Source organism: Pseudomonas sp. W17 (assembly GCF_040268305.1).
Classification (GTDB): Bacteria; Pseudomonadota; Gammaproteobacteria; order Pseudomonadales; family Pseudomonadaceae; genus Aquipseudomonas; species Aquipseudomonas protegens.
On record NZ_CP158490.1, the window covers coordinates 4,352,489 to 4,467,831 of the forward strand.

Annotated in this window: 89 protein-coding genes and 2 riboswitches (2 of these 91 running past the window's edge); of the genes, 56 read left to right on the forward strand and 33 right to left on the reverse strand. The window is 65.2% G+C overall.

Going from position 1 to position 115,343, the window contains the following annotated elements:
- Positions 1-1,098, reverse strand: partial view of an FAD-binding oxidoreductase gene (locus ABCR88_RS19990; RefSeq protein ID WP_015636032.1) — the 5' portion only. The gene continues 204 nt to the left of window position 1, outside the view; only the first 1,098 of its 1,302 coding nucleotides appear in the window; its start codon is at positions 1,096-1,098; its stop codon lies off the left edge, out of view.
- Between the two features lie 136 nt (positions 1,099-1,234).
- Here ABCR88_RS19990 and ABCR88_RS19995 point away from each other — a divergent pair, with 136 nt between their 5' ends.
- From ABCR88_RS19995 to ABCR88_RS20005, 3 genes are all read left to right on the forward strand, one after another.
- On the forward strand, positions 1,235-2,212 hold the full coding sequence (locus ABCR88_RS19995; RefSeq protein WP_019095395.1) for a LysR substrate-binding domain-containing protein: 978 nt from the start codon (positions 1,235-1,237) through the stop codon (positions 2,210-2,212).
- A 570-nt stretch (positions 2,213-2,782) separates the two neighbouring features.
- A complete protein-coding gene (gene wecB, locus ABCR88_RS20000) occupies positions 2,783-3,934 on the forward strand; it encodes a UDP-N-acetylglucosamine 2-epimerase (non-hydrolyzing) (RefSeq protein ID WP_350403221.1) in 1,152 nt (383 codons plus the stop codon).
- 240 nt (positions 3,935-4,174) lie between these two features.
- The gene (locus ABCR88_RS20005; protein ID WP_103290030.1) at positions 4,175-5,275 is read left to right on the forward strand and encodes a GGDEF domain-containing protein; all 1,101 of its coding nucleotides are present in this window, start codon (positions 4,175-4,177) and stop codon (positions 5,273-5,275) included.
- A 31-nt stretch (positions 5,276-5,306) separates the two neighbouring features.
- On the opposite strand, the gene ABCR88_RS20010 is transcribed toward ABCR88_RS20005, so the two are convergent.
- The 3 genes from ABCR88_RS20010 to ABCR88_RS20020 form a co-directional block, all read right to left on the reverse strand.
- Positions 5,307-6,869, reverse strand: coding sequence for a TerC family protein (locus tag ABCR88_RS20010; protein WP_011061874.1), 1,563 nt, complete (start codon positions 6,867-6,869; stop codon positions 5,307-5,309).
- A gap of 356 nt (positions 6,870-7,225) precedes the next feature.
- Entirely contained in the window at positions 7,226-7,603 is a 378-nt protein-coding gene (locus ABCR88_RS20015; RefSeq protein ID WP_041118828.1) for a VOC family protein, read from the reverse strand.
- A gap of 75 nt (positions 7,604-7,678) precedes the next feature.
- Positions 7,679-8,560 (reverse strand): LysR family transcriptional regulator, encoded by an 882-nt coding sequence (locus ABCR88_RS20020; RefSeq protein ID WP_011061876.1) that lies wholly within the window; start codon positions 8,558-8,560, stop codon positions 7,679-7,681.
- Between the two features lie 104 nt (positions 8,561-8,664).
- Here ABCR88_RS20020 and ABCR88_RS20025 point away from each other — a divergent pair, with 104 nt between their 5' ends.
- The 14 genes from ABCR88_RS20025 (at position 8,665) to ABCR88_RS20090 (ending at position 27,777) form a co-directional block, all read left to right on the forward strand.
- Entirely contained in the window at positions 8,665-9,162 is a 498-nt protein-coding gene (locus ABCR88_RS20025; protein WP_041118830.1) for a heme-binding protein, read from the forward strand.
- Positions 9,159-10,700, forward strand: coding sequence for an MFS transporter (locus ABCR88_RS20030; protein ID WP_350403225.1), 1,542 nt, complete (start codon positions 9,159-9,161; stop codon positions 10,698-10,700). Before ABCR88_RS20025 ends, ABCR88_RS20030 begins: the two co-directional genes overlap by 4 nt.
- A gap of 152 nt (positions 10,701-10,852) precedes the next feature.
- Positions 10,853-11,917: an FAD-dependent oxidoreductase gene (locus ABCR88_RS20035; RefSeq protein WP_325984875.1), complete on the forward strand. Its 1,065-nt coding sequence runs from the start codon at positions 10,853-10,855 to the stop codon at positions 11,915-11,917.
- 118 nt (positions 11,918-12,035) lie between these two features.
- Positions 12,036-13,781, forward strand: a complete 1,746-nt coding sequence (gene poxB / locus ABCR88_RS20040) for a ubiquinone-dependent pyruvate dehydrogenase (RefSeq protein WP_011061880.1) — start codon at positions 12,036-12,038, stop codon at positions 13,779-13,781.
- 516 nt (positions 13,782-14,297) lie between these two features.
- On the forward strand, positions 14,298-15,911 hold the full coding sequence (locus ABCR88_RS20045; RefSeq protein ID WP_350403227.1) for a tryptophan halogenase family protein: 1,614 nt from the start codon (positions 14,298-14,300) through the stop codon (positions 15,909-15,911).
- Entirely contained in the window at positions 15,911-16,996 is a 1,086-nt protein-coding gene (locus ABCR88_RS20050; protein WP_053159249.1) for a monodechloroaminopyrrolnitrin synthase PrnB family protein, read from the forward strand. Before ABCR88_RS20045 ends, ABCR88_RS20050 begins: the two co-directional genes overlap by 1 nt.
- Before the next feature lie 42 nt (positions 16,997-17,038).
- Positions 17,039-18,742, forward strand: coding sequence for a tryptophan 7-halogenase (locus ABCR88_RS20055; RefSeq protein WP_350403230.1), 1,704 nt, complete (start codon positions 17,039-17,041; stop codon positions 18,740-18,742).
- Positions 18,743-18,766: 24 nt separating this feature from the next.
- The gene (locus ABCR88_RS20060; protein WP_065364323.1) at positions 18,767-19,858 is read left to right on the forward strand and encodes a Rieske 2Fe-2S domain-containing protein; all 1,092 of its coding nucleotides are present in this window, start codon (positions 18,767-18,769) and stop codon (positions 19,856-19,858) included.
- 154 nt (positions 19,859-20,012) lie between these two features.
- Positions 20,013-21,248: a cation:proton antiporter gene (locus ABCR88_RS20065; RefSeq protein ID WP_019094363.1), complete on the forward strand. Its 1,236-nt coding sequence runs from the start codon at positions 20,013-20,015 to the stop codon at positions 21,246-21,248.
- Positions 21,249-21,272: 24 nt separating this feature from the next.
- Positions 21,273-21,833 carry a flavin reductase family protein gene (locus ABCR88_RS20070; protein WP_015636044.1) on the forward strand — a complete coding sequence of 187 codons (561 nt, stop codon included), beginning with the start codon at positions 21,273-21,275 and terminating at the stop codon, positions 21,831-21,833.
- Between the two features lie 417 nt (positions 21,834-22,250).
- Positions 22,251-22,769: a sigma-70 family RNA polymerase sigma factor gene (locus tag ABCR88_RS20075; RefSeq protein WP_123724263.1), complete on the forward strand. Its 519-nt coding sequence runs from the start codon at positions 22,251-22,253 to the stop codon at positions 22,767-22,769.
- Positions 22,762-23,760 (forward strand): FecR domain-containing protein, encoded by a 999-nt coding sequence (locus ABCR88_RS20080; protein WP_350403233.1) that lies wholly within the window; start codon positions 22,762-22,764, stop codon positions 23,758-23,760. Before ABCR88_RS20075 ends, ABCR88_RS20080 begins: the two co-directional genes overlap by 8 nt.
- Before the next feature lie 119 nt (positions 23,761-23,879).
- Entirely contained in the window at positions 23,880-26,675 is a 2,796-nt protein-coding gene (locus tag ABCR88_RS20085; protein WP_350403235.1) for a TonB-dependent receptor, read from the forward strand.
- 1 nt (position 26,676) lies between these two features.
- Entirely contained in the window at positions 26,677-27,777 is a 1,101-nt protein-coding gene (locus tag ABCR88_RS20090; RefSeq protein ID WP_350403236.1) for a cytochrome c peroxidase, read from the forward strand.
- Positions 27,778-27,822: 45 nt separating this feature from the next.
- Here ABCR88_RS20090 and ABCR88_RS20095 read toward each other — a convergent pair whose 3' ends face one another.
- Both ABCR88_RS20095 and ABCR88_RS20100 read right to left on the reverse strand, forming a co-directional pair.
- Positions 27,823-28,977, reverse strand: a complete 1,155-nt coding sequence (locus ABCR88_RS20095; protein WP_041118848.1) for an alpha-hydroxy acid oxidase — start codon at positions 28,975-28,977, stop codon at positions 27,823-27,825.
- A gap of 92 nt (positions 28,978-29,069) precedes the next feature.
- Positions 29,070-29,987 carry a LysR substrate-binding domain-containing protein gene (locus ABCR88_RS20100; protein ID WP_041118849.1) on the reverse strand — a complete coding sequence of 306 codons (918 nt, stop codon included), beginning with the start codon at positions 29,985-29,987 and terminating at the stop codon, positions 29,070-29,072.
- A gap of 228 nt (positions 29,988-30,215) precedes the next feature.
- Here ABCR88_RS20100 and ABCR88_RS20105 point away from each other — a divergent pair, with 228 nt between their 5' ends.
- The 6 genes from ABCR88_RS20105 to ABCR88_RS20130 all read left to right on the forward strand — a co-directional run bounded on the left by ABCR88_RS20105 (position 30,216) and on the right by ABCR88_RS20130 (position 39,616).
- Positions 30,216-31,244, forward strand: a complete 1,029-nt coding sequence (locus ABCR88_RS20105; RefSeq protein ID WP_325984881.1) for an ABC transporter substrate-binding protein — start codon at positions 30,216-30,218, stop codon at positions 31,242-31,244.
- Positions 31,245-31,599: 355 nt separating this feature from the next.
- Positions 31,600-32,637 (forward strand): ABC transporter substrate-binding protein, encoded by a 1,038-nt coding sequence (locus ABCR88_RS20110; protein WP_041118851.1) that lies wholly within the window; start codon positions 31,600-31,602, stop codon positions 32,635-32,637.
- 239 nt (positions 32,638-32,876) lie between these two features.
- A complete protein-coding gene (locus ABCR88_RS20115; RefSeq protein ID WP_350022891.1) occupies positions 32,877-33,326 on the forward strand; it encodes a PTS sugar transporter subunit IIA in 450 nt (149 codons plus the stop codon).
- Between the two features lie 246 nt (positions 33,327-33,572).
- Positions 33,573-35,321, forward strand: coding sequence for an efflux transporter outer membrane subunit (locus ABCR88_RS20120; protein ID WP_325984883.1), 1,749 nt, complete (start codon positions 33,573-33,575; stop codon positions 35,319-35,321).
- 12 nt (positions 35,322-35,333) lie between these two features.
- Positions 35,334-36,530 (forward strand): efflux RND transporter periplasmic adaptor subunit, encoded by a 1,197-nt coding sequence (locus ABCR88_RS20125; protein ID WP_350022892.1) that lies wholly within the window; start codon positions 35,334-35,336, stop codon positions 36,528-36,530.
- 8 nt (positions 36,531-36,538) lie between these two features.
- Positions 36,539-39,616 carry an efflux RND transporter permease subunit gene (locus tag ABCR88_RS20130; protein WP_350403240.1) on the forward strand — a complete coding sequence of 1,026 codons (3,078 nt, stop codon included), beginning with the start codon at positions 36,539-36,541 and terminating at the stop codon, positions 39,614-39,616.
- 51 nt (positions 39,617-39,667) lie between these two features.
- Here the strand turns inward: ABCR88_RS20130 and ABCR88_RS20135 are convergent, their stop codons facing one another.
- From ABCR88_RS20135 to ABCR88_RS20145, 3 genes are all read right to left on the reverse strand, one after another.
- Positions 39,668-40,096, reverse strand: coding sequence for a TOBE domain-containing protein (locus ABCR88_RS20135; RefSeq protein WP_350403243.1), 429 nt, complete (start codon positions 40,094-40,096; stop codon positions 39,668-39,670).
- Positions 40,097-40,215: 119 nt separating this feature from the next.
- Positions 40,216-41,526 (reverse strand): NtaA/DmoA family FMN-dependent monooxygenase, encoded by a 1,311-nt coding sequence (locus ABCR88_RS20140; protein WP_350403244.1) that lies wholly within the window; start codon positions 41,524-41,526, stop codon positions 40,216-40,218.
- Positions 41,527-41,602: 76 nt separating this feature from the next.
- On the reverse strand, positions 41,603-43,696 hold the full coding sequence (locus ABCR88_RS20145; RefSeq protein WP_350403246.1) for a TonB-dependent receptor: 2,094 nt from the start codon (positions 43,694-43,696) through the stop codon (positions 41,603-41,605).
- Positions 43,697-43,966: 270 nt separating this feature from the next.
- On the opposite strand from ABCR88_RS20145, the gene ABCR88_RS20150 reads away from it, so the two are divergent.
- Entirely contained in the window at positions 43,967-44,752 is a 786-nt protein-coding gene (locus ABCR88_RS20150; protein WP_169893601.1) for an IclR family transcriptional regulator, read from the forward strand.
- A gap of 9 nt (positions 44,753-44,761) precedes the next feature.
- Here ABCR88_RS20150 and ABCR88_RS20155 read toward each other — a convergent pair whose 3' ends face one another.
- Positions 44,762-45,553, reverse strand: coding sequence for an ABC transporter ATP-binding protein (locus ABCR88_RS20155; protein WP_011061899.1), 792 nt, complete (start codon positions 45,551-45,553; stop codon positions 44,762-44,764).
- A 147-nt stretch (positions 45,554-45,700) separates the two neighbouring features.
- On the opposite strand from ABCR88_RS20155, the gene fepB reads away from it, so the two are divergent.
- The 3 genes from fepB to ABCR88_RS20170 are packed head-to-tail and all read left to right on the forward strand — an operon-like array spanning position 45,701 to position 48,678.
- Positions 45,701-46,606 (forward strand): Fe2+-enterobactin ABC transporter substrate-binding protein, encoded by a 906-nt coding sequence (fepB, locus tag ABCR88_RS20160; protein WP_011061900.1) that lies wholly within the window; start codon positions 45,701-45,703, stop codon positions 46,604-46,606.
- Between the two features lie 3 nt (positions 46,607-46,609).
- Positions 46,610-47,650 carry an iron ABC transporter permease gene (locus ABCR88_RS20165; RefSeq protein WP_015636053.1) on the forward strand — a complete coding sequence of 347 codons (1,041 nt, stop codon included), beginning with the start codon at positions 46,610-46,612 and terminating at the stop codon, positions 47,648-47,650.
- The gene (locus ABCR88_RS20170) at positions 47,647-48,678 is read left to right on the forward strand and encodes an iron chelate uptake ABC transporter family permease subunit (protein ID WP_350403251.1); all 1,032 of its coding nucleotides are present in this window, start codon (positions 47,647-47,649) and stop codon (positions 48,676-48,678) included. Before ABCR88_RS20165 ends, ABCR88_RS20170 begins: the two co-directional genes overlap by 4 nt.
- Positions 48,679-48,704: 26 nt before the next feature.
- On the opposite strand, the gene ABCR88_RS20175 is transcribed toward ABCR88_RS20170, so the two are convergent.
- Positions 48,705-50,321, reverse strand: a complete 1,617-nt coding sequence (locus ABCR88_RS20175) for a serine hydrolase domain-containing protein (protein WP_350403253.1) — start codon at positions 50,319-50,321, stop codon at positions 48,705-48,707.
- Between the two features lie 232 nt (positions 50,322-50,553).
- On the opposite strand from ABCR88_RS20175, the gene ABCR88_RS20180 reads away from it, so the two are divergent.
- Positions 50,554-51,336, forward strand: coding sequence for an ATP-grasp domain-containing protein (locus tag ABCR88_RS20180; protein ID WP_350403254.1), 783 nt, complete (start codon positions 50,554-50,556; stop codon positions 51,334-51,336).
- 8 nt (positions 51,337-51,344) lie between these two features.
- Here the strand turns inward: ABCR88_RS20180 and ABCR88_RS20185 are convergent, their stop codons facing one another.
- The 3 genes from ABCR88_RS20185 to ABCR88_RS20195 all read right to left on the reverse strand — a co-directional run bounded on the left by ABCR88_RS20185 (position 51,345) and on the right by ABCR88_RS20195 (position 53,433).
- Positions 51,345-51,887 (reverse strand): TetR/AcrR family transcriptional regulator, encoded by a 543-nt coding sequence (locus ABCR88_RS20185; protein ID WP_232643342.1) that lies wholly within the window; start codon positions 51,885-51,887, stop codon positions 51,345-51,347.
- Positions 51,880-52,428 carry a dihydrofolate reductase family protein gene (locus ABCR88_RS20190; RefSeq protein ID WP_350403256.1) on the reverse strand — a complete coding sequence of 183 codons (549 nt, stop codon included), beginning with the start codon at positions 52,426-52,428 and terminating at the stop codon, positions 51,880-51,882. Before ABCR88_RS20190 ends, ABCR88_RS20185 begins: the two co-directional genes overlap by 8 nt.
- A gap of 99 nt (positions 52,429-52,527) precedes the next feature.
- Positions 52,528-53,433, reverse strand: coding sequence for a LysR family transcriptional regulator (locus tag ABCR88_RS20195; RefSeq protein ID WP_041118865.1), 906 nt, complete (start codon positions 53,431-53,433; stop codon positions 52,528-52,530).
- A gap of 92 nt (positions 53,434-53,525) precedes the next feature.
- Here ABCR88_RS20195 and ABCR88_RS20200 point away from each other — a divergent pair, with 92 nt between their 5' ends.
- A complete protein-coding gene (locus ABCR88_RS20200; RefSeq protein WP_337155025.1) occupies positions 53,526-54,488 on the forward strand; it encodes an SDR family oxidoreductase in 963 nt (320 codons plus the stop codon).
- On the opposite strand, the gene ABCR88_RS20205 is transcribed toward ABCR88_RS20200, so the two are convergent.
- Positions 54,470-57,487 (reverse strand): autotransporter outer membrane beta-barrel domain-containing protein, encoded by a 3,018-nt coding sequence (locus tag ABCR88_RS20205; protein WP_350403258.1) that lies wholly within the window; start codon positions 57,485-57,487, stop codon positions 54,470-54,472. The two genes, ABCR88_RS20200 and ABCR88_RS20205, sit on opposite strands and share 19 nt — an antisense overlap.
- 249 nt (positions 57,488-57,736) lie before the next feature.
- On the opposite strand from ABCR88_RS20205, the gene ABCR88_RS20210 reads away from it, so the two are divergent.
- Genes ABCR88_RS20210 through ABCR88_RS20225 form a run of 4 tightly spaced genes read left to right on the forward strand, consistent with a single transcriptional unit; the run spans position 57,737 to position 65,720 of the window.
- Positions 57,737-60,574 (forward strand): ATP-binding protein, encoded by a 2,838-nt coding sequence (locus ABCR88_RS20210; protein ID WP_337155023.1) that lies wholly within the window; start codon positions 57,737-57,739, stop codon positions 60,572-60,574.
- Between the two features lie 2 nt (positions 60,575-60,576).
- Entirely contained in the window at positions 60,577-61,851 is a 1,275-nt protein-coding gene (locus ABCR88_RS20215) for an EAL domain-containing response regulator (protein WP_041118869.1), read from the forward strand.
- Positions 61,852-61,856: 5 nt separating this feature from the next.
- On the forward strand, positions 61,857-65,009 hold the full coding sequence (locus ABCR88_RS20220; RefSeq protein ID WP_350403261.1) for an ATP-binding protein: 3,153 nt from the start codon (positions 61,857-61,859) through the stop codon (positions 65,007-65,009).
- Between the two features lie 57 nt (positions 65,010-65,066).
- Positions 65,067-65,720, forward strand: coding sequence for a response regulator transcription factor (locus ABCR88_RS20225; protein ID WP_041118871.1), 654 nt, complete (start codon positions 65,067-65,069; stop codon positions 65,718-65,720).
- 173 nt (positions 65,721-65,893) lie between these two features.
- Here the strand turns inward: ABCR88_RS20225 and ABCR88_RS20230 are convergent, their stop codons facing one another.
- On the reverse strand, positions 65,894-66,394 hold the full coding sequence (locus ABCR88_RS20230; protein ID WP_026020117.1) for an Lrp/AsnC family transcriptional regulator: 501 nt from the start codon (positions 66,392-66,394) through the stop codon (positions 65,894-65,896).
- Between the two features lie 121 nt (positions 66,395-66,515).
- On the opposite strand from ABCR88_RS20230, the gene ABCR88_RS20235 reads away from it, so the two are divergent.
- From ABCR88_RS20235 to ABCR88_RS20250, 4 genes are all read left to right on the forward strand, one after another.
- The gene (locus tag ABCR88_RS20235) at positions 66,516-67,544 is read left to right on the forward strand and encodes a histone deacetylase family protein (protein WP_026020116.1); all 1,029 of its coding nucleotides are present in this window, start codon (positions 66,516-66,518) and stop codon (positions 67,542-67,544) included.
- A gap of 58 nt (positions 67,545-67,602) precedes the next feature.
- The gene (locus ABCR88_RS20240; RefSeq protein ID WP_041118872.1) at positions 67,603-68,664 is read left to right on the forward strand and encodes an ornithine cyclodeaminase; all 1,062 of its coding nucleotides are present in this window, start codon (positions 67,603-67,605) and stop codon (positions 68,662-68,664) included.
- 160 nt (positions 68,665-68,824) lie between these two features.
- On the forward strand, positions 68,825-70,237 hold the full coding sequence (locus tag ABCR88_RS20245; protein WP_350403265.1) for an amino acid permease: 1,413 nt from the start codon (positions 68,825-68,827) through the stop codon (positions 70,235-70,237).
- 117 nt (positions 70,238-70,354) lie between these two features.
- The gene (locus tag ABCR88_RS20250) at positions 70,355-71,515 is read left to right on the forward strand and encodes a hypothetical protein (protein ID WP_325984890.1); all 1,161 of its coding nucleotides are present in this window, start codon (positions 70,355-70,357) and stop codon (positions 71,513-71,515) included.
- Positions 71,516-71,518: 3 nt separating this feature from the next.
- On the opposite strand, the gene ABCR88_RS20255 is transcribed toward ABCR88_RS20250, so the two are convergent.
- The 12 genes from ABCR88_RS20255 to cobW all read right to left on the reverse strand — a co-directional run bounded on the left by ABCR88_RS20255 (position 71,519) and on the right by cobW (position 87,405).
- Complete coding sequence (locus ABCR88_RS20255; RefSeq protein WP_350022903.1) at positions 71,519-72,694, reverse strand: acetyl-CoA acetyltransferase; 1,176 nt, start codon at positions 72,692-72,694, stop codon at positions 71,519-71,521.
- Positions 72,695-72,803: 109 nt separating this feature from the next.
- The gene (locus tag ABCR88_RS20260; RefSeq protein WP_232643354.1) at positions 72,804-73,316 is read right to left on the reverse strand and encodes a hypothetical protein; all 513 of its coding nucleotides are present in this window, start codon (positions 73,314-73,316) and stop codon (positions 72,804-72,806) included.
- Between the two features lie 81 nt (positions 73,317-73,397).
- On the reverse strand, positions 73,398-74,372 hold the full coding sequence (locus tag ABCR88_RS20265) for a cyclase family protein (protein WP_041118880.1): 975 nt from the start codon (positions 74,370-74,372) through the stop codon (positions 73,398-73,400).
- 56 nt (positions 74,373-74,428) lie between these two features.
- Positions 74,429-75,187 carry an SDR family oxidoreductase gene (locus tag ABCR88_RS20270; RefSeq protein ID WP_350403269.1) on the reverse strand — a complete coding sequence of 253 codons (759 nt, stop codon included), beginning with the start codon at positions 75,185-75,187 and terminating at the stop codon, positions 74,429-74,431.
- Positions 75,188-75,235: 48 nt separating this feature from the next.
- On the reverse strand, positions 75,236-76,684 hold the full coding sequence (locus tag ABCR88_RS20275; RefSeq protein WP_350403271.1) for an aldehyde dehydrogenase family protein: 1,449 nt from the start codon (positions 76,682-76,684) through the stop codon (positions 75,236-75,238).
- A 4-nt stretch (positions 76,685-76,688) separates the two neighbouring features.
- On the reverse strand, positions 76,689-77,801 hold the full coding sequence (locus tag ABCR88_RS20280) for a tartrate dehydrogenase (RefSeq protein ID WP_041118883.1): 1,113 nt from the start codon (positions 77,799-77,801) through the stop codon (positions 76,689-76,691).
- A gap of 161 nt (positions 77,802-77,962) precedes the next feature.
- Positions 77,963-78,865: a LysR family transcriptional regulator gene (locus ABCR88_RS20285; protein WP_041118884.1), complete on the reverse strand. Its 903-nt coding sequence runs from the start codon at positions 78,863-78,865 to the stop codon at positions 77,963-77,965.
- Positions 78,866-78,949: 84 nt separating this feature from the next.
- On the reverse strand, positions 78,950-80,596 hold the full coding sequence (locus tag ABCR88_RS20290) for a phospholipase D-like domain-containing protein (protein WP_350403274.1): 1,647 nt from the start codon (positions 80,594-80,596) through the stop codon (positions 78,950-78,952).
- Positions 80,597-80,778: 182 nt separating this feature from the next.
- Positions 80,779-81,375: a VWA domain-containing protein gene (locus ABCR88_RS20295; RefSeq protein WP_077934426.1), complete on the reverse strand. Its 597-nt coding sequence runs from the start codon at positions 81,373-81,375 to the stop codon at positions 80,779-80,781.
- A 53-nt stretch (positions 81,376-81,428) separates the two neighbouring features.
- On the reverse strand, positions 81,429-82,436 hold the full coding sequence (locus tag ABCR88_RS20300; protein ID WP_283987977.1) for an ATP-binding protein: 1,008 nt from the start codon (positions 82,434-82,436) through the stop codon (positions 81,429-81,431).
- A 121-nt stretch (positions 82,437-82,557) separates the two neighbouring features.
- The gene (gene cobN / locus ABCR88_RS20305; protein ID WP_350022908.1) at positions 82,558-86,331 is read right to left on the reverse strand and encodes a cobaltochelatase subunit CobN; all 3,774 of its coding nucleotides are present in this window, start codon (positions 86,329-86,331) and stop codon (positions 82,558-82,560) included.
- A 3-nt stretch (positions 86,332-86,334) separates the two neighbouring features.
- Entirely contained in the window at positions 86,335-87,405 is a 1,071-nt protein-coding gene (cobW, locus tag ABCR88_RS20310) for a cobalamin biosynthesis protein CobW (RefSeq protein WP_041118889.1), read from the reverse strand.
- A 97-nt stretch (positions 87,406-87,502) separates the two neighbouring features.
- Positions 87,503-87,715, reverse strand: a riboswitch (cobalamin riboswitch).
- Between the two features lie 73 nt (positions 87,716-87,788).
- Positions 87,789-88,016, forward strand: a riboswitch (cobalamin riboswitch).
- Positions 88,017-88,111: 95 nt separating this feature from the next.
- Between cobW and ABCR88_RS20315 the strand changes: the two genes are divergently transcribed.
- The 4 genes from ABCR88_RS20315 to cobM all read left to right on the forward strand — a co-directional run bounded on the left by ABCR88_RS20315 (position 88,112) and on the right by cobM (position 90,252).
- On the forward strand, positions 88,112-88,300 hold the full coding sequence (locus ABCR88_RS20315; RefSeq protein ID WP_011061932.1) for a CbtB-domain containing protein: 189 nt from the start codon (positions 88,112-88,114) through the stop codon (positions 88,298-88,300).
- 11 nt (positions 88,301-88,311) lie between these two features.
- Complete coding sequence (locus tag ABCR88_RS20320) at positions 88,312-89,013, forward strand: CbtA family protein (RefSeq protein WP_019094336.1); 702 nt, start codon at positions 88,312-88,314, stop codon at positions 89,011-89,013.
- Positions 89,010-89,423, forward strand: a complete 414-nt coding sequence (locus ABCR88_RS20325; protein ID WP_350403278.1) for a cobalamin biosynthesis protein — start codon at positions 89,010-89,012, stop codon at positions 89,421-89,423. The genes ABCR88_RS20320 and ABCR88_RS20325 overlap by 4 nt, the downstream gene beginning before the upstream one ends.
- Positions 89,424-89,505: 82 nt before the next feature.
- Positions 89,506-90,252 (forward strand): precorrin-4 C(11)-methyltransferase, encoded by a 747-nt coding sequence (gene cobM, locus ABCR88_RS20330; protein ID WP_325984899.1) that lies wholly within the window; start codon positions 89,506-89,508, stop codon positions 90,250-90,252.
- Positions 90,253-90,424: 172 nt separating this feature from the next.
- Here the strand turns inward: cobM and nfuA are convergent, their stop codons facing one another.
- On the reverse strand, positions 90,425-91,009 hold the full coding sequence (gene nfuA, locus ABCR88_RS20335) for a Fe-S biogenesis protein NfuA (RefSeq protein ID WP_011061936.1): 585 nt from the start codon (positions 91,007-91,009) through the stop codon (positions 90,425-90,427).
- 142 nt (positions 91,010-91,151) lie between these two features.
- Positions 91,152-93,443 (reverse strand): fatty acid cis/trans isomerase, encoded by a 2,292-nt coding sequence (locus ABCR88_RS20340; protein WP_350403282.1) that lies wholly within the window; start codon positions 93,441-93,443, stop codon positions 91,152-91,154.
- 154 nt (positions 93,444-93,597) lie between these two features.
- On the opposite strand from ABCR88_RS20340, the gene metH reads away from it, so the two are divergent.
- Positions 93,598-97,308, forward strand: a complete 3,711-nt coding sequence (gene metH / locus ABCR88_RS20345; RefSeq protein WP_325984900.1) for a methionine synthase — start codon at positions 93,598-93,600, stop codon at positions 97,306-97,308.
- Positions 97,309-97,445: 137 nt separating this feature from the next.
- Entirely contained in the window at positions 97,446-97,667 is a 222-nt protein-coding gene (locus ABCR88_RS20350) for a DUF2970 domain-containing protein (RefSeq protein ID WP_015636084.1), read from the forward strand.
- A 7-nt stretch (positions 97,668-97,674) separates the two neighbouring features.
- Here ABCR88_RS20350 and ABCR88_RS20355 read toward each other — a convergent pair whose 3' ends face one another.
- Positions 97,675-98,760 (reverse strand): ABC transporter substrate-binding protein, encoded by a 1,086-nt coding sequence (locus ABCR88_RS20355; protein WP_350403285.1) that lies wholly within the window; start codon positions 98,758-98,760, stop codon positions 97,675-97,677.
- Between the two features lie 596 nt (positions 98,761-99,356).
- On the opposite strand from ABCR88_RS20355, the gene ABCR88_RS20360 reads away from it, so the two are divergent.
- Positions 99,357-101,015, forward strand: a complete 1,659-nt coding sequence (locus ABCR88_RS20360) for a nitrite/sulfite reductase (protein ID WP_011061941.1) — start codon at positions 99,357-99,359, stop codon at positions 101,013-101,015.
- A complete protein-coding gene (locus ABCR88_RS20365; protein ID WP_011061942.1) occupies positions 100,999-101,493 on the forward strand; it encodes a DUF934 domain-containing protein in 495 nt (164 codons plus the stop codon). The genes ABCR88_RS20360 and ABCR88_RS20365 overlap by 17 nt, the downstream gene beginning before the upstream one ends.
- A 184-nt stretch (positions 101,494-101,677) precedes the next feature.
- On the opposite strand, the gene sohB is transcribed toward ABCR88_RS20365, so the two are convergent.
- The gene (sohB, locus tag ABCR88_RS20370; RefSeq protein ID WP_236186064.1) at positions 101,678-102,712 is read right to left on the reverse strand and encodes a protease SohB; all 1,035 of its coding nucleotides are present in this window, start codon (positions 102,710-102,712) and stop codon (positions 101,678-101,680) included.
- A gap of 203 nt (positions 102,713-102,915) precedes the next feature.
- Between sohB and ABCR88_RS20375 the strand changes: the two genes are divergently transcribed.
- The 3 genes from ABCR88_RS20375 to ABCR88_RS20385 all read left to right on the forward strand — a co-directional run bounded on the left by ABCR88_RS20375 (position 102,916) and on the right by ABCR88_RS20385 (position 105,972).
- Positions 102,916-103,626 carry a histidine phosphatase family protein gene (locus ABCR88_RS20375; RefSeq protein ID WP_125063339.1) on the forward strand — a complete coding sequence of 237 codons (711 nt, stop codon included), beginning with the start codon at positions 102,916-102,918 and terminating at the stop codon, positions 103,624-103,626.
- A 51-nt stretch (positions 103,627-103,677) separates the two neighbouring features.
- Positions 103,678-103,992: an SCP2 sterol-binding domain-containing protein gene (locus tag ABCR88_RS20380; protein ID WP_011061945.1), complete on the forward strand. Its 315-nt coding sequence runs from the start codon at positions 103,678-103,680 to the stop codon at positions 103,990-103,992.
- A 261-nt stretch (positions 103,993-104,253) separates the two neighbouring features.
- Entirely contained in the window at positions 104,254-105,972 is a 1,719-nt protein-coding gene (locus tag ABCR88_RS20385) for a hydrogenase maturation protein (RefSeq protein ID WP_019094329.1), read from the forward strand.
- 51 nt (positions 105,973-106,023) lie between these two features.
- Here ABCR88_RS20385 and ABCR88_RS20390 read toward each other — a convergent pair whose 3' ends face one another.
- Entirely contained in the window at positions 106,024-108,657 is a 2,634-nt protein-coding gene (locus tag ABCR88_RS20390) for a glucosidase (protein ID WP_350403289.1), read from the reverse strand.
- Positions 108,658-108,857: 200 nt separating this feature from the next.
- Between ABCR88_RS20390 and ABCR88_RS20395 the strand changes: the two genes are divergently transcribed.
- The 8 genes from ABCR88_RS20395 to ABCR88_RS20430 all read left to right on the forward strand — a co-directional run.
- Positions 108,858-109,133, forward strand: a complete 276-nt coding sequence (locus ABCR88_RS20395; RefSeq protein ID WP_169893492.1) for a hypothetical protein — start codon at positions 108,858-108,860, stop codon at positions 109,131-109,133.
- Positions 109,134-109,531: 398 nt separating this feature from the next.
- Positions 109,532-110,302, forward strand: coding sequence for an FCD domain-containing protein (locus tag ABCR88_RS20400; protein ID WP_011061949.1), 771 nt, complete (start codon positions 109,532-109,534; stop codon positions 110,300-110,302).
- 102 nt (positions 110,303-110,404) lie between these two features.
- Complete coding sequence (locus tag ABCR88_RS20405; RefSeq protein ID WP_019094326.1) at positions 110,405-111,607, forward strand: ABC transporter substrate-binding protein; 1,203 nt, start codon at positions 110,405-110,407, stop codon at positions 111,605-111,607.
- 70 nt (positions 111,608-111,677) lie between these two features.
- On the forward strand, positions 111,678-112,538 hold the full coding sequence (locus ABCR88_RS20410; protein WP_011061951.1) for a branched-chain amino acid ABC transporter permease: 861 nt from the start codon (positions 111,678-111,680) through the stop codon (positions 112,536-112,538).
- Positions 112,539-112,540: 2 nt separating this feature from the next.
- Positions 112,541-113,551 (forward strand): branched-chain amino acid ABC transporter permease, encoded by a 1,011-nt coding sequence (locus ABCR88_RS20415; protein ID WP_041118906.1) that lies wholly within the window; start codon positions 112,541-112,543, stop codon positions 113,549-113,551.
- Positions 113,548-114,309 carry an ATP-binding cassette domain-containing protein gene (locus tag ABCR88_RS20420; RefSeq protein WP_011061953.1) on the forward strand — a complete coding sequence of 254 codons (762 nt, stop codon included), beginning with the start codon at positions 113,548-113,550 and terminating at the stop codon, positions 114,307-114,309. Before ABCR88_RS20415 ends, ABCR88_RS20420 begins: the two co-directional genes overlap by 4 nt.
- The gene (locus ABCR88_RS20425) at positions 114,309-115,004 is read left to right on the forward strand and encodes an ABC transporter ATP-binding protein (protein WP_053152508.1); all 696 of its coding nucleotides are present in this window, start codon (positions 114,309-114,311) and stop codon (positions 115,002-115,004) included. The genes ABCR88_RS20420 and ABCR88_RS20425 overlap by 1 nt, the downstream gene beginning before the upstream one ends.
- Positions 115,005-115,017: 13 nt before the next feature.
- A protein-coding gene (locus ABCR88_RS20430) for a Zn-dependent hydrolase (RefSeq protein WP_053159302.1) crosses the window boundary here: on the forward strand, positions 115,018-115,343 show its 5' portion. 955 nt of this gene lie beyond the right edge of the window; 326 of the gene's 1,281 nt are visible here — the first part of the coding sequence; its start codon is at positions 115,018-115,020; its stop codon lies off the right edge, out of view.

A 115,343-nucleotide genomic window follows, 5' to 3' on the forward strand; every position in this document is an offset into this window, starting at 1 on the left:
CACCGCGTGCAGGCCTTCGGCGACCCGGCTGAAGTACGGCTCGCCGGAACGGGTGCCGCTCAGGTGCCCGGTCCAGGTGTATTGCAGGTCGGTATCGGTAATGCCGGGAAAGCGCTTTTGCAGGCCCCGCAGGTGTTCCTGGCGGCGCACCGCCAACTGCGCCGGGCCGAGATCGCGCTGGCGATACTCGACGGTGTTGCGCATCAGCAGGCGGCGCCCGGGCAACAGGCGCACCGTGGCCGCCCCGGGCAAGGTGGAGAGCACGCCCCAGCCCTGCTCATCCAGCAGCCGCTGCCAGTGATCTTCCTGCAGGGGCCGGGTGATGCTGGCGCTCAGCTCCAGGGGGAAGGTGCGGCTGTGCCGGACTCCGAGCCGGGGCAGAAAGGCACCGACACAGGCCAGCACCTGGGGCGCCTGGATCTCGCCCTCCCCGGTCACCGCCCGCCAGCCCCGGCCCGGCAGAGGCTGCAGGTCCTGCACCGGGCTGTTCTCGAACACCTCCACCCGCTCCGGCAGGCGCTCCAGCAGGCCCTTGACGTATTTGGCCGGCTGCAGCAGCGCGTTGCCACCGGCGCAGTGGATGGCCCGCTGGTAGAAGCCGCTGCCCAGGCGCTGCTGCAAGGCCGCGCCTTCCAGGTACTGGGCCTGGGCGCCCGCAGCGTTCAGGGTAGCGACTCGGGCGCCGCTATCCTGCAAGTGCTGCCCCTGGTGCACGGCGAAGTGATAGCCGCCAGCGTCGAACTCGCACTCGATGCCCAACTCGTCAATGCGCCGGCGCACCTCTTCACCGGCAGCGATGCCGATGCCGCAGGCAAGCTGATAGGCCGAGTGGCCGGGCCGGCCCAGCAACTCATCGGCGCCGGGCAATTCATGGCTGACCACAAACCCCGAGTTGCGCGCCGAAGCCCCCTGGGCCGCCCGCTGGCGATCCAGCAGGACGATGCGTTGCTGGGGCAACATCCGCGCCAGGGCATGGGCCGCCGAGAGGCCGGTGATGCCACCGCCAATGATCAGCCAATCGGCTTTCTGTAGGCCCTTGAGGGTTGGCCGCTGGGAAGTCTGCCCTGCCAGGGCGATCCAGCCACATACATTGTTCAAAGCCTGTCACTCCTGCACAATCCATGCGCCCGGAGCATTCAACAGAACACTCAACCCGGCGCCACATGCCTACAATCTATGGATATGACGGCTTTATTTCGAACGTTATTAATTCATCCATCTATTCGGAAAACGCATGGATAACCCTCTTCGACTGCCCTCGTTGCAGGCCCTGCAGACCCTGGTCAGCGTGGCCCAGACCCACAGCTTCACCGAGTCCGCGGCGCGCCTGCACCTGACCCAGAGCGCGGTGAGCCGGCAGATCCAGCAACTGGAGGAGCACTATGGGGTCAGCCTGTTCGAGCGCAGCAGCCGAAGGGTCTCGCTGACCGAACAGGGGCGCGATGTCTGCACGGTGGCCACCCAAGTCCTGAGGTCCCTCGGCTCCCTGCAGGAACGCCTGGCCCCGGCGCCCCTGGACCGCCCGTTTCGCATCCGCATCTTTGTCTCCCTGGCGGTGCGCTGGTTGCTGCCGCGGCTCAGCGGTTTCTACGCCGCCAACCCCGGGCTGTGCCTGTCGATCGAGACCGTGGGCGGGGCCACGGTAGACCCCGGCGGCGATTGCGACGCCTATGTGCTGTACCTGCCGGAAGGCCTGGACGAGCGGCCGCTGACCCCGCTGTTCGACGAATACCTGGTACCGGTGTGTGCCCCAACGCTCAGTGACGGGCAATTGCCGCCGCGCTCCCTGGAGGAACTGGCCGGGCACGCGCTGATCCACGGTTCTACCAGCCGCCAGGAATGGACCGCCTGGCTGCAGGCCCAGGACGACCAGACGCCCCACAGTTACAAGCATCTGCTGTTCAACCTCGACGACCTGGCCCTGGACGCCGCGGCCCGGGGGCTGGGGGTGGCCATGACGGACCTGATCCTGGCCCAGGACTCGATTGCCCGGGGCAGCCTGCTGATCCCCTTTGGCCAGGCGCTCAAGACCGGCGGGGTCTATGCCCTGTGGCTACGCGACAGCGGCGCCGCGCATCCGGCCTGCGAAACCGTATTGAACTGGTTCCAGGCTCAGGCAGCCGAACGGGATCTGCCCGCGGCACGAGGCCTGGCTGGGGCGATTGCAGCAGCCCTGCCCACCCTGGGTGGCAGTAAATCCCTGGCTGAATGACTGGACCAGGCCCTGCTGCTCATGGGCCTGGGCAAACAACATTGAAGGGCCGATGAACACTGCCCGGGAAAGCTCGAGCGCCGCCGGCGCTCAGCTGTAGAGCGTCACCATTGCCCAGGCAAAACACGCCAGCACCAGGGCCATCCCCACTACATACACCGCTAAAGCACGACCCACAGCATCACTCCACGAACCAGGCAGTCATCAACACACTCACTCTCGGGGTGAGTCATGGCGCGCATTCTAGCAGCGCGCGACGTCATTTTGACACGAGACTCTAAGCCTGATTAAAAGCCTCCCGACAAATGGTACCGGCGTCAATTTAATGGCTTAAATCAGCCTGATTCTTCTTAACGGGCAGCCGAACTGCGCAACATCATCTTGCATTGCGCCCAGTGTTTTCTTTCCGCCGAGAAACCTGCTGCCTCCGGAATCAATACAAGCCCCCTTTTCCCGCTAAACCGCGAACCTGAGCGCTATCAGCGCCTGCACTCCTGGTTGGACAAGAGTGATTCTCACTGCTTTGATCTCAACGCCAGGTCCGGTTTTCACAATCCCAGGGAGGGGTCCATGTTGTTCAAGGTCATGATGGTTTTCGGTACACGTCCTGAGGCGATCAAGATGGCACCACTGGCTCGGGTTCTAAGGCACTGGCCAGGTATCGAGCTGCACATCTGTTCCACCGGCCAGCACCGGGAAATGCTCAAACAGGTACTCGACGCCTTTGAGCTCGAGGTCGATGTGGACCTGCAAGTGATGACCCAGGGCCAGACCCTCAACGGCTTGTCGCAGCAACTGCTGATCCACCTGGACACCAGCTACGAGCGCCTGAAACCGGACATCGTGCTGGTCCATGGCGACACCACCACCAGTTTTATCGCCGCCCTCGCCGCCTTCAACCGGCAGTTGCCCATTGGCCACGTCGAGGCCGGCCTGCGCACTGGCAACCTCCAGGCACCCTGGCCCGAAGAAGCCAACCGGCGCCTGACCGGGGTCATCGCCGACCTGCACTTCACCCCGACCGCCAGGTCCGCAACCAACCTGCTGCGGGAAAACGTGCCCGCTGAAAACATCGAGGTCACCGGCAACACGGTGATCGACGCGCTACTGTGGATGCGCAACCGGCAGAAGCACACCCACTGGCGCCCCGCGGCCAACTCGCCCCTGGCGGTGCTCGACGACAGCCGGCGCATGGTGCTGATCACCGGCCACCGCCGGGAGAACTTCGGTGACGGTTTCCGCGATATCTGCGAAGCCCTGGCAACCCTGGCCGAGCGCTACCCGGACGTGCAGTTCGTGTACCCGGTACACCTCAACCCCCAGGTGCAGAACGCGGTGTACGGCCTGCTCTCGAACAAGCCGAACATCTACCTGGTAGCGCCCCAGGACTATCAGCATTTTGTCTGGCTGATGGGACGTTCGCACTTCATCCTCAGCGACTCCGGCGGTGTCCAGGAAGAGGCCCCGGCCATCGGCAAGCCCTTGCTGGTACTGCGCGAGGTCACCGAACGGCCGTCGGTGCTGGAAGGCGGCACCGTGCTGCTGGTGGGCGCCGATCGCGAGCGCATCGTGCACCACGCCAGCGAACTGCTGGACGATGCACAGCTGCATGCCCGCATGAGCCGCGTGTACAGCCCCTACGGTGACGGCCGCGCCAGCGAACACATCGCCCGCCGCCTGTGCACCTGGCTGGAGGCCCAAGCCCCCCGTACTCCGGCATGAGCCCGGGCAGCCTCCGCAGCCCGCAGTCGCAAAACGTCCAGTTGGCCATATGGCTCCACACTCTGTGCGAGAACTGGAAGCTACCGGTCACTGGCAGGTACCTGCCGATTGAACTGGACGACCTACACTTTCAAGCAGCGGATCGTCGCGCCCCCTCCAACCCCGGCGCGGTGTTCTCCCTGCGCTATCGCCCCTGGGGCAAGCCGCTGCTGGATCATCAGCTCACATCCAAGGCCCGCGATGTTCAGAACCCTTGAAGAACAAGTGCTCAAACAGGCCGCTCCGGCGGCCTTGAAGCTTGAATTCGCGCAACATGATTTCGAACGCCTGCGCAGCTTCTGCGTCCTGATCTACACCGCCAGCATCCTGATCTGGCTGATCTTCGACCTGATCGTCAGCTTTCCCGGGCAGCAGGGCTTCACCGCCTATTCGATGGTCTTTCTGAGCATTCTGTCCTTCACCACCATCATCCTCGGCTTCACCCGCCAGGACCGGCACTTCCAGTGGGTCAACCTGCTGTTCGTGCTGACCATCACCATCGGCGTGCGCCTGGTGATCGAGGGGCTGCCCATCGACCAGCGCCCGGTCTGGCTGATTCTCGGGGCGTCGAGCATGCTCTACGGCGCCTCGGTGATGCCTCTGCGACGCTGGTCGTTCGTCAGCGCCATCTTCATCACCTGGCTGGTGCTCAATCCGTTCTGGCGCACCAGCACCACCCTGCAGGAACTCAAGGGGCTGCTGGTGCTGGTGTACGCGCTGTTTCTCAGCGCATTGACCCTCTACAGCTTCATCACCCTGCGCCAGGCCCGGCTGCACAACTACATCATGTCCAAGTTGCTGCTGGACCAGGCCTACCTCGACACCCTCACCGAGATCCCCAACCGCCGCTCGTTCATGGCCCGCGCCGGCCAGCGCCTGCAGGCTCTGCCCCGGGAGCACGACCATTACCTGGCGATGGTCGACATCGACAACTTCAAGAAGGTCAACGATGTGCACGGGCATGACATCGGCGACGAAGTGCTCAAGCGCATCGCCGCCGATATCAAGGGAGTGATGAGGGATTTCGACTATGCCCGCCTGGGCGGCGAGGAGTTCGCCATCTACCTGGCCGACGTGCCCCGCGCGGATGTGGAGGCGCTGGCCGCGCGGCTGTGCCAGGTGGTGCGCGACCAGCCGACCCGGCACCCAGTGACCATCAGCATGGGCCTGGCCCGGGTCGAGCCTGGCGAAACCCTGAACCAGGCCCTGATCAAGGCCGACCAGGCGCTGTACGAATCCAAGCACGGCGGCAAGGATCGCTACACCTTCCATCCAGCCGCCAGGCCCGCACCACCCGCGTAGGAGCTGGCTTGCCAGCGAAGAGGCCCCAGTGTCAGTCCACGCTCCTGCGCGACAGCAGCACCTGGGTTACCCGGCGCTCTTCCACTGCCCTGACCTGCAGGCTCCAGCCCGCCCACTCCACCCTATCGCCCTTGACCGGCAGGCGGTCCAGCAGGCTCATCACCAGACCGGCCAGGGTCTGGTAGTCCTCGGTGGGTTCAGCGCCGAAGCCGGTCCGCTGGCGTACCTGAGGCAGGTTCAGCGCACCATTGACCAGGAACCCGCCCTCTTCTTCGATCACATCCGGGCCTTCGATCTCGCTGGCATCCGGCAGCTCGCCGGCAATGGATTCGAGAATGTCGGTCATGGTCAGGATGCCCATGAAGTCACCGAATTCGTTGATCACAAAGGCAATGTGAGTGGACGCCTGGCGCATCTGTTCCAGGGCGTTGAGGATCGAAAAGCTGTCCAGCAGGTTGATGGTCTTGCGCGCCAGATGCTCAAGGTTCGGCTCGCTGCCCGCCAGGTACTCCTTGAGCAGTTCCTTTTTGTGCACGAAGCCCAAAGGCTCATCCACCGCGCCATCGCGAATCAGCGGCAGGCGCGAGTACGAAGAATGCATCAGCTTGGTACGAATACTCTCCGGGCTGTCCGTAAGGTCGATGCAGTCGACCTCGGCACGCACCGTCATCAGGCTGCGGATCGGCCGCTCCGCCAATTGCAGCACACCACTGATCATCACCCGCTCACGGCGGTCGAACAGCTCGCTGCTGGGGGCCTCATCAGTTTCCAGCAAGTCGGCAATTTCCTCGCCCACTTCTTCCGCCGCCAGCCTGCGCCCACCCAGCAGGCGCATCACCGCATAGGCCGTGCGCTCGCGCATCGGCCGCAGGCCCTGCATGGATTTCTTGCGCCGGGCCCGGGCGATCTGGTTGAACACCTCGATCAGGATCGAGAAGCCGATGGCCGCATACAGGTAACCCTTGGGAATATGGAAACCCAAGCCTTCGGCGGTCAGGCTGAAGCCGATCATCATCAAGAAGCCCAGGCACAGCATGATCACCGTCGGGTGCGCGTTGACGAAACGAGTCAGCGGCTTGCTGGCGACGATCATCACGCCGATGGACACCACCACCGCGATCATCATCACCGACAGGTGCTCGACCATGCCCACCGCGGTGATCACCGCGTCCAGGGAGAACACCGCATCGAGCACCACGATCTGCGCCACGATCGGCCAGAACAAGGCGTAAGTGGTACTGCCGGCGCGCTGGCTGACATGGCCCTCCAGGCGTTCATGCAACTCCATGGTGGCCTTGAACAGCAGGAACACACCACCGAACAGCATGATCAGGTCACGCCCCGAGAAGCTGTGCTCGAAGACCTCGAACAGCGGCTGGGTCAGGGTCACCATCCACGAGATGCTGGCCAGCAGGCCCAGGCGCATCAACAACGCCAGGGACAGGCCGATGATCCGCGCACGGTCGCGCTGCTCGGGCGGCAGCTTGTCCGCGAGGATGGCGATAAACACCAGGTTGTCGATGCCCAGCACCAGCTCCAGGACGATCAGGGTCAAAAGGCCAAGCCAGGCCGTGGGGTCTGCGATCCATTCCATAACGACGACTCAAGTGCTCCGGAAAATTCAAACGGCCAGGCGCGACGCAGCGCCAAGGTGCAGGGGCTGCAAAACCTCGGGTACGGGCGGATAAAGGCAGGAAGTGGCAAGTGCCAGGCAAGTGCAACCGGGAGAATGGCTGCCTGAGCGTCTGGGGCTCAGGGCCGCCGGATGGCGCGAGAAGTCATGGGGCAAAGCGAGGAAAGAGCGCCGACTGGGGGGCTCCGAGAGCGTGTTCATGCAAGTCCTGAAGGAAAAAACGGACTTGGAGATTACAGGGAGGGCAAGGCGATTCCCCAGCGGGAAATCATTACAAGATTTTATCCGGCCCGCGTCTCTGACGCAGGCCGGCACCGCTACAACTGCTCGGAAATCTCGATCAGGTTCAGGTCCGGGTCCCGCAGGTACACCGAACGGATCGGGCCGGTGGCGCCGGTGCGCGGCACCGGCCCTTCGATGATCGGCCAGTTGGCCTGTTGCAGATGGGCAATCACCTGGTCCAGGGGCACGCTGGCGATGAAGCACAAATCCAGCGCCCCCGGCACCGGCAGGTGGGCCTTGGGTTCGAACTCCTGGCCGCGCACATGCAGGTTGATCTTCTGGTTGCCGTACTTGAAGGCCTTGCGCCCGCCGGCAAAGGTTTCCAGTTGCATGCCCAGCACGCGGACGTAGAAATCCTCGGCGGCAATCGGGTCGATGGTGGTCAGTACCAGGTGGTCAAGGTGGTCGATCATCGAAGACGCGGCTCCTGAAGCGAAAGGAATGGCCCGGGGATTATGCGACCCGGGCCGTCGCTTGAACATGCCCCATCAGGCTTTGCCGCGGTACTCGCGCCGTACCTGCTCGATGTAGCGCACCACCGCCGGTGCCTGCTCGAAACGCCGGTGGATCAGCGACAGCCAGGACGTCGCCGAGCTGCCGCCAATCGGCCGGTACAGCACATGGGGCAGGCTGATGTGGCCCACCACCGACTCCGGCACCACTGCCACGCCCTGCCCCAGGGACACCAGGGCCAGTACCGCCACCAGGCCGCCGGGCTGGGGCCCCAGCTTGGGGGCGTAGGCACCCTGGGCCGCCACCTGCAAGGTGCCGCTGATCTGCTCCGGAAGAATGAAGGTTTCATTGAGCAGGTGTTCGGAGGCGATCTGCGGCAGGCGGCACAGCCAGGATTCGTCGGACAGCGCCAGGACAAAGCCCTCGGCGTCCAGGCGAATGGCCTCGACCCCTTCCGGCAATGTCATGGGCGAGCGAATGTAGCCCACGTCCAGGCGACCATCGGCAATCCGCGCCGGCAGCGTCGCCATCGGGCACTCCCGCACGTTGAGGCTGACGTCCGGGCAGTCGCGGCCAAAGCCCTGCACCTGTTTCTGCAACAGCCCGCAATACACCGCCGAGGCCACATAGCCCAGTTCGATATGGCCGATCTCGCCGCGCCCGGCACGCTGGGCATTGCGCTGGGCAAACTCGAACTGGCGCACCGTGGCCTCGGCTTCCAGCAGCAGGGTGGCGCCGGCCTCGGTCAGGCTGACCTCGCGTTGCTGGCGCAGGAACAGCCGGGTGCCAAGGGTGTTCTCCATGTCCTGGATCTGCCGGCTCAGGGTGGGCGGGGCAATCCCCAATTGCTCGGCGGCGCGGGTGAAATTGCGCTGCCGGGCCACCGCCAGGAAGTAGCGAAAGTGACGAATTTCCATGATGGGTATTAGCTCAAAGGTAATGAACTGGTCGCCAGCAGCTAACAAAGACCGCGAAAGGCCGGGATAAGCTGAGCGAACATTCACAGTAGAGAGCCTCTGCCATGCGCGTCAAACCCCTGTTTCTGGTAATGATCACCTGCTGCGTGCTGCAGACCGCGGCAGCCGAGGACAGCCAACCCGTCATTGCCCACAAGGCAATCCTTACCCTGGACAACGCCCAGCGCCTGCTCAGGGCCGCCCAGCAAACCGCCCAGGCCAAGGGCTGGCCCTGCGCCGTGGCAATCGTCGACGACGGCGGCTGGCCGATACTGGGCGCGCGCATGGACGGCGCCCCAGTGGTGGCCGGAGTCGAGCTGGCCCAGGGCAAGGCACGCACCTCGGCGCTGTTCAAGCGGCCTTCCGGGGATCTGGAAAACGCCGTCAATGGCGGCCGCCCCGCCGCCCTCAGCGCCGGCCTGGTGATGATGAAAGGCGCCCAGCCGATCATCGTCGACGGCCAGGTGATCGGCGCCATCGGGGTCAGTGCCGACACCCCGGCCCACGACGATGAAATCGCCCTGGCCGCCCTCGCCACCCTCAGTCGGCAGGCCACGCAATGAACCGCTCCGTCAACCCGCGCCTGACCCTGCTCACCGCCTCCGGGGTCTGTTCGCTGATCGTTCTGGACACCAACATCGTCGCCGTGGCGCTGCCGAGCATCGCCCGTGACCTGGGGGCCAACTTCGCCGATATCGAGTGGGTGGTCAGCGCCTACATGCTGGCCTTCGCCGCCCTGCTGCTGCCCGCCGGCAGCCTGGCCGACCGCTTCGGCCGCAAGCGCACCCTGCTCTGCGGCCTGGGCCTGTTCATCCTCGCCTCCCTGGGCTGCGGCGCGGCGCCCAACGCCCTGCTGCTGGACATCGCCCGGGCGCTCAAGGGGGTGGGCGCGGCGCTGCTGCTGACCTCGGCCCTGGCCTCCATCGGCCATACCTTCCACGACGAAGTGGAACGGGCCAAGGCCTGGGCCTTCTGGGGTGCCTGCATGGGCATGGCCATGACTGCCGCGCCCACGGTCGGCGGGCTGATCACCGAGTACTTCGGCTGGCGCTGGATCTTCTACTTCAACCTGCCGGTGGGTGCGCTGCTGCTGTGGAGTGTGCTGCGCAACGTGCCGGAATCCCGCGATACCCAGGCGGCGCGCCTCGACCCCTGGGGCAGCCTGGCCTTCAGCGCCAGCCTGCTGTGCCTGATCTGGGGCCTGATCGAGGCCAACCGCATCGGCTGGAGCCACCCGGCCACCACCACCCGCCTGCTGGCAGGCGTGGCGCTGCTGGGGCTGTTCGTGCTGATCGAGCGTCTGCAAAGCCGGCCCATGGTGGACCTGCAACTGTTCCGCCACCCGCGCTTCATCGGCGCCCTGCTGGGCATGTTCGCCTACGCCGGCTGTGCCCAAGTGATGATGACGCTGCTGCCCTTCTACCTGCAGAACGGCCTGGGCTTCTCGGCCATCGCCTCGGGCCTGGGCATGCTGCCCTTCGCCCTGACCATGCTCATCTGCCCGCGGATCGGCGCACGCCTGGCCGGGCGCTATGCGCCGGCCACGCTGATGGCCGCAGGGCTGACCCTGGTGGGCTGCGGCAACCTGCTCAGCGCCTGGGCCGTGCATGCCGGGGGCTACCTGAACTTCGCCCTGGCAATCGCCGTGACCGGCGCCGGGGCCGGCTTGCTCAATGGCGACACGCAGAAAAACATCATGGCCTGCGTGCCGCGGGAACGCACCGGCATGGCCTCGGGCATGAGCACCACCATGCGCTTTAGCGCCATCATGCTGGCCATCGGGGTGTTCGGTGCGCTGCTGGCCAGCCATACCCAGCAGCTCATGCAGGGCAGCTTGCACGCCGTGCCCGGGCACTGGCTGGAGCAGGCACCGGAGATTGCCTCACGGGTGGTGGCCGGGGACATGCAGGGCGCGATGGCCGGCTTGCCGCCCGATGCCCGGGCCCTGGTCGAGCCCCTGGCCCGGCAGGCCTTTGTCGGTGGTTTCGGCCTGGTGCTGACGGTGGCCGGGATGCTCGCCCTGCTCGGCGCCCTGGTGGTGGGCCGGCTGATGTGCAATCCACTGCCCCAGGCATCGGGGTTGACGCTGAAGCTGCAATAGCCCAGGCACTGCACAAACCGCTGCCGCGCCTGCGGCAGCGGTCCTGGCCCGCCCGCTTGCAATTTCACAACACTCGTTCAATTGCTGGGGCAATCCGCCACGGTTAAGGTGCGCCCTTCGCAACGCCCCATTGAATGGATAACGAGGTGAGCGTGAAGCCTTCAAGCGTGATCGTGGTGGGCGCCGGGATTGTCGGCGCCGCCATTGCCTACCACCTGGCCCGCCAGGGCGCGCAGGTGACCGTGCTGGAACAGGACAGCCCGGGCTCGGGCGTCACCCGCCACTCCTTTGCCTGGATCAACCCCCACGGCGAGTTCCCGGCAGCCGCCCGCGCCCTGCGGGCCCAGGCGCTGGCAGACTACCGCCGCCTGCAGCACGAACTGCCGGCCTTGCAGATCCGCTGGTCCGGCGCGCTGACCTACGGCGCGGCCGACCAGCAAGCGCCAGATACCGACGAGCCAACCGCCAAGGCCTCGTCCCAGTGGCTGGACCGGGCCGGGGTTGCCCAACTGGAACCCCACCTGCAAGTGCTGCCGGAGCGTGCCCGCTATGCATCCGGCGAAGGCAGCCTGGACCCGGTGGCCGCCACCCGCACCCTGCTCGATGCGGCCTGCACCCACGGCGCCCGGGTGTTCGACCAGACCCAGGTACTTGGCTTGCGGGTCGAAGGCCAGCGGGTACTCGGGGTAAACACCGCCGCCGGGCTCCACCGTGCCGACCAGGTGCTGCTCGCCAGCGGCTGCGCCACCCCGGCCCTGCTCGCGCCCCTGGGTATTCAGTTGCCGGTGCAGGCCTCGCCGTCGATCCTGATCCGCATCAATGCGCCACCGGGACTGGTCAAGACCCTGGTCTCCAACAGCCAGCTGGAAATCCGCGAAGCGGCGGACGGCAGCCTGCTGCTGGCCGAGGACTATATCGATGCCCAGGGTCCACTGGGGCCCGAGGCCATCGCGCAACAGGCCCTGGCCAGCATCCGCCAGCTGTTCCGTGGCGCCCAGGCCATCACCTTGCGCAGCGTGGAAGTCGGCCAGCGGCCGATGCCCGGGGACCAACTGCCGATCATCGGCCCCAGCACCCGCTACCAGGGCCTGTACCTGGCGGTGATGCACGCCGGCGTGACCCTGGCCCCCACGGTGGCACGCCTGATCAGCCAGGAACTGCTGCACGGGCAAACCTGCGCCGAACTGGCCGCCTGCCGACCGGCACGCTTCGCCTGAACACCAGCCTCTGTCGCCACACCACGGCAGGGCCTGCAAGATTTCACGGAATCATCCGCCCTCGCCTGTTGTCCTCTTTTGATTGCACGACTTCTTAAGCGGACCGCAGGAGCTCTTCATGGCGAACATCACCATCGCCCAGCAACTGGCAACCACCCTTGAACAGGCCGGGGTCAAGCGTATCTGGGGACTGACCGGCGACAGCCTCAACGGCCTCACCGACGCTCTGCACAGCATGCAGACCATCGAATGGATGCATGTGCGCCACGAAGAGGTGGCCGCCTTTGCCGCCGGCGCCGAAGCCGCCACCACCGGGCAACTGGCGGTCTGCGCCGGCAGCTGCGGGCCGGGCAACCTGCACCTGATCAATGGCCTGTTCGACTGTCACCGCAACCATGTGCCGGTACTGGCCATCGCCGCACAGATCCCCTCCTCGGAGATCGGCCTCGACTATTTTCAGGAAACCCACCCTCAGGAGCTGTTCAAGGAGTGCAGCCACTTCGTCGAACTGGTGAGCAACCCGGCGCAGATGCCCGAGGTGCTGCACCGGGCCATGCGCAGCGCGATCCTCAACCGCGGCGTGGCGGTGGTGGTGATCCCCGGCGACGTGGCCCTGCAACAGGTGCCCGCCGCCAGCAAGCCATGGCCGGCCCTGCACGCACCGCGCACCCTGCCCGCCCCCCACGACCTGGACAAGCTGGTGGAACTGCTGAGCCAGAGCAAGGCCGTGACCCTGCTCTGCGGGAGTGGCTGCGCCGGCGCCCACGATCAGGTGGTGGCCCTGGCCGACGCCCTCGGCGCACCGGTGGTGCATGCCTTGCGCGGCAAAGAGCATGTGGAATGGGACAACCCCTTCGACGTCGGCATGACCGGCCTGATCGGCTTCAGCTCCGGCTACCACGCCATGCTCAACTGCGACACCCTGGTGATGCTCGGCACCGACTTTCCCTATCGCCAGTTCTACCCCAGCGACGCCTGCGTCATACAGATCGACCGCAACCCCCAGGCACTGGGCCGGCGAGTGCCACTGGACCTGGGGATCGCCGCCGACGTCGGCGAAACCCTCGCCGCACTGCTGCCGCGCCTGCCCTATAAGGGCGACCGCCGCTTTCTCGAAGAATCCCTCAAGCACTACGCCAAGGCGCGCCAGGGCCTGGACGACCTGGCCCAGCCCTCGCCCGCTGGCCGGCCGATCCACCCGCAGTACCTGACCCGGCTGCTCAGCGAACTGGCAGACGAAGACGCCATTTTCACTGCCGACGTCGGCACCCCCACGGTGTGGGCCGCGCGCTACCTGAAAATGAACGGCCAGCGGCGCCTGCTGGGCTCTTTCAACCACGGCTCCATGGCCAACGCCATGCCCCAGGCCATGGGCGCCCAGGCCGCCTTCCCCCAGCGCCAGGTGATCTCACTGTCCGGCGATGGCGGCTTCAGCATGCTGATGGGCGACTTCATCTCCCTGGCCCAGCTCAAGCTGCCGGTGAAGATCGTGGTCTACGACAACGCCTCCCTGGGTTTTGTCGCCATGGAAATGAAATCCGCCGGCTACCTGGACACCGGCACCGACCTGCACAACCCGGACTTTGCCGCCATGGCCAACGCCATGGGCATTCTCGGCCTGCGGGTGGAAAACTCCGAAGAACTGGAAGGCGCCCTGCGCACCGCCCTGGCCCATGACGGCCCGGTGCTGGTGGACGTGGTCACCGCCACCCAGGAGCTGGCCATGCCGCCGGCCATCAAGCTGGAACAGGCCAAGGGCTTCAGCCTGTACATGCTCAAGGCGGTGATGAGCGGGCGTGGCGACGAGGTGATCGAACTGGCCAGGACCAATTGGCTCAAGGACAGTTGGTTCAAGATCACCTAGAAAGGCTCTACCCCCGGGCATGTCATCGCAGCCTCTAATGGACCCACATTAGAGGCCTGTGTCCAGGAAAAGGGTGGCAGTAGCATCCAACGAGGGTGGCGTTGGGAAAACCACATCCCCAGGCCTCGCTTCTCATCCATCAAGACGTTTCGACTGCACGCCAACGGATTGGCCGTAAGCACAAGCGGGACAAGGAAGCCGTCAGGCTCTGTCAGTGATCCGATCATTTTTGAGCGGCTCGCCTCTCTCAAGATCGGCGGCGGATGAAGGCATGCCCAAACTTCAGCCCCCCCCTCAGCGGCCGACTGATCAGGCGCAAAAAACCTACGCAATATTTTCCTTTAGACCAAATGCCTTTGCTTTTTTGAATGCTAATTCGGAAACGGAAGGTGCATCGCTTTTCCGGCAGGCTAGAGTCTGATCCGACAAGCACATTGATGTGCCTCTTGCACGGATGCACAGGGACTCGCGGCCTTCTCCTCTTCACAGACAGCCCGCCTCGAAACAGGGAGTGTTATGAACAAGCCGATCAAGAATATCGTCATCGTGGGCGGCGGCACCGCGGGCTGGATGGCCGCTTCGTACCTCGTCCGGGCGCTCCAACAGCAGGTAAACATCACGCTCATCGAGTCTGCGGCGATCCCCCGGATCGGCGTGGGCGAGGCGACCATCCCGAGTTTGCAGAAGGTGTTCTTCGACTTCCTCGGGATACCGGAGCGGGAGTGGATGCCCCAAGTGAACGGCGCCTTCAAGGCCGCGATCAAGTTCGTGAACTGGAGAGAATCTCCCGACCCATCGCGCGAAGATTACTTCTACCATTTGTTCGGCAGCGTGCCGAACTGCGACGGCGTGCCGCTTACCCACTACTGGCTGCGCAAGCACGAACAGGGCTTCCAGCAGCCGATGGCGTACGCGTGCTATCCGCAGCCCGGGGCCCTCGACGGCAAGCTGGCACCCTGCCTGGCCGACGGCACCCGCCAGATGTCCCACGCGTGGCACTTCGACGCGCACCTGGTGGCCGACTTCTTGAAGCGCTGGGCCGTCGAGCGCGGGGTGAATCGCGTGGTCGACGAGGTCGTGGAGGTTCAACTGAACGACCGCGGCTACATCTCCACCCTGTTAACCAAGGAAGGGCGGACGCTGGAGGCGGACCTGTTCATCGACTGCTCCGGCATGCGAGGGCTCCTGATCAATCAGGCCCTGAAGGAACCCTTCATCGACATGTCCGACTACCTGCTGTGCGACAGCGCGGTCGCCAGCGCCGTGCCCAACGACGACGCGCGCGAGGGGGTCGAGCCTTACACCTCCGCGATTGCCATGAACTCGGGATGGACCTGGAAGATTCCGATGCTGGGCCGGTTCGGCAGCGGCTACGTCTTCTCGAGCAAGTTCACCTCGCGCGACCAGGCCACCGCCGACTTCCTCAAACTCTGGGGCCTCTCGGACAATCAGCAGCTCAACCAGATCAAGTTCCGGGTCGGGCGCAACAAGCGGGCGTGGGTCAACAACTGCGTCTCGATCGGGCTGTCGTCGTGCTTTCTGGAGCCCCTGGAATCGACGGGAATCTACTTCATCTACGCGGCGCTTTACCAACTCGTGAAGCACTTCCCCGACACCTCGTTCGACCCGCGGTTGCGCGACGCATTCAACGCCGAGATCGTCTACATGTTCGACGACTGCCGAGACTTCGTCCAGGCGCACTATTTCACTACGGCGCGCGAAGACACGCCGTTCTGGCTCGCGAACCGGCACGAACTGCGGCTCTCGGACGCCATCCAGGAGAAGGTTGAGCGCTACAAGGCCGGGCTGCCACTGACCACCACCTCGTTCGACGATTCCACGTACTACGAGACCTTCGACTACGAATTCAAGAACTTCTGGTTGAACGGCAACTACTACTGCATCTTTGCCGGCCTGGGCATGCTGCCCGACCGGTCGCTGCCGCTCCTGCAGCACCGACCGGAGTCGATCCAGAAGGCCGAAGCGATGTTCGCCAGCATCCGGCGCGAAGCCGAGCGCCTGCGCACGAGCCTGCCGACGAACTACGACTACCTGCGGTCACTGCGTGACGGCGCGCAGCTGTCGCGCAACCAGCACGGGCCGACGCTCGCGGCTCAGGAACGCCAGTAGTGGAACGCACCTTGAACCGGGTATCCGCATTCGCGGCCACACACGCTGCCGTGGCGGCCTGCGATCCGCTACAGGCACGCGCGCTGGTTCTGCAGCTGCCGGCCCTGAACCGTGACAAGGACGTGCCCGGCATCGTCGGCCTGCTGCGCGAATTCCTCCCGGTGCGCGGCGTGCCCTCCAGCTGGGGCTTCGTCGAAGCCGCCGCCGCGATGCGGGACATCGGTTTCTTCCTGGGGTCGCTCAAGCGGCACGGACATGAGCCCGTGGACCTGGTGCCCGGGCTTGAACGGGTGCTGCTCGACCTGGCACGGGTGACCGACTTGCCGCCGCGCGAGACACTCCTGCATGTGACGGTCTGGAACCCGGCGGCGGCCGATGCGCAGCGGAGCTACACCGGGCTGCCCGACGAAGCGCACCTGCTCGAGAGCGTGCGCATCTCGATGGCGGCCCTCGAGGCGGCCATCGCGTTGACCGTCGAGCTGTCCGATGTATCCCTGCGCTCGCCCGCGTTCGCGCAAGGGTGCGATGAGCTGGAAGCCTACCTGCAGAAAATGGTCGAATCGATCGTCTACGCGTACCGCTTCATCTCGCCCCAGGTCTTCTACGATGAGCTGCGCCCCTTCTACGAACCGATTCGAGTCGGGGGCCAGAGCTACCTCGGCCCCGGCGCCGTAGAAATGCCCCTCTTCGTGCTGGAGCACGTCCTGTGGGGCTCGCAATCGGACGACCCAGCTTATCGAGAATTCAAAGAGACGTACCTGCCCTACGTGCTTCCCGCGTACAGGGCGGTCTACGCTCGGTTCGCCACAGAGCCGGCGCTCATCGACCGCGCGCTCGACGAGGCGCGAGCGGTGGGTACGCAGGGCGAGCACGTCCGGGCTGGGCTGACGGCCCTCGAGCGGGTCTTCAAGGTCCTGCTGCGCTTCCGGGCGCCTCACCTCAAATTGGCGGAGCGGGCATACGAAGCCGGGCGCAGCGGCCCCACAACCGGCAGCGGGGGCTACGCGCCCAGCATGCTCGGCGATCTACTCACGCTCACCTGTGCCGCGCGGTCCCGCATCCGCGCCGCGCTCGATGAATCCTGATGCGCGCGACCCAGTGTTATTTCACAAGGAGAGTTTGCCCCCATGACTCAGAAGAGCCCCGCGAACGGACACGATAGCAACCACTTCGACGTAATCATCCTCGGTTCGGGCATGTCCGGTACCCAGATGGGGGCCATCCTGGCCAAACAACAGTTTCGCGTGCTGATCATCGAGCAGTCGTCGCACCCGCGGTTCACGATCGGCGAATCGTCGATCCCCGAAACGTCTCTCATGAACCGCATCATCGCTGATCGCTACGACATTCCGGAGCTCGGCCACATCACCTCGTTCTACTCGACGCAGCGTTACGTTTCGTCGAGCACGGGCATCAAGCGCAACTTCGGCTTCGTGTTCCACAAACCTGGCCAGGAGCACGACCCGAAGGAGTTCACCCAGTGCGTCATTCCCGAGCTGCCGTGGGGGCCGGAGAGCCATTATTACCGGCAGGACGTCGACGCCTATCTGTTGCAAGCGGCCATCAAATATGGCTGCACGGTCCGCCAGAAGACAAGCGTGACCGAATATCACGCGGACAAGGACGGCGTCGCGGTGACCACCGCCGAGGGCGAGCGGTTCACCGGCCGGTACATGATCGACTGCGGAGGACCCGGCGCGCCGCTGGCGACCAAGTTCGGGCTCCGCGAAGAGCCGTGTCGCTTCAAGACGCACTCGCGCAGCCTCTACACGCACATGCTCGGGGTCAAGCCGTTCGACGACATCTTCAAGGTCAAGGGGCAGCGCTGGCGCTGGCACGAAGGAACCCTGCACCACATGTTCACCGGCGGCTGGCTCTGGGTGATTCCGTTCAACAACCACCCGCGCTCGACCAATAACCTGGTGAGCGTCGGCCTGCAGCTCGACCCGCGTATCTACCCGAAAACCGACATTCCCGCGCAGCAGGAATTCGACGAGTTCCTCGCGCGGTTCCCGAGCATCGGCGCTCAGTTCCGGGACGCCGTGCCGGTGCGCGACTGGGTCAAGACCGACCGCCTGCAGTTCTCGTCGAACGCCTGCGTCGGCGACCGCTACTGCCTGATGCTGCACGCGAACGGGTTCATCGACCCGCTCTTCTCCCGGGGGCTCGAGAACACCGCGGTGACCATCCACGCGCTCGCGGCGCGCCTCATCAAGGCGCTACGCGACGACGACTTCTCCCCCGAGCGCTTCGAGTACATCGAGCGCCTGCAGCAAAAGCTTTTGGACCACAACGACGACTTCGTCAGCTGCTGCTACACGGCGTTCTCGAACTTCCGCCTATGGGACGCGTTCCACCGGCTGTGGGCGGTCGGCACTATCCTCGGGCAGTTCCGGCTGGTGCAAGCCCACGCGAGGTTTCGCGCGTCGCGCGACGAGGGCGACCTCGATCACCTCGACAACGACCCGCCGTACCTCGGGTACCTGTGCGCGGACATGGAGCAGTACTACCAGTTGTTCAACGACGCCAAAGCCGAGGTCGAGGCCGTGAGCGCCGGGCACAAGTCGGCCGAGGAGGCCGCGTTGCGGATTCACGCCCTCATCGACGAACGAGACTTCGCCAAGCCGATGTTCGGCTTCGGGTACTGCATCACCGGGGACAAGCCGCAGCTCAACAACTCGAAGTACAGCCTGATACCGGCGATGAAGCTGATGTACTGGACGCAAACCCGCGCGCCGGCAGAGGTGAAGAAGTACTTCGACTACAACCCGATGTTCGCGCTGCTCAAGGCGTACATCACCACCCGCATCGGCTTGGCTCTGAAGAAGTAGTCGGCCAAGGACGGCACACACGCGATGAACAACATTCAATTGGATCAAGCGAACGTCAAGAAGCATCCCCCGGGGGCGTACGACGCGACCACACGCGTGGCCGCGAGCTGGTACGTCGCGATGCGCTCGAACGACCTCAGGGACAAGCCGAAGGAGTTGACGCTCTTTGGCCGTCCGTACGTGGCGTGGCGCGCAGCGACGGGGCAGGCCGTGGTGATGGACCGCCACTGCTCGCACCTGGGCGCGAACCTGGCTGACGGGCGGATCAAGGACGGGTGCATCCAGTGCCCGTTTCACCACTGGCGCTACGACGAGCAAGGCAAGTGCGTTCACATCCCCGGCCACAGCGAGGTGGTGCGCCAGCTGGAGCCGGTGCCACGCGCGGCGCGCCAGCCGACGTTGGTCACCACCGAGCGATACGGCTACGTGTGGGTCTGGTACGGCTCCCCGCAGCCGCTGCACCCGCTGCCCGAAATCACCGCAGCCGACGTCGACAACGGCGACTTCATGCACCTGCACTTCGCGTTCGAGACGACGACGGCGGTCTTGCGGATCGTCGAGAACTTCTACGACGCACAGCACGCAACCCCCGTGCACGCGCTCCCGATCTCGGCCTTCGAGCTCAAGCTCTTCGACGACTGGAGCCGGTGGCCGGAGGTTGAGTCGCTGGCCCGGGCGGGCGCGTGGTTCGGTGCCGGGATCGACTTCCACGTGAACCGCTACTTCGGCCCCCTCGGCATGCTGTCGCGCGCGCTCGGCCTGAACATGTCGCAGATGAACCTGCACTTCGATGGCTACCCCGGCGGGTGCGTGATGACCGTTGCCCTGGACGCAGACGTCAAATACAAACTGCTCCAGTGTGTGACACCGGTGAGCGACGGCAAGAACATCATGCACATGCTCATCTCGATCAAGAAGGTGGGCGGCGTCCTGCGCCGTGCGACCGACTTCGTGCTGTTCGGGCTGCAGACCAGACAGGCAGCGGGGTACGACGTCAAAATCTGGAACGGGATGAAGCCCGACGGCGGCGGCGCGTACAGCAAGTACGACAAGCTCGTGCTCAAGTACCGTGCGTTCTACCGCGGCTGGGTCGACCGTGTCGCGAGTGAGCAGTAATGCGTGAGGCCGAGCCGGTAGCGGTCGCGTCGCGCTGCCCGGCGCTTGCGAACCTTTCGAGCTGCGTCACGGAGATCACGGCGTACGGCGCGGCGGGCCCGCTTGGGCTCGCGGCCACCCGCTTGGTGTCGGTGTCGCTCTTTGCGAGGTATTGATGACCATCTGGCTGTTGCAACTCGTGCTGGTGATCGCGCTCTGCAACCTCTGCGGCCGCCTTGCCGAACGGCTCGGCCAGTGCGCGGTGGTCGGCGAGATCGCGGCCGGCCTGCTGTTGGGGCCTTCGCTGTTCGGCGTGATCGCACCGAGTTTCTACGACCTGTTGTTCGGCCCACGTACGCTGTCAGCCATGGCGCAAGTCGGCGAAGTCGGCCTGATACTGCTGATGTTTCAGATCGGTCTGCATATGGAGTTGAGCGAGACGCTGCGCGGCAAGCGCTGGCGCATACCTGTCGCGATCGCGGCGGGCGGGCTCATCGCGCCGGCCGCGATCGGCATGATCGTCGCCATCGTCTCGAAAGATACGCTCGCCAGCGACGTGCCGGCGCTGCCCTACATACTCTTTTGCGGTGTCGCGCTTGCGGTATCAGCGGTGCCGGTGATGGCGCGCATCATCGACGACCTGGCGCTCGGCGCCATGGTCGGCGCACGGCACGCAATGTCTGCCGCGATGCTGACGGATGCGCTCGGCTGGATGCTGCTGGCAACGATTGCCTCGCTATCGAGCGGGCCTGGCTGGGCATTTGCGCACATGCTCGTCAGCCTGCTCGTGTACCTGGTGCTATGCGCGCTCCTGGTGCGCTTTGTGGTGCGACCGGTGCTTGCGCGGCTCGCCTCGACTGCGCATGCAACGCGCGACCGCTTGGCCGTGTTGCTCTGCTTTGTAATAGCCTCGGCACTCGCGACGTCGCTGATCGGATTCCATAGTGCATTTGGCGCACTTGCGGCGGCGCTATTCGTGCGGCGCGTGCCCGGCGTCGCGAAGGAGTGGCGCGATAACGTCGAAGGTTTCGTCAAGCTTGTACTGATGCCGGTGTTCTTCGCGTGTGCGGGGCTGCATGCGTCGGTCGGCACGATAGACGACGCGGCATCATGGATGTGGTGCGGGGTATTCCTCGTGGGCGGATTCATCGGCAAGTTCGGCGGCAGCTATCTGGGCGCGCGTGGCACTGGGCTGGCGCCACACGATGCGATGCTGGTGAGCTCGTTGATGAATACGCGCGGGTTGATGGAGCTAATCGTCCTGTCAATCGGCCTGCAGATGCAGATTCTTCCGCCAAAGGTCTACACGATCCTCGTGGTGTTCGCGCTGGTGACGACGGCGCTGACCGCACCGCTGGTTCGATTCACGCTGCGCATGCAAACACGCGCAATGAGCCAACAGGCCGCCTGAGCCAGCTTGAGGGGAGAGCTCACCATGATTGCTGCCACCGAAACCAAAGTTCACGATTTGCTCGATGCCGAGGGCCGCGATGTCCGCGATGCCCGTGAACTGCGCAACGTGCTGGGGCAGTTTGCTACCGGTGTGACCGTGATCACCACCCGCACCGCAGACGGCCGCAACGTCGGTGTGACGGCCAACTCGTTCTCCTCACTGTCGCTGTCACCGGCGCTGGTGCTCTGGAGCCTGGCACGCACGGCACCGAGCCTGAAGGCCTTTTGCTCGGCGAGCCACTTCGCCATCAACGTACTGGGCGCGCACCAGCACCACCTGTCGGAGCAGTTCGCACGGGCAGCAGCCGACAAGTTCGCTGGTGTAGCTCATTCCTATGGCAAGGCGGGAGCCCCGGTGCTGGACGATGTGGTGGCAGTGCTGGTGTGCCGCAACGTCACCCAGTACGAGGGCGGTGACCACCTGATCTTCATTGGCGAGATCGAACAATACCGCTACAGCGGCGCAGAACCGCTGGTCTTCCATGCAGGCCAGTACCGGGGTCTAGGGAGCAATAGAGCAGAAAGCGTCCTCAAGCACGAATAGCCCGGCTCATGTGATCTTTTGCCGGGAAGGGTCACTGATCCAGGTGCCCCTTGATGTGGCAGCAGCTCGACCTCAGTGGCTCGCTGCGCAGCGCCCCAGCGAACAACCAGCCCGATCGGCCAAGCGCCCGCGACAGCTATTTGTAGTTTCCCTCCTCCTCCTCCTCCTCCTCCTCCTCCTCCTCCTCCTCTGAAGTCGATCCGACACCCACGCCAGGAAATGAATAATCACTATTGGGTTTGTGCCCAATGAGAAAGCCCTTGTAGTACGTTTTTTTCGAATGCCTTAGGCCCTTGAAGCCAGGCCATCCCAGCGCGAGGCTTGCCCAGGCGGTGCTGATTGAGGCTCACAAAATGCATTTGATAATCATTTGCAATAAAGGATAGAATCCCGCCCCCTCGTCTGATCCCGCCTTGAATGATCGCCGCCGTGTCTTATCTCAGCGATAAACTCGAGCTCTACCTTTCCCACCGTACCGCGCTGGTCGACTATTCGGCGCCCATTGTCGGTTGTCGGGCTCAAGCCGAAGAAGTGGTCCAGGAGGCCTGGCTGCGCTTCTGCGGCCAGGCCGATAGCGCCGCCCAGCCGAGCAACCCGGTGGGCTACCTGTACCGCATCGTGCGCAACCTGTCCTTTGACCTGCTGCGGCGCTCGACCCTGGAAAATCGTCATCCCGATGGCGCCGATCTGCTGAACGAGCTGCCCTCGAGTACGCCATCACCGGAGCATCAGGCGCTGCACAGCGACCAGTTGCGCCTGCTGCAAGATGCGCTGGCACTGCTGCCGGAGCGCACGCGCCGGGCCTTCCACATGCACCGCCTGCAACACCTGACCTTCCAGGAAATTGCCGCTGAGCTGAAGATCTCCACCAGCTTGGCGCACCAGCTGGTGCGTGACGCACTGACCCACTGTGCGGAGCACCTGGCCGATGACTGATACCCCCTTGCCTCAACCTGTATCCGGTTCACTGAAGGACGACCCCGTGTGGCAGGCGGCGATGGATTGGCTGCTGCAATGCCACGCCGCGCCGGATGACGCCTTACTGCAACAGGCCCATGCGCGCTGGCTGGCCGCTGATGAGCGCCATGCTGCCGCCTGGCGCAAGGCCAAGAAAGTCTGGTTGCTCAGTGGCGGCCTGGAGCCGCTGGAGCCGCCCCTGCCCCAGCCTTTGCCCACCCCGCTCCGGGCTCGGCGCAACAGGCCGCGGCGGGCACTGAAGGCGCTTGCACTGGCGGCCTGCCTGCTGTTGCTGGCCGGGCCGACACCACCGACCGCCCATACCAGTCCAGCCGGCGAGCACCGACAAGTGCTCTTGAGTGACGGCAGCCGTATTGAGCTGGGCAGCGACAGCGCTATTCGAGTGGACTTCGAACCCGGTACGCGGGCGGTCACCCTGCTCAGGGGGCAGGCGTTCTTCGAGGTCAGCCACGATGCCTCGCGCCCGTTCACGGTGCAGGCTGCGGACATCAAGGTCAGGGTCATAGGGACCGCGTTCGACGTGGACCTCAGCCACACCGCCGTGGTGGTAGCCGTACAGAGCGGCGCTGTCCAGGTTCGCGATGGGCGCGGCGAACTCGCGGTGCCGGCCCTGGGCCCGGGCGATAGCCTTCGCCTTGGCCTGGACCAGGGCCCGCCGCAGCGCGGTCGGCTATTGCCTGGCCAGGTTGCCCCCTGGCGCCAGTGGCAGTTGCTGGTCAATGACCGGCCACTCTCCGAGGTGGTTGAAGCGCTGCAGGACTATTACCCCGGTGTACTGCTATTGACGGACCCTGCTCTGGGCGAGCGGCGCATCACCGCTTCGCTGAACCTGCGCTCGCCAGTCAGCGCGCTGCAACTGGCGATCGCTCCGCTGGGCGGGCATCTGCGGCAATGGGGCCCCTACCTCACGCTGATCAGCAAAGAGCCGCAAGTGCCGGCAAAACAATAAATTTCAAAATTTTCTGGAAGTTCTCGATCGCCGTTCGTTTATTGCCCCGCTGAGCTAATCATAATTATTCTCATTAGCATGTGCGTATTGTTCGCACTGAACGGGGAGTTCACCAGAGCATGTCCATTTTCCCCCAACAGGGACTTCAGGGTTGCCGACGCAGTGCGCGGCTGTTGTGGCTGTCAGTGGGGCTGGCGGTGTCCCTGCCGGCCTTGGCCAGTGACCATCGGACACGGCATAGCATCGACATCGCACGCCAGCCGTTAAGCACGGCTCTGATGGCGCTGGCACAGCAGACCGGCCTGCAGATCAGCGTCGAGAGCCAACTGCTGCTCAACCTGAACGCTCCGGCGGTGCAGGGCGAACTGAGCGCCGAGCAGGCGCTGGCGAAACTGCTCAAGGGCAGCCAGCTGGAGTGGATCTACATCGGTGACGACGCGCTGATGGTGCAACGGGCGACTCGCCCGCGTACCGACCCGGTCCGCCTGGGCAATACCAAGGTGCCTGGCGAGTTGTCGCTGCCCCAGGGTGAAACCCGAGTGGACCGCGCGACGATCGAAGCAATGCCGGCGGGCAATGGCGACATCACCAGCCTGTTGCGCAGCCATCCCAACGTGCAGTTCGACGACGCTCAGCTGAGCAGCAAGACCCCTGGCGAAATCGGCCCGGCCAACATCAGCATCAACGGGGCGCAGTTCTACCAGAACGCCTTCCTGGTCGATGGCATCAACATGAACAATGACATCGATCCGGCCGAAGACCGGGTGCAATTGCTGGACGCGGTACCGGGGCGCAGCCAGGGCCTGGCACTGGACACCGACCTGCTGGAGAACATCACGGTCCTGGACAGCAACGTGCCAGCGGCCTATGGCGGCTTCAACGGTGGCGTCATCGATGCACAGACCCGTGCACCGACCCAGGCGCTGCACGGCAAATTCTCGGTGCAGACCACCCGTTCCGCCTGGACCCAATATCACGTCGACGAAAGCGAAGAACAGCGCATGGAAAACTCGGGCTCTCCCGACGAGCAGCCCAAGTTCGACAAGGTCACCGTTCGTGGCACGCTGCAGGGCCACCTGACCGACAATTTCGGCCTGCTTGGCAGCTTCAGCCAGAAGCGCTCGACCATCCCCCTGGGTTTCTACTCCTACAACAATGTCGAGGAGATGGGCTTTCACGAGGAGAAGCAGCAACGGCGCATCGACAACTACTTCCTCAAGTCGGTATGGAAAGCCAGCGATCAACTCACTGTTGAGACCAGCGTGACCCATGCCCCCGAGGAGAGTCACTACTTCCGTGCCAACGTGGCCAACTCGGGTTATGACAACAAGGCCGGCGGCACCCAAGTGAACCTGCGCACCGTCTGGGATGGCGACCTGGCGCGCGTCGAACAGAACCTGGCGTGGAGCGGCCAGGAACAGAGCCGCCAATCGGACTCTGCCGATTACTGGACCTGGCGCAAGTCGGCCACCAAGGACTGGGGCATCGGCAACAAGGCCACCTCCAATACCCTTGAAGGCGGTTGGGGTGATATCGAGCAGCAACAACGTACCTGGCAGTACAAGCTCAATGCCGACTGGCGCAGCGTCGACTGGCTGGGCATGACTCACCGCCCGCAGACCGGCCTGGAATTCTCTCGCCAGTACGTGCGCTACGAGCGCCTGACCGACAGCAGCACCTATGTTGCCCCCGCGGCGACCACAACCTGCACCAACAGCGCCGGGGTTACCGACAGCGTCGCCTGCAACATGGGCCGGACCCTGAACGGCTGGGCGGGCCAGTACATGAAGAGCCGTACCCGCTACGCCACCGGCGAATTCGACTTCACCACCACCTCCTGGGGCAGCTGGCTGCAGGACGAGATCACCCTCGGCCAACTGACCTTGCGCCCGGGCGTGCGCGTGGACAGCGACGACTACATGGACAAGACCACCTGGGCGCCGCGCTTTTCCCTGGAATATGACCTGTTCGGTGACCGCACCACCTTGCTCAATGCCGGCGTCAACCGTTACTACGGACGCAGTGTCAGCAGCTGGCAGCTGCAAGACGGACGCAACCGCCTGCGCTTCAACGAAACCCGCGACAGCCTGGACAAACCCTGGGTGGTCAAATCCAACGCGGCCAACCAGGTGCGCTTCAATCAGCTGGACATCCCCTACGACGACGAGCTGATGCTGGGCGTGGTGCAGCAATGGGCCGGGGTCGAATATGCCCTCAAGTATGTCAATCGCAAGGGGCGCGACCAGGTGGTGCAGGTGTCCGGCAAGACCTTGGGCGAGCCCTCCACGGACCCGACGCTGGCGAGCAACTACACCACCTACACCAACGACGGCAAGAGCGAGACCGACACCTACACCCTGACGGTGACACCGTTGCAGCGCTGGACACTGCTGGGCACCCAGACCGGGGGGCAACTGGCGCTCAACTGGACCGACAGCAAGGCCTCCGCACCGACCTACGTCGCCGCCGAGAACCTGTACTACCAGAACAGCGTCATCCAGTACCAGGGCAGCTTCATCAATTATGACGACCGTCCGGCCAGCAACTTCAACCGGCCCTGGACGGCCCGCCTGACGACCATCACCGAGATCCCCCAGGCCAATCTGCAGTGGAGCAACTTCTGGCGCTACCGCGCCGGCTACAAGCGCATTGGCGACACGGGGCGCAATGTGGACTACATGGGCACCTCGGTGGATGTCTGGGAGGAACAGAAATTCCAGGCGGCGCTGACCTGGGACACGCGCCTGGGCTGGCGTATTCCCACCGCCAGGGACCAGAACGTGTTCATCAATGTCGACGTGTTCAACGTGCTCGACAAGAAGTCGGTCAATGCCAACCAGACGGTCAACAGCAACTCGGTCTCGACCTATGAGGTGGGCCGCCAGTACTGGCTCGAAGTCGGATACGCGTTCTGAAATGCGCCGGCCCCTGAAGAGTCTGCAGGTCATGCTCGGCATGGTGCTGGTGATTGGCCCGCAGCACGTGCTGGCCTGCGCCACGAGCGAACCGTCTTGCCTGCGCGAGTTATACAGCCGGCCCCCCGCGCAGTGGCCGGCGCCGCAGGTGGATGCCGGCGTGGCCTGGCAAGAGCTGGGCCCCTTGCCCGAGCGGGCGCCGTCCCCGGCGTACAACCCCTACACGCAGCAGAAGGCCGATCTGGGCCGCCAGCTGTTCTTCGACCCGCGCCTGTCGCGTTCGGGGCAGATTGCCTGCGCCTCCTGCCATGAACCGGACCTGGGGTTCGCCGATGGGCGTCGGGTCTCGTTCGGGCATGACCGTGCCGCGGGCCGGCGCAATGCACCGAGCCTGGTGGCCAGCGGCCTGGCCAAGAAGCTGTTCTGGGACGGGCGCGCCGACAGCCTGGAGATGCAGGCCCTGATGCCGGTCGTCGACCCCAAGGAGATGGCCTTCAGTGTCGCAGAACTGGTGGCCCGGCTGCGTGACACCACGGACTACCCGGCACAGTTCGCCCAGGTATTTCCCGGACAGGCGCTGGGTGCCGAGCAGGTGGCGGCGGCATTGGCGACTTATCAGCGTGGCCTGCTGCGGGTTGCCCAACGCACCCCCTTCGAGCGTTTTCTACGGGGGCAGGCGAAGGCGCTCAGCGACCAGCAATTGCAGGGGCTGCACCTGTTTCGCACCAAGGCACGCTGCATGAACTGCCACTTCGGCCCGGCGATGCAGGACGACCGCTTCCACAATGCAGGCCTGACCTTCTATGGGCGCCTGCGCGAAGACCTCGGGCGCTATGAAGTCACCGGGCTGGCGCAGGATGTCGGGCGCATGCGCACACCTTCACTGCGGCTGGTGAGCCATACCGGCCCCTGGTTTCACAACGGGCTGGCCAGCAGCCTCGATCAGGTGCTGTTGTTCTACAACGCAGGCATGCCCAGGCCCGTACCCAAGGAGGGGCAACTGCAAGACCCGCTGTTTCCCGTGACGTCGGCGCAATTGAAGGTATTGAAGCTGGACCGGAGCGAACTGAAGGCACTGAAGGCTTTCCTGGAGGCCCTATGAGAGGTTGGCCGAGGCGGCTGCATGCCAGACTGCGAGCCGCACTGCCTAGGGCAGAGGGTAGCTGCCCGGCAACAGAATGCTGTGATCCAGATGCTGCACATCGGTGTGCCCACACAGGGCCAGGGTCAGGTCCATTTCTCTGGCGATGATCTCCAGGGCCTTGGCCACTCCTGCCTCACCCATCGCCCCCAGGCCATACAGGTGCGCGCGCCCGAGCATGACCCCCTGGGCGCCCAGCGCCAGGGACTTGATCACGTCCTGCCCGCTGCGGATACCGCTGTCGAGCCAGACTTCGATCCGCTCGCCGACCGCCTCGACGATCGCCGGCAGCATGCTGATGCTGGAGGGCGCACCGTCCAGCTGGCGTCCGCCATGGTTGCTGACAATCAGGCCATCGGCGCCGCTGTCGGCCGCCAGGCGGGCATCCTCCACATCCAGGATGCCCTTGAGGATCAACCTGCCGCCCCAGCGTTCCTTGATCCATTGAATGTCGTCCCAGCTCAGGCACGGGTCGAACTGCTGGTAGGTCCAGTCGGCCAGTTGGCGCATGTCATCCACGCCTTTCACATGCCCCATGATGTTGCCGAAGTGGTGACGGCGGGTGCTCAACATCCCTTTGATCCAGCCCGGTTTGCCGAGGATGTTCAACAGGCTGGAGGGGTTCAGTCGCGGTGGAATACTCAGGCCGTTTTTCAGATCCTTGTGGCGCTGGCCGCTCAACTGCAGATCAAGGGTCAGGACCAGGGCATCACAACCAGCGGCCTTGGCCCGGTCGATAAGGCTGGCGACGAACCCGCGGTCACGCATGACGTAAAGCTGGAACCAGAAAGGTGCGGCGGTGGCGCGGGCGATGTCCTCAAGGGAGCAAATGCTGACCGTCGACAAGGTGTAGCGAATGCCCGCAGCGGCGGCGGCGCGGGCAGCAAGGATCTCGCCGTCGGCGTGGATCATCCCCGCCAGGCCAGTGGGCGCAATGGCCAGCGGCATGGCCATGTCGATGTCCATTCTGCGAGCGCTGAGCGAACGATGCTCGATGTTGCGCGCCACCCGCTGGCGCAGCTTGATCGCACTGAAGTCGGCCTGATTGGCCTGGTAGGTGCTCTCGGTCCAGGAGCCGCCATCGACATAGTCATAGAACATTCGCGGCACCCGCCGCTGGGCCATTACACGCAAGTCTTCGATACAGGTGATGATGGGCATTGGCCCGCTCCCGATTGAGGTTCAGCACGAGATTAACGGCCTGTCCGAAGCGTGACCGGGAAAAAATTTCGCGCTTATCGGGCGTAACTTTCCTACAGCGAATGCTTCAAGCGTGCCTGCGCCTCAAGCACGGTTTCATGACAGACCCGGGTCAACCAGGTGCTGAAGGCTTGCGCCGCCGGCGATGCCTGCCGAACCCGCAGTTGATAGTGAAATGAGGGCTCGCTGCGCACCTCGCCAATCGCCACCAGCTGCCCATCGGCCAGCCACGCCTGTGCCAGTGAGGGCCGCGCCAGGACCACGCCCTGAGCCTTGGCCGCCGCCTCAAGCATCATTCCCAGGTCCAGCAGCGCCGGGCCCTGCCGCGGTTCGACGAGTTCCAGGCCGGCTTGCATGAACCAGGGCCGCCAGGGCTCCAGAGGTGAACGCAACAAGGGCAAGCGGGCGAAATCCCGCACCGGGTCCAGGTCCGGGAAACGCGCCAGCAAGGCCGGCGCAGCCATGGGCTGCAGTTGCTCGTCGAGCAGCCGCTGGCCTGGCGCAACCTCGGCGCTGTCGCCACTGATCAGCACATCGCAAGCACTGCCATCGACACTGCCCATGGGCGCACTGAGCTGGATCTGCAGGTCGACGTCGGGGCAGGCCAGGCTGTGCTCCTGCAGACGCGGGATAAGGACCTGTCGGGCGAAGGTCGGCGGGCAACTGACCGTCAGGTGCTGCTTGCGCTGCACGGGCCGCTGATGCCCGGGGATTGCCAGCAACTGCGCGAGGATCGGGCTGACCTGCTCCAGGTAGACCTGCCCCTGCACGGTCAGCACCACACTGCCGCCCAGGCGCTCGAACAACGATACGCCCAGCAGTTGCTCCAGGCCTGCAACACGCTTGCGCAAGGCGCTCCCGGTGAGTGCCAGGGCATCGGCCGCGCGCTCGAAACTCTGCAACTGCGCGACCGCCTGGAAGGCCAGCAGAGCATCCAGGGAAGGCAGGCGATAGTCCGTGAAGTTGTTCATGTCTGGGCTCCTGGGCGCACTGCGACGATGGTCCGGGCACAGTGCCCGGTACAGGGTTGCGCCAGTCTCTGGATCTTACCCAGCCTGCTGGCACCGGGGCGACGTCTGTGCAACGCCGTGGGAAAAAAACTCCCGTTGAGCGCGCCTTTTATTCCTCATGAGCTGCAGCCGTGCTGGCTAGGATGGCCCTCGCGATCTTTAAAACAACAACAAGAAGGAAGACCAGCCATGCTTAAAATCGCTCTCAGTACCCTGGCCCTGGCGCTGCTCTGCCACGCGGCCCAGGCCGACAGCCTGACCGTGGTTTCCGTCGGTGGGCTGAACAAGCAAGCCCAGCAGCAGGCGTTCTACGCCCCCTTCGAGCGGCAACACTCGATTAGCGTTCGGGCCGGCGAGTACAACGGCGAAATCGGCATGATCAAGGCCATGGTCGAGACCGGGAGTGTCGGCTGGGATGTGGTCGAAGTGGATCATGCCGAAATACAGCGCGGCTGCGACGAAGGGTTGTTCGAACGGCTGCCGGCCATGCCTGGCGTGACCCAAAGCGACTTTATCGAGGGTGCCCTGAGTGAATGTGGAGTAGGCATATTCATCTGGTCCACTGCCCTGGTCTACAACCCCAAGGCTGTGCCCAAGCCCCCGACCGGCTGGGCCGACCTTTGGGACCTGAAGACCTTTCCCGGAAAGCGAGCCCTGCACAAAGGCGCCAAGCTGACCCTGGAGATCGCCCTGATGGCCGACGGCGTGCCCCGTGACCAGGTGTACAAGGTGCTGCGTAAAGCCGATGGCGTAGACCGCGCGTTTCGCAAGCTGGACCAGATCAAGCAACAGATCCAGTGGTGGGAATCAGGGGCTCAGCCCTTGCAGTGGCTGGCAGCCGGGGATGTCAGCATGACCTCGGTCTACACCGCCCGCGCCATCAGTGCGCAACAGGCCGGCTATGACTTCCCGCTGGTGTGGGAAGGCAACCTCTACGACCTGGACAGCTGGGGCATCGTCAAGGGCAGCCCGAATGTGCCGGCGGCGTTGAAGTTCATCGCTTTTGCCAGCTTGCCGGCGCAACAGAAACAGTTCGCCGAAATCATGCACAACGGCCCGACTCACAGGCAGACGCTGGCACTGGTCGCAGCCGAAACCCAGCGCAACTTTCCCACCGCGCCACAGAACATGGCCGTCGCGTTGAAAGTCGACAGCGAGTTCTGGATCGAACATGGGCATGAGCTGGAGGAACGCTTCACCGCCTGGGCCGCACGCTAGGCCATCGAGCCAGGCGGCTGTGGTCGACGGTTGACACCCGAGGCTGCAGCGAGCGTGAAACTGGACCGTCGGTTTGGATGACCGCCAGCGCGCCGACCATTGCTCGGCCAAGGGCACGCGCTGCCGCAATAGTTTAGTCCTGGGCGATCCAAGGATCAGGATTGCCAGGTATTCAGATCATGCCCCCCCATGCCATGTTGGCAGGTGGAGCAACAACGCTGGCCCCCGATCCAGCCTGAGCTCTGGTTGTGCGGCTTCGCGACAGTCGCCCCGGTGTTCTGAGCAACGCAGTCGGAACGATCCCGGCGTGCCGGAATGTCTCGAAGACATCCTTGTAGCGTAGGAGATAATAATAATGATCAGCATCCTGAAGTTCAGCGCCCTGGTAACAGGCTTGATAATCACCCCCCTTGGGCTTGCAGCCGACCTCACCATTGTTTCCTTCGGTGGCGCCAACAAGGACGCTCAAGTGAAGGCCTTCTACCAGCCATGGCAACGCAGCAACGGCGGCAAAATCATCGCTGGCGAATACAACGGCGAAATGGCCAAGGTCAAGGCGATGGTCGACACCGGCAGCGTCTCCTGGGACGTCGTTGAAGTTGAGTCCGCCGAATTAGCCAGAGGGTGCGATGAGGGGATGTTCGAAACACTGGACCCTGTTCAACTCGGCCTCGACAGCACAGAGTTCGTACCCGGTGCAATCCAGCCCTGCGGGATTGGTTTCCTGGTCTATTCAACAGTCCTGGCCTACAACACCAACAAGCTGGCGCGAGCGCCCACCGGCTGGAAGGATTTCTGGGATGTGGAGAGATTCCCCGGCAAACGAGGCCTGCGCAAGCTGGCCAAGTCGACCTTGGAGTTCGCGTTGATTGCCGATGGTGTCGAGTCTCATGACCTCTATTCGGTACTCGCCACCAAGGCAGGCCAGGACCGTGCGTTCGCCAAGCTGGATGAGATCAAGCCCCACCTTCAATGGTGGGAAGCCGGTGCCCAACCGCCCCAATACCTGGCAGCCGGGGACGTGGTGATGACCTCGGTGTACAACGGCCGCCTCTCGGCTGAGCAGCGCAAAAAATACGGCCTGGACATTGTCTGGTCCGGTGGTCTCTACGAATTCGACTCTTGGGCCATCCCGCGTGGAGCCTCGCAAAAAGCCAAGGCTTACCAATTCATCAGTTTCTCCGTCTCACCGGGGCAGCAGAAGCTGTTCTCCGAGCATATCGATTACGGCGCGGCCAACCTCGCCGCCATGGATCTGCTCGACAAGGCGCGTATAGCCGAACTGCCCACCGCGCCGCAGAACCTCGCGCAACAGGTTCCGGTTGATGCGCTGTTCTGGGCCGACCATGGCGAGCAACTGGAACAGCGCTTCAACGCCTGGGCGGCACGCTGAAGTCGCCAGCCCGGCGTCGGACTGACGCCGGGCTGCAGGTGACCCAAAGCTACCGGTAACGACCGTCATCGCAACACTTGCCGGATCGAGGCTTGGCCAGGCTTGCATTCTCCAAGGAGGCACCCGCCTAAAGAGTTCGTAAAGACTGCCTGCCCATGGCTCCCTTTGCTCTGCAAATACGCTTGAATAGTGCATGGCGCGAACCTGAAGAAAGCACCCTGTCATCCCCGGAGAAGCCCATGAGCAAAGTCGCCCGCTATCTGCAGGTCGAAGACATCCTCCTGGCGGTCAATGTCACGAACAAGCAGCGCCTGTTCGAGCAGGTCGGCCAACACCTGCAAGAGACCCGGCAACTGCCGGCGGAGTGGGTGGCCGCCAGCCTGTGGCGCCGGGAGCTGGCCGCCAGTACCGCCATCGGTGAAGGGGTGGCGGTGCCCCACGCGCGGCTCGCCGAGCTCGATCGCATTCATGCGCTGTACCTGCGGCCGCAGACCGCCATGGCCTTTGCCGCCCCGGACCAGCAGCCGGTCAGCGATATCCTGGTGCTGCTGGTGCCCACTCCCGCCGATCAGCAGCACCTGGACCTGCTGGCCGACACCGCCCGGCTGTTTACCAACCCGCGGTTTCGCCAGGCCCTGCTGCGCTGTACTGCACCGATGCAGGTCAAACAGCTGTTCGATCACTGGTAGCTTGACCCAGACACCTGCTCCAGCACGCAATACCCATTTGCCGCTCCCCGCGGCAAATGGGATAGCCCAAGCCCCACCGATCACCTTCCGGCACAAGATTTCATCTATTGGCGGTTAGCCGACTCATCCATTAACGTTCACTACACCTCACGCAGCCCAGCGCTTGAGGGGGGCGCCTGCCCTGCCGCCGCGCCGCTCTCCATATTCCTGTTGAACTCACTCACTGATTGCTCAATTAGAGAGAATATGAACAAGCCACAGCTGCTGCCTGTAGCCACTGGCGGCCGGCGTCCTCACAGGGACGAAGGTACCGGTCGAAAATCCTCTGGGCACCTGTCTCTTCTGTTGCTTGCCCGCTCGTCCCTGAACCTGATCTGCATCGCAGCCCTCGCCAGCTGCGCCGTGGGGCCGGATTTCAGCCGCCCGGAACTGAGCCGGGACGCCGGCTACAGCGCCACGCCCCTGCCGCCCGGCACCGTCACGGCGGGGGTCGCCGCCGGTGGCGCGGCGCAGCGACTGGTGAACGGCATGGACATTCCCGGGCAGTGGTGGACGCTGTTCCGCTCGCCGCAACTCGATGCCCTGGTGCAGGAAGCGCTGCAGGCCAACCCGGATATCGACGCCGCCCAGGCCGCGCTGCGCCAGGCCAATGAACTGCTGTACGCCGAACAGGCGTCGCTGTTTCCCTCCCTCAGCGCCTCGGCCTCGAAAACCCGCGAGAAGGTGTCCGCCGCCAGCGCCCTGGGCTCCAGCGGCGGTGCGGCAGCGGCCGGGGGCTCTGCGGCGCAGATCTTCACGGTCAACTCGGCGTCCCTGAGTGTGTCCTACGCCCCCGACGTGTTTGGCGGCACCCGCCGGCAGATCGAGGCCAGCGGTGCCCAGGCCGACTACCAGCGCTACCAGCTGGAGGCGACCTACCTGACCCTCACCGCCAACCTGGTGAACACCGCCATCAGCCTGGCCTCGATCCGTGACCAGATCGCCGCCACCGAAACCGTGATTCGCCTGCAGAGCGACCAGCTCGACCTGCTGCAGGCCCAGCGTCGACTGGGTGCCATCGGCGACAGCGATCTGCTGACCCAGCAAGCGACCCTGGCCCAGACCCGCGCCACCCTGCCGCCCTTGCAGAAACAGCTGGCCCAGACCCGCAACCAGTTGCAGGCCTACCTGGGTCGCTTCCCCAGCCAGGACCGTGGCGAACACTTCCAGCTGGCCTCCCTGCACCTGCCCGAGGAACTGCCCCTGAGCCTGCCTTCGGCCATCGTCGAGCAGCGGCCCGACGTGCGTTCCGCCGAGGCCCAGTTGCATCAGGCCAGCGCCGATATCGGCGTGGCCATCGCCAACCAGTTGCCGCAGTTCAGCATTACCGGTTCCCTGGGGTCCACGGCGCTGGCGGGCACCAAACTGTTTTCCTCCGGCACCGGGGTCTGGAGCCTGGCCGGCTCCATCGCCCAGCCGCTGTTCGACGCCGGCGCCCTGGAGCATCGCAAGCGAGCCGCGGTGGCCGGCTATGAGCAGGCCGCAGCGCGCTATCGCGGCACGGTGATCACCGCCTTCCAGGACGTAGCCAATGCCCTGCGTGCCCTGCAGGCCGACGCCGAGGCCCTGCAACAGCAAGTGCTGGCCGAGACCGCCGCGCGCCAGAGCCTGGACCTGGCCCAGGCCCAGTACCGCCTGGGCGCGGTGGGCTACCTGAACCTGCTGACTGCGCAGCAGACCTACCAGAACGCGATTGTCAGCCGGGTGCGGGCCCAGGCCGCCCGCTACAGCGACACCACGGCGCTGTTCCAGGCCCTGGGGGGCGGCTGGTGGCAGCGCCAGGATGTCGACCCCGACAGCCTCGGCAGCCCCGATCGTTTCGGCTGGCCGTCGCTCAAGGAGATGTACCCGCCGCCCGCGGCCCAGCACCGCGAACAGGCTCAAGCCGGCCAGCCGGGCCGGCTCCAGGGGCCGGCAGCCGCCGCGCCGTCCACTCGACCTGCACCCTTGCCTTAAGTGAGATCCGCCATGGCCGATGTCCACTCCAGCCCCTCCCCTGCGCACCCCGGCACGGCCCCCCAGGCGCCGCGCAAGCGCCGGCTGCTGCGGCCGATGCTGATCATGCTCGGCGTGGTGCTGCTGATCGTCGCGGTGATCGGCGGGGTCAAGTTCGCGCAGATCTCCAAGCTGATCGCCCAGGCCAAGGTGCCCCTGCCGCCCGCGGTGGTTACCGCCCTCAAGGCCCAGTACGAAGAGTGGCAGCCCAGCGTCTCCGCGGTGGGCTCGATGAAGACCGTGCGCGGGGTGGACGTGACCACCGAGGTCGGCGGCATCGTGCGCAGCATCGGCTTCAAGCCCGGCCAGGAAGTGGCCGCCGGCGACCTGCTGGTGCAGTTGAATGCCGATTCCGACATCGCCCAGTTGCACTCCCTGGAAGCCACCGCGGCCCTGGCCGGCACGGTGCTCAAGCGCGACCGGGCGCAACTGAAGGTGAGCGCGGTGTCCCAGGCCCTGGTCGAGGCCGACGAAGCCGACCTCAAGGCCAAGCTGGCCGCTGCCGAACAGCAGCGCGCGCTGGTGGCGAAGAAGAGCATCCGCGCGCCCTTTGCCGGGCGCATCGGCATCACCGCGGTCAACCCCGGGCAATACCTCAACCCGGGGGACAAGATCGCCAACCTGCAGACCTTCGACCCGATCTACATCGACTTCAACGTGCCCCAGGCCCAGGTGCAGCAGGTGGCCCTGGGCCAGAGCGTTACGGTCAGCGCCGACGGCCTGCCCAAACAGACGTTCACCGGCCGGGTCAGCTCCATCGACACCCAGTTCGACCCCAACACCCGCAACGTCACGGTGGAAGCCACCATCGACAACCCCAAGCGCAGCCTGGTGCCCGGCATGTTCGCCCGGGCCGTGGTGGCCTCCGGCGGCACCCAGCGTTACCTGACCCTGCCCCAGACCGCGGTCACCTATAACCCCTACGGCACCACGGTGTTCATCGCCAGCCAGAAGAACAACGACCAGGGCGACGCAGTGCTCACCGCGCAGCAGACCTTCATCGAAACCGGCCCCAACCGTGGCGACCAGGTGGCTGTGCTGTCAGGGGTCAAGGAAGGCGACCTGGTGATCACCAGCGGCCAGATGAAACTCAAGAACGGCTCGCCGGTGAAAGTCGACAACAGCCACGCGCCGCGCAACGATCCTTCGCCGACGCCGCAAGAGCACTAGGGCCCGCCATGAACTTCACCGATACCTTTATCAAGCGCCCGGTCTGGGCCGTGGTGGTCTCGCTGTTCATCCTGATCCTGGGCCTGCGCTCGATCTTCGAGCTGCCGGTGAACCAGTGGCCGCGCACGGAAAACACCGTGGTCACCATCAGCACCTATTACTACGGGGCCGACGCCGCCACCGTGGCCGGCTTCATTACCCAGCCCCTGGAGGCCGCCATCGCCCAGGCCCAGGGCATCGACTATCTGTCGTCCACCAGCATCACCGGGCTCTCCACCATTACCGCGACCCTGCGCCTGAACTACGACTCCAGCAAGGCGCTGACCGAGATCAACACCCAAGTCAACTCGGTGAAGAACCAGTTGCCGGCCCAGTCCCAGGAACCGGTGCTGACGGTAGCGGTGGGCCAGACCACCGACGCCATGTACCTGGGGTTCTACAGCGACACCCTGGCCACCAACAACATCACCGACTACCTGGTGCGGGTGGTCAAGCCCAAGCTCGATTCCCTGGAAGGCGTGCAGACCGCAGAGATCCTCGGCGGCCGCCAGTTCGCCCTGCGGGCCTGGCTCGACCCGGACAAGCTGGCGGCCCACAACGTCACCGCCCAGGACGTGGCCACGGCCCTGGGCAACAACAACTACCTGTCCGCCGTGGGCTCCACCAAGGGGCAGATGATCACCGTGGACCTCACCGCCGGCACCGACCTGCACACGGTGGACGAATTCAAGCGCCTGGTGGTCAAGCACAACGGCGACGCCCTGGTGTACCTGGAGGACCTGGGCAACGTCACCCTGGGGGCGGAAAACTACGACAGCAGCGTGGCTTTCTCCGGCAAGCGCTCGGTGTTCATCGGCATCAAGGCAGCGCCCACCGCCAACATCCTCAACGTCGCCGACAACGTGCGCAAAGCCTTCCCCGAACTGCAATCGCAACTGCCGGCCGGGGTGCGCGGCGAGATCGTCTACGACTCCACGGCCTTCATCAACACCTCGATCTTCGAGGTGGTGAAGACCCTGGTGGAAGCCATGATCATCGTCTCGGTGGTGATCTACCTGTTCCTCGGTTCGTTCCGTGCGGTGATCGTGCCGCTGGTGGCGATCCCGCTGTCGCTGGTGGGCACCTTCTTCGTCATGTACCTGCTGGGTTATTCCATCAACCTGCTGACCCTGCTGGCCCTGGTGCTGGCCATCGGTCTTGTGGTGGACGATGCCATCATCGTGGTGGAAAACGTCGACCGGCATATCAAGGAGCAAGGCCGCGGCGTACTGGAGGCGGCGCTGCTGGCGGCCCGCGAGCTGGGCGGCCCGATCATCGCCATGACCGTGGTGCTGATCGCCGCCTACGTGCCCATCGGCCTGCGCAGCGGCCTGACCGGGGCGCTGTTCAAGGAGTTCTGTTTTTCCCTGGCCGGCGCAGTGACGGTGTCGGCGGTGATCGCCCTTACCCTGTCGCCGATGATGACCTCGCGGCTGTTCAACAGCGGCCAGGAGGAAGGCCGCTTCGCCAAGCGCCTGGACCGCTACTTCGACTGGCTGCGGGGCCGCTACCACCGAGTGCTGGCCGCCGGGCTGGACAGCTGGCCGGTGCTGGTGACCTTCGGCTTCCTGCTGTTCCTGTTGGTGGCCGCCAGCGGCATGACCGCCAAGAGCGAGCTGTCGCCCACCGAGGACCAGGGCCTGGTGTTCATGCAGATCAAGGGCGCGCCCACCGCCTCGCCACAGCAGATGGAATGGATTGCCGACCAGGCGTTCCAGATCGCCAACAAGGAGCCCGAGTACCTGCAGATGTTCCAGCTCACCGGCCTGCCGTCGCTGAACCAGGGCCTGGGCGGGGTGCTGCTCAAGTCCTGGGAGGACCGTGACCGCTCCCAGGCGCAGTTGATTCTCGACCTGCAACAGAAGTGGAACCAGGTGCCCGGCGCCACCATCGCTGCCTTCCCCCTGCCCTCGCTACCCGGCGCCCAGGGCCTGCCAGTGCAGTTCGTGATCAGCACCACCGAGTCGGTGGCCAACCTCAACGAAGTGGCCCAGGCGGTGCTGGCCGAAGCCACCAAGCAGCAGCTGTTCTGGTTTTCCGACGTCGACCTCAAGCTCGACAAACCCCAGGCCAGGCTGGTGGTGGACCGGGAAAAGATCGCCGCCCTGGGCATGACCCAGGCCGACGTCGGCGCGGCGCTGTCGGCGGCCCTGGGGGGCAACTACGTGAACTACTTCTCCACGGCCGGGCGCTCCTACAAGGTGATTCCCCAGGTGCTGCAGGTGGACCGGCTGAACCCCGAGCAGATCCTCGACTACTACATTCGCACCCCATCGGGAACCATGATCCCGGCACGCACCGTGGCCCATATCGAGACCTCCACCGAGCCGGAGTCGGTCAACCACTTCCAGCAGCTCAACTCGGCCACCCTGTCCGGGGTCAGCGGCGTGTCCCAGGGCGAGCTACTGGCCAGGCTCAAGGGCATTCTCGAACAGGTGGCTCCGTCCGGTTACTCCACCGACTATGCCGGCGAGTCGCGGCAGTTCATCCAGGAATCCGGCGGTTTTGTCGGCCTGCTGCTGTTCTCGATCCTGATCGTCTACCTGGCCCTGGCGTTCCAGTTCGAGAGCTACCGCGACCCGGTGGTGATTCTGTTTTCGGTGCCGCCGGCGCTGTTCGGCGCCCTGGCCTTCATCACCATGGGTTTTGCCTCGATCAACGTCTACACCCAGGTCGGGCTGGTGACGCTGCTGGGGTTGATCACCAAGCACGGGATCCTGATCGTGCAGTTCGCCAACGAACTGCAGCGCGCCGGCCACAGCAAGCGCGAAGCCATCGAAGAAGCTGCCGCGGTGCGCCTGCGGCCGATCCTGATGACCACCGCAGCCATGGTCCTGGGGGTGGTGCCGCTGGTGTGGGCCTCCGGCGCCGGCGCGGCGGGCCGCCACGACATGGGGCTGGTGATCTTTGCCGGGCTGTCCATCGGCACCCTGCTGACCCTGTTCATGGTGCCGGCCATGTACCTGTTCATCGGCACCACCCACCACGCCGAGACCGCGCAGCAGCAAGACGGCGCGCAGGCGATCGAGCCATCCAGCAGTCACTGAGCGCGGGGCCAACGACTGCTGGACGAAGGCGGAGGCGAGTACCGGCAAGCCTCAGGCAGACACGCCAAGAATGATGTGGGAAGCCTTGATCACCGCCGTGGCGCTGACGCCCGGGGCCAGGCCCAGCTCGGTCACCGCGTCGCGGGTGACGATGGAATACACCTGGCTGCCGCCGCTTAGCTCAAGCACCACTTCGGCATTCACCGCACCGTCGGTAACGCTGATCACCTTGCCCTGCAGGCAGTTGCGCGCGGACAGGCGAATGCCTTGGGCATCGGTCATCAGCATCACCCAGGGCGCCTTGACCAGGGCCAGGGCCTCGGTGCCCGGCGCGATCCCCAAGGTCCGCAGGCTCTGCAGGGTCACCACCGCCACCAGTTGCTCGCCACCGTCCAGGGACAGCACCACCTCGGCGTTGACCGAGCCCTCTTCGACCTGGCTGACCCGACCTTTGAACACGTTGCGTGCACTGACTTTCATGGAGCGTTCCTTTTATTGACTTCAGGGTTAGGATTGCCCGGCATGATCCGGGCGCACGTTGTGTAGAAACAACCATAGCGCCCGTCACCCAAGGCCGGAGTTCTGTCCCTGGCCCCGGGTCAATCCTGCTCTTGCAGGTGCTCGATAAACGTCGTGCCGCTATAGCGCTGGCGAAACAGCCCCGCCTCCACCAGCATCGGTATCACCTGTTCCAGGAAAATGTGCATCGAACGGATCGAGCCCCCCGGTGCGGCGATAAAGCCATCCATGGCGCCGGCCTCGGCCCAATCGACGATCAGTTCAAAGGCGTCCTCGGCAGTGCCGATCACTTGCCAGTGGGCCGCAGAAATCACTTCCGGACGCAGCAGCAGTTCGTCCAGGCGCAGGGTCTCGCGCTCGATCAGGCGCCGCAGCAGGTTGGTGTGGGTGCGACTGTCGGGGTTGGCGGCCGGGGCCGGCAGGTCCGCGGCGCTCACCGGCCGGTCCAGGGGCCAATCGCTGAGGTCGAGGCCGATCATCTGCTTGATCGAGGCAAACTTGCGCGCATTGTCCGGGCGCCCGTGGGTCTGCATGAACAGCTCGCGGGCCGCCTCCCGGGTCGGCGCCAGGTACAGGCTCAGGCCCGGCAACAGGCGGATGTCCTGGGGCGCGCGGCCGTGACGTTGGGCCCGCCGGGACAGGTCGCGACGCAGCTCCAGGGCAGCGTCCTTGTCCGGGGTCGGGGCGAACACCAGGTCGGCCACCGAGGCGGCGAAGTCGCGCCCGGTGTCCGAGGCGCCGGCCTGGATCAGGGGGATGCGCGCGCCGCCGTAGGCCGGCAGGTTGAGCGGGCCACGGACCTTGAAGTGCGCCCCGTCATGGTCCACCGGATGCACCTTGGAACGGTCGGCGTAGCGGCCGTTGTCGCGGTCGAGCAACAGCGCCTCGGCGGGATAGCTGGCCCAGAGGTCATGCACCAGGCGGGTGAACTCCGCTGCCCGGGCATAGCGCTCATCCGCGCTGGGCATGGCCTCCAGGCCGAAGTTCTCATGGCCCTGCAAGGCAGTGACGATGTTCCAGCCGACGCGCCCCTTGCTCACCCAGTTCAGCGATTGCAACTGGCGCGCCACCACGTAGGGCGGGAAGAAGGTGGTGGACACCGTGGACACCAGGCCGATGTGCGAAGTCTCCCGGGCAACGGCGGCCAGCAGCACCGTGGGGTCGAGGCTGGCAAACCCCGAGCCGCTTTCCAGCCCTTCCATGTTCAGGCAGCTGACATCCGGGCGGAACACGAAATCCAGGTGCGCGGCCTCGGAACGCTTGGCGATGTCCACGGCGAAGTCGGCGCTGTAGATGCCTTCGATATTGCTGTCGGGCTGGCGCCAGGCATCGCCGCTGAGCCAGGTGGGGGCCAGGGACATGCCGATATGCAGGCGTTTGCGGTTACTCATCTGTTGCCAATCTCCTGTGTACGAATGAACGCCGGCAGCGCCTCGGGGGGCGGCCGGCGACGGGTTGCCGGGGGCCTCAGAACGCCCCTTTGACGCCGATGCCCAGGGTCCGTGGCTGGGTCATGCTGGCCTCGATGCCGCCGATGCCGCGGTTCTGCTGCATGTAGGTGGGCGAGCGGTCGTCGAAGACGTTCTTGACGTAGCCATAGAGCTGCACCTGGTCGTTGAAGCGGTAGCTCATGCGCGCATCGGTCAGGGTGTAGGGCTTGATCGAATAGGCCGAGGTGTTGGCGGTATCCGAGTAGTAGCCGTCCAGGTAGCGCACCTGGGCATTGAGGTTCAGGCGCTCGGTGATGTCCCAGCTGGGGCCGACGCTCAGGGTGTAGCCCGGCGAGCGGGCAAACTCGTTGTGGGCGTAGTCGGCGTTGCTGGAAATCTTGTCGATGCGGGTGCGCAAGGTGCCGGCGCTGGCCTTGAGCCGCAGGTTGTCCAGCAGGCGATAGTCCAGATCCAGCTCCAGGCCATAGGCGTGGGCCTTCTCGGCGTTGATGGTGTAGGACTGTGCCACCCCCGGGGAAATCACCACCGGGATGTTGTACTGGGCGTCCTTGAAATCCATGTAGAACAGGTTGGTGTTGATCAGCAGGCGGTCGTCGAGAAAGCTCGCGCGGCTGAACAGCTCATAGTTCCAGATCGACTCTTCCTTGAAATAGGCCCATTGCCGGGTCGTCAGGTTCAGCGACACACCGCCCGGGTTGTAGCCCCGGCTGACCAGGCCACCGACGGTCCAGTGCGGGGTGGCGGCGTAGGCCAGGGAAACCTTGGGCAGCACGGTGGAGAAGGTCTTGTCGTAGTTCAGCGCGCCGGGAGCCAGCACCGAGTTGCCCGTGCGCTCGATGTGGTCCTGCTGGTAGCGCAGGCCGGTGCTCAGGGTCCACAGGTCGGTGAGCCGGTAGTTGAGCTCGCCGAAGATCCCCAGGTTGGTCTTGGTGTCGTCGAAGGCCGAACGGCCCCGCAGGTTGAGGGTTTCGTCGGTGCGGGTGCGGGCGTAGTAGATCCCGCCCATGCCACTGAGCAGGTCCTCTTTCTCACCGAAGGTCAGGCGCGACTCGTTGGAGGCGTTCTTCTGGTGGATGTCGGCATCGCCCTCGCCCGCCGCCCCGGTCACCCGGTGCACCGACGACAGCGAATACTGCGCCTGGTTGAACAGCTTGAGGCCATTACCCAGCTCATAGGAGACGTCGAGGATGCTGGTGTTGGTGTCCTGTTCCCAGGACGGCATGGTGGTGGAGCTGTGCTCCAGCTTGTGGAACGGCGCCGAGGCGGCTTCCTGGGTCGGGCGGTTGCTGTCGTTGTGGGCGAAGGTGAACTGGCTTTCCAGCCCTGGAATGTCGGTGGGCAACCACAGCAGCTTGGCCCGGGCATTGAGGTTGCGAAAATACTGGTCGGTCTTGCCGCCCTGGAACTTCGGGTTGTCGTAGTCGATGAAGGTGTCGCGGGCCGAATAGTCCACTGCCAGGCGCCCGGCAAAGTCCTGGGCCAGGGGCCCGGACACCGCCACCGAACTGCGCCGCGAGTGGTAGCTGCCGATCTCCGCCTGGTAGGCCGCCTCGGGGGTGAAGGTCGGGTTCTTGGTGTTGACGATGATCGCCCCGGCAATCGCATTGGCGCCCTGGGAGGTGGTCTGCGGGCCGCGGAACACCTCGATGCTGTCCAGGTCCCAGACCGAGGTCGCGCCGAAGAACATCTCGTTGTAGTTCAGGTAGTGGCCGTCCAGGTTGATGGTGGCCCGCGGCACCGTACCACCCCAGAACACGTTCTGCCCGTTGTTCGGGCCCTGGGTGTCCTGGCCGCGGATGATCGGCGCGCCCACCGAATCGGTGTAGATCACGTTGGGGCTGCCGTTGATGACCTCCGACACCGACGCATCGCCGGTCTTGTTCTGGTCGATATCGCGGTCGGTGATGATCGACACCGAGGAGGCGGTGTCCTTCAGCTCGCGGTCGAGTTTCTCACCGGTGACCACCAGCGATTCCAGGGCCAGGCTGCCTTTCCCCGGCTTGTCCGGCTGCCTGCTGTCCTCGGCCATCAGCGGCGGGCTCGCCAGCAGGGTGGACAAGGTGAGAACGCCAATACCGTGACTGAATGTGCGGTGCGTAAGGGCCATCAAAACTTCCTTCCAAATGAGAATGATCCTCTTTCACGATTAGGCTATCACGCTGCCATGACATTCCTCAATACGGAATACATTCTGCAAATTGGAATGATCTACACTTTTGGCCCGGGCGCATTCCCCCGTCCCAGGCAGGCGGTGGAACCGGTATCATGGCCGCCGCTAGCGCCAGCGCCGCGCAGGCCGTAGCCTGCGTACCCCACGCGGCCAGACATTGGTGAGGAGACCCAGCCGTTGAACAGTTCGCAGCCCCCGTTGGACGAGACCCTGGATGCACCGCCGGAAAAACGTTCCGGGGTGATCCAGTCGGTGTCGATCGCCGCGCGTTTTCTCAACACCCTGGCCAATGCCGAGGGTGAGCTGGCCCTGGGGGAAGTGGCCCGGCGCACCGGCACGGGTGGCTCCACCGCCCACCGCTACCTGCAAAGCCTGGTCAAGGAAGGGCTGGCCAAGCAGGACCCGCTCAGTGGCCTGTACGACCTGGGCCCGGCGGCCCTGAGCATCGGCATTGGCGCGCTCAAGCGCATCGATGCGGTGGACATCGCCGCCCAGCGCATGAAAGCCCTGGCCCAGCGGCATGCCGCCAGCGGGGGCGTGGCGATCTGGACCGACCGCGGGCCGACCCTGGTGCGCTGGTACCGCAGCGCCTATTTCTCCATCAACCCCCTGGCCCTGGGGGACATCCTGCCCATCGACAACACCGCCTGCGGCCTGGTGTTCCAGGCCTTTCTGCCCAAGGCCGTGATCGACGCGGCGCGCAAGCAGCAGCCGGCGCATTTTCGCGGCACCCCGCCCAGTGCCGCGGTGCTCGACGAGGTACGACGCCGGCATTGGGCCGAACTCACCAGCCACCTGCTGTCCAACGTCACCGGGCAGGCCGCGCCGGTATTCGACGCCCAGCAGGAGATCGTCTGCGTGATGACCACGGTCACTGACCTGGGGCAATTGCAGGCCCCGCAAGACCGCGATGCACTGTTCCATGAAGCGGCCCAGGTCAACCAGGCCACCGGTGGCCAGCGCGTGCCCCAGGAAGCGTTGCCGGCGCGCCCCTGAGCCGTGGCTTCAGGCCGGGTCGATCCGGCCCTTGGGCACCATCAACGGCGTGCCGCTGACCGGGTCGCGGATGATCACCGAGGCCAGGCCGAACACCTGCTCCACCAGGGCCTCGGTGAAGATCGCCGCCGGCGCGCCCTGGGCGACGATGGCGCCGTCGCGCAGGGCGATCAGGTGGCTGGCATAGCGGCAAGCCTGGTTCAAGTCATGCAGCACCGCGACGATGGTCCGGCCCTGGCGGTTGAGCTCGGCCAAAAGCTCCAGCAGCTCGATCTGATGGACGATATCCAGGTAGGTGGTGGGCTCGTCCAGCAGCAGGATCGGCGTTTCCTGGGCCAGCACCATGGCGATCCACACCCGCTGGCGCTGGCCGCCGGACAACTCGTCCAGCAAGCGTTCGGCCAGCGCCTCGACCCGGGTCGCGGCCATCGCCCCGCGCACCGCCTGCTCATCCTCCTTCGACCACTGGCGCAGCAACGACTGGTGCGGATAGCGCCCGCGCGCCACCAGTTCGGCAACGCTGATGCCATCCGGCGCCATGGCGCTTTGCGGCAGCAGGCCCAGGCGCCGGGCCACTTCCCGGGCCGGCAGTTGGCGGATGTCCTTGCCATCGAGCACCACCCGCCCTTCAGCCGGTGCCAGTAACCGGGACAACGCCGCCAGCAAGGTGGATTTGCCACAGGCGTTGGGCCCGACAATGACCGTGAACGAGCCGTCGGGAATGCTCAGGGACAGGCCCTGGGAAATGATTCGCGCGTCGTGGCGCAAGGTCACGGCATCGGCGTGCAAACGATGAGTCATGGCGGGGTTTTCCTTGGGAGACAAGCGCTTGCAGTATTGCAATTGCGGAATGGATTCTACAATATGGAATGCATTGCATGAGAAGCATTATCATATGGTTCTGCTGTTCAGGCCCCTGCGCCCCACCCTTTACCGTCCGATGGATCGATGATGAACCCACGCCTTTGCGCCCGGCTGCTCAGTGCAGCGGTCCTGGCCCTGAGTTGCCAGCTGGCCCTCGGGGCAAGCACCACCCCCACCCGCATCGTCTCCACCAGCCCCAGCGTCACCGGGATCCTGCTGGCCATGGATGCGCCGCTGGTGGCCAGCGCCGCCACCACCCCCAGCCGCCTCACCGATGAGCGCGGGTTCTTTTCCCAGTGGGCAGAAGTAGCCAGGCAGCGCGGCGTAGCGGTGCTGTACCGCAACCTGCAATTCGATATCGAAGCGGTGATCGCCGCTGACCCGGACCTGCTGGTGGTGTCCGCCACCGGCGCCGACAGCGTGGTCGCCCACCGCAGCGAGCTGCAGGCCCAGGGCCTGGAGACCCTGGTGGTGGACTACTCGAACCAGAGCTGGCAAGACATCGCCACCGCCCTGGGCCAGCGCACCGGCCTGGAGCAACAGGCCCGGGCGGCGATCCAGCGCTTCGACCAATACACCGCGCAAACCGCCGCCCGCATCACCCCGCCCCCGGGGCCGGTGAGCGTGGTGGGCTACAACATTGCCGGCAGCTATTCCATCGGCCGCCTGAACAGCCCCCAGGCCCGGCTGCTCGGCGCTCTTGGCTTCAAGGTCGCAGAGCTGCCCGAGGCGCTGGCGGGCAAGGTCACCCGGGCGTCGGACTTCCAGTTCATCTCCCGGGAAAACCTGCCGGCGGCGATCACCGGTGACAGCGTGTTCCTGCTCAGCGCCACGGACGGCGACGTGCAGGCGTTCCTCGCCGACCCGGTGCTGGCCAACCTGCCAGCGGTGATCAACCGGCGGGTGTATGCCCTGGGCCCGAGTTCGTTTCGCATCGACTATTACTCGGGACGGCAGATGATCGATGCCGTCGCCGCGCACTTTCGCTAAGCCATGAACCTCGTTGCCCAGCCCCTGGCCCGACCGCTGTCGCGCCCTCACCACCGCACCTGGGGCCTGCTGGCCGGGCTGCTGCTGTTGCTGGTGCTGGCCCTGCTGAGCCTGGCCATCGGCTCCCGGGCGATCCCCCTGAGCGTGACCTGGCAGGCGTTGCAGGCACCCGACCTTCACAACGACCAGCACCTGATCCTGCGTGAACTGCGCCTGCCCCGGACCCTGATCGCCCTGCTGGCCGGCCTCGCCCTGGGGGTGGCCGGCGCGGTGATGCAGGCGGTGACTCGCAACCCGCTGGCCGAACCGGGCCTGTTGGGCATCAATGCCGGCGCCGCCGTGGCGGTGATCGGCGGCGTGGCGCTGCTGCACTTGACCAGCCTGGCCGAGTACCTGTGGCTGGCGTTCGGCGGCGCCGGGCTGGCGGGAGTGGTGGTGTTCCTGCTGGGGCAGGCCCATGAGACCGGGACCAACCCGGTGCGCCTGGTGCTGGCCGGCGCAGGGCTGTCGGTGATGCTGACTTCACTGACCGGGATCATCGTGCTCAACAGCCCGCCCGAGGTCTTCGATCACTTTCGCCACTGGGCCGCGGGCTCGCTGTCCGGCAGCGGCTTCGCCCTGCTGCAGGTTCCGGCCCTGGCCATCGCGCTGGGCCTGGCCCTGGCCCTGGGGATCGCCGCCCAGCTCAACGCCCTGGCCCTGGGCCAGGACCTGGGGCGCGCCCTGGGAGTGAACCTGCGCCTGACCTGGCTACTGGCCTGCCTGGCGGTGATGCTGCTGGCCGGTGCCGCCACCGCCGTGGCCGGGCCGATCGGTTTTGTCGGGCTGGTGGCGCCCCATCTGGCGCGGATGCTGGTGGGCACCGACTACCGCTGGATCCTGCCCTACTCGGCGCTGCTGGCCGCCGGCCTGCTGCTGGGGGCGGACGTGCTCGGCCGGGTGGTGGCAGCGCCGGAAGAAATCGCCGCCGGCATCATCACCCTGCTGCTGGGTGGGCCGTGCTTCATCGTACTGGTCAGGCGCTTTCGCCTGAGCCGCCTGTGAAGGGGCTCAAGGCCCTGCGCCTGGGCTCGCTCTCGCTGCGCTGGCAACCGCGCACGGCCCTGGTCTGCGCCGTGCTGCTAGTGGCGATGCTGCTGCTCTGGGCGCTGCTGCTGGGTACCGGCGGCCTGTCACTCGGCCCGGAACAGGTGCTGGCCAACCTGCTGGGCCAGGGCCAGGACCCCACCGCCCAGCGGGTGCTGCAACGCGTGCGCCTGCCCCGGGCCCTGACCGCGACCCTGGTGGGCGCGGCACTGGGCATGGCCGGGGCGATCTTCCAGTCGATCTCGCGCAATGCCCTGGGCTCGCCGGACGTGATCGGCTTCACCACCGGCGCCGCCAGTGGCGCCATCGTGCAGATCATGCTGTTCGATGCCGGCCCCCTGGCCACGTCCCTGGCAGCAGTGGCGGCCGGCCTGGGCACCGCCCTGCTGGTGTTGCTGCTGGCGCGAAACGGCCACAGCAGCGGGGGTTATCGCCTGGTGCTGGTGGGCATCGGCGTGGGCGCCAGCCTGTCCGGCCTGAACAGCATCCTGCTGGTCAGCGGCAACCTCGACCAGGCGATGTTCGCCCAACTGTGGCTGGCCGGCTCGCTGAACACCCGCACCTGGTCCCATGTACTGCCGGCGGCCCTGGGCCTGCTGCTGATCGCCCCGATCGCCCTGTACCACGCCCGGCGCATCAACCTGCTGGAAATGGGCGACGCCACCGCCAGCCAACTGGGGGTCGCGGTGGAACGCACCCGATTGATCATGGTCCTGGCCGCCGTCGGCCTCACTGCCATCGCCACCGCCGCTGCCGGGCCCATCGCCTTTATCGCCCTGGCCGGCCCGCAACTGACCCGGCGCCTGACCCGCAGCGCCGAAGTGCCGCTGGGGTCGGGCGCGCTGATGGGCGCGGTATTGCTCCTGGCCGCAGACCTGCTGAGCCAGCGCCTGGCGTTCCACGCCAACCTGCCCATCGGCCTGATGACCGGCCTGCTGGGAGGTTTCTACCTGTTGTGGTTGCTGGGCCGTAGCCGGCGGGTTTGAGGGGCGCCACAATTAAGGCCGGGATACTACTGCGCCACCTTGCGAAACCTCAAGTGGCGCGCCACGCTGCTGGTCAGCACCGCGCCTTGCTCGGCAAAGCTGAGCACCCCCAGTTCCCCGGCGCTGAAACGCTCAGCGGTCAGGGGCTGCATCGGGTAGGTGTACAGGCCGATGCGTACATAAAGCTTGCCTTGCCGGGCATGGACCTTGAGCTGTCCGGGGCTGGTTTCTAGGGTATAGAGGCCGACGTAGGGGCGGATATCATCGGGCTTCCAGGGCGGGGCCAGGGCATAGGTCGAGGCCGGGTTGTTGAGCGCGATCCGCCCTCCCGAGGTCGCCGCGAGGTAGATCGGGGTGCCGTCGTTGTCCGCCACCAGCACCTCATCGCTCTGCCGGGTCAGCGGCAGGACGTCGGGGAAGGTTTCCAGGCTCCAACCCTTGCCGCTGCGCCGCAGCTGCAACTGATGGCCGCCATCGTCCAGGTAGGTGCCGGCCACCAGCGTTTTCAGCGAGGCCTTGGGCAGCGCCCGGATGCTCGGGGGCGGCGGCGCAATGTCCGCTTCCCCGGACGGCACCGGCGAGCCCAGCAGGGTATCGAGCAACTGGCGGCCACGCTCCGAGGCGCGGCCGTCATCGCTGTTGCACAGCACCACGGTGGCCACATCGAGCTTGGGGTACCAGGCCACGTCGGTGTTGAAACCGGCCCAGCCGCCGCTGTGGGACAGCTCTTGCAGCCCGCGGTAGCTGCGGTTGGCAAGGCCCATGCCGTAATAACCGGGATCACCGTCGTTCAGGGGCTCGGTCTGGCGCATGTTCTCCACCAGCGCCTTGCCCCCGACCCGCCCGGTGGACAGGTTGCGCAACCACCGCATCAGGTCCGCCACATTGCTGTGCACCTGGCCATCGCCGGTCTGCTCCCAGCGCGCATCCACCGCCACCTGGGCCTTGCCCTGCCCGCCCGGTTCATAGCCCCGGGCCAGGTTCGGCAACTGCACCGGGTACTGATCGACGATGCTTGAGTGATCCATGCCCAGGGGCAAAAAGATGTTCGCCCGGGAGTAGTGTTTCAGCGACAGGCCGCTGGCTCGCTCGACGATGCTCGACAGCAGAACGTAGCCGCTGTTGCTGTAGCTGAATTCGCTGCCGGGCGGGAACATCAGGCTGTTCTGGCGCACCAGCAGGTCCAGGGCCTGTTGCTGGGTAAAGCGCTGGCTCAGCGGAATCCCCGCCAGTTCGGCCAGCAGCATGTAGTCCTGCAGCCCTGAGGTGTGGTGCAACAGGTGACGGATCCTGATGCCCTGGGCATAGGCCGGCAGCTCCGGCAGAAAGCGCCGCACCGGGTCCTCCAGGCTCAGGCGACCCTGGGCTTGCAGTTGGAGGATGGCAAAGCCGGTGAACTGCTTGGACACCGACGCCAGGTTGAACAGGGTATCGGCCTGGATCGCCGCTCCGGTGGCCAGGTCGGCGGCGCCATAGCCTGCGCTCCAGATCACTTTGCCGCCGCGCATCACCCCGGCGGCGCAGCCGGGCTGGTCGGCCGAAATGTCGTCGAACACCTTGGAAAATGGCGCTGGGCCATCGGCACGAACCAGAGAGGCCGCCCCCAGGGTCGAGATCAGCACGGCGGTCAACAGTCTACGCATGGGGTTCTCCAGTCACGTCGGTCCTTGGCGCTCCGGCGGAGCAGGCGCCAGTATCCCCAGCAGCGGTGTTGGAATCTGTCGTGGCTCGGTGATTTTCTGTGAACAAAGGTGCAGGGATGTAATGAACGCCCGGGCCGAGAGGATTGCCCTGGAAAATCCCGTTATCATCGGCCGCCATCTCACTTCACCGGCGCCCATGGGCCCGGGCAAACCCTCACTGGCAGGATTCGCCATGCACCTTCTCTACCCCAGCGACCCCTTCGACCCGAAGCGCCCGGACGAGCAGTACCTCGACGAATACCAGGCGATTCTGGCCGCCGGCCTGAGCGCTTCGCTATTTTCCTTCGAGGATTTCGAGAGCGGCAATTTCCGGGCGCGGCCAGCCCTCGAAGGAGGCACCCCGGTGCTGTACCGCGGCTGGATGCTGACGCCCGAAGGCTACCGCGAACTGGTGGAGCATCTGCAACGCCTGGGCGCCGTGGCCTTCACCAGCGTTGCCGACTACCGGGACTGCCATCACTTGCCCCAGTGGTATCCGCGGCTGGCCCGCTTCACTTGCGAAACCCGGGTGCTGGCGGCCGACGCCAACTTCACCCAGGCCCTGGCGGACCTCCACTGGCCGGGGTATTTCATCAAGGACTACGTCAAATCGCTGAACACCGGCAGCGGTAGCCTGGTGCACACCCCCGCGGATATCGCGCCACTGATCGAACGCATGCGCCAGTATCGCGGCCAGATCGAAGGTGGTGTCTGCGTCAGGCGTCGCGAGGACTACCTGGATGACACCGAGCGCCGCTACTTCGTCCTCAACGGCCAGGCTTACGGTGCTAGCGGTGAAGTACCGGCGCTGGTGCACGAATGCGCGGCACTGATCGACAGTCGGTTCTTCTCGGTGGATGTGGTGTTGCGGGCCGACGGCGTACTGCGCCTCGTGGAGGTGGGCGACGACCAGGTGTCAGACCGCAAGGAATGGCCAGCCCGGCGCTTTGCCGCGATGCTCGCCGGCGCCCGGTAGAAAGCCGCTTAGCGCAGCAAGCGGCGCAGCCCCGCTTCGAAAGCGCCCTCCAGCGCCTGCGCGCCCTCCCCGGCCAGGGCCAGCGCCAGGGCGTGGCCGTGGCTGTAGTCCACCAGCAGGTCGAACAGCGCCGGGTCTGCATCGAAGGCCCGTACTTCCTCACGCAAGCGCTGGCTGAAGGCGGCCAGGGAGCCGCCGAACAGCTGCGGGTCACCGAGGACGCACAGGGTCAGCGCCGGATGGCGGCGGACCCGGGCCATGTACTCCCCCAGCAGCGCCTGGATTCTTGCCTCGGGTGGCCACTGCGCTGCCGGCTCGGCCAGCGGCTCGGCGTGCACCCGCTCCACCAGCAGGCGCATCAGGTTACGCTGGTCGCCCACGTGGTAGGCCACCGACATCGGGGTAATCCCCAGCTGCCGCGCCAGGGCCCGGCCACCGAACCCCTGCGGCCCCAGCTCCTCCAGCAGCTCCAGGCCCACGTCGAGGACCTGGTCCAGGCTCAGCTCACGCCCTGCGGCAGGGCGGCCGCTGCGCTTGGGCCGGTCAGTCATGGACGGCGCCTCGTTCCACCCGGTAGCGGGTGCTCACCAGCCCGTCCGGATACCGCCGGGAATCGACGCAGCGCAGGTGCAGGTCCCGGGGCAGCGCGCCGAACAGGGGGCGGCCCGTGCCCAGCAGTACCGGCACCCGGGTCAGGGTCATTTCATCGATCAGCCCGGCCTGGAGAAAGGCTTGAATCAGGGTGCCGCCATCGATGTAGGCGGTTCTCCAGCCCTCGGCCCGCAACTGCGCCACCAGCTCCACCGGTTGCAGCGCGCTGATGCGTACTTTGCCCTCCAGGCGCTGCGGCACGTCCTGCGTACTGAGGGTGCGGCTGAGCACCACCACCGGCTTGTCGAAAGGCCAGGGGGTGAAACCCAGCACGCTTTCGTAGGTAGCACGGCCCATGACAATTCCATCCACCGACGCCATGAAAGCGCCGTAGCCGTAGTCCTCGCCGGACTCGCCACTGGGCAGCCAGTCGATGGCACCGTCGTTGCGGGCGATGAAACCATCGACCGAAGTGGCGATGAATACCTTGCCGAATGCCATGGGCGTTGCCTCCTGGGGGTCTAAACATACAGCGTATGATAAACCGCCACCGGGGCCACCTGGCAACCCTCGCCGGCACCCATGCCGACACCCTGGCGGTCAATCGCCCCCGGCATAGGCCGCCAGCCCCTGCACCAGCGCGGCGAAGGTGACCGCGCAGCGCGGGCTGTTGCGCAGGTCTTCATGCATCGCCACCCAGGCTTCCAGATTCGGTGCGAACTGCTCCGCCAGGACCCGCACCAGGCGTGGATCAGCTTCGGCCAGGCGTACCTGGCAGGCACCAATGCCAAACCCCGCGCGCAATGCCGCCAACTGCGCCAGGTCACTGTCACTGCGCCAGGCGAAGGCGCCCCGGGCCAGCATCGGGTACTGCTGTTGCAGGCGGCGGATAAACGCGGTTTCACGGTCGAAGCCAATCAGGGCGTGCCCGGCCAACTGCTCCAGCGAGAGCGGCGTGCCCTGCTGCTGCAGATAGTCCCGGTGGGCATGCAGGCCCAGTTCGATGTCCGCGACCCGGCGCACCAGCAGCGCTTCCTGGGTCGGGCGGAACATACGCACGGCAATATCGGCCTGGCGTTGCAGCAGGTCGTCGGCACGGTTGGACAGCACCAGCTCCACCACCAACTGCGGATGCTGCTGGCGCAAGGTGGCGAGAATCGGCGGCAAGACCTCCACCCCGATGATTTCGCTGGCCGAGATCCGCACACTGCCCTGCACCCCGGCACCATGGCTGCTGGCCACCCGGCGCAAGGCCGCCTCCCCCGCCGCCAGCTGCAGCAGGTAGGGCTTGAGCTCCAGCGCCGCTTCGGTGGCGGCGAATCCGTCGAAGGAACGGGTGAACAACTTCAGGCCCAGGGCCGCCTCCAACTGGTCGATATGCCGGCCCACCGTGGGCTGGGTCAAACCCATGGCACGGCCGGCGGCAGACAGGGAACCACTGTCCAGCACTGCGAGAAAGGTGCGGTACCAGTCCCAGTGGGGGGGAGTATCCGTGGGGCTATGCATTTTTTTATAGAAACCATCGAAGTCTAGGCAATTTCCATTTAGCCGAGGAACTCGCACTCTGCAAGCTCTGTTCATCCACGAGGAACCCCGTCATGCCCCAAGTAGCCTTGTTCGGCGCCGTCGGCGCCATTGGCCAGAGCATTGCCCGGACCCTGCGCAGCCAGGGCCAGCCCTACCGCGTGGTGGGCCGCAGCCAGAGCAGCCTGCTAAAGGCCTATGGCGCCGACCCGTTGGCCGAGCCGGTCACCTGGGACCCCGACCAGCCCGCCTCGGTCGAGGCCGCCGCAGCCGGCATCGACACCTTGATCTATCTGGTAGGGGTGGACTATTGGCGCTTCGAACTGCACCCGCAACTGCTGCGCCAGACCCTGGAAGGCGCCATCGCTGCCGGGGTGCGCCGGATCCTGCTGATCGGCACCGTCTATCCCTACGGCATGGCTCGCAGCAACCCGGTGGCAGAGCAGCATCCGCGCCAGCCCAACAGCTTCAAGGGCCGCATGCGCAAGGCCCAGGAAGACCTGCTATGGAAGGCCCATGCCGACGGCAAGATCCAGGCCACGGTGCTGCGCCTGCCGGACTTCTACGGGCCCGGGGTCGATAAAAGCCTGCTGCACGGCGCGTTCCAGGCCGCGGTCCAGGGCGGCACGGCGAACCTGGTAGGCCCCCTGGACCGGCCCCATGAGTTTGTCTTCGTTCCCGACGTGGGGCCGGTGGTCTGCCGCTTGATCCAGCAGCCCGAAGCCTTCGGCAAGACCTGGCACCTGGGTGGCGCCGGGGTCACCAGCCAGCGCGAGCTGCTGGAGCTGATCCGGCAGCACGGCGGTGCCCACTTCAAGCAGCGGGTGATCGGCAAGCCCCTGCTGCGCCTGCTGGGGCTGTTCGACCCGCTGCTGCGCGAGATGGTGGAGATGCATTACCTGATCAGCTCGCCGCTGATCCTCGACGACTCGGCCCTGCAAGGCCTGATCGGGCCGATCGTCAAAACGTCCTATACCGAAGGGGTGCGCCAGACGCTCGCGGCGAGCGCCAGTACCCCTCAGAACGTGAAGCGGTAACCGAGGTTGGCGGCCCAGGGCCGGTCGATGTTCGAGCCTTCGCTGGTCTCGACCTCGGCATACACCTGATGCTGGCGGCTCAGCTCACCGGTCACGCCAACCCCGGCATACCAGCCACCGCCGTTGCCATCGGGACGGCTGGCGATGCCGTTGGTGCGGACCTTGTTCTGCGCCGACAGATCCTCGACCCAGCCAGCCTTGAGGTAGGGCTGCAAGCGTGTGCCATCTTCCAGCTGCAGGTTGCGCCCGGCCCGGGCACCGGTGCGGATCTGGGTCGACAGCCCATCGCCGGGCTGCACCTGCAGGCCGTTGTCCAGGCGGTAGTTGTCGGAGCGGGCATAGAGCATGGAAACCTGCGCCTGGGGCTCGACGAACCAACGGTTGCCCAGATCGATCTGCTTGCCGGCTTCCACCGACAGGCCCGCGCCCTTGCTGCGTGAATGCCCAGAGACCTTGGCGCCGTCGGTGCCCCATACATCCAGGCGGGTGGACCAGCGGTTCAGGGTCAGCAAGGTGTCGGTGTACCAGCCCGAGTCATCCAGGTAGGTGGCATAGCCGCCCAGGTGGTAGCTGTCGAGCTTGCCGCTGCCCTCGCCCTTGAAGTTGCGATCGGTCTGGCTGTAGCCGGCCAGCGCGCCAAGCACCAGGGTGCCACCGGCGGTGTCGAGCCGGGTGTCCATGCCCAGTTGCGTGCCCTGTACCTGTTGGGAAAACGTCCGGCCAACGCCGTTGTCCAGGGATTGCTGCTGGCCGAAACCACGGATCCACAGACCCTGGCGGTCGGCCCCCTGGCGCAGGTCGCCGAGGCGCTGTACCAGGGTCGCCCGCTCGGCATCCCAGGTGGCCCGCAAGGTGGCGATGGCGCTGCTGTTGACCGCCGCGCTGGCGCCGGTGGAAAGGTTGTCCGGCCCCGGCGCCGGCTGGGTACGGCCGACGTTCACCAGGTTCCAGTTGCCCTGGGCATCGGCCGCAAGACCGTAGCGATAGGTCCCGGCATCCACTACCCCACCGCGGTTGGCCAGGCTGAACGAACCCGGGCCGCCGGCGCTTTGCACCAGGGTCAGGCTCTGGCCCTCGGCCCCCGGTTCGCTGCCGGAGTTGCGCACCAGAATGTCGTTGTTGCCGGTGACCTGGCCGCCGACGATCAACCGGTCACCCTGCTGCAGGCCCAGGTCGGTGTTCATGATGTAGTGGCCGTCGCCCTCGAGGTCGCCACTGACCTGCAACTGCTTGAAGGCCCCCGCCAGGCCGGGATCGGCGAACTCCACCACGCCGTTGTTGGCCAGGCGGGTGAGCTGGGAGTCGCCGCGCAGGGTCCAGACACTGCTGTCGTCCAGGCTCAGTTGGGTATCACGGCTGCCGCCCTTGATCGCCCCGTCCAGGCTGGAGTGGTCGGCCAGGGACAGTTGCAGGCTGCCGCCGTCCACCAGCACATCACCGAACAGGTTCGAGCGCACGGCGTCCAGTTGCACCGCACCGGCCAGCACCCCGCTGGCGCGGTCGGTGATCCACAGCGCGGTGCCCTGCTCGCCACCGCTGCGGCCCACCAGGCTACTGTCGGTAAAGCGCGTGGTCAGGCCTCCGCCGTTGACCAGGATGCCGGCGCCGTCTTCAGTCTGGATATGGCTGGACGTGACCTCCACATCGTTCACCACCCCGGCGCCGGTGGCGAAACTGACGATGCCATGGGCGTTGCTGCCGTTGGTGACCACGGTCGAGCCCTGGAAGCGGGTCGTGGCGTTGTTGCTGATGGCCAGGCCGTGAGCCTGCTCGCCGGCGGTCTGCACGTCGCTGTCCTGCAGCTCCACGCTGGCACCGCGGCCCGAGGCGAACAGGCCATAGCCCAGGTCGCCGTGGGTGACGATGCTGCTGTTGCTCAGGCTGATGCTCGCCCCCGCCATGCGGGCCAGCGCCCCCACGGAGCCCCGGCCGCTGGTTTCGATCAGCACGCGGCTGACGTTGAACCCCGCACCGGGGCTGTTTGTGGTGTCCGGCGAGGCGTACAGGGCATGGGAGTTGTCGCCAAGGGTGCTGATGGAACCACCGTCCATGGTGAACACGCCGCCACGGTTGTCGATGGCCACCGCACTCTGGCCACGGGTTTGCAGAATGCTGTCCTTGACGTCCACCCGGGTGTTGCTGCCCGGCATCCAGATCGCCACGCCATAGTCGCCCAGGGTGGTGACCTGCACGCTGTCCAGATCGGCCGTGGCCTGGTCGGCGTTGACGTTGATGCCGTCGCCGTTCTGCGAGGTGATCCGGCTGTGGCTGATCACCGCCGTGCCGCCCGGTTTCTGGTACAGGCTGCTCAGGGTGATGCCGTCGCCCTTGGCGTTGATGCTGCCGTTGCGAAAGCTCAGGGCGGCGCTGGTCACACCGATGCCACGGCCATTCTCGGCGGTGATGTCGACGCCATCGGCGCTGAGGGAGGAGCCGACCCCTTCCACGGCCACCGCGCCAATGAAGCCGCTGGACTGGATGCTGACGCGTTGCAGCTCGATGGCCGCACCATCGGCGGCGCGAACCGCATTGACCGAGCCGGTCGAAGTGGCGGTCAGGGTCAGGTCCGAGGCCTGGATGCTGGAGCCCTTGCCGGAAGCTGACAAGACATCGGCCTGGTTGCCCGAAGTGGTGATGGAGCCGCCGGCCACCCGCACCTGGCCACCAGCTCTGGCCACCACGCCGCGGCTCTGGTTGCCGCTGGTGGTGATCTGCACATCGTTCAGGGTCAACTGGCTTGCGGCGCCGGTGGCCTGGGCCCCGGTGGCGAAATCCGAGCCGCCGGCGCTGATGGTCACGCCGCTCAGTTCGGCCTTGCCGCCGGCGTCCACCTGCACGCCCACCACCGAGCTGTTGCGGCTCTCCGCCGTGGCCCGGATATCGTAGCCCTGGCCCTGCAACTGGTTCTGAGCGCCGCTGACCCGCACCGCCGGCCCAAGGCCGGTGTAATCGACAGACGCCTCATCCAGGGTCAGGGATTCACCTTCGGGCGAGGACACATCGATTTTTTCATAATCAGCAGCGGTTGCAGACTGAGCAACAAGCGTCATCAACGACAGTGCGGAGCTGACCGCCAGACTTATCGTTTTCTTAACCAGAACCATAACTTTCAAACCTTTGCGTTAGAGCACAAGAGGGTCGAAAGCCTGAAGTCAATAGGTGAACTAAAAAATGAGAATCTTCTTAAAGCCCCTGGCATTAAGAATATTCTGAAGAGGGATATAGATAGTTCTCCTTACTATGGGCCGATGCATACACAAGCCCACTTCCCTGCGTTTACCAGCCACTTCTACGGGTCCTATATCCCGGTGGTCCTGCTGCGCCTTTTCATGTTCAGCCTGCTGTCCTGCATCCTGATCATTGCCGGTTTCGTGGTCCACTGGTCACTTAATGAAACCCTCTCCAACTACCGCCGGCAAATGAACGCAGCGGCATTTAACGCACAACAATTCTTCAATCAACGGGAAAGCCTGTTGAAGGCCATTTCTTCTTCGGCCGTGCGCACTAGCGATGAGCGCCTTAGTTCAACGGCGCGCAACTTTCTGGCAAGTAACGAGCAACTGCGGGTACTGCCCTTCGGCAGTACTCCCTCCCGGCGCTGGGCCCTGGTGCTGACTGCCCGCGACCTGGTGGAAGTGGACAGCACCCACAGCCAGCTGCTGTACCTGGTGCCGGAACAGGGCCTGGTCAGCACTCTCTACGAGCCAGCGGCCACCGGCACCGGCCAGCCCCCCAGCAAGGCCGTGGACGCACCCTGGCTGCGCCAACTCGACCAGCGTGCGGTACAGGACCTGCTGGCCCGACACCCCGAGGCCCGGACCCTGTGGTACTGGGCCGGCATCGACGGCAACAAGCAGGTGTACCTGTTGCGCCCGGTGGACGAGCATCACGCCAGCGAGGGCTGGCTGGGCCTGGAGCTCACCGAGATCGACCTGGCCCTGGACCCTCTGGGCCTGCACCAGGGCAAATACCTGCTGTATGACGCCGACGGCGCACTGGTGCTGCACAGCGCCAACTGGCAAGTGCCCGGCAGCCTGTCGCGCCTGCAGGCCGACGAGGACTCCTTCGGCCTGCACCGCCTGGGCGGGCTGCCCGACTACATCGTGCTCAATAAATCCGTGGGCAACGCCGGCTGGCGCCTGGTGTACTACGCACCGGTCAGCCAACTGCTGCGCGACAGCCGTGGCCCGCTGTACACCACCCTGCTGGTGACCCTGCTTCTGTTCGCGGTGATCTTTCTCGGCGCGCGCTACATCCGCCTGCGCCTGGTAGAACCCGCAGTGCGCCACTACAGCGCCCTGGCAGACAGCGTGTCCCTCAACCGGCGCTTCATCGAGGTGGCGCCGGTGGGCCTGTGCCTGATGCGGCGCGACAACGGCCGGCTGATCCTGTGCAATGAATCCGGGCGCCGCTGGCTGGCCTCGGTGCCCGACCTGCGCGAGCGCATCCTCGGCGAGCCGCCTGCCCGGGTGCATGCCATCGAACATGCCCTGGACGACGGCACCTTCATCCAGCTGACCTGTGCCCCCACCGGCTACAACGGCGTGGCGGCGGTGCTGTGCTGCATCAGCGACGTGACCGACTTCAAGATGGCCGAGCAGTCGCTGCTGCAAGCCAAGCTGCTGTCGGACCAGGCCAACCGCGAGAAGACCCTGTTCCTCAGCACCCTGAGCCACGAGATCCGCACGCCCATGTACGGCATCCTCGGCTCTCTGGAAATGCTCCGCACCACCGCCCTCAGCGCCCAGCAGGGCGACTACCTGGAAGCCACCCAGCAAGCATCCTCGGCGCTGATGCGAACCATCAACGACACCCTGGACATGTCACTGATCGAGTCCGGCCGCCTGAGCCTCACCAGCGCCCCCTTCTCCCCGGTGCGGCTGGTGGAAGAAGTGGCCTTCAGTTACTCGGCCCGGGCCCGCAGCAAGGGCCTGCGCCTGTACGTGACCCTGGACCCGAATGTCGCCGAGCGAGTGGTGGGCGACGGCGAACGCATTCGCCAGATCCTCAACAACCTGGTGAGCAACGCCATCAAGTTCACCGAGTCCGGCCATGTGGTGCTGCGCCTGCATGCCGAGGCGGGCCCGAGCCAGGCGCCCCGCCTGCGCTTTCAGGTGGTGGACAGCGGCCCGGGGATCGCCCCGGAGTTCCAGGCCAACCTGTTCGAACCCTATTACCGGGTGCCCAGCTGGCTGGGCCAGAAGGCGTCGGGCACCGGCCTGGGCCTGGCCATCTGCCAACGGCTGGCGACGATGATGCAGGGCCAGTTGAGCGCCATCAGCGAACCGGGCCTGGGCTCCAGCTTCAGCTTCAGCCTGGCTCTGGAACCCTGCACCGCCGCCCCGGCGCCGGACCTGCCGCGCCTGGGGGTGACCCCGGTGTATGTGCGCGGGGATATCCAGGAAGTGAATCTCAACCTCTGCCACTGGTTGCGCCGCTGGGGCGCCCTGGCCATTCCCTACGTGGCCGAACGCGACCCGCCGACCCGCAAGGCGGTGCTGGTGGAAGCCTTTCTCGGCCCCTCGCGGCCAGTGGCCTGGAGCGGCCCGCGGGTGCTCATGCACGCCCCCGGCATGGGCCCGCCGCAGCGCCAGGCCGGCGACAGCTGGGTGGCCCGCACCTTCAGCCTCGACAGCCTGCGCAACGCCGTGGCCCAGGCCCAGTCCGGCATCGTCGTCGAACGGTGCTTCGCCTCCCCCGAAGCCCTGGCCCCGAGCCTGGACCTCAAGCTGCTGGCGGTGGACGACAGCACCCTGTCGCTGCAGGTGATCTTTCAGCAGGGTCGCTACCTGGGCAACCGGATGGTGGCCTGCGCCAGCGCCGTCGATGCCTTGAAACGCACCGACCTGCTGTCCTTCGACGGCGTGCTGACCGACTTGCAGATGGAACACATGGACGGTCTGTCGTTTGCCCGCACCCTGCGCGAGCGGGGGTATTGCGGCCCCATCATCGGTATCACCGGTGAGCTCTCCCCGGCGCTGCGCAGCCACTGCGAGTCGGCCGGAATTCGTCATTTGCTGATCAAGCCGGTACCCCTGGACGCCTTGAGCGAGGTACTGCAATCCATCAAGAGGAAAGTCATTTGAGCATGCTCAAGCCCCTGCGAGTCCTGGTGCTGGACGACCATCCGATCCACTGCCTGCAGGCCCGGCACCTGTTGCAGACGGCCGGGTTCGGCCGGGTGGACAGCGCCCTCGATGCGCGCCAGGCCCTGGCCATGCTGCACCGGCAGGTCTACGACCTGGTGCTGGTGGACCTGCACATGCCGGAAATGGATGGGGTGCAGTTCATCCATGCCCTGACCGGTGTCGACCAGGTGCCGATCCTGGCCATCGTCTCGTCCTGCTCGCGGCGGTTGATGAACAGCGTCAGCCTGATGGCCAAGGAGAAGGGCCTGGCGGTACTCGGCACCTTCCCCAAGCCCCTGGAAGCGATCCACGTCGAGCAGATCAGCGCCATCATCGGCAACAGCCAGGACCCGGTGCTGGCAGCCCGGCCCGAGCACGAGGCGGTGTTCGACCGCCAGGTCCTGGAGCGGGCCATCGAACGCCGCGAGCTCAAGGCCCGGTTCCAGCCCCGGCGCTCGCTGAGCACTGGCCGGATCGTCGGCGCCGAGGCCCTGGTGCGCTGGAACAGTCCGTCCTTTGGGCTGCTGATGCCGGACTCGTTCCTTGCCTCCATCAGCCGCTGCCAGCTGGACCATGCGCTGTTGCTGCTGATGCTCGACGACGCCCTCCAGGCGCAGCAGCACTGGCAACGCCTGGGCCACCGCCTCAGCGTATCGGTAAACCTGCCCACCGGACTGCTGGACGACCCCGGCCTGCCCGACCAGTTGCAGCAGATCACCCTCGCCTCGGGGCTGGCCACCAGCGATATCTGCTTCGAGCTGCTGGAAACCGAGCGGCCACTGTCCCCCGGGCAGTATCATATGGGCGCCAGCCGCCTGCGCCTCAAAGGCTTCGGCCTGGCACAGGACGACTTCGGCATGGGCTACAGTTCCATGTACAGCCTGATCTCCACGCCCTTTACCGAGATGAAGATCGACCGCCACTTCGTGCATGGCGCCGCAGCCGACGATGCCCGCGCCGCAGCCCTGGTGGCGGCGGTGCAACTGGGCCGGCAACTGGGCCTGGAAGTGGTGGCCGAGGGCGTGGAATCGGCCCGTGACCTGGAATTTCTGCGCCAGATTGGCTGCGACAGTGCCCAGGGGTATCTTATTTCCGCTGCATTGGAGCTGGACGCCTTCACACAACTGCTGGGATGCACTGTTACTCCACCCTTTTCGTCACCTACCCGGCCCGCCTCCTCTCTCCCATGCCAGACATCCCGCTACGCCGCATCGCGAAAAACTTCCGACGATTGAATCTCGTGCTGTTCCTCATTCTGCCGTTGCTGCTGGTCATGGGCGGCGCGCTGTTCTGGGGCGGCCAGCGGATCATCCGCCAAGAACAGGAACGGATTGCCGTGGACTTCCAACTGCTGACCCGCTACATGAGCGAGCAGCAAGCCCTGCTCCAGCGGCTGGCCGGCGAGAAGCGCCTGCAATACAGGGACACGGACCAGGATCCGGCGCAGCTCTTCCACCTCATGGAGCAACAGGAGGCGGTGGGCGCGACCCTGTTCCAGGGCAACCCCTCCTCAGTGGAAACCCCCTTCACCCTGGTCTGCCAGGACCAGGCCCAATGCCCCCACCAGAGCGGCGCAGCAGCCGGCCTTGGGCGCTACCTGGCCGATCTCTACTCCAGCTTCTGGGTGCGCTCGAGCTTTCCCGCTTCGGCCCTGCTGGTGGTGGACGCCGGTGCCGGCAGCAGCTTTACCGTGCCCACCATCGGCAGCCGCTGGCCGCGGCTGACCACACCCCTGGTCCTGGCAGGCCTGCATGCGGTGCGCGCCAGCGCTACCAGCAGCGACAGCGACGCGATCCGCTGGATCCGTCTCAAGGACTTTCCCCAGCACATGATCGCCTTCACCGCCCTGCACAACCTTGCCCCCGGCAGCGGCCTGCAGAGTTCCGGCACCTATGCTGCCTGCCTCACCTACAGGGACCGCATCAACGTCTTCACCACGCCGCAGCGGCGGCACTTCTACGACAAGTTCTGGCTGCAAGGCCGGCTCGACGGCCTGCTGCTGGGGGATGAACCGGCGCCCCTGGCGCTGCACGAGGGGGCCAACGTACGCAGCGACGGCCTGGTGTTCCGGATCAACGACGCCAGCGGCCACTGGAGCGGTTACTACCTGTTGAGCTACCGCGCCCTGTTCCTCGGCCACTCCTGGTCCCTGGCGGCGATCTTCCTGCTGCTGTTGCTCAGCCCCCTGGCCGCCAGGGTCTATGCGCGCTGGTACCAGCGCCGGGTCATAGCGCCGGCGCAACAGGCTCACACCGAGCTGGTGGAAAACCATCAGTTCAGCCGCACCCTGCTGGAGACCACACCAGTGGCCCTGTGCGTGCTCAGCCGCGAAGACCGGCGGATCGTCTTCGCCAACAACCTGGCCCTCAAATGGTTCACCACCCAGGTCGGCCAGAGCCTGGACGCCAGCGGTCTGGACCCGGCATTGCTGGAGCACATCGCCCGGGCCCGGGAGCCGGGGGAGATCGAGAACTACCAGAGCTTCGACGGACGCTCGTTCTACATCGCCTTCGCCCCCACCCGCTACCGCAACCAGGATGTGCTGATCTGCGCCTTTGCCGACCTCAGTGCGCGGGCCCAGATGGAGCAGCAACTGACCCAGGCGAAACAGGCGGCCGACAAGGCCAACGGCGCCAAGTCGGTGTTCCTCGCCACCATGAGCCACGAAATCCGCACGCCGCTGTACGGGGTGCTCGGCTCCCTGGAACTGATGGGCCTGACCGACCTGGATCGCGAACAGCGCCAGTTGCTCGAACGCATCCAGGTGTCTTCCGGGCTGCTGCTGCAGATCATCAGCGACATCCTCGACATCACCCGCATCGAATCCGGCCAGCTGTCCCTGGGGGATCAGCTGTTCGATCCCAGGGCCCTGGTCCAGCGCTGCACCGCAAGCTTTGTCGACAGTGCCCGGAACAAGGGCCTGCTGCTGTTTTCCTGGGTCGATCCAGAACTGCCTCCAGCCCTGCTCGGCGATCCGGGGCGGATCAGCCAGATCCTCACCAACCTGATCAGCAACGCGGTCAAGTTCACCCACTCGGGCCAGGTGATAGTGCGCGCCCGGGCCGAGCCCGGCAGCCAGGGACGGGTGCTGCTGTCGCTGCAGGTGGCGGACACCGGTATCGGTATCGGCAAGGAAGAACAGCAGCAGCTGTTCATCCCCTTCTATCAGATCGACGCCCACTCCCACACAGTCCACGGCGCGGGGTTGGGCCTGTCGATCTGCGCCAAGCTGGCGGCGCTGATGGGCAGCCAGATCCACCTCACCAGCGAGCTGGGCCTGGGCAGCAGTTTCTCCATGCAGCTGGAACTGCCGGTGGCCAGCGACCCCGACGCCGAGCACCAGCCCGACCTGGGCGGCGCGCGGATCTACGTGCAAAGCCCGCACCACGAACTCACCGACAACCTCTGCCAGTGGCTGCAGAAGTGGCACGCCCAGGCCACCCCCGTGGACGCTACGGCCCCACCTCCCCAGGGCCAGGGCGTTCTCCTGCGGCTGTTCGATGACCGCCCCGAAGCGTCCGAGGCCCTGCCCCCCGGGCTGCTGCGCATCGACCTGGGCGGCCAGCAACGCACCCCCGGTGCGGGCCTGGCCGAGGCCGGCGACTACTATGCCATCGGCCGCTTGCTGGAACGCACCCTGGGCGGCGCGCCCGACGCTCCTGCCGAACCGGAACTGCCGGCCCGGGACATCGCCACTCTGGCCCCCTTGGGCCTGAACGTGCTGGTGGCCGAGGACAACCCGATCAACCAGGCGACCCTGAGCCATCAGCTTCAGCAACTGGGCTGCCGCAATACCCTGGCCGCCGATGGCGCGGAAGCCCTGGACCTGTGGCGCATCGGCGACTACGACCTGTTGCTGACCGACGTCAACATGCCGCGCATGAACGGCTACGAACTCACCTGCATCCTGCGCGCCGCCGGGGACGACCGGCCGATCATCGGCATCACCGCCAATGCCATGTGCGACGAAGAGGCCCGCTGCCAGGCCTGCGGGATGGACGCCTGGCTGGTCAAGCCAGTGCCGTTGCAGACCCTGCGGGCCAGCCTGGCACGGCTCACCAGCCTCGCCCCTGAGCCGCTCGCCGAGCCGGCAGCCGCGCCTGGCAACGCGCCTGCTGATGGCCTGCCGCCGAACCTGCGGGAACTGTTTGCCCGCACCATGGGCCAGGACGTGGAACACCTGCGCCAGGCCCTGGACGAGGAGGATTACGAGCGCATCTTCCAGTTGCTGCACCGGGTGCGCGGGTCTCTGGCGGTGGCTGGCCAGGAAGCGCTGATCCTGCAGGTCCACGACTTGGGACAGAGCCTGCGCCAGAGCGGTTTGACGGCTACCACGCGCGCGCATAGCCTGATGCTGCTGCACGCCTTGCAAGACATCAGCCAGCTCGAATGAACGCTCCTAGTACCCGCATTTCTGCGCATTCCCTTTTGACAATGGATCGTGTCCACCATGAAAAAAATACGCGTTGCCCTGGCCGACGATCATCCCCTGGTGCTCGCTGCCGTCAGCGACCTGTTGAAAAAGACCGGCCAGTACGAGGTGGTGGCGGCTGTCACCACCCCCAGTGCCCTGGTCCAGCAACTTTCGGATGACCCGCGGATCGACGTGGTCATCACCGACTACTTCATGGAGGGCGACCCGACCTTCGGCGATGGCATACGCCTGGTGACCTACCTGATCCGGCACTTCCCCAGGGTCCAGGTACTGGTGCTGACCATGATGTCCAACCCGATGATCGTGGCCGCACTGTATGACATCGGCGTGCGCTCGGTACTGCCCAAGCGCCATGACATGAGCGAGCTGCTCAGCGCCCTGGAGAACGTCCGCCAGGGGCGCATCCACCACCCGCCGAGCCTGGTGCAGAACGAGCTCAACAGCAGCCCGCTGCGCTCCATGGCCGACGGCCTGAGCAGCCTTACGCCCAAGGAATACGAAGTGCTGCGGCATTTCGTGCGCGGCGAATCAATGATGCAGATCGCCGCCAACCTCAAGCGCAGCGTGAAGACCGTCAGTGCGCAGAAGATCTCGGCGATCCGCAAGCTCAACCTGGACAGCGACCAGGCCCTGGTCGCCTTCTGCCTGGAGTCCGGCGAATTTCAGTAGGCCCTGGGGCCGGGGCGGCGCCGCAGCCAGGCGCTGCTGCTTCTGCATCCATGGCCTGCTCAACACTGCTGTTGCCTGCCTCGCTGGAACGCGAGCGCACGACCGCGCCGAAAGTACCTGCAGGGCAATCATTGAATAGCCCGGCATAAAAAAATCGGAAATCTGATGCCGGCCTACCTGGGTAGCGGCTGGGGAATCGCCAGACGGCTGGTGGCCTTGACCTCGCGCAGCGCCAGGCTGGACTGGATCGAGGCAATGCCCGGCTGGCGCCTGAGCACGTGCTCGACAAAGTCGCTGTAGCTGTCCAGGTCACGGGCCAGCACCTGCAGCAGGTAGTCGGCGTCGCCGGTGATCTTGTGGCAGGCCTGGACCTCGGGCAGGCGCATGATCACTGTCTCGAAATCGTCCGGGGTCTGGTCGGAGTGGGTGGCGAACCGCACATGGACGAAGGCCAGGATGTCCAGCCCCAGCAGCCGCCGGTCGAGGTTGGCCTGGTAGTCCCTGATCACCCCCTCCTCCTCCAGGCGCTTGCGCCGCCGCCAGCAGGGGGTAAGGCTCAGGGACAGGCGCTCACTGAGCTCGGCGTTGGAAATGCTCGCGTCCTGCTGCAACAGCGCAAGAATCGCCAGGTCGGTGTCGTCGAGGTTAACGCTGCGAGTCGTTTTTTTCACAATCAGCCACCAACGGGAAAAATATTACCCAAAACTCTAATTGCACCCGAACAAAAAGCAAAGAATTAGCAGCCATGCCGGAACAAACTATTTGCACCGGACAATAACAATGGATGCGTTCAGCATGCTTACCGTCTTCAGCGAATCCCACCGCCTGCACCATGGCACCGAATTGAAGGATGGCGTGCTCAAGCCCTCCTTCGAGCAACCCAGCCGCGCCGACACGGTGCGAGACCGGGTGCGCCACGTGGGGCTTGGCGAGATCATCGGCCCGCGGCGCTTCGACCGCGCCTGCTACGTGGCGGCCCACAGCGAACGTTACGTCAGCTTCCTGGAAAACGCCTGGAGCGAATGGACCGCCACCGGCCGCAGCCACGACGCCCTGCCCCTGGTGTGGCCGGTGCGCGACCTGGCCAACCAGCAGGTGCCCGAATTCATCGACGGCAAGCTGGGTTTCTTCGCCATGGACGCCGGCTCGCCGATCACCGCCACCACCTGGGATGCAGTGCGCACCAGCGCCGATATCGCCCTCACCGCCCTGGCCCTGATCGATGAAGGCCAGGACAGCGCCTTCGCCCTGTGCCGCCCGCCGGGGCATCACGCCGCACGGGAATACATGGGCGGCTACTGCTACCTGAACAACGCCGCCATCGCCGCGCAGCACGCCATCACCCGGGGCGCCAGGCGGGTGGCGGTGCTGGACGTGGACTTCCACCACGGCAATGGCACCCAGAACATTTTCTATGACCGTGGCGACGTGCTCTTCGTCTCGCTACACGGCGACCCGGCCGTGTCCTACCCCTACTTCTCGGGCCATGCCAGCGAGCGCGGCAGCGGGGCCGGCGAAGGCTGCAACCTGAACCTGCCCCTGCCGAAGAACACCACCTGGCAGCACTACCGCCAAGCGCTGGAGCTGGCCTGCAAACAGTTGCGGGCCTTCGCTCCCGAACTGCTGGTGGTGTCCCTGGGCGTGGACACGTTCAAGGACGACCCCATCAGCCACTTCCTCCTGGAAAGCGAAGACTTTCTCGGCATGGGCCAGATCATCGCCACGGTGGGCACGCCCACCCTGTTTGTGATGGAAGGCGGCTACATGGTGGATGAGATCGGCATCAATGCGGTCAATGTGCTGCACGGCCATGCCAACCGCTAGCGCGCGCCAGGCGCGCTCTCCCGCAGTGTTCAACGTTCCGACCGAGAGGGAAATCACCATGACCTTGTTTATCGATGTGGATCAGGCAGCGGCGCTGTACAAGCGCCTGGGTGTCGCCAGGGCGATCCGTGAAATGGCCGGTTATATCCAGGCCGACTACCTGCGCTGGCAAGCCTTCGAAAAGTCCCCGCGCACCGCCAACCACTCGCCCACCGGAGTCATCGAACTGATGCCCGCCGACGATGGCCAGCAGTACGCCTTCAAGTACGTCAACGGCCACCCTGGCAATCCGGCCCGGCAGTTGCTCACGGTCATGGCCTTCGGCGTGCTGGCCGAGGTGGACAGCGGCTACCCGGTGCTGCTCAGCGAACTGACCCTGACCACCGCGGTACGCACCGCCGCCACCTCGGCCCTGGTGGCCCGTGCCCTGGCGCGCCCGGACAGCCGAACCATGGCGCTGATCGGCAATGGCGCCCAGAGCGAGTTCCAGGCCATCGCCTTCCACGACATGCTCGGCATCGACGAGCTGCGGATCTTCGACATCGACCCGGCCGCCTCCCGCAAGCTCAAGCACAACCTGCAAGCCTGGCCGGGCCTGAAGGTGCGCATCGCCGAGTCGGTGGCCGATGCGGTCAAGGGCGCCGACATCGTCACCACGGTGACCGCGGACAAGGCCTACGCCACCATCCTCACCCCGGAGCTGATCGAGCCCGGCATGCACCTCAACGCGGTGGGCGGCGACTGCCCGGGCAAGACCGAGCTGCACGCAGAGATCCTGCGCAATGCCCGGGTGATCGTCGAGTTCGAGCCGCAAACGCGCATCGAGGGTGATATCCAGCAGTTGCCGGCGGACTTTGCGGTGACCGAATACTTCCGCATCGCCCAGGGCCTGGAACCGGGCCGCGAGCATGCCCGGCAGGTCACGGTGTTCGACTCGGTAGGCTTTGCCCTGGAGGACTTCTCGTCCCTGCGCTACCTGCACGACCAGGCGCGCGAACACGGCATTGGCGAGCGGATCCACCTGGTGCCGACCCCGGCCAACATCAAGGACCTGTACCAACTGATCGGCCAGGACCCCGACGCCGCCACAGGCGCCCCGCGCCGCCTGGCCAGCGGCTGAGGCAATACCCCCATGGCCGCTGCACGGGAAAACGCCCCGTGCCCCTGCGCAGCGGCCCAACCCGAACCGGTTGCGCCACCCCGACCTACAACCACAGCGCGCAGCCCCAGCCACCCTGCACTGCCAAAACTCGACAACTATAAAATCAAGAGGTTTTGTGATGACTCCAGATACCCTCGGGGCCCCTGCGCGCCCCGTGCTGCAACGCACCCTGCATAACCGTCATATCCAGCTCATGGCCATGGGCGGCGCCATCGGCACCGGGCTGTTCATGGGCTCGGGCAAGATCATCGCCATGTCCGGCACCTCGATCATCCTGATCTACATGATCATCGGCCTGTTCGTGTACCTGGTGATGCGCGCCATGGGCGAGCTGCTGCTGTCGAACCTGCAATTCAAGAGCTTCGCCGACTTTGCCGGCGCCTACCTGGGGCCGCGCGCGGCGTTTTTTCTCGGCTGGTCCTACTGGCTGAGCTGGAGCGTGGCGGTGGTGGGCGACGCCGTGGTGGTGGGCGGTTTCTTCCAGTACTGGTTCCCCGGGGTGCCGGCCTGGATGCCCGCGGTCAGCATGATGCTGACGCTGTTCGCCCTCAACGTGCTCACGGTGCGGCTGTTCGGCGAAGTGGAGTTCTGGTTCGCCATCATCAAGATCATCGCCGTGGTCACCCTGATCGGCGTCAGCCTGGTGCTGATCGCCAGTTCGTTCGTCTCGCCCTCGGGCGTGACCGCCTCGCTGGGCCACCTGCTGGACCGGCAAGCGGCCTTTCCCCACGGCCTGCTGGGCTTCTTCGCCGGGTTCCAGATGGCGATCTTCTCCTTCGCCGGCACCGAGCTGATCGGCACCGCCGCCGCGGAAACCCGCGACCCTCATAGCACCCTGCCCAAGGCCATCAATGCCATACCGCTGCGGATCATCCTGTTCTACGTGCTGGCCCTGGCCTGCATCATCGCCGTGACCTCCTGGCAGCAGGTGTCGCCGAACAAGAGCCCGTTCGTCGAGCTGTTCCTGATCGCCGGCTTCCCGGCGGCGGCGGGCATCGTCAACTTCGTGGTGCTGACCTCCGCCGCTTCCTCGGCCAACAGCGGCGTGTTCTCGGCCAGCCGCATGCTCTTCGGCCTCGCCGACCAGGGCAATGCGCCGCGCCTGTTCAAGCGCCTGTCGGGCCAGAGCGTGCCGGTCATCAGCCTGAGCTTCACCACCCTGCTGATGCTGCTGGGGGTGTTGCTGCTGTATGTGGTTCCGGAGGTGATGACCGCCTTCACCCTGGTGTCCACGGTGTCGGCGATCCTGGTGATCTTCACCTGGTCGACCATCCTCGCGTCCTACATCGCCTACCGCAAAAAGCACCCGCAACTGCACGCCCGTTCGCGCTACAAGATGCCCGGCGGCGTGCCCATGGCCTGGTTTGCCCTGGCCTTCCTGCTGTTTGTCCTGTGCCTGCTGGCCCTGCGCCCGGACACCCGCCTGGCGCTGTGCGTGATGCCGGCATGGTTTGTCTGGCTGGGTATCGCCTATCGCCTGACGGCAGGGCGCAAGGAGCGGGTTCATGGCCGGGCGGCATACCCGCGCTGAAGCGCAACAGTGCCAGGGATGGCACTCCCGGCTGCGGCTCAAAACGTAAAAACATCGACACACCCCCTGCGGTCTTGGTCTACTCGCGCGCCATCAACGTAGCCAGGGAGTGCTCACATGCAAGTCGCAGGCCCCACCTTTGAAGAGGTGTTAAGGAAGAATTTCAAGCGCGTGCTGACCTATTGGAGCCAGATCGGCACGGTCATGGGCTTGAGCGCCGTCGGGTTGGGGTTGATCAGCCTGTACATGTACACCCGGGCGATTGGCCGCACCGACCTGTTCATGGCTTCGATCGATGCAAAGTCAGCGCTGATGATCTGGCTGGTCATAGTGCTGGTGCTCATGAGCGCGTTTCTGTTTCTGCTGACCGTCACCACTCTGCTGTTCTGGCTGTCCGCCAGCCTGTTTCACAGAACCCCGGGGCGCCTGAAGGATGTAGTGGTGTGGCTGACACTCCCGTTCCTGGTGGGGTTCCTGGGATATGTCGTTGTCATTTACTACACCTCAGGCTGGCTGCCGGTAGGGCAATCCCTGCTTGGGCTGCTAGTGCTGTTTCTGCTCAGTTGCTGGGGGGTACTGTCACGCCCGGCGTTCAAAAAGGTAATTGAGGAAAACCTGACACCCACCAGGGACAAAATGGACTTTCTGCTTGTGTTGCTGACCTGCCTGCTTGGCACGCTCTGCGCAGCGCTCTTCCCCAGCCTGGTGACACTCAATGCCTATGTGAGTGAAGTCAGCAGCGACTCCCCGCACTATGTGGCGGCATTGAATCTGCTGATCCTGATCCTTACGTTGCTACCGGTCGTGATTTTCTACCACAAGGCCGGAAGCCTCAATAAACGCATCCTGTATTCGATATTGTCGGTGGCACTGTTTGCCCTGGCGTTTCTGTTTGTACTGCCCGGGGCCATGAGCAAGGTCACCTACAAGGCCGCAGGAGGGCTGGATGTACGCCAGGACGAAATCGAACGCTTCGTCCTGCTGGACGATCTCGAACTGCATGACCTGGACCCGCTGATGTGGAATACCCGCCTGACCTCGCAGCGCCACCTGGAGGTCCAGGGTTTTCAGCTGTTCTCTTTCGGTGAAACGCTGTTGATCTGTCCCAAGGGGCTACGCAACTTGCGGCTCAACCAGATGCACACCTATACCCGCCACTGCATCAAGACCCGCAACAGCTCAGTGACCCGTAAACCGCCAGGACCGCTGTACATCTCTCAACCGGCCTGTGCCAGCCTGGCGCCCCCTGCGGATTGCTGGAAGCCGCAGGGTTCCTGACGCTTACACCCTGACGGCCTGCAACACCGAGGCGTAGTTGGCCACCGCCATGCCGCCCATGTTGAACAACAGGCCGAACTCCGGCGAGCGCGCGGCGAGGCCAATGGGCTCGCCGATCAACTGGCGAAAGCCCAGGGCATGCATCGACACACCGGTGGCGCCCACCGGATGTCCCTTGGCCTTGAGCCCGCCGGAGAGGTTCACCGGCAGGCGTCCGTCGGCATTCACCCAGCCTTCGTCCAGGGCTCGATGGCCTTCACCCTTGGGCGCCAGGCCCATGGCTTCGTAGATCAGCAGTTCGGCGATGGTGAAGCAGTCGTGGACTTCGGCGAACGCCAGGTCGTCCAGCCCCAGGCCGGCTTCGTGCAAGGCGCCCTGGATCGCCAGTTGCGGGCCTTCGAAGGCCAGCACGTCGCGGCGCGCCATGGGCAGGAAGTCGTTCACCTGGCTCAGGGCGCGGATCGCCACTTCACGGCGGAACTCCCGGGCCCGGCGCGGCGACGCAAGGAGGATCGCCGCCGCGCCGTCGCTGATCAGCGAACAGTCGGTCAGGCGCAGGGGCTCGGCGATCAGCGGGTTGCCGGGCGAGACGCTGTTGCAGTGGGCAAAATCCATGGCCCGATGCATCTGCGCCAGGGGGTTGGCCATGGCGTTGGCGTGGTTCTTCACGGCAATCGCCGCCATGGCAGCCAGGGGGCTCTGGTAGCGCTCGGTGTAGCGCTGGGCCACTTGGCCGAACAGTTGGGCAAAGCTCAGGCCGGCCTCTTGCGGGTCGTTCTGGTAGCCGGCTCCGGCCAGGGCCCGGGTGACCTCGGCGGTGCTGTTGCCGGTCATCTTTTCCGCCCCCACCACCAGCACCAGTTCGGCGGCGCCGCTGCGGATCGCGTTGATCCCGGCCTGGATCGCCGCCGAGCCGGAAGCACAGGCGTTTTCGCAGCGGGTGGCCGGTTTGAAGCGCAGCTGCGGGTCGGCCTGGAGCATCAGGGACGCGGGAAAGCCATCAGGCACCAGCCCGGAGTTGAACTGACCGAGAAACAGCGCATCGATCGCCCCGGCGTCAATGGCGGCGTCCACCAGCACGTCGCGGGTGACCTGGACAATCAGGTCTTCCAGGCTGCCATCGAGGTGGCCAAAGCGGGTGTGGGCCGCCGCAACGATGCAAACGGATTCATGGTTCATGGAGGTTCTCCTGTACTGAAGGCGGGTGGTCCCGGCCAGCGGCCCGCGTGTACAAGGGCCCTCGGCGGGGGTGACTGCCCATCAGTGTAGGTAGTGTTGCGCCAGGTGCTCAGGTCAGCGCGGCCTGGGCATCCAGACGCAGCAGTTGCAAGGGTTCCAGAGTGGAGCCCTGCAAAGATTCCCCGGCATACAGCGCCTCGTTGGCCATGGCCATTTCAGCGCTGCGGCCGGCAACCATTTCGTAGGTCTTGCGCGGCAGGACCTGGCTCCAGCCGTTTTCAAAGGTGTCGTAGGCCAGGGTCAGCGCGGCGGTGAAATAATGCTGCCCGGCCACCGGAATCCGCACCTCCTGGCCCGCCTCATCCAGGGCGATGAAGTGATTGGGCAAGTGCTTCACCCCCAGGCGCTTGAGCACGATCCAGGCCAGGGCCGATGGCACGAAGACGTTGAGTTTTTCTGCGGCGATGGCCGAGTAGCCACGTTCCTGCAGCAGTCGGACGATGTCGTCTTCACTGGCCTCGGGGTGGCCGGCCATCAATTCCAGGGTATCGAGCACCCCCTGATGGGCACTGGCATGATCCAGGCAGCAACTGCAGTCCGGCGAATGTGAGTCGTCATGCATGATCGGTCGATGATCCCTATCGGTCTTGGTGAGGGGGCGCAGGATAAACCCTGCGCCTGCCTCGCCACCAGCAAACAGCGGTTACTTGATGACGATGGGGTTCACCGGCGCTCCGCTGCCGCCGACGATCTTCAGCGGCGCGGCGGTGTAGAGGAAGGTCCACTGGCCATCGGCGGCGCAATCCTCGGCCAGTTCTTCGAGCAGCACGATCTCGGTAAAGGCGATACCCAGGTTGCGCATCAACGCGCAATGCAGGGGAATCTGCACCCCGGACACCGGGTCGGTGATCACCTCGTTGGCGATGGTGTCGGTGACCAGATTGGGGATCTCCATCTGGTTGAACCAGTCCACCAGTTCCCGGCTGTAGGTCAGCCCGGGTTCCACCAGGTCCTTGAAGAACTCGGTCTTGCCGTACTCGTAGAAGGCGCCCATGGAACCGGTGCGGATGATGAGGATGTCGCGCTTCTCGATGGCCACGCCCTGGGCCTGGGCAGCGGCCAGCAGGTCCAGGTGGTTGAAGGTCTCGCCGCGCCCCAGGTACTTCTTGCCGCGGTGCCGGGCCATGTCGATCAGCACCGCACGGCCCACCACGCCGCGTTCGGCAATCGGCAACACACTGGCCTTGGCCATGCCGCCGACAGTGCTGCTGGCGTCGTAGCCGTTCCACAGCTGGTTGTCGTACCAGGCATGGCCCAGGGCGTCGTACTGGGTCGAGCCCTGCAGCTGCATGAAGATCACGTCGTCGCAGTACTCGGCGCCACCGGTCATGGAGGGCTGCTTGCCGGCCTGATAGTGGCTGCGGTCCAGGGTATTGAAACGCATCGACGGGTTGCGTGCCGGCCACATCGGGTCGCCGCCGGGATGGCCGATCTGCACTTGCAGGGTGAAGGTCTTGCCCTGGCGCACGGCGGCCACGCCCCGCAGTACCTCGGCCTGTTGCAGGTAGTTGAGGGCACCGACTTCGTCGTCCGGGCCCCACTTGCCCCAGTTCTTGGGCAGGCCTTCAAGCAGTTGCTTGGTATTGGGGTGGTTCTTGTTGTTATCGATCCCACACATGTCGACTGCACTCCGTAGCTGGGTTTGGGTTTAGCCAAAGGGCTTTCTACAGATCATCAGACGCAGCGTCCACCATCGACTTCCAGGCAGGTGCCGGTGATGAAAGCCGCCTCGTCGGAGGCCAGGTACAGGCAGGCGTTGGCCACGTCCTGAGGGGTGGAGAAACGTCCCAGGGGAATGGTGGCCATGAATTTCTGGCGGTTTTCCGGGGTGTCCGGCACGCCCATGAACTCACTGAGCAGGGCCGTGGCGCCGACCACCGGGTTGACGCAGTTAACGCGGATGTTGTCCGGCCCCAGCTCGGCGGCCATGGTCTTGCTCATCACCACCACCGCGCCCTTGCTGCCGTTGTACCAGACCAGCCCCGGACGCGGCCGGATCGCCGCCGTGGAGGCGATGTTGATGAACACCCCGCCGCCCTGGCCACGAAAATACGGCACGAAGTGCTTGGCGCTGAGGAAGATGCTTTTGACGTTGACCGCGAACACTCGGTCGAACTCGGCCTCGTCCACTTCCAGCATCGGCCGGTTGCGGTGGGTGGTGCCGGCGTTGTTGACCACGATGTCCAGGCCGCCGTATTGCTCCAGGGTGTTGCGCAGCAGCGCGGCAACGCTGGCGTCCTGGGCCACGTTGACCTCGATGAAGTGGGCCTGGCCGCCGGCATCGCGGATTTCCTGCGCCACCCGCTGGCCGCCCGTGGCGTTCATGTCGGCGATTACAACCCGGGCGCCCTGCTGGGCGAAGGTCTTGGCGATGCCTTCACCAAAGCCGGAACCGGCGCCGGTGACGATGGCAGTTTTATGGGCTAGACGCATGCTAGTGACTCCTGTTTTTGTTGTTATTGGCCGCCGTAGTGGCGGCCCTCAGTCGTGACGAATGGCGATGGTCTTCAAGGCGGTAAAACCCAGCAGCGCCTCGAAGCCCTTCTCGCGCCCGTAGCCGCTGGCCTTGACTCCGCCAAAGGGCAGTTCGACGCCACCACCGGCGCCGTAGTTGTTGATGAACACCTGGCCACAGCGCAGCTTGTGAGCCATGCGCAACTGACGCGCACCGTCCCGGGTCCAGACCCCGGCCACCAGGCCGAAGGCGCTGTCGTTGGCCAGGCCAATGGCCTCGGCCTCGTCCTCGAAGGGCATTACCGCCAGCACCGGGCCGAACGCTTCCTCCCGGGCCAGGCGACTGTCTGGCGGCACATCGCGAAACAGCACCGCTTCGTGGAAGTAGCCGCCGCTGCCGGCCTCGGCCACCACCTGCCCACGGGCCGCCACCGGGATGCCGGCGGCCTCGGCCTCGCGGACGAACTCCCGGACCTGGCGCAGCTGTTTCTGGTTGATCAGCGGGCCCATGTCCAGGTCCAGCTCCGAGGGCCCGGCGCGCAGTTGGCCAAAGCACTGGGCCAGGCGTTCCAGCAGCGGTTCATACAGGCTGCGCTGCACCAGCAGGCGGCTGCCGGCGGAACAGGTCTGGCCGCAGTTCTGCACGATGGCGTTGATCAGCACGGGCAGCGCCCGCTCCACATCGGCGTCGGCGAAGACGATCTGCGGCGACTTGCCGCCCAGCTCCAGGGTTACCGGGCAATGCCGTTCGGCCGCCGCCTTGGCCACCAGGGCGCCGGTGCCGGTGGAACCGGTGAAAGAGATATGCGCGACGCCAGGATGGGCGCACAACGCGGCACCGGCTTCGTGGCCGTAGCCGCTGACCACATTCAGGCTGCCCGCCGGGAAACCGACCTGGGCCGCCAGCTCCGCCAGCCGCAGCAGCGACAGGCTGGCGTCCTCGGCGGGCTTGACCACGCAGGCATTGCCCGCCGCCAAGGCGGCGCCGACGCTGCGGCCGAAGATCTGCATCGGGTAGTTCCAGGGAATGATGTGCCCGGTAACGCCATGGGGCTCGCGCACCGTGAGCACGGTGTAGCCGGCCTGATAGGGCAAGGTCTCGCCGTGGAGCTTGTCGGCGGCCCCGGCGTAGTACTCGAAATAGCGCGCCAGGGCGGTAGCGTCGGCCCGGGCCACCTTCAGCGCCTTGCCGGTGTCCCGGGCCTCGATCTGCGCCAGCTCTTCATGGTGCTCCAGCACCGCCTGGCCCAGGCGGGCCAGCAGGCGCCCACGCTCCAGGGCGCAAAGGCTGCCCCAGGGCCCGTCGAAGTTGTCCCCCAGGGCCCGTTGCGCGGCCTGCACCGCCAGGTCGATGTCCTCGGCGGTGCCCCGGGCGATACGCGCATAGCTGATGCCGGTACTGGGGTCCTGCACGGGAATGTCCTCGGCCCAGGACGAGGCTTGCCATTGGTTGTCGATGTAGTGTTCCAGACTCATCAGCTCAGCTCCTGTTTCCAGCCAGACACTCGGCAATCGCCCGCCCGACTTCCACGGTGCTGGCGGTGCCGCCCATTTCCCGGGTGCGCGGCCCTTCGGCGAGCACCGTCTCGATGCTTTCGACAATCGCCGCCGCGGCCCGCTGGTAAAGTTCATCGCCCTGCCCCAGGTGTTCGATCATCAGGGCCGCCGACCAGATCTGGCCGATCGGATTGGCCACGCCGAGACCGGCGATATCCGGTGCCGAACCATGCACCGGCTCGAACAGCGAGGGGTACAGGCGCTCCGGGTTGAGGTTGGCCGAGGGCGCAATGCCGATGGTGCCGGTACAGGCCGGGCCCAGGTCGGAGAGGATGTCGCCGAACAGGTTGGAGGCCACCACCACGTCGAACCAGTCCGGGTGCTGGACGAAGTGCGCGCAGAGAATGTCGATGTGGAACTTGCGGGTCGCGACCTGAGGGTAGGCCTGGGCCAGCGCCTCCACCCGTTCGTCCCAGAACGGCATGGTGATGGCGATGCCGTTGGACTTGGTGGCCGCCACCAGGTTGCGCCGGGGCCGGCGGCTGGCGAGTTCGAAGGCGTAGTTCACCACCCGGTCCACACCATGGCGGGAAAACACCGACTCCTGCAGGGCAATTTCCCGCGGGGTGCCCTCCCACATGCGCCCGCCGACGCTGGAATACTCGCCCTCGGTGTTTTCCCGCACCACGATGAAATCGATGTCCCCGGGCGCCCGCCCGGCCAGCGGGCACGGCACCCCGGGCATCAGCCGCACCGGGCGGATGTTCACGTACTGGTCGAACTGGCGGCGGATCTTCAGCAGCGAATCCCAGACCGCAATATGGTCGGGCACGATGTCCGGCGCGCCCACGGCGCCGAAGAAGATCGCCTCGTGGCCACCGATCTGCTGCGCCCAGTCGTCGGGCATCATGCTGCCATGGGCCTGGTAGTGCTCGCTGCACCAGTTGAAATGATCGAATTGCAAGGCGATGCCGAAGCGCCGGCTGACGGCTTCCAGCACACGCAGGCCTTCGGGGACCACTTCGCGGCCGATGCCGTCACCGGCGATCACCGCAATGCGATGGGGAGGTTTTACAGCGGGATTGATCCTGGACAAGCCGTCTCTCCTGGTCTGACGTGTTGTTGTTATGGAGGCAGGTCAAGCGCACGGGCGAGCCCATTCTGGCCACAGCGCGGGGCCAGTGGGAATTGCTCATTATGGAAACCGCCTTCGCAAAATTCGAAGGCACGGGGGAAGAGTCCTGCTATGACCGGCGGCTAGCCCGCGGCTGCCGAGGCCTGCTCGCAACCGGCCAGGTAGTCGAACAGCTCGCGGCTGGCCAGGGACGGCTGTTCCTGGCGCCGGCAGAGGTACATCTGGCGGTCAGCCCAGGGGTCGTCGATTTCGATAAAACGCAAGGCCATCTCCTTGCGAAAGATCTGCACCGCACCCTGGGGCAGCACCCCCACGCCCTGCCCTGCGGCGATCAGCCGGCACACGGCCTCGAAGCTGCGCACCTGCACCCGCAGGCGCAAGGGCATGCTCACCGCCGCGGCCGCCTCGCTGATCAGGGGAGTGATCGCGGCGTTGTCCTCCAGACCGACGAAGTCATAGCCCAACAGGTCCTGAAAGCGCGCGTGGCTCATCTTGAACGGGTGGTCCTGGGGCACGATCAGGCACAACCGGTCGCGGCAATAAGGGATGAAATGCAGGTCCTGGCCCCGTGGCCGGGTGGTGACGATGCCCACATCGGCCACGCCGTCACGCACCGCCAGGAGGATCTCGCGGCTTCGCTCCTCGCGGATGTCCACGCGAATGCCCGGGTGCAGGTCGCTCCACTGGGTCAATTGCCGGGGCAGTTCCTGGCTCATGGCCGAACTGTTGGCGTACAGGCTGACCCGGCCGGTAGCGCCCTTGGCGAAGTCGGCCAGGTCGGCGTGCATCACATCCACCGCCCGCAACAGCGAGCGGGCGTGCTCGGCCAGGGCCTGCCCCGCCGCCGTCGGCAATACCCCGGTGGAGGTGCGGGTCAGCAGCGCCACCTTGAAATGCTGCTCCAGCAGCGACAGGCGCCGGCTCGCGGCGGACAGCGACAGGTGCGACTGCTCGGCGGCCCGGGACAGGTTGCCCAGGGTCAGGGCCTTGAGAAACAGCTCGATGGAGGTCAGGTCCGGGGCCATGGCAGGGTCCTTGTGCGCGGTCCGTGAAAACTACCCAGTCGGGCGCGCCCTGTCCAACCTTGTGGCGGCTGCTCGCAGCCCCGGTCAGCGCCCGGAAAAACGCAGCCGCGACAGCTGGCGCAGATCCCCTTCCAGGTAGTAGGCGTTGCTCCAGCTGTCGTCCACCGCCAGGGGCTGGACCTGCTTGAGGGCCAGTTGCCTGGCGAAGTAGCGGAAGCGGTAGTGTTCGTAGAACCGCAGCAGCTCCAGGCCGTAGCGGTCCGCCAGGTCGGTGTCGCCGCGGATGATCAGGAAGTTCTCGTCATTGCTCTGGCTCGCGCCGACGCTGAGGTTGTGACTGCCGCTGATGATCACCGGCGCCTCGCTGGTGAAGTCGGTGACGATGGCCTTGGTGTGCACCAGCAGGTTGCCCTTCTGGCCTTTGAGCCCCTCCTTGAGCCAGCCCTCCAGGCCATTGTTGAGCAAGGCGGTGGCGGCGAACTCGGCCGTGCGGTCGGCGTGAAAACCGGTGATGCGGCTGGCGGTGTTCTGCAGGCCGTAGCGCAACACATCGTCGTGGGGCTGGCCGAGCAAGGCATCGAGAATGCTGTCGGGCAAGGCGAAGGCGGTGACGAACAGCAGGTCGCGGCGGGCGCCGTTGATGATATCGACAAACTCCGCGAGGTCGCCCTGGCCGCTGCGCGGGGAAAACCCGGCGAACAGCGACGCCTGCGGCTGCATCGGGTTGTTCCGGGTCAGCCAGGTGCGCGTGGCGCCGACATCCGCCGGCGTCGCCCAGACCTGCTCGAACACCTCCAGGTAGCGCGTGGCGATGTCCACCTGGTCGAGGCTGTGCAACACGTTGGCCTGACGGTAGACACCATTGGCGGTGAAGTTGGTGCTGCCGCAGAGCACCGATTGCGGCTGGCGCTGGCCGGCGGCGTCGAGGCGGCCGAGGACGATGAACTTGTCGTGGAAGATCGCGTGGGTCATCCGCCCGCGCTTATTGGCCTCGGGCAGGTGCTGCAGGCTGGCCTGGTTCATCGTGGTGTCGGCATCGCCGGGGGCGGCGTGGTACAGCACCCGCACCTGTACGCCGCGGTCGAAGGCCGCATTGACGGCATCGATGATCGCCTGCAACTGGTACTCGTAGATGGCGATGTCCAGGCTCCAGCTGGCGTCCGTGGCGCGCTGAATGAACCCCAGCAGCGCCTCCAGCAAGCCGTTTTCCAGCCACTGGCGGGGCGCGTCCGGCCACTTTTCGATGGGCAGGTTCTTGTTGGCACTGAGCAACGCGTCCAGCTCGGGAAACTTGCGCGAGAACGCCTGGCTGGCAGCCACCGCACGGTTGAAGATCACCCGCTGGCCGGGAGGCTGGCCGTTGTCGGCGGTGATGCTCAACTGCAGGGACTCGCCCAGTTGCGGCGCGTCCGGGCTGCCATAGGCCAGGTGCACCCGGTAGTTGAGGGTGGCGCCGGGGTTGACCGCGTAGTCGGCCCAGCGGAATTTCTGCAGGGGCGCCTGATCGCTGGGGGTGGCGTTGTATTGGGGGAAGGTATGGGCCTTGCCGGGGAAAGTCAGGCTGTTGAACAGATACAGCCAGGGCTTGCTGCCGGTCTGTTTTTCGATGGCAAAACCCAACAGGCCCTGGCGCCGCGACGCATCCAGGTCCATGGCCAGCAGCACCCCGTTGGTTCCGGCATAGGCCTTGACCCGGAAATCGTCCTTGTCGTTACGCACCAGTACCCGCATGAAGTCACTCCTGTGAAAGACAGCGCAAAGCGTAGCCGCTTCCCGCTCCGGCATGCCAAGGCAAATCCCTGTAGGAGCCGGCTTGCCGGCGAAGAGGCCCTTGAAGACTTGCACCGCCAGGCCGGACGCTTTCGCTGGCAAGCCAGCTCCTACGGGGGATGTGCGGTGTGTCGGGGAGGTAGTCAGTCGATATGCTGGTAGACAGCGTTGAGCCGAGTCGCCAGTTCGCGGGCGCGGCCCAGGCGGATCGGGCCTCGTTCGATGTCGAGCAGCAAGGTCGGGCAGTTCAGGGGCCTGGGCGGTGGCAGGTTCTTCAGCCGGCCATCGGTGATCAGCAGCACGCGCTGCTGCTCCGCCGGCAGGCGCCGTTGGCGTTGTTCCAGCCACTGGGCCGCTTCGTTCAGGGCTTGGGGCAAGGGCGTGCCGCCGCCGGCCCCCAGGCCGTCGAGCCAGTGCCGCAGGTCCCTGGAGGCCTTCAGGCCCTGGACCTGCCAGCTCGGCGCACGGCCGCTGGCAGTGAGCAGGGCCAGGCGTGCACGCTGGCGGTAGGCGTCGTCGAACAATTGCGCCAGCAGGCCCTTGGCATCACTCAGGGCGCTGTGCCGGCGGGTCGAGGCCGACGCGTCGACTATCACCAGCCACAGCTCATGGGGCGAGCGGCTGCGCAAGCGAAACAGCAGGTCTGCACGCAACCGTGGACGGCCTTTGAGCAAGGTGCCGGGCCAGTTGACCGAACCGGCGCTGGCCTCGCGGCTTTTGCCTTGCCGGCCGTGATCCAGGTGCCCCGCCCGGGGCTTGGCATCCGCCCCCCGGTCAGTGCGGGGGCGGATGCCTAGGGCTTTTTTGGCCAGCTGGGCACCTCACGACGGGCGCCGGTGGGCAGGGCCTGGGCCGGCATTTCGCCCCATTGGCCCTGGCCTTCGCTGGGGTTGGCGTTGGCTGGCGCCGGTGCCTGGGGGCTTTGCCCGGACTGTGGCGCGCTGGGCGGTGTCTCCCGCCGCCGGTGTCGCAAGGCGAACTCGGCCACGGCATCGATATCCTCCTCGGCAATCGCCGGGGCGCCACGCCAGGCGGCATGGGCGCGGGCCGCGCGCAGCCAGACCAGGTCGGCGCGCAGGCCGTCCACGGCAGCAGCAAAGCAGCGCTCGGTAATCAGCGCCAGGGCCTGGTCGTCCAGCGGGATGCTGGCCAGGGCGGCCCGCGCCTGTTGGCAGCGCTCGCGCAATGCCGTCTGGGGTTCGGCCCACTGGGCGCAGAAGCCCTGGGGATCGCTGTCGAAATCCAGGCGGCGGCGAATGATCTGCCCGCGCTCCTGGGGCGCGGGCTGGCCGCTGAGGGCGACGTTGAGGCCAAAACGGTCCAGCAGTTGCGGACGCAGTTCGCCCTCCTCCGGGTTCATGGTGCCGATCAGCACGAACTTCGCCGAATGGCGGTGGGAAATACCGTCGCGCTCGATCAGGTTGGTGCCGCTGGCGGCCACGTCCAGCAACAGGTCCACCAAGTGGTCAGGCAGCAGGTTGACTTCATCGACGTAGAGCACGCCGCCGTCGGCCTTGGCCAGCACCCCCGGAGAAAATTGCGCCCGGCCCTGGCCCAGGGCGGCGTCCAGGTCCAGGGTGCCCACCAGACGCTCTTCGGTGGCGCCCAGGGGCAAGGTGACGAACTGCCCGCTGGCCAACAGGTCCGCCAGGCCCCGGGCCAGGGTCGACTTGGCCATGCCCCGTGGGCCTTCGATCAGCACGCCGCCGATCTTCGGGTCGATGGCGGTCAGGCACAGGGCCAGTTTCAATGCTTCGGCGCCGACCACGGCGGACAGCGGGAAATGTGGGGTGTCGCTCATGTCAGGGTCTCGCTTGGGTCGGGTCAGGGGGTGTCTGGGAGGACGCCTTCGCGAGCAAGCTCGCTCCTACAGGTAGGGCATAGCCGTTGTAGGAGCGAGCTTGCTCGCGATCTGCGCCGGATCAGGAATCTTCTTCTATATCCAGCAGCAGGTTTTCCAGGGCTTCACGATAATCGCCGGGCTCTTGCCACAGGCCACGCTGCTGAGCTTCCAGCAGGCGCTCGGTCATGTCCCGCAGGGCGTGGGGATTATGCTGGCGGACGAACTCTCGGGTCGAGCCATCGAGCAGATAGGCATCGGCCAGCAAGGCGTACTGGTGATCGTCGATCAGTTCGGTGGTGGCGTCGAAGGCGAACAGGTTGTCCAGGGTCGCGGCCATTTCGAAGGCGCCCTTGTAGCCATGGCGCTTGACCCCTTCGATCCACTTCGGGTTGGCCGCCCGGGAACGGATCACCCGGTTCAGTTCTTCCTTGAGGGTACGGATCTTCGGCAGGTCCGGCTGGCTGTGGTCGCCGTGGTAGCTGGCGGCCTTGGCGCCGCTGAGGCTTTCCACCGCCGCCAGCATGCCGCCCTGGAACTGGTAGTAGTCGTTGGAGTCCAGCAGGTCGTGCTCGCGGTTGTCCTGGTTCTGCAGCACCGCCTGCACCCGGCTCAGGCGGGTGGCGAACTGCTCGCGGGCGGCAGTGCCTTCGTCGCTGCCACCATAGGCGTAGCCACCCCAGTTCAGGTAGACCTCTGCCAGGTCCTCGCGGCTCTGCCACAGGCGGCCGTCGATGGCGCCCTGGACCCCGGCGCCATAGGCCCCCGGCTTGGCGCCGAAGATCCGCCAGCCGGCCTGGCGCGAGGCGGCGTCGGCATCCAGCCCCGACGCCTCCAGGGCCGCGCGCTCGGCACGCACCCTGGCCGCCAGCGGGTTCAAGTCCTCGGGTTCATCGAGAGCCGCTACCGCCTGCACCGCCGCATCGAACAGGCGGATCAGGTTGGCGAAAGCATCGCGGAAGAACCCGGACACCCGCAGGGTTACGTCGACCCGCGGCCGGTCCAGCAGGCTCAGGGGCAGGATCTCGAAGTCATCGACCCGCTGGCTGCCGGTGGCCCACACCGGGCGTACCCCCATCAGGGCCATGGCCTGGGCGATGTCGTCACCGCCGGTGCGCATGGTGGCGGTGCCCCAGACCGACAGGCCCAATTGCAGCAGGTGGTCGCCGTGATCCTGCAAGTGGCGTTCGAGAATCAGGTTGGCCGACTGGAAACCGATGCGCCAGGCGGTGGTGGTGGGCAGGTTGCGCACATCCACCGAGTAGAAGTTGCGCCCGGTGGGCAGCACGTCCAGGCGCCCGCGGCTTGGCGCGCCACTGGGGCCGGCAGGCACGAAACGCCCGTTCAGGGCGTCCAGCAGGCCGCGCATTTCTGCGGGGCCGCAGGCGTCCAGGCGCGGGGCGACCACCTCGCGCAGACCGTCGATGATGCTCTGTACCGGCGCCCAGCCGGGTTCATCCAGCTGCGCCAGCGGGCCCTGGAGCGCCGCCTCGATCAACTCGGTGGCATACAACTCCAGGCGCTCGCGCGTATCGCCGGCGGTGCGCCAGAGCCCATCGCTGATCTGCCGCAACGGCTGCGGACGGCGCCCGGTCCAGGGTTCGGCCAGAGCGCAGTCCAGGGGATCGAAGCCCAGGCCGAAGGCCTTGGCCAAAGCTCGCAGCAAGCTGGCGTGGGCACCCTTGCCATCGCCCCGGGGAATGCGCAGCAAGGCCAGCAGGGTGTCGATGCGCAAGCGCCCCTCGGGGGATTCGCCGAACACATGCAGGCCATCGCGGATCTGCGATTCCTTGAGGTCGCACAGGTAAGTGTCCAGGCGCGGCAGCCAGAGCGCGGCGTCGGCGTCGCTGTCGAGCTGCTCGCCCAGTTGCAACTCGCGGTCGATGTGGGTCTCGCGCACCAGCTTGAGGATGTCCCGCTGCAGCTCCCGGGCGCGACGTGGGTCCAGCAACTGGGCTTCGTAGTATTCGTCCGCCAGCAGTTCCAGATTACGCAGCGGGCCATAGGTTTCGGCACGGGTCAGGGGCGGCATCAGGTGGTCGATGATCACCGCCTGGGTGCGGCGCTTGGCCTGGGCGCCCTCCCCCGGATCGTTGACGATGAACGGGTAGATGTTCGGCAACGGCCCCAGCAGCGCATCCGGCCAGCACTGCTCGGAAAGGCCCACGCCCTTGCCCGGCAGCCATTCCAGGTTGCCGTGCTTGCCGACATGGATCAGCGCATGGGCGCCGTAGGCCTGGCGCAGCCAGAAGTAGAACGCCAGGTAGCCATGGGGCGGCACCAGATCCGGGTCGTGATAGACCGCGCTGGGGTCCACCTGATAACCCCGGGCCGGCTGGATGCCGACGAAGGTCAGGCCAAAGCGCAGGCCGGCGATCATCATCCGCCCGTCGCGGCACATCGGGTCTTGCTGCGGTGCGCCCCAGCGCGCTAGCACGGCCTGACGATTGGCTTCCGGCAAGGCCTGGAACATCACCGCGTAGTCGTTCAGGGCCAGACTTTGCTGACACGGGCGCTGGTCGAGGCTGTCCAGGTCGTTGCTGACCCCGCCCAGCAACTGCTGGATCAACTCGGTGCCGCTGGCCGGCAGCTCGGCCAGCAGCGGGTAGCCTTCGGCGTGCAGGGCCTTGAGGATGTTCAGCGCGGCGGCCGGGGTGTCCAGGCCTACACCGTTGCCGATGCGCCCGTCCCGGGTCGGGTAGTTGGCCAGTACCAGGGCCACGCGCTTGTGGCCGTTGTCCAGGCGCCCCAGTTCGACCCAGCGCCGGGCCAGTTCGGCGACGAAATCCATGCGTTCGGGCTGGCCGCGATAGCAGACCACGTCCGACTGGCTGCGCTCGCTGCGCCAGGCCAGGTCCTTGAAGCTGATGGGCCGGCTGATGATGCGCCCGTCCAGTTCCGGCAAGGCGATGTGCATGGCCAGGTCCCGCGGCCCCAGGCCCTGCTCGCTGTCACGCCAGCCCGGTTCGTTGTCCTGGGCGCAGATCGCCTGGATCACCGGGATATTGCGGCGGAACGGCCGCAGGTGCGGGGCTTCCGGGCTGGACTGGGCGAAACCTGTGGTGTTGAGGATCACCCCGGCCGCGGTTTCATCCAGCCAGTCTTCCACCTGGCTCAGGCAGCCGGGCTCCTTGAGGCTGGCCACCGCTATCGGCAAGGGGTTGAGGCCCGCCGCCAGCAAGCGCTGGCAGAACAGGTCGATAAAGCCGGTGTTGGCCGCCTGCAGGTGGGAGCGGTAGAACAGCAGCGCCGCCACGGCTTGCCCTTGCTGCCAGTCGGCCTGCCAGTCACTGAGGGCAGCCTGGCTTTTGTGCGGGTGATAGATCGCCGTGCGTGGCAGGGCCTGCGGTTCGCTCCAGGGGTAGTCGCGCCCCAACAGGCCGCTGGCCAGGCAGCGGTAGAGATTCAGCGCGTTGTCACGCCCGCCCTGGCGCAGGAACTGCCACAGGCGGTCGCGTTCGCCGGCAGCCACCGTGCTCAAGTCGCTGAGTTCCGGGTCCGGGCGGTCGTCTCCCGGCACCAGGATCAACTGCACCCCGCGCCTGGACAGCTCCACCAACTGCTCGACGCCGTAGCGCCAGTAGGCGATGCCTCCGTGCAGGGAAATCAGGATCACCTTGGCGTGGCGCAGCACCTGGTCCACATACAGGTCCACCGAGGCGTGGTTCTGCACCTGCATCGGATTGGCCAGGCGAAAGCTCGGGTAGTCCTCGGGCAATTGCTCGGCGGCGTCCGCCAGCAGCGCCAGGCTGGAATCGCCGCTGCACAGGATCACCAGCTCGGCGGGGGTTTGTCCCAGGTCGGCAATGTTGTCATCCGACACGAAACCGCCGGGCTGGGTCCTGAGCAGGTGCATGGGTTACACGCTGAGTGCGGCGCGCAGTTGCGCTTCGAGTTGGGCGGCGTCCAGTTCCTGGCCGATCAGCACCAGGCGCGTGGTACGGGCTTCGTCGGCGCCCCACTTGCGGTCGAAGTGCTTGTCGAAGCGCGTGCCCACGCCCTGGATCAGCAGGCGCATCGGCTTGTTGGGGATGGCGGCGAAACCCTTGACCCGCAGGATGCCGTGCTTGACCACCAGTTGGGTCAGGGCGTCCAGCAGCAGGCTTTCGTCGGCCTGGGGCAGCTCGATGGAGATGGAATCGAAGGCGTCGTGATCGTGGTCGTCGTGATCGTCATCGCCGTCGTGGTGGTGATCGTGGTGGCTGTGGCGGCCGTCGATGTGCTCCTCGGAACCGGCACCCAGGCCCAACAGCACATCCAGGGGCAGGCGACCGCTGCTGGCTTCGATGACCTTGACCGCAGGCGGCAGCTCTTCGGCCACTTCCAGGCGCACCTTGGCCAGGTCTTCGGGGCTGATCAGGTCGGTCTTGTTGAGGATCACCAGGTCGGCGCTGGACAGCTGGTCGGCGAACAGCTCATGCAGGGGCGATTCGTGGTCCAGGTTGGGGTCGAGCTTGCGCTGGGCGTCCACTTGATCGGGGAAGGCGGCGAAGGTGCCGGCGGCCACGGCCGGGCTGTCGACCACGGTGATCACCGCATCGACGGTGCAGGCACTGCGGATTTCCGGCCACTGGAAGGCCTGGACCAGAGGCTTGGGCAGCGCCAGGCCGGAGGTCTCGATGAGGATGTGGTCCAGGTCGCCACGGCGCGCCACCAGTTCGCGCATCACCGGGAAGAACTCCTCCTGCACGGTGCAGCACAGGCAACCGTTGGCCAGCTCGTAGACTCGGCCGCTGGCCTCTTCCTCGGTGCAACCGATGGAGCATTGCTTGAGGATCTCGCCATCGATGCCCAGCTCGCCGAACTCGTTGACGATGACCGCGATGCGCCGGCCCTGAGCGTTGTCCAGCATGTGCCGCAGCAAGGTGGTCTTACCCGAGCCAAGGAAGCCGGTGACGATGGTGACAGGAAGTTTGGCCAGTGTTTTCATCGGATGCCCCTTGGCAAAGGTGGCGGGCATACGGGACGAGAGCCGCAGCGCAGGGGCGCGCGGAGATTTCGCCACCGGATCACCCCGCCCGGTTGTAGTGAGAATCTGGGATCGAGGCAGGTCTCCTGGCTGAGGGCTTGCCAGTCATTGGACTGGCGGTTTCTGCGCCTTCCCGCAGGCGTTCCGGACGCGAATGCAGTGGCCTTGCAGAAATGAAACCCTTCACAGTTGCGGGGGCAGCCGCGGCATCGACCGCGTTCCCTTCTTAGCTTCGACCGCTGGCCGAAGAACCTCGAAGGCGCAAGGCTACGCAGAGCGCGGGGGACGGTCAATCGGCAATGCGCCAGCGTCCGCAATTGACGACGTTACCCCGGCCATGATTTCCTACGCGCCTTGTTACGGGTGCCCTTTACAGGGTGAAACGGGAAACCGGTGAATCACGTGCTTTACTACAAAAGCCGTGGCCAGTCCGGTGCTGCCCCCGCAACGGTAAGCGAGCGAAGTGTCAGATCCACTGTGCCAAGGCATGGGAAGGCGACACTTGCCGGCACGGCATGACACAGCCCTGCCCCTCGCAAGCCCGGAGACCGGCCCGCAACACTTACATAACAACCCGCGGTGGGCGGGCGCTGTTGCAAACCCTGCGTGGCCATCACGCGGGGTTTTCCTGCGCCTCTACCCCGCTGACACTCCAGAGGGAAGCGCCATGTCGATCATCAGCAGCACCAGCCACTCCGCCAGCACGACCTCCACCCTGAGCCAGCGCCTGGTGGCCGCCATCGGCGCCTCGATCCTCGGCGCGTGCCTGGTGTACTTCGCCGGCTTCTCCCACATCGAGGCGGTGCACAACGCGGCCCACGACACCCGCCACAGCGCCGCCTTCCCTTGCCATTGAGACCTGCCGACATGATCAAGCGTATCGCGCAAACCGCAGGTTTCACCGGCCTCTTGGCCGCCCTGCTGCTGACCCTGCTGCAAAGCTTCTGGGTCGCCCCGTTGATCCTGCAGGCGGAAACCTATGAAAAGGCCCCAGCGGCCGAAGTCCATGAGCACGCCGAAGGCGCCATGGCCGCCCACAGCCACGATGCCGAAGCCTGGGAGCCGGAAGACGGCTGGCAGCGTGTGCTGTCCACCACCGGAGGCAATCTGGTGGTGGCCGTGGGCTTCGCCCTGATGCTGGCCGGCCTCTACACCCTGCGCGCGCCGAACCGCACGTCCCAGGGCCTGCTCTGGGGCCTGGCCGGCTATGCCACCTTCTGCCTGGCGCCGACCCTGGGCCTGCCGCCGGAACTGCCGGGCACCGCCGCAGCCGACCTGGCACAGCGGCAGATCTGGTGGGTCGGCACCGCCGCCTCCACCGCTGTGGGCATTGCCTTGATCGTGTTCGCCCGCAACTGGCTGCTGAAGATCCTGGGCGCGGCCATCATCGCCGTACCCCACGTGATCGGCGCGCCGCAGCCGGAAGTGCATTCGATGCTGGCCCCGGAAGAACTGGAAGCGCAATTCAAGATCGCCTCGCAGCTGACCAATGCGGCCTTCTGGCTGGCCCTCGGGCTGATCAGCGCCTGGTTGTTCCGGCGCAAGAGCGCGGGCCAGTACTCGGCATGATCGAAGTGAGCGCAGCGCCGACCCTGGTGGTCGGCCTGGGCTGCCAGAAAGGCTGCCCGGTGACCACGCTGCGCGCCTTGCTCGACCAGGTCCTGGCGGCGCACCAGTGGCAGGCCCGGCAGGTCCTGGCCCTGGCCAGCATCGACCTCAAGCGCAACGAACCCAGCCTGCTGCAACTGGCGGAGCAACTGGAACTGCCGCTGACCTGTTTCAGCAGCGGCCAGCTCGCCCCCTTTGCCCTGCGCCTGAGCCACCGCTCGCAAATCGCCTTCGAACGTACCGGCTGCTACGGCGTGGCCGAAAGTGCCGCCCTGGCCCTGGCCGAACAGCTGTCACCCGGCCCGGCCACACTGCTTGTTCCCCGGCAAAAATACGCCCAAGCCACCCTGGCATTGGTCGCCGCCCGGTAGAATCCCCGATAATTCCCGCCTTCGATCATGAGCAATCTTCATCTGAAGCACGGCTCCCGACCTTTTTTCACAGGACACAGCCATGACTGTCTATTTCATCGGCGCCGGCCCCGGCGACCCGGAACTGATCACCGTCAAGGGCCAGCGCCTGATCCATCGTTGCCCGGTGATCATCTACGCCGGCTCCCTGGTCCCCCAGGCAGTGCTCGACGGGCACCGCGCGGAGCGGGTGATCAATAGCGCCGAACTGCACCTGGAGCAGATCATCGAGGCCATCAAGCAGGCCCATGCCCGGGGCCAGGACGTGGCCCGGGTGCATTCCGGCGACCCGAGCCTGTATGGCGCCATCGGCGAGCAGATCCGCTGCCTGCGGGAGCTGGGCATCCCCTTCGAGATCATCCCCGGGGTCACCGCCACCGCCGCCTGCGCTGCCCTGCTGGGGGCCGAACTGACCCTGCCGGACGTCTCCCAAAGCGTGATTCTTACCCGCTACGCGGACAAGACCGCGATGCCTGCCGGCGAGGATTTCGCCAGCCTGGCGGCCCACGGCGCCACCATGGCCATCCACCTGGGGGTCAATCACCTGCCGAATATCGTTGCCGAGTTGCTGCCCCACTACGGCGCAGACTGCCCGATTGCAGTGGTGCACCGCGCCACCTGGCCGGATCAGGACTGGGCCCTGGGAACCCTGGCGGACATCGTCGATCAGGTGGCGGCCAAGGGTTTTCGGCGCACGGCACTGATCCTGGTGGGCCGGGTGCTGGCCACGGATGCATTCAGCGAATCGTCGCTGTACCGCGCCGGGCACGCACACCTCTACCGCCCTTGACTCCCTTTGCGGGAGCTGGCTTGCCAGCGAAGGCGATCTGGGAATTGGTGCAAGGCTCTAGCGCCCTTTCGCCGGCAAGCCGGCTCCTACGGAGGCTTTGGGGGGAACTGGCTTAGGGGCATAAAAAAACGGCGCTCACGGGGCGCCGTTTTTTCAAGTCGCAGCGAACGCCTTAGTAGTAGGCGTTTTCTTTCTGCGTGTGGTCGGTGACGTCACGTACGCCCTTGAGCTCCGGAATGCGCTCGAGCAGGGTGCGCTCGATGCCTTCCTTCAAGGTCACGTCGGCCTGGCCGCAGCCCTGGCAACCGCCGCCGAACTGCAACACGGCAATGCCGTCCTCGACCACGTCGATCAGGCTGACCTGGCCGCCGTGGCTGGCCAGCCCCGGGTTGATCTCGGTTTGCAGGTAGTAGTTGATGCGCTCGTTGACCGGGCTGTCGGCATTGACCATCGGCACCTTGGCGTTGGGCGCCTTGATGGTCAGCTGGCCGCCCATGCGGTCGGTGGCGTAGTCGACCACCGCATCATCGAGGAAACCTTCGCTGAAGGCGTCGATGTAGGCGGTGAAGCTTTTCAGGCCCAGGGCCTTGTCTTCGGGTTTCTCTTCGCCCGGCTTGCAATAGGCGATGCAGGTCTCGGCGTACTGAGTCCCTGGCTGGGTGATGAAGATGCGGATGCCAATCCCCGGGGTGTTCTGCTTGGATAGCAGATCAGCCAGATAATCGTGGGCGGCGTCGGTAATGGTTATGGCGCTCATGGTGGTTCCTCGCAGACGTGGGCGCAGTTTACGCCAATCCAAGCCGCTGACAAAGTCCTAGTATTTTTGTCGGGATAGACTTTGGTATAGAGCGTCCCCGGGCCGCGCCAAGGCGCAGTCCGGGGGCGATGACAGCTCTATGTCAGAGGTTTTCGTAACGGTTCATGTCCAGGACCCCGGCTTCCACCGGGTCGGTTTCCTGCAGGTAGCGGGTCTGGTCATGGAAGTACTGCCAGAACTGCGGATGGCTGCGGCGGATGCCCCAGCGCTCGACGATCTTCTCGAAGCTGGCGGCGTCCCGGGCCGCCTGCATGGCGTCGACGAACTCCGGCACTTGCCCGGCCGGTACGTTGAACATGAAGTTCGGATAGCTGCTGAGAATCCCCGGGAATATGGTCAGGGTGTCCAGCCCCGGCTGATAGCGCAGCGACTCGCCGAGCATGAAGGCCACGTTACTGTGGGCGCGGTTGCGCAGCATGCTGTAGAACTCGCGCTTGCCGCTGGCGGTCTGGACACGCAGCAGGGTCGCTTCCGGCAACTGTTCGATGACCTTGAGGCCCGCCGCCGGGCGCGATGCCAGGCGGCTTAGGGCCTGCTCGGCATCCTGCAGCGCCGGGTCGATGTTCGGGCGTGAGCAGTAGGCGCTGTCACAGCGGTTGATCGGATCCGGCTTGGCGTTGAGGTCGCCATAGCGGGCCAGCAACTGGTTGGCGAAGTCCTTTTTCGGGTCCTTGAGGTCGAGCTTCAGCGCGCTGCGCTTGTCATCGTCGATGGACTCGTAATCCAGCCACATCTTGAACTTGCCACTGTTCTGGTACCAATCGTCGAGGAAATCCTCGCGAGTGCCGGCGGGCATCAGGCGCAGGAAGTTCTGCTCCGCGCCATTGCGGATCAGGTCGAAGTACAACCGGGTCTGGGCCTGGTGGGAGAGGTTGCCGAACACGTCGAAGTTCACCGCCAATTGATAGTAGGTGCGCTCCAGCAGCGGGTAGTCGAACAGCCACATCGTCTGTGGCACTTCGCCGATCAGGCCCTTGGTCACCGAGGCGCTGTCGAAGTGGCGGAAGATGCTCAGCAGCGCGTTGTCGTTGCCGGCCCACAGGGTCGACCAGCTGGGCGCCGGCGAATCGGCATAGGAATCGCGGCGCAGGGCCTCGTACTCGTTGCGCTTGTCGCGATAGGCCAGCCACAGGCTGAGCACGCTACCGACGTCGTCGTTCTGCCCGGGCATGGCCAGCAACGGCGTGGCCTGGCCGCGATAGGCCGGGTCGGTGATGTACAGGTCATGTTCGGGGGCCTGGAACAGCGCCCAGAAGTTGTCGCGGATCACGTCGGTGGCGATCTGCCCGCGGCACACCGGGCCACGGATAAAGGTGCGCACGAAGTATTCGGCGTTATCCAGCATGAACTGGTAGCGGGCCTTGGCCGGAATCGCCTCGAAGGTCTCGAACGGGTTGGCCCGGCGCGCCGGCCCGTAGCCCGGCAGGGCCGTGACCTGCCAGTCGCCGCTGTAGAACAGGGACTTGACCCGGGCCATCTTCGCCGCGCTCAGCGGGTAGGTGATATGGGTCTTGTGCACGATCACCCCTTGCACCGGCCACAGGCGGTAGTACACCTGGGTGCCCGGGTCGTCGTTGGGGCGACGGGTATTGATCAGGTCGATGGGCTGGCCACTGGGGGTACGGGAACGCACCCACTGGAAGAAATGCCCCGGCTCGCCGCCTTCAAAATAGAGATGGGCGAGGAACAAGTGTTCGTAGAGCCAGCGCGCCACCAGGCTCTCCCGGGCGCCAGGGGCGTTGAGCAGGTTTTCCCACTGAGCCACCTGCAGGCTTTCCCGGGCACTGGGGGCCAGGCCTTGCTCGTCGATGGGCGCGCCCGAGGCCAGCCAGCGTTGCAGGGTCAGGTATTGCTGATCGGTCAGGCCGGTGACCGCCAGGGGCATGCCTTCCTTGGGGTGAGCCCCGGCATAGGCGTCGAACTCCGCCGGCTGCGGGCACATGTTCTCGCGGCTCAGGCCCAGGGCGATCTCGCTGGGCAACTTGGCGTTGGGTTGCAGCGGGGTGCGATGGCCCAGCTCCAGCATGCGCGCCATCAGCGCCGCCTGGCTGCCCTGGGCGTCAAGCACCGAATAGAAGCCCTTCTGCTGCCAGGCACGCTGGCCAGTGGCGTCATAGAACAGCCGAGTAGGCGCTTGGGCCTTGCTGCGCTCGCCGTCGTACACCGGAATCTTCGAAGCACCGCGGCTGGCCCCTTCGCCACTGCCCAGGTTGAGCTGACAGGCGGAGTCGTAACAGGCATGACAGGCCACGCATTTCTCGGTAAAGATCGGCTGGATGTCGCGGGTATAGGAAATCGCCGGCGCCGGACCTTGTGCCAGGCACACTGAACTCAGAAGCAGCAGCGCGCTGCTGACGATAAAACGAAACGGCATGTCCCTGGTCCCGAAAGAAAAAAACGCCGCGATTCTACCGGTCTCACCCCTCGACCAACATGAGCGATATTCATGCAAAAACCACGCATGCCGCAAAACCATGCAGGTTTGCTATGATCGCCGCCCTTCGTAATGGCCTTACCAGGTAGTTCTCATGTCCGATCGCAGTGCTCGCCTCCACGCCCTCCAGCAAGCCCTCAAAGAGCGCATTCTGATTCTCGATGGCGGCATGGGCACCATGATCCAGAGCTACAAGCTCGAAGAACATGACTACCGTGGCAAGCGCTTCGCCGACTGGCCCAGCGACGTCAAGGGCAACAACGACCTGTTGGTGCTGACCCGCCCGGATGTGATCGGCGCCATCGAAAAAGCCTACCTGGATGCCGGTGCCGACATCCTCGAGACCAACACCTTCAACGCCACCCAAGTGTCCCAGGCGGACTACGGCATGGAAGAACTGGTCTACGAATTGAACGTAGAAGGCGCCCGCCTGGCGCGCAAGGTGGCGGACGCGAAAACCCTCGAGACCCCGGACAAGCCACGTTTCGTCGCTGGCGTCCTGGGCCCGACCAGCCGCACCTGCTCGCTGTCGCCGGACGTCAACAACCCCGGCTACCGCAACGTCACCTTCGATGAACTGGTGGAAAACTACACCGAGGCCACCAAGGGCCTGATCGAAGGCGGTGCCGACCTGATCCTGATCGAGACCATCTTCGACACCTTGAACGCCAAGGCCGCGATCTTCGCCGTGCAGGGCGTGTTCGAGGAGTTGGGCTTCGAACTGCCGATCATGATTTCCGGGACCATCACCGATGCCTCCGGCCGCACCCTCTCCGGCCAGACCACCGAAGCCTTCTGGAACTCCGTGGCCCATGCCAAGCCAATCTCGGTGGGCCTGAACTGCGCCCTGGGCGCCAGCGAGCTGCGCCCCTATCTGGAAGAGCTGTCGAACAAGGCCAGCACCCACGTCTCGGCGCACCCCAACGCCGGCCTGCCGAACGAGTTCGGCGAGTACGACGAGTTGCCGGAACAAACCGCCAAGGTCATCGAAGAGTTCGCCCAGAGCGGCTTCCTCAACATCGTCGGCGGCTGCTGCGGCACCACCCCGGGGCATATCGGCGCCATCGCCAAGGCCGTTGCCGGTTATGCCCCGCGACAGATCCCGGACATCCCCAAGGCCTGCCGCCTGTCGGGCCTGGAGCCCTTCACCATCGATCGCAACTCGCTGTTCGTGAACGTCGGCGAGCGCACCAACATCACCGGCTCGGCCAAGTTCGCCCGGCTGATCCGCGAGGACAACTACACCGAGGCCCTGGAAGTCGCCCTGCAGCAGGTGGAAGCCGGCGCCCAGGTGATCGACATCAACATGGACGAGGGGATGCTGGATTCGAAGAAGGCCATGGTCACCTTCCTCAATCTGATCGCCGGGGAGCCGGACATCTCCCGCGTGCCGATCATGATCGACTCTTCCAAGTGGGAAGTGATCGAGGCCGGCCTCAAGTGCATCCAGGGCAAGGGCATCGTCAACTCCATCAGCATGAAGGAAGGCGTCGAGCAGTTCATTCACCACGCCAGGCTGTGCAAGCGCTACGGCGCCGCCGTGGTGGTGATGGCCTTCGACGAGGTCGGCCAGGCCGATACCGAGGCGCGCAAGAAGGAAATCTGCAAGCGCTCCTACGACATCCTGGTCAATGAAGTGGGCTTCCCACCGGAAGACATCATCTTCGACCCGAACATCTTCGCCGTAGCCACCGGCATCGAGGAACACAACAACTACGCCGTTGATTTCATCAACGCCTGCGCCTATATCCGCGACGAGCTGCCCTATGCCCTGAGCTCCGGCGGTGTGTCCAACGTGTCGTTCTCGTTCCGCGGCAACAACCCGGTGCGCGAGGCGATCCACTCGGTGTTCCTGCTGTATGCAATCCGCAACGGCCTGACCATGGGCATCGTCAACGCCGGCCAGCTGGAGATCTACGACCAGATCCCGCAACAGCTGCGCGACGCCGTGGAAGACGTGGTGCTCAACCGCACGCCCAACGGCACCGACGCGCTGCTGGCCATCGCCGACCAGTTCAAGGGCGACGGTAGCGTCAAGGAAGCGGAAACCGAGGAATGGCGCGGCTGGGAAGTCAACAAGCGCCTGGAACACGCGCTGGTCAAGGGCATCACCACCCATATCGTCGAAGACACCGAAGAGTCGCGCCAGAGCTTCAGCCGCCCGATCGAGGTGATCGAAGGCCCGCTGATGTCCGGCATGAACGTGGTCGGCGACCTGTTCGGCGCCGGCAAGATGTTCCTGCCCCAGGTGGTTAAATCCGCCCGGGTCATGAAACAGGCGGTGGCCCACCTGATTCCCTTCATCGAGCTGGAAAAAGGCGACAAGCCGGAGGCCAAGGGCAAGATCCTCATGGCCACGGTCAAGGGCGACGTGCACGACATCGGCAAGAACATCGTCGGCGTGGTCCTGGGCTGCAACGGCTACGACATCGTCGACCTCGGGGTGATGGTGCCGGCGGAGAAGATCCTGCAGGTGGCCAAGGAGCAGAAGTGCGACATCATTGGCCTGTCCGGGCTGATCACCCCGTCCCTGGACGAGATGGTCCACGTCGCCCGCGAGATGCAGCGCCAGGATTTCCACCTGCCGCTGATGATCGGTGGCGCCACCACCTCCAAGGCCCACACCGCGGTGAAGATCGAGCCCAAGTACAGCAATGACGCGGTGGTCTACGTCACCGACGCCTCCCGCGCCGTGGGCGTGGCCACCCAATTGCTGTCCAAGGAACTCAAGGCCGGCTTCGTGCAGAAGACCCGCGAGGAATACGTGGAAGTGCGCGAGCGCACCGCCAACCGCAGCGCCCGCACCGAGCGCCTGAGCTACCCGGCGGCCATCGCCAAGAAGCCGCAGTTCGACTGGAGCAGCTACCAGCCGGTCAAACCGACCTTCACCGGCGCCCGGGTGCTGGACAACATCGACCTCAAGGTGCTGGCCGAATACATCGACTGGACGCCGTTCTTCATCTCCTGGGACCTGGCCGGCAAGTACCCGCGCATCCTCGAAGACGAAGTGGTGGGCGAAGCTGCCACCGCGCTGTACAAGGACGCCCGGGAAATGCTCGACAAGCTGATCAACGAAAAGCTGATCAGCGCCCGCGCCGTGTTCGGCTTCTGGCCGGCCAACCAGGTGCAGGACGACGATCTGGAAGTCTACGGCGATGATGGCCAGCCTCTGGCGCGCCTGCATCACCTGCGCCAGCAGATCATCAAGACCGACGGCAAGCCGAACTTCTCCCTGGCCGACTTCGTCGCGCCCAAGGACAGCGGCGTCACCGACTACGTCGGCGGCTTCATCACCACCGCCGGAATCGGCGCCGAAGAAGTGGCCAAGGCCTACCAGGATGCCGGCGACGACTACAACTCGATCATGGTCAAGGCCCTGGCCGACCGCCTGGCCGAAGCCTGCGCCGAGTGGCTGCACCAGCAGGTGCGCAAGGAGTACTGGGGTTATGCCAAGGACGAACAACTGGACAACGAGGCACTGATCAAGGAGCAGTACAGCGGTATCCGCCCTGCCCCGGGCTACCCGGCCTGCCCGGACCACACCGAGAAGAGCACCCTGTTCGCCCTGCTCGACCCCGAGGCCAGCGAAGGCCGTGCCGGCCGCAGCGGCGTGTTCCTCACCGAGCACTTCGCCATGTTCCCGGCGGCCGCCGTCAGCGGCTGGTACTTCGCTCACCCGCAAGCGCAGTACTTCGCCGTGGGCAAGGTCGACCAGGACCAGGTGCAGAGCTACACCGAACGCAAGGGCCAGGACCTGGCCGTGAGCGAACGCTGGCTGGCACCCAACCTGGGCTACGACAACTGACCCAGGTTGTGAAGGAGCCGGCTTGCCGGCGAAGGCAGTCCCCCGGGGTTCTTCGCTGGCAAGCCCATTTGCAGCCGCCCGCCACCCCGGGCGGCATTGTCTATGCTCTGTTGACACCCAATCGTGTCGAGGGATTTATGGACGATCCAAGCAAGGACAATCAGCCTCCGACCTTCCTGCAGATGCTGCAAAGCGTGCTGGCCGCCGCCTTCGGCGTACAGAGCGGGAAGAACCGCGCCCGCGACTTCAGCCACGGCAAGCCCAGCCACTTCATCGTGCTGGGCATTCTGTTCACCACCCTGTTTGTTCTGGTGCTGCTGGGCATCGCTAACCTGGCGATGCACCTGGCGGGGGTCTGAAGCGGCGTCAGCGCAGCAACAGCTGCAACCCGAAGGGATAGCGGTAGCTGTCCGGCTTGCCTTGGGCGGACAGCCCGCGAAAATTGACCCTGGTGCCCACCTGATCCCCCAGGCGCAACAACTGCCGGGCCTGGGCCGGGGTCAACGCCTGGAACAGCGACAGCTGCCAATCCGGCCCGCCCAAGCGCCGAGCGTCCAGCCCCAGGGCATCATCGTGCAACGCCACCAGGGCCCAGCCACCCAGGGTGAAGTGCCCCGCCTCCAGCACCGACAACTTGCCGTCGATCAGGGCCTGCAAGGCCTCGGGCGAACTGTTGACCCCACTGAACAGCAGATCCGTTCCCGGCTTGCGGCCCAGTTCCCGGGCCGCTTGCATGGCCCCCAGGGCCATTTCGTCATTGGCCGACCAGATCAGTTGGGTTTTCGGGTAGCGCTTGAGCAACTGTTGCGCCTGGCGGTAGGCGCGCTCCCGGTTCCATTCGCCATAGACCAACTGACGCAAATGCACCTGCGGATGTTCGGCCAGGGCCCGGCGCAAGCCGCGCTCGCGCAACTGCGCCGCAGGTGTGACCTTGAGCCCGGAAAATGCAAGCAGTTCGATGCCGTGCCCTGCTGGGACCGGCCCAAGCTTGTGCAGCAGCTCCTTGAGCATGCGGTAGCCAGCTTCCTCATCGTCGCCCACCATGCTGCCGATCCAGTCCGAATAGTTCTGCCGGCTCTGCCCGATCAGTTCCCGCTGGTCCAGGGTCAAAGGGCTGTTGACGATAAACAGCTTGATCCCGGAGCCCTGGGACAGACGCAGGATCTGCGGAGCCACGTACTGTTCGTTCACCAGCATCAGGTAATCGGGTTTGTCGCGGCCCTGGAACAGCTCCCGGGCCTGCTGCAGAGTGTTCTGCGGATCGCGCTCGGCATAGAGGATGCGCAGGTCAAGCCCCAGGTCCCGGGCCGCGGCCTGCATGAACTGCGAATAACTGACCCAGAAGGTCTCCGTGGAATTGCCGGGATTGAGAAACACCACCGATGTGGCATGAGCGACCGCCCAGAACGGCAGACTCAGGCACAACAGCCACTTGCACAGACGCTTGAACATTACGAGAAGAGCCCCAGAATTTCGCCCAGGCAGTATAACTGGCAAAGTGCTGGCCAACGGCGGCAAATTGTCATGATTGTCCGACAATTCAGGCTCTTTTTTATCGCTCGACTACTGGTGACTGACCCAGAACACGGCCGTACCCACGACCAGTATGATCAGAAAGAGAATGGCCCAAGCATCAACGCTACTGTCACTTTTCCTTACTTTGGTTGGATGGCTCATAGCATCGCCTCTAGTAGATTTTGTCGGTGACTGCTCAAAGACACGTCCACAGTTAAGACCAGGATTGCCCCTACCACAAATGGGGTTACTCTCACGCCCCTACCGTTAGTCGTTTTGGTTCTGTGCATATACTCAAACATCACTTTTGCGCATAACCGCAAACTGGTATCGTTCGGCGGCTCCGTTGGGAGTGCGCGGCCGTGCGCGCAGATTTGCTTACATGGGTGGCGTGAAGCGTGAACGAAGGCAAGACGAGGTGAGACCGGCGAAAACCGCGCTGGACGCCAGTCCGAGCAGCGTACCGAAGCCGTTCACCGCAGTATTTGCCAAGTGCGCTTGAGCGCCGCCTGTAGCCTGAGAACTGGACCTATATGTACGTATACGACGAGTACGATCAGCGGATCATCGAGGACCGCGTCAAGCAGTTCCGTGATCAGACCCGACGCTATCTGGCAGGCGAGCTGAGCGAAGAAGAATTCCGCCCCCTGCGCCTGCAGAATGGCCTTTATATCCAACGTTTTGCCCCGATGCTGCGGGTCGCCGTGCCTTACGGCCAACTGACCTCGCGCCAAGCGCGGATGATGGCCAAGATTGCCCGCGACTACGACAAGGGCTACGCGCACATCAGTACCCGGCAGAACGTGCAGTTCAACTGGCCGGCCCTGGAAGACATCCCGGACATCCTCGCCGAACTGGCCACCGTGCAGATGCACGCGATCCAGACCAGCGGCAACTGCCTGCGCAACGTCACCACCGACCAGTTCGCCGGTGTTGCCGCCGACGAGCTGATCGACCCGCGCCCCTGGTGCGAGATCGTCCGCCAGTGGACCACCTTCCACCCGGAATTTGCCTACCTGCCGCGCAAGTTCAAGATCGCCATCAACGGCTCGACCTCTGACCGCGCGGCCATCGAAGTCCATGACATCGGCCTTGAGCCTGTGTACAACGCCGCCGGTGAGCTGGGTTTCCGCGTACTGGTGGGTGGCGGCCTGGGCCGTACCCCGGTGGTCGGTGCCTTCATCAACGAGTTCCTGCCCTGGCAGGACCTGCTGAGCTACCTCGACGCCATCCTGCGGGTCTACAACCGCTACGGCCGGCGTGACAACAAGTACAAGGCGCGGATCAAGATCCTGGTCAAGGCCCTGACCCCTGAAGTGTTCGCCGAGAAGGTCGAGGCCGAGATGGCCCACCTGCGCGGCGGCCAGACCACCTTGACCGATGCCGAAGTGCATCGCGTGGCCAAGCACTTCGTCGACCCGGACTACAAGACCCTGAGCAACCAGGACGCCGAACTGGCCGCCCTGGACCAGCAGCACCCGGGCTTTGCCCGCTGGCGCACGCGCAACACCCTGGCCCACAAGAAGCCGGGCTACGTGGCCGTGACCCTGTCGCTCAAGCCCACCGGCGTAGCGCCGGGAGACGTTACCGACAAGCAGTTCGACGCCATCGCCGACCTGGCCGACCGTTACAGTTTCGGCCAGCTGCGCACCTCCCACGAGCAGAACATCATTCTCGCCGACGTCGAGCAGAGCCAACTGTTCACCCTGTGGGGCGAGTTGCGGGAGAACGGCTTCGCCACGCCGAACATCGGCCTCTTGACCGACATCATCTGCTGTCCGGGCGGCGACTTCTGCTCCCTGGCCAACGCCAAGTCGATCCCGATCGCCGAATCCATCCAGCGCCGTTTCGACGACCTGGACTACCTGTTCGACATCGGCGAACTGGACCTGAACATCTCCGGTTGCATGAACGCCTGCGGCCACCACCACGTGGGCCATATCGGCATCCTCGGGGTGGACAAGAAAGGCGAGGAGTTCTACCAGGTGTCCCTGGGTGGCAGCGCCAGCCGCGACGCCAGCCTGGGCAAGATCCTCGGCCCGTCCTTCGCCCAGGACGACATGCCCGACGTGATCTCGAAGCTGATCGACGTGTACGTGGAACAACGTACCGAAGACGAACGCTTCATCGACACCTATCAACGTATTGGCATCGACCTCTTCAAGGAGCGCGTCTATGCAGCGAATCATTAAGAACAACGAGGTCATCGACGAAACCTGGCACCTGCTGCCCAAGGACGCGACCCTCGACGGCATTTCCAACTGCGACGACCTGATCGTGCCACTGGCCCTGTGGCGCGAGCATGCTCACGCCCTCAAGGCCCGCGATGGCGGCCTGGGTGTATGGCTGGATGCGGACGAAGAAGCCGAGGAAATCGGTGACGACGTCGAGCAGTTCCAGGTGATTGCCCTGAACTTCCCGGCCTTCACCGATGGCCGCAACTACTCCAACGCCCGTCTGCTGCGTGACCGCTACGGCTACAAGGGCGAGTTGCGAGCGATTGGCGACGTGTTGCGCGACCAGCTGTTCTACCTGCACCGCTGCGGCTTCGATGCCTATGCTCTGCGGGCCGACAAGGACCCCTACGAAGCCCTGGAAAGCCTCAAGGACTTCTCGGTGACCTACCAGGCCGCCACCGACGAACCGCTACCGCTGTTCCGTCGCCGCTAAGCCCTGGCGCCAACAAAAAGCCCTGAACCGGGAAACCGGTTCAGGGCTTTTTTGTGCAGACCTGCCATTCTCACCGTAGGAACCGGCTTGCCGGCGAAGAGGCCCTCAGGCCTTGTGCAAAGCTTGCGACCGCCTTCGCTGGCAAGCCAGCTCCTGCAAAGCCAGCGCCTACAAGGCCGGGGGGTTACCAGAAGCGCTGTTGGGTCAGGCGGCTCCACCAGGTCAGCAGCACGCGGTCGATGGAGCCGCTGGCCGCCAGCCCTACCCGCTCTTGCAGGCTCTTGCGCTCGGCATAGTGCAAGTGGAAGACCTCGGCACTCTTGGCCTTGTCCGCCAGGTATTCGTCACTGGTCTGCAACTCGTCCACCAGCAGTTTTTCCTGCGCCGCCACGCCCAGCCAGACTTCACCAGTGGCCACTTCATCAATGGCCAGTTGCGGGCGATAGCGGGAAACGAAGTTCTTGAACAGTTGATGGGTGACGTCCAGGTCTTCCTGGAATTTCTCCCGGCCCTTCTCGGTATTTTCGCCAAACACCGTCAAGGTGCGCTTGTACTCACCAGCGGTCAGCACTTCGAAATCGATGTCGTGCTTCTTCAGCAGGCGGTTGACGTTGGGCAACTGGGCCACCACGCCAATGGAACCGAGGATGGCGAACGGCGCGCTGATAATCTTTTCACCGATGCAGGCCATCATGTAGCCGCCACTGGCCGCTACCTTGTCGATGCACACCGTCAGCGGCACGCCAGCCTGGCGGATACGCGCCAGCTGCGACGAAGCCAGCCCGTAGCTGTGGACCATGCCGCCACCGCTCTCCAGGCGCAGCACCACTTCATCCCTGGGCGTTGCCAGGCTCAGCAGGGCAGTGATTTCATGGCGCAACCCTTCGGTGGCCGAAGCCTTGATGTCGCCATTGAAGTCCAGCACGAAGACCCGGGGCTTGGCCTCGGCCGGCTGTTTCTTGTGCTTCTTCTGGCTCTTTTCGCTCTTGCTCTTGGCCTTGCGCAGGGCCTTGAGCTGATCCTTGTCCAGCAGGCTCTGCTCCAGGCGCTCGCGCAGTTCCTTGTAGAAATCATTCAGCTTGCTGACCTGCAACTGCCCCACACCCTTGCGCCGCCCCTTGCTGCGCAGCGCAGCGGCGGTGATCAGCACCACCAGGATGGCGACCACCAGGGTCACGGTCTTGGCCAGGAAACTGGCGTATTCGGCGATAAACTCCACAGGGACTCCTCAAACATGGACCGCTGCCAACGAGCGGCGTAATGGGCTAAAGCATACCGGCGCGACTGGTCGGCCACCAGTCGGGAAACCTTGTGTAACCAAGCTCCAACAATCATTTCAAACAAGCGTATGTTTTTTCATTGACAGCTCACCAGCATCCTCATAACCTCGCAAAACTTTCAACGTACCGGGATGACGCGGACGTGGGCAGCATCTATTTGATTCGACATGGCCAGGCCTCCTTCGGTGCAGACGACTACGACGTGCTGTCGGCTACTGGCGTGCGCCAGGCGGCGGTGCTCGGCGAGCACCTGGCAGCGCTGGGCATCAGCTTCGATCGCTGCCTGTCCGGGGATCTGCGGCGCCAGCAGCACACCGCCCAGGCCGCTCTGGAACAGATGAGCGCCGCAGGCTTTGACAGCCCGGCCCTGGAAATAGATTCCGCCTTCAACGAATTCGATGCCGACGCCATCATCCGCGCCCTGCTGCCCGACCTGCTGCCCCAGGAACCCGAAGCCCTGAACATCCTGCGCAATGCCGCGCAGAACCGCGGTGAGTTCCAGCGCATCTTCGCCCTGATCATCCAGCGCTGGCTGGCCGGCACCTACGACCCGCCGGGCCTGGAAAGCTGGCTGGGTTTTGTCGAACGGGTCCAGGGCGGCCTGCAACGAATTCTCGAAGCAGCCAACAACCAGCAGAAGATCGCCGTGTTCACCTCCGGCGGCACCATCACCGCCCTGCTCCACCTGATTACCCGGATGCCCGCCCAGCAGGCTTTCGAACTGAATTGGCAAATCGTCAACACCTCGCTCAACCAGCTGAAGTTCCGCGGTCGCGAGGTGTCCCTGGCTTCCTTCAACGGTCATGCCCATCTGCAACTGTTGAAGGCCCCGGAGCTCATCACCTTCCGTTGAGCCCGGCTTACTGTGACCCTTGCTGTAACCACCCCATAAAAGGATCGAACCATGACCTCCGTAGCTGACGCCGTACAAGCCATGCAAGCCAAGTTCAACCCAGCTGCCGCTGCCGGCCTGGACCTGGTTTTCGGTTTCCGCATCGATGACTCCAAGCACTTCTCGCTGGTCGTCAAGGACAGCACCTGCGAACTCAAGGAAGGCGAGAACCCGGACGCCCAGGTTACCCTGGTGATGGACGGCGAGACCCTGGACGGCATCGTCAGCGGCGAGACCGACGGCATGCAAGCCTTCATGGGCGGCAAGCTGCGCGCCGAAGGCGACATGATGCTGGCCATGAAACTGAGCGAGCTGTTCCCAGCCTAAGACCGCGCAAGGTCCGGCTGTACCCGAATCCCGCCCCTGTGGCGGGATTCGTCGTTTCTGGCTGCCGCAACCGCTCTGGTCCGTGCCTTTGCCCTGAATCAATACCACTGGGCGGCTGGCATTTCAGGCGAGACGCTTGATTGATCTCGGTCAGTTCCCCCCCCGCAACGCCCCTCTACTCTTGCGCCTTCCATCGCGGCCAGGGACGGCTCAGCCGGAGCCACCTGCCATACCGCCATCACTCACGGAAGAGTCTGCATTATGCGATCACTGAAGATCATCCTGCTGTCTACCGCCTTCAACGGCCTGACCCAACGCGCCTGGCTCGACCTGCGCCAGGCCGGCCACCGCCCCAGCGTGGTGCTGTTCACCAGCGAAGAAGAGGTCTGCCGGCAGATCGAAGAGGCCGAGGCCGACCTGGTGATCTGCCCGTTCCTCAAGGATCGGGTCCCCCAGCAACTGTGGAGCCACCCCAAGCGCCCGGTGGTGATCATCCACCCCGGTATCGTCGGCGACCGCGGGGCCAGCGCCCTGGACTGGGCCATCAGCAAGGAACTCAAGCGCTGGGGCGTCACCGCGTTGCAGGCGGTGGAAGAAATGGACGCCGGGCCGATCTGGTCGACCCACGAATTCAACCTGCCCGCCGGGCTGCGCAAGTCCGAGCTGTACAACGGCCTGGTGAGCGACGCGGCGATTCACTGTATCCGCGACGTGGTGGAGAAATTCCGCAACGGCTACACCCCCCAGCCCCTGGACTACGACAAACCCTCGGTCCTCGGGCGCCTGCAACCGAACATGAAGCAATCCGACCGCACCTTCAGCTGGCACGACAGCGCCCAGTTCATCAAGCGCAGCATCGATGCCGCCGACGGTCAGCCCGGCGTCCTGGCCAGCCTCGCCGGCGGCCAGTACTACGTCTACGACGCCCACCTGGATTCGCGCACCGGCATGCCCGGGCAACTGCTGGCGGTGCACGACGACGCAGTACTGGTGGCCTGTGGCGATCACAGCCTGTGGATCGGCTCCCTGCGCCAGAAGCCCCAGCCTGGCGAAGAAACCTTCAAGCGCCCCGCCCGCCACGTGCTCGGCGAGCGCCTGGCCGATGTCCCGGTGCTGGACTGGTCGGTGGCCAACAGCCCGTTCAGCACCGAGGCCTACCAACCTATCCGCTACCGCGAAACGGGCAAGGTCGGCGAACTGACCTTCGAGTTCTACAACGGCGCCATGAGCACCGAGCAGTGCCAACGCCTGGTCAGCGCCCTGCGCTGGGCCAAGGCCCGGGACACCCAGGTGCTGCTGGTGCGTGGCGGCCGCGGTGCCTTCAGCAACGGCGTGCACCTCAACGTGATCCAGGCCGCCGAAGTGCCGGGCCTGGAAGCCTGGGCCAATATCCAGGCCATCGACGACGTCTGCCTGGAACTGCTTACCGCCCGCCAACTGGTGGTCAGCGGCCTGACCGGCAATGCCGGCGCCGGCGGCCTGATGCTGGCCCTGGCCGCGGACGTGGTCCTGGCCCGCGCCGACACCGTGTACAACCCTCACTACAAGAGCATGGGCCTGTACGGCTCCGAGTACTGGACCTACAGCCTGCCCCGCGCCGTCGGCCAGGCCATGGCCAAGCAGTTGACCGAAGCCTGCCTGCCCATCAGCGCTCTCCAGGCCCTGCAAATGGGCATGGTGCAGGAGATCGGCCCGCGCTGCCCGGACGAGTTCGGCCTGTGGCTGCTGCAACGGGCCAACGGCGTTCTCAACGACCCGCGCTACCAGCACCTGCGCCAACGCAAGCTGGACGCCGACCCGCAACTGATGCAGCACTGCCGCAACGCCGAGCTGGAGGAGATGCACATGGACATGGTGCAGAACCGCAAGGGCTTCGCCGAGAAGTGCAGCAACTTCGTCTACAAGCGCAAGACCTGCTGCACGCCAGAGCGGCTGATCGAAGCCTGGGCCAAACCCCAGGACATCGCCTTGGTGGGCTGATTCACGGCCCCTGCCCTCGACGACAACCGCCCGGCTCAGCGCCGGGCGGCTTTATTTTCCCGGCTGTAACAGCAACGCCACCAGCGCCGTCCAGCCGGTCTGGTGGCTAGCCCCCAATCCGCGCCCGGTTTCGCCATGGAAGTACTCATGGAACAGCACCAGCTCTCGGTCCTCGGCCTCCACCTGCAACTGCGGGTAGCCGCTCATGGACGGCCTGCGCCCGTCCTCGTCCAGCAGAAACAGTCGCGTCAGGCGCTGGCTCAAGCCGTCGGCCACTTCCTCCAGGGACGCCAGATACCCGGAGCCCCGCGGGTACTCCACCGAGAAGTTGACGTCGTAATAGCGGTGAAACTCGCGCAGGGATTCGATCAGCATGTAGTTGATCGGCATCCACAGCGGCCCGCGCCAGTTGGAATTGCCGCCGTACAACCGTGAATCGGACTCCGCCGGCTCGTAACGGGCGCAGAGCTGCTTGCCGTCCACCTGCATGGCGAACGGCTGCTCGAAGGCCTTGGACAGGGAACGAATGCCGTAGGCAGACAAGAACTCGCTTTCGTCGAGCATGCGCTTGAGCAGGTCCTTGGTGCGTTCGCCGCGCAACAGCGCCAGGAGCATGCGGTTGCCCTTGCCCGGCTCGAACCAGCGCGAGATCAGGCTCGCCAGGTCCGGCCGGTGGTGCAAAAAGCCCAGCAGGCGCTGGGCCAGACCCGGCAGGTTTTCGTGCTCATGCTGCTCCAGCACCTGCACCGCGAACAACGGCATCAGGCCGACGATGGAGCGCAGGCGCAGGGGTTCGTTCTGCCCGTCGGGACGGTGCAGCACGTCGTAGAAGAACTGGTCCTGTTCGTCCCACAGCCCCTCGGCGCTTTCATCCACGCGGTTGATGGCCCCGGCGATATAGAGGAAGTGCTCGAAGAACTTCACCGCAATGTCCACGTACACCCCATTGCGCTTGGCCAGCTCCAGGGCGATGCGCATCAGGTCGAGGGCATAGGCCGCCACCCAGGCCGTACCGTCGGCCTGATCCAGGGCGAAACCTTCGGGCAAGGCGGCGGAGCGGTCGAACAGGGCAATATTGTCCAGGCCGAGGAAGCCGCCCTGGAACAGGTTGCGGCCTTCTGCGTCCTTGCGGTTGACCCACCAGGAGAAGTTCAGCAACAGCTTGTGGAAGATTCGCTCGAGAAAGTCCAGGTCGCCCTCGCCGGCCAGGGCCTTTTCCTGCTGGTAGACCCGCCAGCAGGCCCAGGCGTGCACCGGTGGGTTGGCATCGTCGAAACGCCACTCGTACGCGGGCAACTGGCCGTTGGGATGCATGAAGCGATCCTTCACCAGCAGCAATAGCTGCTGCTTGGCAAAGCCGGGATCGATCAGGGCAAAGGCCACCGCCTGGAAGCCCAAGTCCCAGGAGGCATACCAGGGATACTCCCAGGTATCGGGCATAGAGACGATGTCGCAGTTGGACAGATGGCGCCAATGGGTGTTGCGCAGGTGCTCGCGTTCGCTAGGGGGCACCGGCTGCCCGGGATCGCCATCGAGCCACTGGTTGACGTCGAAGTAATACAACTGCTTGGACCACAGCAACCCGGCCAGGGCCTGACGCTGCACGTTGCGTGCATCAGCGCTTTCTATGCCCTGCTGCAACGCCCCGTAGAACTCATCGGCCTCGCGCCGACGCTGCTCGAACAGGCGGCGGGCACTGACCGGTTCGCTACCGGCCGGGGCAAAGCGCAGGAACAGGCGCTTGCTCTCGCCGCCTGCCAGATCCAGAACGAAGTGCGCCGCCACCCGGGTGCCGCTATCGAAGCTCACCGCACTGGCCTGGCCATCCACCAGGTAGTCATTGAAACCATCCTTGAACGGCCCCGGCGCAGAAAGCCCATCAAGCCTTGGAAAGTTGCTGTCGTTGTTGCAGAACAGCCACTGGCAGGGCTCGGCCCCCCAGGCGGTGATCTGCCGGTCGGGCAGTTGCCCATGCCGCGCCAGCACCTTGTCGCCCTCCAGGCGCAGGCTCGGCCGCGGTGCGTCGCCGCCCCAGCTCCAGGTGTTGCGCGCCCAGACCTGGGGCAGCACCCGCAGCCGCGCCGGTTGGTGAAAACGGTTGTGCACGGTGATGTGCATGAAAATGTCATCGGCCGTGTGCTTGGCGTATTCCACCGTCACATCGAAGTAGCGGTTGTCCTCGAAGACCCCGGTATCGAGGATCTCGTACTCGGTGTCGTTCAGGCCGCGACGGGCGTTTTCCGCCACCAGGTCGGCATAGGGGAAAGCCGCCTGGGGGTACTTGTAGAGCATGCGCATATAGGCATGGCTGGGCACGCCGTCGAGGTAGAAGTACAGCTCCTTGACGTCCTCGCCATGATTGCCCTCGGCGTTGTTCAGGCCGAACAGACGCTCCTTGAGAATGCTGTCGTGTTCATTCCACAGCGCCAGCCCCAGGCACCAGTGCTGGGCCTTGTCGGAGAACCCGGCCAGCCCGTCCTCGCCCCAGCGGTAGGCGCGGCTGCGGGCATGTTCGTGGGGGAAGTAGCTCCAGGCATCGCCATCGGCGCTGTAATCCTCGCGCACCGTGCCCCACTGCCGTTCACTCAGGTACGGCCCCCACTGGCGCCAGTGCTCGCCCTCACTGCCTTGCAGGCGCCGGCCCTCAACCGTATCGAGAATGCTGGTGGTGGATTTTGCCGGCATCGGGGAGTGTCCTTGACCATGGAGGTGACTTGCAGTGTAGGAGCAGCCCGTCTCGCTGCCCCGTGACAAATGTTTCACGGTACGAAGGCCCGAGGTGCCTAAAAACCCACGAGGCATCCGGGCCAGAGCCATTACGGCTAAATTTTTCGCCCCTGGCTCGTTATAATCGGCAACCCTTTTATGGCAATGCGGATTCAATGATGTTCAGTTGCAAAGCGTTTTTCCCGGGCGCACTGCTCGCGGCAGCCTTCTCGACCCAGGCTGAAGGCCTTGACCTGAGCTACCCGCAGCCCCCGTTACCGGCCACCCCCATCCAGACCCCGGCGCCCCAGAGCGACATGCCCACCTTCAAACTGCAATTCAAGCCAGGCATCAGCTACGAGCACCATTGCAGCGGCCAATGCACCTACGAAACCAATATCGACCAGTTGCACGACCGCGAAACCCGCCACAGTTCAATCATCGACTTCGACTGAGCCCGGCCATTAAACCTGCGACGCGCTTGATCCACACTCGCGCTCCTGAGTCCTACAGCAAACTCAGGAAGTCCTGCCCTGCCGGCGAAGTGGCCCGCAGCCTTGTGCAAGCCTTGCGACCGCCTTCGCTGGCAAGCCAGCTCCTACACAAGCGTCCGGCATCGCGCAAAATTCCGTAGGGACCGGCCTGCAGGCGAAGAGGCCCTGAGGCCTTGTGCAAACCTTGAAGCCAGCTCCTGCGGGTTTCGTGAGGGTTGGACGGGGGTGGAGGCCGCTCGGTTATCCAGCTACGACCCCTCAACACCAAAAACGACACCCCCTGACCCCAGGCGGTTGACGCGCCGCCCTCATCTCTATTTATTACTATTTATCCGCATTAATACGATAAATAGCCGCCCATGCTGAAACGCCCCGTTCGCCGCAAACGCCAGAAGCTTTCCGACGTGATTGTCGAGTCGGTGAAGCGTTCCATCGTCACCGATGCCCTGCGCCCCGGGGATCGCTTGCCCACCGAGAAGGAGCTGATGGAAAGCTTCCAATGCTCCAAGGGCTCGGCCCGGGAGGCGCTCAAGGCGCTGGAGGTGGAAGGCCTGGTCAATACCCGCACCGGGCCCAACGGCGGCGCTTACCTGAACCAGGCCGGCACCGAGCCAGCCAGCCGCGCGCTGCGCAACTACCTGCACTTTCAGCACATGGACGGCGAGCAGGTCTATCAGCTGCGCAAGGTGATCGAGGTGGAGCTGGCGGTGTCGGTGATCGGGCGCTTGAGCGAGGCAGATTTCAAGGCCCTGCAGGACAACATCGACTTCTGCAGCCACCCCGAGGACAGCGAGGCCGGTCAGCGCGAGCAGCGTATCGCCGAGCTGGAGTTCCACAATTTGCTGGGGCGGGCCTGCCCCAACCCGCTGCTGAGTTTCATGGCGCAGTTTCTCAACGATTTGCTGCGCGACCTGGTGGTGCTGAAGAAGGCCTACAAGCCCAAGCGCAAGCAGTTCGACGCCGCCAACCTGGATTACCACAAACGCTTGCTGCTGGCCTTGCGCGCCGAAGATGAACGCGCAGTACGCCAGCTGATGCACGAGCACATGTGCGACGCCGAGCACCACATGACCGCCCTGGAAGGCGAAGTCACCCAGCACTTCCTGCTGGAGTTCGACCACCACCGATAGCGCCCGCCGTCCACCGCTTTGCCAATAACAAGCCTGAACACAGGCTGCTACGTCGATTCGCCATTGCCACTCCTGCCAATAACTAAACCAGGGAGTTACCCCATGCAGCGTCGTACGTTGTTGAAAGCCGGTCTGGCCGTTAGCGGTGCCCTCAGCCTCGGGCTGGGGGTGCGCAACGCCTTTGCCGCCGAACCCTTTACCTTTTACGGTTTGAAGTCGATGTCCGGCGCCTTTGCCAGCTACGGCAAGTTCGCCGACATGGGCTCGCGCCTCGCAGTGGAGCAGTACCCGACCCTGCTGGGGCGACCGCTGCACTACAAGGTGATCGACACCGAGGGCAACGCCGGCAAGGCGGTGCGCCGGGTCCAGGAGGCGATTGCCCAGGACGGCGCGCGGTTCTTCCAGGGCTGCACCCTGTCGTCTTCGGCGCTGGCAGTGGCCAAGGAGGTGGGCAAGGTCGGCGGGGTGTTCATGACCCCGGTGGGCGCCGATGAGGTCACTGGCAAGGACTGCAATGCCTCGACCTTTCGCTGGTCGGTGCCAACCTACGGCGCCATCCGCGAAACCATGGTGCCGCTGATCAAGTTGCTGCCCGAGGCCAAGCGCTGGTACACCATCACCCCGCAATACGTGTTCGGCGAAGCCTTGCTGGAAGGAGCGAAGCAGGTGTGTGCCGAACACGGCATCGAGCACATCGGCAACAGCTACCACTCCTTGCAGGAGCAGGAGTTCTCCGGCTACCTGACCAACGCCATCGCCGCCCGCCCTGATGTGCTGGTGCTGTTGAACTTCGGCAGCCAGTCATCCAACGCCCTGCGCCAGGCGGTGAACTTCGGCATCAAGGAACGCATGAAGGTGCTGCTGGTATGGTCCGCCGGGCTCGACCAGTTCCAGGAGCTGGGCAGCGACGTCTTGGAAGGCGTCTACCTCGGCGCGCAGTACTGGCATCAGGTGGACACCCCGCTCAATCGCGAACTGGTGAAGCTGACCCAGGCCAAATACGGCATCAACCCCACCTACCCGCTGGCCGCCGACTACATCGGCAGCAAGATCATCCTCGACACCATTGCCGCCACCGGCAGTTTTGACGGCGCTACCGTGGCCAAGGCCATGCAGGGCCTGACCTACCAGGGCCCCACCGGCGAGGAGAGCATCCGCGCCGGCGACCATCAGGTGATCAAGGATTACTACCTGCTGGTGGGCAAGGCCGCCGCCACGATGCGCGACAAGGACGACCTGGCCGAAGTGCTCAGCGCCGGTCGCTCGTTCCCGGATGTCAGCACCACCGGCTGCGCCCTGGCCTGACGCTCGACACTTCTATCGCTGGCTACAGGCAGCGGGCTCCGTCCAAGGGCTCCCTGCCGAGGGTTCCTGCATGCTTAATTTGTACCTGTTCCAGATCCTCAACGGCCTCGGGCTGGGGATGATCTACTTCCTGATCGCGGTGGGCCTGACGATCATTTTCGGCCTGCTGAACTTCGTCAACTTCGCCCATGGCGCGTTCTTCGTGCTCGGCGCCTACATCTGCTACACCGCCGTCAGCCTGACCGGCAACTTCTGGCTGGCCCTGGTGCTAGCGCCCCTGGTGGTGGCGGCCCTGGCCTGGATCATCGAGCGCCTGTTGATCCAGCGCATCTACCACTTGCCGCACATGTTCCAGATCCTGGTGACCCTGGGCATCGCGCTGATCATCCAGGAAGCCAGCGTGATGATCTGGGGCCCGGTGGGCAAGGCCGTGGCGGTGCCGGAACTGCTGCGCGGGGTGCTGGTGATCGGCGACTTCGTCTACCCCTACTACCGCCTGTTCCTGATCCTGTTCTCGGCCCTGGTGGGGCTGGGCCTGTGGCTGCTGCTGGAGCGCACGCGCTTCGGTGCCCTGGTGCGGGCCGGCAGTGAAAGCACCGAGACCGTGTCGCTGCTGGGCACCAATATCTTTCGCCTGTTTTCCATGACCTTCGCCCTCGGCGTGGCCCTGGCCGGGATCGCCGGGGTGCTGTTCGCGCCCTTGCGCGGCGCCCAGCCCTTTGTCGGCCCGGAGATTCTCGGGGTGGCCTTCGTGGTGGTGGTGATCGGCGGCATGGGCTCGTTCGGCGGCGCCCTGGTGGGCGGCCTGCTGGTGGGGGTGGTGCAAAGCCTGATGACCAGCCTCTGGCCCCAGGGCGCCAGCCTGATGATCTACGGCGCCATGGCGGCAGTCATTCTGGTGCGTCCTTACGGCCTGTTCGGGAGAGCATGATCATGAGCGAGAAAAATCCCCTGCCCTTTGCCAAGACTCAATCGCGCGGCCTGCTGTGGCTGGTGATCGCGGTGCTGATCGGCCTGCCTCTGGTGCTGCCGTCGGCGACCCTGGCCAGCGAGATCCTGATCTTCGCCCTCGCCGCACTGGCCTGTAACCTGCTACTGGGCTACACCGGGCTGCTGTCGTTCGGCCAGGGCATCTTCTTCGGCGCCGGTGCCTACTGCGCCGCCCTGTTGATGATCCATCTGCAGCTGGGGCTGTTCAGTGCCCTGCTCGGCGCGGCGCTGGTGGGAGCCTTGCTGGCACTGCTGGTGGGCGCCCTGGCGATCCGCCGTACCGGCATCTACTTCGTCATGCTGACCCTGGCCTTCAGCCAGATGGCCTACTTCATCGCCTACACCCTCAGCGACTGGACCGGCGGCGACAACGGCCTGCTCAGCGTGCCGCGCCCGGAGATCCGCATCGGTGACACAGTGCTGCTGTCCCTGGCCGACGCCCGCTATTTCTACGGCTTTGTCGCGGTGCTGTTCCTGCTGATCTTCATCGGTGCCCGGCGGGTGATCGCCTCGCCGTTCGGCAGCACCCTGATGGCCATCCGCGAGAACGAAACCCGCGCCGCCGCCATCGGCTACGACACCCGGCATTTCAAGATCCTGGTGTTCATGCTCTCCGGCGCGGTCACCGGGATTGCCGGGGCGCTGTACGCCATGCTCCTGCACTTCGTGCCGCTGTCGAACATCGACCTGGCGATGTCGGAAAACATCCTGATCATGACCATCGTCGGCGGCACCGGCTCGCTGTTCGGCTCCCTGCTCGGCGCCGGCGCCATCGTACTGCTGGGCGAGTTCCTCTCCGAGCTGTGGCCACGCTGGCTGATTCTGCTGGGGGTGATCCTGATCCTGGTGGTGGTGTTCATGCGCGGCGGTTTGTGGGGCGGTTTGTCGAGCCTGGTGGAACGCCTCAAAGGCTCACGCAAGACGGCCTTGCTGGCCGAGGAGAAACGCTCATGAGCAAGCCTGCGCAGTACCTGCTGGAAACCCAGAACCTGGAGCTGGCCTACGGTGCCTTCCACGCGGTCAACGGGGTCAACCTCAAGGTCGAGGCCGGCACCATCCACACCATCATCGGCCCCAACGGCGCCGGCAAGACCAGCCTGTTCCACTGCCTGACCGGCGAACGCCAGGCCACCGCTGGAGCCATCCGTTTCAACGGCAAGAACATCATCAAGAAACCCGCCCACGGCCGGGTCGGCCTGGGCATGGCGCGTTCCTTCCAGCTCACCAGCCTGTTCCAGAACCTCAGCGTGCGGGAGAACCTGCGCCTGGCCGCCCAGGGCCGAGACGGCCTGGGAGCGCTGAACTTCTGGCGCCACGTGGACAGCCGCCGCGAGCACCTGGAGGTGGCCGACCAGGTGCTGGAGCGCCTGCAACTCACGGCCCGGGCCCAGACCCTGGCCGGCGAGCTGTCCCACGGCCAGCAACGGGTGCTGGAAGTGGGCATGTCGATCTGTTCGAAGCCGCAATTGCTGATGCTCGACGAGCCCACCTCGGGCATGGGTATCGATGACATTCCGATCATGACCCAACTGATCAGCGACCTGGGCCGCGACCACACGGTGCTGCTGATCGAACACAACATGAGCATCGTCATGTCCATCAGCCAGCGCATCACCGTGATGAGCCACGGCCAGATCCTGGTCGAGGGCACGCCGGATGTGGTGCGCGCCGATGAGCGTGTGCGTGTCGCCTACCTGGGAGAAGCCGCCTGATGCTGACCGTCGAGAACATCCATTCCTACTACGACAAGAGCCACGTGCTCGAAGGCGTCTCGCTCAAGGTGGAGGCCGGTGAACTGGTGACCCTGCTGGGGCGCAACGGCGCGGGCAAGACCACCACCTTGCGCAGCATCCTGGGGATCATCTGCCCGCGCCAGGGCCAGATCCACTTCAACGGCCAGCAACTGGTGGGCCAGAAGATCTTCGAGATCGCCCGCCAGGGCTTGGCCCTGGTGCCGGAACACCGGGGCATCTTTCGCCTGCTCAGCGTCGAGGAAAACCTGCGCATCGCCCAGCGCAAGGCCAGCCGCTGGCAGCTGGACGACATCTACCGAATGTTTCCTCGGCTCAAGGAACGCCGCAAGAACGCCGGCCACGCCCTGTCCGGCGGCGAACAGCAGATGCTGGCCATCGCCCGCGCCCTGCTCAATGACCCCAAGCTGCTGATCCTCGACGAACCCACCGAGGGCCTGGCGCCGGTGATCGTCGACGAGCTGGTGAAAATCCTGCGCACCCTCAAGGAAGACGGCCTGCCGGTGCTGCTGGTGGAACAGAACCTGATGGTCTGCGACAAGCTCGCCGACCGTCACTACGTGCTCGAACAGGGCCGCGTGGTCTACCAGGGCAGCGCCGCCGAGTTTCGCGCCGACCCGACCATCAAGAACCGCTACCTGGCCCTGAGCGCCTGACGGGAGAAATGCCATGAACAGTCGACTGGACCCACTGCAGTCCTTGCAAAGCAATGCCCCGCTGATCAACCGCGAGCGCCTCTGGCAGTCCTTGATGGACCTGGCCCGACTGGGCGCCACCGCCAAGGGCGGCGTATGCCGCCTGGCCCTCACCGACCTCGACCGGCAGGCCCGGGACCTGTTCGTGCGCTGGTGCGAAGAGGCCGGCTGCAGCGTCAGCGTGGACGGCATCGGCAATATCTTCGCCCGCCGCGCCGGGCGTGACCCGAACCGCGCCCCGGTGATGACCGGCAGCCATATCGACACCCAGCCCACCGGCGGCAAGTTCGACGGTTGCTA

Coding starts and splice junctions, on each gene's coding strand:
- ABCR88_RS20415 (WP_041118906.1), top strand. CDS start 112,541: ATGAGCGAGAAAAATCCCCTGCCCTTTGCCAAGACTCAATCGCGCGGC.
- nfuA (WP_011061936.1), bottom strand. CDS start 91,009: ATGAGCGCCATAACCATTACCGACGCCGCCCACGATTATCTGGCTGAT.
- ABCR88_RS20015 (WP_041118828.1), bottom strand. CDS start 7,603: ATGATCGACCACCTTGACCACCTGGTACTGACCACCATCGACCCGATT.
- ABCR88_RS20120 (WP_325984883.1), top strand. CDS start 33,573: ATGAACAAGCCACAGCTGCTGCCTGTAGCCACTGGCGGCCGGCGTCCT.
- ABCR88_RS20100 (WP_041118849.1), bottom strand. CDS start 29,987: ATGAACAACTTCACGGACTATCGCCTGCCTTCCCTGGATGCTCTGCTG.
- ABCR88_RS20275 (WP_350403271.1), bottom strand. CDS start 76,684: ATGAGTCTGGAACACTACATCGACAACCAATGGCAAGCCTCGTCCTGG.
- ABCR88_RS20025 (WP_041118830.1), top strand. CDS start 8,665: ATGCGCGTCAAACCCCTGTTTCTGGTAATGATCACCTGCTGCGTGCTG.
- ABCR88_RS20095 (WP_041118848.1), bottom strand. CDS start 28,977: ATGCCCATCATCACCTGTATCGAAGACTTGCGTGTAATGGCCCAGCGG.
- ABCR88_RS20030 (WP_350403225.1), top strand. CDS start 9,159: ATGAACCGCTCCGTCAACCCGCGCCTGACCCTGCTCACCGCCTCCGGG.
- ABCR88_RS20140 (WP_350403244.1), bottom strand. CDS start 41,526: ATGAGTAACCGCAAACGCCTGCATATCGGCATGTCCCTGGCCCCCACC.
- ABCR88_RS20270 (WP_350403269.1), bottom strand. CDS start 75,187: ATGCGTCTAGCCCATAAAACTGCCATCGTCACCGGCGCCGGTTCCGGC.
- ABCR88_RS20355 (WP_350403285.1), bottom strand. CDS start 98,760: ATGTTCAAGCGTCTGTGCAAGTGGCTGTTGTGCCTGAGTCTGCCGTTC.
- ABCR88_RS20315 (WP_011061932.1), top strand. CDS start 88,112: ATGTCGATCATCAGCAGCACCAGCCACTCCGCCAGCACGACCTCCACC.
- ABCR88_RS20340 (WP_350403282.1), bottom strand. CDS start 93,443: ATGCCGTTTCGTTTTATCGTCAGCAGCGCGCTGCTGCTTCTGAGTTCA.
- ABCR88_RS20115 (WP_350022891.1), top strand. CDS start 32,877: ATGAGCAAAGTCGCCCGCTATCTGCAGGTCGAAGACATCCTCCTGGCG.
- ABCR88_RS20240 (WP_041118872.1), top strand. CDS start 67,603: ATGACCTTGTTTATCGATGTGGATCAGGCAGCGGCGCTGTACAAGCGC.
- ABCR88_RS20090 (WP_350403236.1), top strand. CDS start 26,677: ATGCGCCGGCCCCTGAAGAGTCTGCAGGTCATGCTCGGCATGGTGCTG.
- ABCR88_RS20245 (WP_350403265.1), top strand. CDS start 68,825: ATGACTCCAGATACCCTCGGGGCCCCTGCGCGCCCCGTGCTGCAACGC.
- ABCR88_RS20365 (WP_011061942.1), top strand. CDS start 100,999: ATGCAGCGAATCATTAAGAACAACGAGGTCATCGACGAAACCTGGCAC.
- ABCR88_RS20165 (WP_015636053.1), top strand. CDS start 46,610: ATGAACCTCGTTGCCCAGCCCCTGGCCCGACCGCTGTCGCGCCCTCAC.
- ABCR88_RS20180 (WP_350403254.1), top strand. CDS start 50,554: ATGCACCTTCTCTACCCCAGCGACCCCTTCGACCCGAAGCGCCCGGAC.
- ABCR88_RS20195 (WP_041118865.1), bottom strand. CDS start 53,433: ATGCATAGCCCCACGGATACTCCCCCCCACTGGGACTGGTACCGCACC.
- ABCR88_RS20210 (WP_337155023.1), top strand. CDS start 57,737: ATGCATACACAAGCCCACTTCCCTGCGTTTACCAGCCACTTCTACGGG.
- ABCR88_RS20325 (WP_350403278.1), top strand. CDS start 89,010: ATGATCGAAGTGAGCGCAGCGCCGACCCTGGTGGTCGGCCTGGGCTGC.
- poxB (WP_011061880.1), top strand. CDS start 12,036: ATGGCGAACATCACCATCGCCCAGCAACTGGCAACCACCCTTGAACAG.
- ABCR88_RS20130 (WP_350403240.1), top strand. CDS start 36,539: ATGAACTTCACCGATACCTTTATCAAGCGCCCGGTCTGGGCCGTGGTG.
- ABCR88_RS20190 (WP_350403256.1), bottom strand. CDS start 52,428: ATGGCATTCGGCAAGGTATTCATCGCCACTTCGGTCGATGGTTTCATC.
- ABCR88_RS20105 (WP_325984881.1), top strand. CDS start 30,216: ATGCTTAAAATCGCTCTCAGTACCCTGGCCCTGGCGCTGCTCTGCCAC.
- ABCR88_RS20390 (WP_350403289.1), bottom strand. CDS start 108,657: ATGCCGGCAAAATCCACCACCAGCATTCTCGATACGGTTGAGGGCCGG.
- ABCR88_RS20420 (WP_011061953.1), top strand. CDS start 113,548: ATGAGCAAGCCTGCGCAGTACCTGCTGGAAACCCAGAACCTGGAGCTG.
- ABCR88_RS20045 (WP_350403227.1), top strand. CDS start 14,298: ATGAACAAGCCGATCAAGAATATCGTCATCGTGGGCGGCGGCACCGCG.
- ABCR88_RS20410 (WP_011061951.1), top strand. CDS start 111,678: ATGCTTAATTTGTACCTGTTCCAGATCCTCAACGGCCTCGGGCTGGGG.
- ABCR88_RS20260 (WP_232643354.1), bottom strand. CDS start 73,316: ATGCATGACGACTCACATTCGCCGGACTGCAGTTGCTGCCTGGATCAT.
- ABCR88_RS20110 (WP_041118851.1), top strand. CDS start 31,600: ATGATCAGCATCCTGAAGTTCAGCGCCCTGGTAACAGGCTTGATAATC.
- ABCR88_RS20185 (WP_232643342.1), bottom strand. CDS start 51,887: ATGACTGACCGGCCCAAGCGCAGCGGCCGCCCTGCCGCAGGGCGTGAG.
- ABCR88_RS20010 (WP_011061874.1), bottom strand. CDS start 6,869: ATGGAATGGATCGCAGACCCCACGGCCTGGCTTGGCCTTTTGACCCTG.
- ABCR88_RS20250 (WP_325984890.1), top strand. CDS start 70,355: ATGCAAGTCGCAGGCCCCACCTTTGAAGAGGTGTTAAGGAAGAATTTC.
- ABCR88_RS20350 (WP_015636084.1), top strand. CDS start 97,446: ATGGACGATCCAAGCAAGGACAATCAGCCTCCGACCTTCCTGCAGATG.
- ABCR88_RS20300 (WP_283987977.1), bottom strand. CDS start 82,436: ATGAGCGACACCCCACATTTCCCGCTGTCCGCCGTGGTCGGCGCCGAA.
- ABCR88_RS20215 (WP_041118869.1), top strand. CDS start 60,577: ATGCTCAAGCCCCTGCGAGTCCTGGTGCTGGACGACCATCCGATCCAC.
- ABCR88_RS20405 (WP_019094326.1), top strand. CDS start 110,405: ATGCAGCGTCGTACGTTGTTGAAAGCCGGTCTGGCCGTTAGCGGTGCC.
- cobM (WP_325984899.1), top strand. CDS start 89,506: ATGACTGTCTATTTCATCGGCGCCGGCCCCGGCGACCCGGAACTGATC.
- ABCR88_RS20005 (WP_103290030.1), top strand. CDS start 4,175: ATGTTCAGAACCCTTGAAGAACAAGTGCTCAAACAGGCCGCTCCGGCG.
- ABCR88_RS20400 (WP_011061949.1), top strand. CDS start 109,532: ATGCTGAAACGCCCCGTTCGCCGCAAACGCCAGAAGCTTTCCGACGTG.
- ABCR88_RS20320 (WP_019094336.1), top strand. CDS start 88,312: ATGATCAAGCGTATCGCGCAAACCGCAGGTTTCACCGGCCTCTTGGCC.
- ABCR88_RS20125 (WP_350022892.1), top strand. CDS start 35,334: ATGGCCGATGTCCACTCCAGCCCCTCCCCTGCGCACCCCGGCACGGCC.
- ABCR88_RS20155 (WP_011061899.1), bottom strand. CDS start 45,553: ATGACTCATCGTTTGCACGCCGATGCCGTGACCTTGCGCCACGACGCG.
- ABCR88_RS20255 (WP_350022903.1), bottom strand. CDS start 72,694: ATGAACCATGAATCCGTTTGCATCGTTGCGGCGGCCCACACCCGCTTT.
- ABCR88_RS20200 (WP_337155025.1), top strand. CDS start 53,526: ATGCCCCAAGTAGCCTTGTTCGGCGCCGTCGGCGCCATTGGCCAGAGC.
- ABCR88_RS20395 (WP_169893492.1), top strand. CDS start 108,858: ATGTTCAGTTGCAAAGCGTTTTTCCCGGGCGCACTGCTCGCGGCAGCC.
- metH (WP_325984900.1), top strand. CDS start 93,598: ATGTCCGATCGCAGTGCTCGCCTCCACGCCCTCCAGCAAGCCCTCAAA.
- ABCR88_RS20175 (WP_350403253.1), bottom strand. CDS start 50,321: ATGCGTAGACTGTTGACCGCCGTGCTGATCTCGACCCTGGGGGCGGCC.
- wecB (WP_350403221.1), top strand. CDS start 2,783: ATGTTGTTCAAGGTCATGATGGTTTTCGGTACACGTCCTGAGGCGATC.
- ABCR88_RS20135 (WP_350403243.1), bottom strand. CDS start 40,096: ATGAAAGTCAGTGCACGCAACGTGTTCAAAGGTCGGGTCAGCCAGGTC.
- ABCR88_RS20285 (WP_041118884.1), bottom strand. CDS start 78,865: ATGGCCCCGGACCTGACCTCCATCGAGCTGTTTCTCAAGGCCCTGACC.
- ABCR88_RS20225 (WP_041118871.1), top strand. CDS start 65,067: ATGAAAAAAATACGCGTTGCCCTGGCCGACGATCATCCCCTGGTGCTC.
- ABCR88_RS20075 (WP_123724263.1), top strand. CDS start 22,251: ATGATCGCCGCCGTGTCTTATCTCAGCGATAAACTCGAGCTCTACCTT.
- ABCR88_RS20425 (WP_053152508.1), top strand. CDS start 114,309: ATGCTGACCGTCGAGAACATCCATTCCTACTACGACAAGAGCCACGTG.
- ABCR88_RS20380 (WP_011061945.1), top strand. CDS start 103,678: ATGACCTCCGTAGCTGACGCCGTACAAGCCATGCAAGCCAAGTTCAAC.
- ABCR88_RS20385 (WP_019094329.1), top strand. CDS start 104,254: ATGCGATCACTGAAGATCATCCTGCTGTCTACCGCCTTCAACGGCCTG.
- ABCR88_RS20070 (WP_015636044.1), top strand. CDS start 21,273: ATGATTGCTGCCACCGAAACCAAAGTTCACGATTTGCTCGATGCCGAG.
- fepB (WP_011061900.1), top strand. CDS start 45,701: ATGATGAACCCACGCCTTTGCGCCCGGCTGCTCAGTGCAGCGGTCCTG.
- cobW (WP_041118889.1), bottom strand. CDS start 87,405: ATGAAAACACTGGCCAAACTTCCTGTCACCATCGTCACCGGCTTCCTT.
- ABCR88_RS20080 (WP_350403233.1), top strand. CDS start 22,762: ATGACTGATACCCCCTTGCCTCAACCTGTATCCGGTTCACTGAAGGAC.
- ABCR88_RS20235 (WP_026020116.1), top strand. CDS start 66,516: ATGCTTACCGTCTTCAGCGAATCCCACCGCCTGCACCATGGCACCGAA.
- cobN (WP_350022908.1), bottom strand. CDS start 86,331: ATGCACCTGCTCAGGACCCAGCCCGGCGGTTTCGTGTCGGATGACAAC.
- ABCR88_RS19995 (WP_019095395.1), top strand. CDS start 1,235: ATGGATAACCCTCTTCGACTGCCCTCGTTGCAGGCCCTGCAGACCCTG.
- ABCR88_RS20085 (WP_350403235.1), top strand. CDS start 23,880: ATGTCCATTTTCCCCCAACAGGGACTTCAGGGTTGCCGACGCAGTGCG.
- ABCR88_RS20060 (WP_065364323.1), top strand. CDS start 18,767: ATGAACAACATTCAATTGGATCAAGCGAACGTCAAGAAGCATCCCCCG.
- ABCR88_RS20020 (WP_011061876.1), bottom strand. CDS start 8,560: ATGGAAATTCGTCACTTTCGCTACTTCCTGGCGGTGGCCCGGCAGCGC.
- ABCR88_RS20055 (WP_350403230.1), top strand. CDS start 17,039: ATGACTCAGAAGAGCCCCGCGAACGGACACGATAGCAACCACTTCGAC.
- ABCR88_RS20265 (WP_041118880.1), bottom strand. CDS start 74,372: ATGTGTGGGATCGATAACAACAAGAACCACCCCAATACCAAGCAACTG.
- ABCR88_RS20290 (WP_350403274.1), bottom strand. CDS start 80,596: ATGCGGGTACTGGTGCGTAACGACAAGGACGATTTCCGGGTCAAGGCC.
- ABCR88_RS20065 (WP_019094363.1), top strand. CDS start 20,013: ATGACCATCTGGCTGTTGCAACTCGTGCTGGTGATCGCGCTCTGCAAC.
- ABCR88_RS20360 (WP_011061941.1), top strand. CDS start 99,357: ATGTACGTATACGACGAGTACGATCAGCGGATCATCGAGGACCGCGTC.